The 81,568-nt window shown below is 38.9% G+C and carries 78 protein-coding genes and 1 pseudogene (1 of these 79 only partly in view); 48 read left to right on the top strand and 31 right to left on the bottom strand.

The features are described 5' to 3' along the window. Positions 1–197 precede the first annotated feature (197 nt). The gene (locus tag AC07M3_RS11690; RefSeq protein WP_199989950.1) at positions 198–668 is read left to right on the top strand and encodes an AnBLUF65 family BLUF photoreceptors; all 471 of its coding nucleotides are present in this window, start codon (positions 198–200) and stop codon (positions 666–668) included. Here the strand turns inward: AC07M3_RS11690 and AC07M3_RS11685 are convergent. From AC07M3_RS11685 to AC07M3_RS11655, 7 genes are all read right to left on the bottom strand, one after another. Continuing rightward, positions 643–990 carry a hypothetical protein gene (locus tag AC07M3_RS11685; RefSeq protein ID WP_494567374.1) on the bottom strand — a complete coding sequence of 116 codons (348 nt, stop codon included), beginning with the start codon at positions 988–990 and terminating at the stop codon, positions 643–645. The two genes, AC07M3_RS11690 and AC07M3_RS11685, sit on opposite strands and share 26 nt — an antisense overlap. 534 nt (positions 991–1,524) lie before the next feature. Then, positions 1,525–2,130, bottom strand: a complete 606-nt coding sequence (locus AC07M3_RS11680) for a LysE family translocator (RefSeq protein WP_494567373.1) — start codon at positions 2,128–2,130, stop codon at positions 1,525–1,527. 50 nt (positions 2,131–2,180) lie between these two features. Next, positions 2,181–3,014: an AraC family ligand binding domain-containing protein gene (locus AC07M3_RS11675; protein ID WP_494567372.1), complete on the bottom strand. Its 834-nt coding sequence runs from the start codon at positions 3,012–3,014 to the stop codon at positions 2,181–2,183. Between the two features lie 125 nt (positions 3,015–3,139). Continuing rightward, the gene (locus AC07M3_RS11670) at positions 3,140–4,501 is read right to left on the bottom strand and encodes an MATE family efflux transporter (protein ID WP_494567426.1); all 1,362 of its coding nucleotides are present in this window, start codon (positions 4,499–4,501) and stop codon (positions 3,140–3,142) included. 1,076 nt (positions 4,502–5,577) lie between these two features. Then, the gene (locus AC07M3_RS11665; RefSeq protein WP_494567371.1) at positions 5,578–6,858 is read right to left on the bottom strand and encodes an OmpP1/FadL family transporter; all 1,281 of its coding nucleotides are present in this window, start codon (positions 6,856–6,858) and stop codon (positions 5,578–5,580) included. A 260-nt stretch (positions 6,859–7,118) separates the two neighbouring features. Next, on the bottom strand, positions 7,119–7,904 hold the full coding sequence (locus AC07M3_RS11660) for an SDR family NAD(P)-dependent oxidoreductase (RefSeq protein WP_494567370.1): 786 nt from the start codon (positions 7,902–7,904) through the stop codon (positions 7,119–7,121). A gap of 87 nt (positions 7,905–7,991) precedes the next feature. After that, a complete protein-coding gene (locus tag AC07M3_RS11655; RefSeq protein ID WP_494567369.1) occupies positions 7,992–9,428 on the bottom strand; it encodes an efflux transporter outer membrane subunit in 1,437 nt (478 codons plus the stop codon). Between the two features lie 127 nt (positions 9,429–9,555). Here AC07M3_RS11655 and AC07M3_RS11650 point away from each other — a divergent pair, with 127 nt between their 5' ends. The 4 genes from AC07M3_RS11650 to AC07M3_RS11635 all read left to right on the top strand — a co-directional run bounded on the left by AC07M3_RS11650 (position 9,556) and on the right by AC07M3_RS11635 (position 15,291). Then, positions 9,556–10,176 (top strand): TetR/AcrR family transcriptional regulator, encoded by a 621-nt coding sequence (locus AC07M3_RS11650; RefSeq protein WP_004643418.1) that lies wholly within the window; start codon positions 9,556–9,558, stop codon positions 10,174–10,176. Between the two features lie 82 nt (positions 10,177–10,258). Beyond that, positions 10,259–11,383 (top strand): efflux RND transporter periplasmic adaptor subunit, encoded by a 1,125-nt coding sequence (locus AC07M3_RS11645; RefSeq protein ID WP_494567368.1) that lies wholly within the window; start codon positions 10,259–10,261, stop codon positions 11,381–11,383. Then, positions 11,380–14,445, top strand: coding sequence for an efflux RND transporter permease subunit (locus AC07M3_RS11640; RefSeq protein ID WP_494567367.1), 3,066 nt, complete (start codon positions 11,380–11,382; stop codon positions 14,443–14,445). The genes AC07M3_RS11645 and AC07M3_RS11640 overlap by 4 nt, the downstream gene beginning before the upstream one ends. A gap of 39 nt (positions 14,446–14,484) precedes the next feature. Next, positions 14,485–15,291 carry an oxidoreductase gene (locus AC07M3_RS11635; protein WP_494567366.1) on the top strand — a complete coding sequence of 269 codons (807 nt, stop codon included), beginning with the start codon at positions 14,485–14,487 and terminating at the stop codon, positions 15,289–15,291. A 185-nt stretch (positions 15,292–15,476) separates the two neighbouring features. On the opposite strand, the gene AC07M3_RS11630 is transcribed toward AC07M3_RS11635, so the two are convergent. Then, positions 15,477–15,950: a hypothetical protein gene (locus tag AC07M3_RS11630; protein WP_494567425.1), complete on the bottom strand. Its 474-nt coding sequence runs from the start codon at positions 15,948–15,950 to the stop codon at positions 15,477–15,479. 118 nt (positions 15,951–16,068) lie between these two features. Further along, on the bottom strand, positions 16,069–17,154 hold the full coding sequence (locus AC07M3_RS11625; RefSeq protein WP_494567365.1) for a hypothetical protein: 1,086 nt from the start codon (positions 17,152–17,154) through the stop codon (positions 16,069–16,071). Between the two features lie 242 nt (positions 17,155–17,396). Between AC07M3_RS11625 and AC07M3_RS11620 the strand changes: the two genes are divergently transcribed. Continuing rightward, positions 17,397–18,020 (top strand): TetR/AcrR family transcriptional regulator, encoded by a 624-nt coding sequence (locus AC07M3_RS11620; protein WP_494567364.1) that lies wholly within the window; start codon positions 17,397–17,399, stop codon positions 18,018–18,020. A gap of 22 nt (positions 18,021–18,042) precedes the next feature. On the opposite strand, the gene AC07M3_RS11615 is transcribed toward AC07M3_RS11620, so the two are convergent. Next, positions 18,043–19,062 (bottom strand): AraC family transcriptional regulator, encoded by a 1,020-nt coding sequence (locus AC07M3_RS11615; RefSeq protein ID WP_494567363.1) that lies wholly within the window; start codon positions 19,060–19,062, stop codon positions 18,043–18,045. Positions 19,063–19,169: 107 nt separating this feature from the next. Between AC07M3_RS11615 and AC07M3_RS11610 the strand changes: the two genes are divergently transcribed. Further along, positions 19,170–21,410, top strand: coding sequence for a fatty acid desaturase (locus AC07M3_RS11610; RefSeq protein WP_494567362.1), 2,241 nt, complete (start codon positions 19,170–19,172; stop codon positions 21,408–21,410). A gap of 59 nt (positions 21,411–21,469) precedes the next feature. On the opposite strand, the pseudogene AC07M3_RS11605 reads toward AC07M3_RS11610, so the two are convergent. Both AC07M3_RS11605 and AC07M3_RS11600 read right to left on the bottom strand, forming a co-directional pair. Further along, positions 21,470–21,616 (bottom strand): annotated as a pseudogene (locus tag AC07M3_RS11605) (alpha/beta fold hydrolase); the annotation flags it as partial. A gap of 70 nt (positions 21,617–21,686) precedes the next feature. Beyond that, positions 21,687–22,334, bottom strand: a complete 648-nt coding sequence (locus AC07M3_RS11600) for a TetR/AcrR family transcriptional regulator C-terminal domain-containing protein (RefSeq protein WP_494567361.1) — start codon at positions 22,332–22,334, stop codon at positions 21,687–21,689. A 248-nt stretch (positions 22,335–22,582) separates the two neighbouring features. Here AC07M3_RS11600 and AC07M3_RS11595 point away from each other — a divergent pair, with 248 nt between their 5' ends. The 3 genes from AC07M3_RS11595 to AC07M3_RS11585 all read left to right on the top strand — a co-directional run bounded on the left by AC07M3_RS11595 (position 22,583) and on the right by AC07M3_RS11585 (position 24,994). Next, the gene (locus AC07M3_RS11595; protein WP_209831144.1) at positions 22,583–23,476 is read left to right on the top strand and encodes an NAD(P)/FAD-dependent oxidoreductase; all 894 of its coding nucleotides are present in this window, start codon (positions 22,583–22,585) and stop codon (positions 23,474–23,476) included. 21 nt (positions 23,477–23,497) lie between these two features. Next, positions 23,498–23,971, top strand: a complete 474-nt coding sequence (locus AC07M3_RS11590) for a methyltransferase family protein (protein WP_494567360.1) — start codon at positions 23,498–23,500, stop codon at positions 23,969–23,971. 147 nt (positions 23,972–24,118) lie between these two features. Beyond that, positions 24,119–24,994, top strand: a complete 876-nt coding sequence (locus tag AC07M3_RS11585) for an alpha/beta fold hydrolase (RefSeq protein ID WP_307008874.1) — start codon at positions 24,119–24,121, stop codon at positions 24,992–24,994. Positions 24,995–25,178: 184 nt separating this feature from the next. On the opposite strand, the gene AC07M3_RS11580 is transcribed toward AC07M3_RS11585, so the two are convergent. After that, positions 25,179–26,330, bottom strand: a complete 1,152-nt coding sequence (locus AC07M3_RS11580) for an alpha/beta fold hydrolase (protein ID WP_494567359.1) — start codon at positions 26,328–26,330, stop codon at positions 25,179–25,181. Between the two features lie 360 nt (positions 26,331–26,690). Here AC07M3_RS11580 and gltS point away from each other — a divergent pair, with 360 nt between their 5' ends. Next, positions 26,691–27,926 carry a sodium/glutamate symporter gene (gene gltS / locus AC07M3_RS11575; protein ID WP_494567358.1) on the top strand — a complete coding sequence of 412 codons (1,236 nt, stop codon included), beginning with the start codon at positions 26,691–26,693 and terminating at the stop codon, positions 27,924–27,926. A gap of 113 nt (positions 27,927–28,039) precedes the next feature. After that, positions 28,040–29,866, top strand: a complete 1,827-nt coding sequence (locus AC07M3_RS11570; RefSeq protein WP_494567357.1) for a monovalent cation:proton antiporter-2 (CPA2) family protein — start codon at positions 28,040–28,042, stop codon at positions 29,864–29,866. Between the two features lie 125 nt (positions 29,867–29,991). Here the strand turns inward: AC07M3_RS11570 and AC07M3_RS11565 are convergent, their stop codons facing one another. Next, positions 29,992–30,825, bottom strand: coding sequence for an SDR family NAD(P)-dependent oxidoreductase (locus AC07M3_RS11565; RefSeq protein ID WP_494567356.1), 834 nt, complete (start codon positions 30,823–30,825; stop codon positions 29,992–29,994). Positions 30,826–30,875: 50 nt separating this feature from the next. Further along, the gene (locus tag AC07M3_RS11560) at positions 30,876–31,253 is read right to left on the bottom strand and encodes a DoxX-like family protein (protein WP_494567355.1); all 378 of its coding nucleotides are present in this window, start codon (positions 31,251–31,253) and stop codon (positions 30,876–30,878) included. Between the two features lie 187 nt (positions 31,254–31,440). Here AC07M3_RS11560 and AC07M3_RS11555 point away from each other — a divergent pair, with 187 nt between their 5' ends. The 3 genes from AC07M3_RS11555 (at position 31,441) to AC07M3_RS11545 (ending at position 33,636) form a co-directional block, all read left to right on the top strand. Continuing rightward, complete coding sequence (locus AC07M3_RS11555; RefSeq protein WP_494567354.1) at positions 31,441–31,923, top strand: hypothetical protein; 483 nt, start codon at positions 31,441–31,443, stop codon at positions 31,921–31,923. Positions 31,924–31,981: 58 nt separating this feature from the next. After that, positions 31,982–32,494, top strand: a complete 513-nt coding sequence (locus AC07M3_RS11550; RefSeq protein WP_494567353.1) for a hypothetical protein — start codon at positions 31,982–31,984, stop codon at positions 32,492–32,494. A 587-nt stretch (positions 32,495–33,081) separates the two neighbouring features. Further along, positions 33,082–33,636 (top strand): TetR/AcrR family transcriptional regulator, encoded by a 555-nt coding sequence (locus AC07M3_RS11545; RefSeq protein ID WP_494567352.1) that lies wholly within the window; start codon positions 33,082–33,084, stop codon positions 33,634–33,636. Between the two features lie 93 nt (positions 33,637–33,729). On the opposite strand, the gene AC07M3_RS11540 is transcribed toward AC07M3_RS11545, so the two are convergent. Together AC07M3_RS11540 and AC07M3_RS11535 are read right to left on the bottom strand one after the other, a co-directional pair. Next, entirely contained in the window at positions 33,730–34,137 is a 408-nt protein-coding gene (locus tag AC07M3_RS11540; RefSeq protein WP_132069152.1) for a tautomerase family protein, read from the bottom strand. Further along, positions 34,128–34,445, bottom strand: coding sequence for a carboxymuconolactone decarboxylase family protein (locus tag AC07M3_RS11535; RefSeq protein ID WP_494567351.1), 318 nt, complete (start codon positions 34,443–34,445; stop codon positions 34,128–34,130). Before AC07M3_RS11535 ends, AC07M3_RS11540 begins: the two co-directional genes overlap by 10 nt. Positions 34,446–34,538: 93 nt before the next feature. Here AC07M3_RS11535 and AC07M3_RS11530 point away from each other — a divergent pair, with 93 nt between their 5' ends. The 5 genes from AC07M3_RS11530 to AC07M3_RS11510 all read left to right on the top strand — a co-directional run bounded on the left by AC07M3_RS11530 (position 34,539) and on the right by AC07M3_RS11510 (position 39,489). Beyond that, entirely contained in the window at positions 34,539–35,423 is an 885-nt protein-coding gene (locus AC07M3_RS11530; protein WP_494567350.1) for a LysR substrate-binding domain-containing protein, read from the top strand. 279 nt (positions 35,424–35,702) lie between these two features. After that, positions 35,703–36,311: a paraquat-inducible protein A gene (locus AC07M3_RS11525; RefSeq protein WP_309949240.1), complete on the top strand. Its 609-nt coding sequence runs from the start codon at positions 35,703–35,705 to the stop codon at positions 36,309–36,311. Next, entirely contained in the window at positions 36,308–37,117 is an 810-nt protein-coding gene (locus AC07M3_RS11520) for a paraquat-inducible protein A (protein ID WP_209733992.1), read from the top strand. Before AC07M3_RS11525 ends, AC07M3_RS11520 begins: the two co-directional genes overlap by 4 nt. Before the next feature lie 7 nt (positions 37,118–37,124). Further along, positions 37,125–38,792 carry a PqiB family protein gene (locus tag AC07M3_RS11515; protein ID WP_494567349.1) on the top strand — a complete coding sequence of 556 codons (1,668 nt, stop codon included), beginning with the start codon at positions 37,125–37,127 and terminating at the stop codon, positions 38,790–38,792. Beyond that, positions 38,782–39,489, top strand: a complete 708-nt coding sequence (locus AC07M3_RS11510) for a PqiC family protein (protein ID WP_494567424.1) — start codon at positions 38,782–38,784, stop codon at positions 39,487–39,489. Before AC07M3_RS11515 ends, AC07M3_RS11510 begins: the two co-directional genes overlap by 11 nt. A gap of 59 nt (positions 39,490–39,548) precedes the next feature. Here the strand turns inward: AC07M3_RS11510 and uraH are convergent, their stop codons facing one another. Together uraH and AC07M3_RS11500 are read right to left on the bottom strand one after the other, a co-directional pair. Further along, entirely contained in the window at positions 39,549–39,950 is a 402-nt protein-coding gene (uraH, locus tag AC07M3_RS11505; protein WP_494567348.1) for a hydroxyisourate hydrolase, read from the bottom strand. Positions 39,951–39,961: 11 nt separating this feature from the next. Beyond that, on the bottom strand, positions 39,962–40,429 hold the full coding sequence (locus AC07M3_RS11500) for a GlcG/HbpS family heme-binding protein (RefSeq protein WP_494567423.1): 468 nt from the start codon (positions 40,427–40,429) through the stop codon (positions 39,962–39,964). A gap of 125 nt (positions 40,430–40,554) precedes the next feature. Here AC07M3_RS11500 and AC07M3_RS11495 point away from each other — a divergent pair, with 125 nt between their 5' ends. From AC07M3_RS11495 to AC07M3_RS11450, 10 genes are all read left to right on the top strand, one after another. Continuing rightward, positions 40,555–41,226: a heavy metal response regulator transcription factor gene (locus AC07M3_RS11495; RefSeq protein WP_494567347.1), complete on the top strand. Its 672-nt coding sequence runs from the start codon at positions 40,555–40,557 to the stop codon at positions 41,224–41,226. Beyond that, positions 41,223–42,626, top strand: coding sequence for a heavy metal sensor histidine kinase (locus AC07M3_RS11490; RefSeq protein WP_494567346.1), 1,404 nt, complete (start codon positions 41,223–41,225; stop codon positions 42,624–42,626). The genes AC07M3_RS11495 and AC07M3_RS11490 overlap by 4 nt, the downstream gene beginning before the upstream one ends. A 96-nt stretch (positions 42,627–42,722) precedes the next feature. Further along, the gene (locus AC07M3_RS11485; protein ID WP_494567345.1) at positions 42,723–43,286 is read left to right on the top strand and encodes a lipocalin family protein; all 564 of its coding nucleotides are present in this window, start codon (positions 42,723–42,725) and stop codon (positions 43,284–43,286) included. Between the two features lie 120 nt (positions 43,287–43,406). After that, complete coding sequence (locus AC07M3_RS11480; protein WP_494567344.1) at positions 43,407–44,378, top strand: acyl-CoA desaturase; 972 nt, start codon at positions 43,407–43,409, stop codon at positions 44,376–44,378. Next, entirely contained in the window at positions 44,375–45,637 is a 1,263-nt protein-coding gene (locus AC07M3_RS11475) for an NAD(P)/FAD-dependent oxidoreductase (RefSeq protein WP_494567343.1), read from the top strand. The genes AC07M3_RS11480 and AC07M3_RS11475 overlap by 4 nt, the downstream gene beginning before the upstream one ends. A gap of 22 nt (positions 45,638–45,659) precedes the next feature. Continuing rightward, positions 45,660–46,451 carry a DUF1365 domain-containing protein gene (locus AC07M3_RS11470; RefSeq protein ID WP_494567342.1) on the top strand — a complete coding sequence of 264 codons (792 nt, stop codon included), beginning with the start codon at positions 45,660–45,662 and terminating at the stop codon, positions 46,449–46,451. Further along, on the top strand, positions 46,448–47,647 hold the full coding sequence (locus tag AC07M3_RS11465) for a class I SAM-dependent methyltransferase (protein WP_494567341.1): 1,200 nt from the start codon (positions 46,448–46,450) through the stop codon (positions 47,645–47,647). The genes AC07M3_RS11470 and AC07M3_RS11465 overlap by 4 nt, the downstream gene beginning before the upstream one ends. A gap of 29 nt (positions 47,648–47,676) precedes the next feature. Next, entirely contained in the window at positions 47,677–48,456 is a 780-nt protein-coding gene (locus AC07M3_RS11460; RefSeq protein ID WP_494567340.1) for a DUF1295 domain-containing protein, read from the top strand. A gap of 8 nt (positions 48,457–48,464) precedes the next feature. Beyond that, on the top strand, positions 48,465–49,514 hold the full coding sequence (locus AC07M3_RS11455) for an SAM-dependent methyltransferase (protein WP_494567339.1): 1,050 nt from the start codon (positions 48,465–48,467) through the stop codon (positions 49,512–49,514). Positions 49,515–49,543: 29 nt separating this feature from the next. Beyond that, complete coding sequence (locus tag AC07M3_RS11450) at positions 49,544–50,872, top strand: sensor histidine kinase (RefSeq protein WP_447603913.1); 1,329 nt, start codon at positions 49,544–49,546, stop codon at positions 50,870–50,872. On the opposite strand, the gene AC07M3_RS11445 is transcribed toward AC07M3_RS11450, so the two are convergent. The 3 genes from AC07M3_RS11445 to AC07M3_RS11435 are packed head-to-tail and all read right to left on the bottom strand — an operon-like array spanning position 50,869 to position 52,615. Then, complete coding sequence (locus AC07M3_RS11445) at positions 50,869–51,564, bottom strand: response regulator transcription factor (protein ID WP_192835457.1); 696 nt, start codon at positions 51,562–51,564, stop codon at positions 50,869–50,871. The two genes, AC07M3_RS11450 and AC07M3_RS11445, sit on opposite strands and share 4 nt — an antisense overlap. A gap of 17 nt (positions 51,565–51,581) precedes the next feature. Further along, positions 51,582–52,076, bottom strand: coding sequence for a chalcone isomerase family protein (locus AC07M3_RS11440; RefSeq protein WP_494567338.1), 495 nt, complete (start codon positions 52,074–52,076; stop codon positions 51,582–51,584). Next, the gene (locus AC07M3_RS11435; RefSeq protein ID WP_494567337.1) at positions 52,043–52,615 is read right to left on the bottom strand and encodes a nuclear transport factor 2 family protein; all 573 of its coding nucleotides are present in this window, start codon (positions 52,613–52,615) and stop codon (positions 52,043–52,045) included. Before AC07M3_RS11435 ends, AC07M3_RS11440 begins: the two co-directional genes overlap by 34 nt. Before the next feature lie 249 nt (positions 52,616–52,864). Between AC07M3_RS11435 and AC07M3_RS11430 the strand changes: the two genes are divergently transcribed. The 8 genes from AC07M3_RS11430 (at position 52,865) to AC07M3_RS11395 (ending at position 60,161) form a co-directional block, all read left to right on the top strand. Then, positions 52,865–53,617: an aspartate/glutamate racemase family protein gene (locus AC07M3_RS11430; protein ID WP_494567336.1), complete on the top strand. Its 753-nt coding sequence runs from the start codon at positions 52,865–52,867 to the stop codon at positions 53,615–53,617. Between the two features lie 138 nt (positions 53,618–53,755). Continuing rightward, the gene (locus AC07M3_RS11425) at positions 53,756–54,742 is read left to right on the top strand and encodes a quinone oxidoreductase family protein (RefSeq protein WP_494567335.1); all 987 of its coding nucleotides are present in this window, start codon (positions 53,756–53,758) and stop codon (positions 54,740–54,742) included. Positions 54,743–54,753: 11 nt separating this feature from the next. Further along, positions 54,754–55,602: a TauD/TfdA dioxygenase family protein gene (locus tag AC07M3_RS11420; protein WP_494567334.1), complete on the top strand. Its 849-nt coding sequence runs from the start codon at positions 54,754–54,756 to the stop codon at positions 55,600–55,602. A 60-nt stretch (positions 55,603–55,662) separates the two neighbouring features. Beyond that, entirely contained in the window at positions 55,663–56,715 is a 1,053-nt protein-coding gene (locus AC07M3_RS11415) for a beta-keto acid cleavage family enzyme (RefSeq protein WP_031983259.1), read from the top strand. 117 nt (positions 56,716–56,832) lie between these two features. Then, positions 56,833–58,182, top strand: a complete 1,350-nt coding sequence (locus tag AC07M3_RS11410; protein WP_494567333.1) for an MFS transporter — start codon at positions 56,833–56,835, stop codon at positions 58,180–58,182. Beyond that, positions 58,179–58,835, top strand: a complete 657-nt coding sequence (locus AC07M3_RS11405) for a DsbA family oxidoreductase (RefSeq protein WP_494567332.1) — start codon at positions 58,179–58,181, stop codon at positions 58,833–58,835. Before AC07M3_RS11410 ends, AC07M3_RS11405 begins: the two co-directional genes overlap by 4 nt. Before the next feature lie 14 nt (positions 58,836–58,849). Then, complete coding sequence (locus tag AC07M3_RS11400; protein ID WP_494567422.1) at positions 58,850–59,158, top strand: Rieske (2Fe-2S) protein; 309 nt, start codon at positions 58,850–58,852, stop codon at positions 59,156–59,158. After that, positions 59,151–60,161 carry a YeiH family protein gene (locus tag AC07M3_RS11395; protein ID WP_494567331.1) on the top strand — a complete coding sequence of 337 codons (1,011 nt, stop codon included), beginning with the start codon at positions 59,151–59,153 and terminating at the stop codon, positions 60,159–60,161. The genes AC07M3_RS11400 and AC07M3_RS11395 overlap by 8 nt, the downstream gene beginning before the upstream one ends. A 92-nt stretch (positions 60,162–60,253) precedes the next feature. On the opposite strand, the gene AC07M3_RS11390 is transcribed toward AC07M3_RS11395, so the two are convergent. Then, on the bottom strand, positions 60,254–61,264 hold the full coding sequence (locus AC07M3_RS11390) for an AraC family transcriptional regulator (RefSeq protein WP_494567330.1): 1,011 nt from the start codon (positions 61,262–61,264) through the stop codon (positions 60,254–60,256). Positions 61,265–61,555: 291 nt separating this feature from the next. Here AC07M3_RS11390 and AC07M3_RS11385 point away from each other — a divergent pair, with 291 nt between their 5' ends. The 8 genes from AC07M3_RS11385 to AC07M3_RS11350 all read left to right on the top strand — a co-directional run bounded on the left by AC07M3_RS11385 (position 61,556) and on the right by AC07M3_RS11350 (position 71,154). After that, entirely contained in the window at positions 61,556–62,161 is a 606-nt protein-coding gene (locus AC07M3_RS11385; protein ID WP_494567329.1) for an RBBP9/YdeN family alpha/beta hydrolase, read from the top strand. Between the two features lie 102 nt (positions 62,162–62,263). Beyond that, positions 62,264–64,093 carry a DUF1302 domain-containing protein gene (locus tag AC07M3_RS11380; RefSeq protein ID WP_494567421.1) on the top strand — a complete coding sequence of 610 codons (1,830 nt, stop codon included), beginning with the start codon at positions 62,264–62,266 and terminating at the stop codon, positions 64,091–64,093. Between the two features lie 70 nt (positions 64,094–64,163). Continuing rightward, positions 64,164–64,559, top strand: coding sequence for a PH domain-containing protein (locus tag AC07M3_RS11375; RefSeq protein ID WP_494567328.1), 396 nt, complete (start codon positions 64,164–64,166; stop codon positions 64,557–64,559). An 87-nt stretch (positions 64,560–64,646) separates the two neighbouring features. Then, positions 64,647–66,020: a PQQ-dependent sugar dehydrogenase gene (locus tag AC07M3_RS11370; protein ID WP_494567327.1), complete on the top strand. Its 1,374-nt coding sequence runs from the start codon at positions 64,647–64,649 to the stop codon at positions 66,018–66,020. Between the two features lie 178 nt (positions 66,021–66,198). Beyond that, entirely contained in the window at positions 66,199–67,476 is a 1,278-nt protein-coding gene (salA, locus tag AC07M3_RS11365; RefSeq protein WP_494567326.1) for a salicylate 1-monooxygenase, read from the top strand. Positions 67,477–67,518: 42 nt separating this feature from the next. Further along, entirely contained in the window at positions 67,519–68,874 is a 1,356-nt protein-coding gene (locus AC07M3_RS11360; RefSeq protein WP_494567325.1) for an MFS transporter, read from the top strand. A 90-nt stretch (positions 68,875–68,964) separates the two neighbouring features. Continuing rightward, on the top strand, positions 68,965–69,855 hold the full coding sequence (locus tag AC07M3_RS11355; RefSeq protein WP_494567324.1) for a LysR family transcriptional regulator: 891 nt from the start codon (positions 68,965–68,967) through the stop codon (positions 69,853–69,855). A gap of 147 nt (positions 69,856–70,002) precedes the next feature. Further along, positions 70,003–71,154 (top strand): sterol desaturase family protein, encoded by a 1,152-nt coding sequence (locus AC07M3_RS11350; RefSeq protein WP_494567323.1) that lies wholly within the window; start codon positions 70,003–70,005, stop codon positions 71,152–71,154. A gap of 46 nt (positions 71,155–71,200) precedes the next feature. Here AC07M3_RS11350 and AC07M3_RS11345 read toward each other — a convergent pair whose 3' ends face one another. Beyond that, positions 71,201–71,854 (bottom strand): glutathione S-transferase family protein, encoded by a 654-nt coding sequence (locus AC07M3_RS11345; protein WP_202724260.1) that lies wholly within the window; start codon positions 71,852–71,854, stop codon positions 71,201–71,203. A gap of 225 nt (positions 71,855–72,079) precedes the next feature. After that, positions 72,080–73,282 carry an MFS transporter gene (locus AC07M3_RS11340; protein WP_199989903.1) on the bottom strand — a complete coding sequence of 401 codons (1,203 nt, stop codon included), beginning with the start codon at positions 73,280–73,282 and terminating at the stop codon, positions 72,080–72,082. Positions 73,283–73,416: 134 nt separating this feature from the next. Here AC07M3_RS11340 and AC07M3_RS11335 point away from each other — a divergent pair, with 134 nt between their 5' ends. Continuing rightward, entirely contained in the window at positions 73,417–73,989 is a 573-nt protein-coding gene (locus AC07M3_RS11335) for a TetR/AcrR family transcriptional regulator (RefSeq protein ID WP_199989901.1), read from the top strand. Between the two features lie 446 nt (positions 73,990–74,435). After that, complete coding sequence (locus tag AC07M3_RS11330) at positions 74,436–75,734, top strand: dicarboxylate/amino acid:cation symporter (RefSeq protein WP_003652519.1); 1,299 nt, start codon at positions 74,436–74,438, stop codon at positions 75,732–75,734. Positions 75,735–75,898: 164 nt separating this feature from the next. Here the strand turns inward: AC07M3_RS11330 and AC07M3_RS11325 are convergent, their stop codons facing one another. The 6 genes from AC07M3_RS11325 to purD form a co-directional block, all read right to left on the bottom strand. Further along, a complete protein-coding gene (locus AC07M3_RS11325; protein ID WP_003652518.1) occupies positions 75,899–76,102 on the bottom strand; it encodes a hypothetical protein in 204 nt (67 codons plus the stop codon). A gap of 353 nt (positions 76,103–76,455) precedes the next feature. Further along, complete coding sequence (gloB, locus tag AC07M3_RS11320; RefSeq protein WP_017392059.1) at positions 76,456–77,187, bottom strand: hydroxyacylglutathione hydrolase; 732 nt, start codon at positions 77,185–77,187, stop codon at positions 76,456–76,458. Positions 77,188–77,345: 158 nt separating this feature from the next. Then, complete coding sequence (locus AC07M3_RS11315; protein ID WP_003652516.1) at positions 77,346–78,041, bottom strand: methionine ABC transporter permease; 696 nt, start codon at positions 78,039–78,041, stop codon at positions 77,346–77,348. Continuing rightward, complete coding sequence (locus AC07M3_RS11310) at positions 78,038–79,063, bottom strand: methionine ABC transporter ATP-binding protein (protein ID WP_003652515.1); 1,026 nt, start codon at positions 79,061–79,063, stop codon at positions 78,038–78,040. Before AC07M3_RS11310 ends, AC07M3_RS11315 begins: the two co-directional genes overlap by 4 nt. Before the next feature lie 75 nt (positions 79,064–79,138). After that, positions 79,139–80,011, bottom strand: a complete 873-nt coding sequence (locus AC07M3_RS11305) for a MetQ/NlpA family ABC transporter substrate-binding protein (protein WP_494567322.1) — start codon at positions 80,009–80,011, stop codon at positions 79,139–79,141. A gap of 489 nt (positions 80,012–80,500) precedes the next feature. Beyond that, a protein-coding gene (gene purD / locus AC07M3_RS11300) for a phosphoribosylamine--glycine ligase (RefSeq protein WP_307008951.1) crosses the window boundary here: on the bottom strand, positions 80,501–81,568 show its 3' portion. It continues 216 nt past the right edge of the window; the window shows 1,068 of its 1,284 coding nt (coding positions 217–1,284); its start codon lies off the right edge, out of view; it ends in the stop codon at positions 80,501–80,503.

Below are 81,568 nucleotides of genomic sequence, written 5' to 3'. Positions count from 1 at the left end.
CTTATCTCTTATCTCTTATCTCTTATCTCTTATCTCTTATCTCTTATCTCTTATCTCTTATCTCTTATCTCTTATCTCTAAAATCAGCCATTTGTTTAATGCTTAGCATAGGGAAGAAATATAGATTATCAGGAATAGATATATGTTAGATTGAAGAATCTTTAGATAAAGAAATTTTATATTTCACGGAATTGTTAATGAACGTTCGACTGTGTTATGCCAGCCAACGAAACGAAAAAAATGAAGACTTACTGCAAGATTTACGTGATATCTTGACAGAAGCTCGAGATTTCAATGATTTGAATCAAATTTGTGGTGTGCTCTATTATGCTGATAATGCTTTCTTTCAATGCTTAGAAGGAGAACAAGAGTTAGTAGAAAGATTATTTGAAAAGATTAAAAATGATCAAAGACACTACAATGTTAAATGGCTATGTACATATTCCATTGAGAAGAATTCTTTTCAGCGTTGGTCGATGAAATATGTACAGCGTAATACAAATATTGAATCTTTCTTTTTAAGTATGGGAGAAACTAGTTTTAATCCCATTCGCCTTGATGAGCAGAATTTAAAAAATTTCTTAAATGAATTATTGATTGCTGATCAAACCAAGATGAATACGGTTAAGAAAGTAGGAATGGTTAAGCGTGGGGTGAACCCTTTCTAGCTGTTTGGCTATCACAAATATGGAGGGTCTTGAGTTTAGGAATGATTTTAGTCATAACAAGATAGACAATAATTGAACTTGCGAGCATTGATATCACTTCTAAACTTTGGCTAATAACAAACATTGCCCAGTAAAAAAAGCTAAATAAGGCGAGACATAGTCCGCTACCTTTGAAATACCAAGTAATAAATATTCCAAAAAGTGCAGAAGAGAGCAGAAGGTTGGTTATTTCGTTCATTCCTAGGTAGTTAAAGAAAATAATCAGTAAGCATAAAGCTAACATTGATAGTAAATATACAAATATATTTTTTGCAATAAACATTTTCTATATCCTATCTGATGACTAAAAGTTATCTTTCCTCTGTTTCCAGAGGAAAGATAGTACATATTAATTTTTTGAGATTCTTTTTCTATTATTAGGAGTTTTTATATTAATAAAGATAATGTTACCGATTCTCCAGATCTCTTCATTAATATTCAGCTTTCTATTTAATAGTAAAGAGTGCTTATATGTACTGAAATTAATTATAGGAAAAACAATTGCTTGTGTTGTAGGTTTTGGCTTACATGATTGTGAGAAATTACCTACGTTTGTTTAAAAAATAGGCAAAATTTACAGAATAATATTTAATATAAATTTATATTTAACAATGGCTTATTTGGTTTTATTGTTAGGTTGATTTTTACATAAATAACAAAAAGTAACATGTGTTTTAGGAGGCATCTTTCTCAAAATAAAAAATATTAGGTCATTAAATGAGTATTCAGTAAAAAAGTTATTTTATGAAATTATAAGAGTACGTAGTTTTTAATATAGAAAATTAATAATAAAAATTTATATGACCTAATTTATACATTAAAAAGTAGATAGGGGTGGCAACCATACAGAGATGAGTAGTGTTAGTGCCATCATTTTATTAAAAATGTTCATATGCTTTGTTTGTGAAAATAATCGATTACTTAGCCTACCCGCTAAGGCCCACATGTATAGGCAAGGAATAGCTATAACTAAAAAAATGAAGGATAAAATTGAGACATTCACCCAGATATCTTGCCCTTGTTTTGTGTAGACACTAATCACTGCAAAAGCCATCATCCACGTTTTAGGATTAATTGCTTGCATAAAAAAGCCAGCCTTAAAACCTATAGGAGTCTGGTGTTTATCTTGTTCTAAATGAGTAGCGGGGTGATAGCTATATAATTTCCAAGCCAATGAGGTGAGCCAGATTAAACCAATGAATGTCATTATTTTTTGAATAATTGGGTAAGCCAGAAGGGTTGAACCTAGCCCAATGCCAACGATGAGCACAAGTAAGGCTGCACCAATACAAGAGCCTAAAATGATAGGAATAGTTTTAGAAATTTTATAACGGCTACTTAAGCTTAAAATTATAAAATTAGTTGGGCCGGGAGTAATTGAGGCAACAATAGCAAATAATGAAAATGCAGTGAGGTTTTCCATCTTGTCTAGTTGAGTTAATAGGGAGAGATAAGATGAAATAATTAAGATTTTTAATCTTGAAGATTTGTGCAGATTTTTCTATAGGCAGCAGGTGTTAAACCATAGCAGCGCTTAAACCAGCGACTTAAATGACTTTGGTCAGCAAAGCATAAATCTGAAGCAACTTGTGCGGGAGATATGCTTCTGGCGAGTAAATCACGCGCTCGAGTAAGCCTGAGTTGAATGAGATATTGATGAGGTGCTAAGTGAAAAGTTGCTTTAAAAATGCGGTGAATATGGTATCGGTCTAGGCCTATCATGCAAGCGATGTCTTCAAGTCCGATATCTTCAAATAGATGATCATGCAAAATATCTCGAATTTGGTATGCGATTCGAGGCGTGTGAGTAGAAGATGATTGGTGAGCTTTTTTTAACCATTTCCCTTGTGAGATATACTGAATAAGTAGGTCTAGACTGTTATCTTTCACAATATTCATTTCTTTATAGTGCAAATGCCGAAATGCTTGAGAAGTAATAATAGCGAGCTGTTCATCTGACTTTAATGGTGCATCAATCACTAACTCGTAGTGATCAGGGCTATTATGAAATAAACCTTGGATACGTTGTTTCAACCAGTCTGGATGTAGGTAGAGCATTTGATAGGTAAAGCCATCAGACGCAGGAGCATGTCCATCATGGATTTCTTCTGGTTCAAGCATAAAGACTTGCCCCGCATGACTATTGATTTGCTTTTTACGACAGTGAAATTGTTGAATGCCGGATTCAGTTACACCAATTAAATAGCTCGAATGCCAGTGGGGATCATAAGCATGACCAGTAAAATGGGCACGGATTGTTTCAATACCTGTATTGGTATCTTTTGAAATATCCACCCAGTTACCCATAACAATCCACCCATAAATTTTTAAGTTTAGCCCTTAGAACGGTACAAAAGAGGTGAGTGTAGTTCTAGAAGATTTGTGCAAAATCTTTAAGAAAATTGAGCAATTTTTTTGAACTCAATGCAATTTTATCTATGGATAAAATTTGCCAAGCAGGACACCACACCAAATATCAAAGCACTCAGGCCAATAACTTGAAAGAAAGTTGATAAACTTGCATCAAAATATAGAACAGCGATACTTCCGAGAACAGCTGCAATAATCATTCTGATGGTACCAGCTAAGATAGGACCTAATAATCGTTTTGAACCTTGGCCTGCAAAATAAAGTGCCATACCTATACCTATTGCTCCGTAAAAAGGCGCAACATGCTGCAAGTAATTCGTTCCAGTCTGAAGAACAGATGGATCATGACTGAAAAAACCAAGCCAAATGGAAGGAAAAATACTAAAGAAAAGCCCTATTGCACCAGTGATAAGAAATGTAATAAAAACCCCGATCCATGTGATATGGCGTGCTCTTTGAAATTGTCCAGCTCCATAATTAATACCTACCATGGTCATGATTGCTGAGCCGATACCGAACATAAGCGGAACTTGCACGTAGTCTAGTCGGGAAGCAATACCGTACCCCGCGATTGCATCAGAACCAAATTGACCAACTAAGGTTGTTACGATGACAACAGTTAAATTGAGTTGAATTATTCCAATAGCGGATAGTGAACCAATACCAAGAATATCTTTGAAGAACTGAAAATTGATAGGTGTAATCGATAATTTGATAATGCTATGTGTTGTTCGCATATGTCTAATTAAGTATATGATGGCAAAAATATAATAACTTAAGACAGCGAGCCCAGCTCCAGCGACGCCAAATGCAGGAATGAATCCCCAACCAAAAATGAAAATAGGTGATAGGGGTAAAAGTAGTACCCCGCCTAGAAGTGTTATGCGAGCTGGAGTTTTTGTATCACCTGCACCGCGTAATGCGGCTGAGAGTAGGGCTACAGCCCATATAAGGGGGGAACCTATAAAAATAATATTGGAATATTTAAGGGCTGCATCTAAAGCTAAGCCAGTAACGCCCATTAAGTGATATATCATCTGGGCTGAGGTGAGCATAACAATGCTAAAAATTCCTCCCAAAATGCCGGCAAGAATTACACCATGCCAGACAAGGGATTGGGCATCTTCTGATCGACCTGCTCCAGAAGCCCGAGCAATTGCTGAAGCAAGCCCTCCACCAAATCCACCATTCGCTAGCATTTGCATGAGCATAAGAATTGGGAACACTACGGCTACGCCAGCTATTACATCAGTTCCTAAAGAGCTAACAAAATATGTTTCTAGTAATCCAATCAGGGTTTGTACAAGTAGAACGGCTATGGTGGGTAACGCCAGTTTTAGCATTACTTGGGGAATTGGTCCGTTTAAGATCGCATGATTTAAATCATGTGTATTTAACGGCTGGCGTACTGATTGTTCCCGCATAATAATTCTCGCTTTATAAACTGCTACAGCAGTAAGGACTGAATCAGTTTGTACCTGTACTTTTCTCTCCATGAATTGCAAAGCATTAGCTCATATTGGTAAGACAACGAGAGTTTTAGACAACATATTTCCCCAATGTTTTGAATAATTATTAATAGTGACTATATTACTGTGTGGTCACTATTTGTCAATAATAAATAGGCCGAGTTAAACTGTCATTTTCAAAAAAAGGTCAAATAAAAAATATGAATTGGGAAAAGAGTAGTTATCTTCTCCCGACGGGAGGACCAGAAGATCATGGGGTAAGAGATCAAATCCTAAGTGCTGCTACAGAGCACTTCAGTCGCTATGATTATAAGAAAACTACAGTTTCTAGTTTTGAAAAATCAATAGATTTTTCTGAGCTGATTTATATAATGTAATTAATTTATTATTTTTAATCAGTAATTTATTTTGAAATAAGAAGACAAAAAATTATTACAAGAAATGATGCAAAAATGATGTGGCTTTGTTTATTTTAAAAGAAAGAATTGAGTTTCTAAAGCTGTCAAAGCGATTTTCCTAGTGATCAACTTATTTATATCCATTATTTTGCAATAGAGAATTAATCATCAATACGAATGTACTAAGGCTACTTTTTTGATCTTATATTAAGAAATTTATCGCCTTAATCGGTTTGTGACTTATGATTGATTTGGTTATTTTTAAATAGTTTCTTAAAAATTTTACAAGACGTTGGTTCTAATATGCTTTAGTGCCTTATCCCATATACTGCAATATTTTAATTCCATTATTTTCGTTAAGTTGTGCTGATAATACTAAACAATACACAAATGACCCATGAGCTTTCACTGATAAGTTATAAGTAGGATAGGAGAGTCTTAAATACATAAATCTAAATATTTCTAAGGCCAAGAATTAAAGCAATTAATAAACAGGACAAAAGCGTGAAAGAACAAAGAATAAATTTAATAGACTGAGACCTGTACGTTACAGAACTCAGTCTAAAAAGCCGTTAAATCAAGCCAACTAACTTTTGAGCTCAGGTCATCTAAATGTTTTTTTAATATCAATCATTAGAACTTATAGCCCATTTTTAATCCATATGCGATAGCATAATTATCTTTAAACTCTGCAACATAATTTGGTGTATTAAATTGCGCACTAGTTTGTAACTTGGCATCACCTAACCAGAAATATTTTACCCCACCTGAAATAAACGTTTGTGGTGTTGGGCTGAATTGAGCACCTAAGCCAAGATTCCAATATCCTTCTGTCGGCCCTAATGCAGTCACAAGGTTACCTGCCCCAGAATCCCAACCTACAGAAATATTTCCTGTCCATTGGTCATTTAATTTACGGCCTATGCCAATATTTGCTGACCATTGGTCATCACTATAGGCAGCTAGATCAAATCCATTTGGTTTGCCAACAGAGGGCCCTGCGACTTCTGAAGCTACGCCGAATGCATAAGGGCGGATAGTGAAATCTTTCCAGTTCACCCAGCGCACATTTGCAAATGCAACTGTATTCGCCATGATACCTGTTTGAAAATCTAGATTAACAGATTGAGGCGTAGTAATTTTTGTTTGCTCCAAGCCATTATTCATATTAATAAAAGTGCCAATATTTTGCCCTAATGTTGCAATGGAGCTCTCATTGATTGTCATTTCATGATCAATTTCAGAGCGATAAGTAACAGATGCTTTTAATGCAATTTCTGGAATTTGATATGCAACGCCAGCCAGCCAGCCGACGCCGCCAGTTTCTTTAATGTTGAGATTATATCCACCAAAGCTGTTATTCCCACCAAATGCTAAGCCACGAAATTGAGCATCACCTTCAATTGTTTGGTAAACGGGACCTGCATAAAAATTAAAATTTTCAGTTGGTTGGTAGCCAAGCAACATTGAAATACTTTGGGTTTTTACTTCAACTTTCAGTGACTCTGTACCATTGTGAAATAGTCCTAAGCCACCTGCAGCAGCTGATGCTGGGTCAGAGAGCGAGTAAGTAACATCTGCGCCAAATGGTCGGTCATAAATTAGGCCAAAAGAGAAGTTGTCTGTTACTTGTAGTTTTAGCGCAGCGCTAGGGAAGTAATAATCATCCCCCATGTCACTAATATTTGTATTTTGTAAACCAATCACGCTTGGTGGAGTTGCATTTGGTGAATATTCATTACGCACTTTACCTGAAACGTTTGGATCTAATACTGAAATACCTGCTTCAAAGTAATTACCTGGTTGCAAGAATGCAGAGATAGACTGACCTGAACGATCTAGAGATGCAGCAAATGCCCCCGTCATTGGTAAAGTTACTAAAATAATTGCTGTAGTTAATGTTTTTAATTTCATTTTACGTCTTTCCTTGAGGTGAAAATGTTTATGAGACATTTTGTGTTTATGTTTCCTAGAGAATTCGATTAACCGAAAATATTACTGTTGTAGGTATGAAGCTCATCCATTATTTAAGTTCCAACTCTGATCATCATTTAGTATGAGCACTAGCAATCAATAAGATGTGCAAACTCTAGCTAACTCTTGTTTAGGGCTATGAGTTAGCTAGCGAGGATTAGGTTGCAAAAAAAATCGAATAAATAGTTAGCCTGATGTGACTAAACCCCCATCACGGCGGCCATGATAGATTGATGTAACCAACGTGGAGTTGCCCAAGTCAGGATGGTAATTGCTTTATTGCCAAACCCTGGCACCACACTCATACGGCCTGCTTGAAGTGCTCGGATTCCCGCTTGAACCACGGGCTTGGGCTGCATCATGACCATTTTTAAGGCTGGCGTTAGCTTTTGTTTAGCTCCTGCTACAAATCCCGTATCTGACAGGCCTGGGCATAGTGCTGTAACGACGACGCCATCCTTTTTTAATTCTCGATGGAGTGCATCAGAAAACCTTAGTACATATGCTTTAGCAGCGGAGTACACGGCAAAATTCTTAACGCCTTGATAAGAAAGCATACTGGCGACCATCAATATGCTTCCTTTTTTTCTGGCGCGCATGTCTTCGCCGAACAGGCGTGTCATTGCGGTCAAGCTGCGGATGTCCAGATCGATCATTGCTAATGAATGATCAAGAGCCTCATCCAAGAATGGACCTTGCAATCCATGGCCTGCGTTGTTAATCAAAACGTCAACCACAATATCTCTTTCGCGTAGACGCTTATGTAACGCAGTAACTGCAGGAATAGAGGAAAGATCCACTTGTTCCACAATGACCTCGATATTGAAGTTCTGGCGTAACTCAGTAGCAAGGTTTTCAAGCTTATTTAGGGTGCGCGCTACTAGGATTAGTGATCTGCCTTGCTCAGCGTACTGCTTAGCGAACTCGACACCAAAACCGCTTGATGCACCAGTCACAAGGACCCAAGAATTATTTTTTTCTGTCATCTCACTTACTCCGGTTTGCTATAACAATTTAAATTACTTTGCATTACTCTTCCTCATTTTGTGCTTTTCAATCTGGATGATTAAATTTTAAAAATCTTGAGGTTGCCAGCCGCCACCTAGTGATTTATAAACTGCTACAGCTGCAAGGGCTGAATCAGTTTGTGCTTGAAGTTTTCTATCTGAAAATTGCAAAGCACTTGAATCTGCTTGTAATACTTCTATTCGACTGTTAATCCCTTTCTGGTATGCAATTAAAGCGATTTTCTGTGCATGCTTTAATGCATTTTCTCCATCTTGGAGAGCCATTAACTGTTCTTGTCGTTTAGACAAAGTTGATAATGAGTTTTCTACATCTTCAGCTGCATGCAAAACGGCTAATTGGTAGGCTGCAAGCTTTTCGGCTTCTTGTCCCTTAGCTAAGCGAATTTCTGCATTAATTCGACCAAAATCAAATAAGCGCCAACGTAAGCCTAATAAGCCAGCCGCCTGATTGGCACCACTTGAAAATAAGTTTCCACTTGCTGTGGTTGCACTACCTATCAAACCGCCTAAAGACACCTTTGGGTAATATTCTGCAATCGCACTGCCAATGCGGGCATTTGAAGCTGCCAGTTGTCTTTCAGCCATGATGAGATCTGGTCGTCTACGTAAAAGATCGCGAGGTGTTCCAGTTTCTGTAATCTGAGGAATAACGGGAATTGGTTTTATTTCTGCTAGTTCTGCTCGGTGAGTTCCTGGTACGGTTCCAAGCAGGACGTCGAGTGCATTCATGGCAATGTCTAGATTCATTCCAAGTGCGGGAACTACGGCTTGAACTTGAGCAACATTCGCTTTAGCTTGTTTGACCTGAAATTCGGAAGCTAATCCTTTGCTATATAAAAGATTAATGGTAGAAAGAAGTTTTTGTTGCGTTTGTAATTGTTGTTGGGCAATGTCTAATCGAGATTGTAAGCCGCGAATATTAATATAGATATTTGCAGTTTGAGCTGCGACCATTAAACGAACTGCTGAGGCTCCTGCGTTTGAAGACTGATAATTTGCAAGAGCAGCTTCACGATCTCTTCGAAGACCTCCAAAAATATCTAACTCCCAAGTTGCGCTTAGGTTTGCCTCATAAGAACTACCATGTCGGTCAAAATTAGGCATTGAATTTAAAACTTGCCCCAGTGGAGTTTCAACGGATTGGTAAGCTTTAGCTGCTTGCGCGTCAACAGTACCTATTGGGCGTAAAGAAGCATTGACTGCCGATAAGCCTGCTTGAGCTTGAGTCACACGGGTATATGCTTGGGTCAGATCCAGATTTTGTTTTAACGCTAAGGTGACATATCGAGTAAGTTGAGGGTCATTAAAACTTTTCCACCATACTTCAATATCTGCTTTGGTTTCGTCACTTGGTGAGTTTAAGGGAGCGCCAAGATAGTGCTCGGGTAGAGATATACTAGGACGTTTATAATTAGGACCTACGGTACAAGCAGCAAGAATGCTGGTGAGTATTGGTAGGAGAACGATAGATCTAGATAACATATTTTCCCCGAGGCGAGATTTTGAACAATGGTTTAATTGTGACTATAATACAATTTAGTCACTTGTTGTCAATATCAGGGGCCAAGAGTTAAACTACTACTTTCACACAAAGGTTTAAATTGAAAATATGAGTAAAGAAAAAAGTAGTTATCCTGTTTCAAAGCGAGGACCGGAAGATCATGAGGTAAGGGACCAAATCGTGGTTGCTGCTACAGAGCATTTCAGCCGCTATGGTTATGAGAAAACTACAGTTTCTGATCTTGCAAAATCTATAGGCTTTTCTAAAGCTTATATTTATAAATTTTTTGAATCTAAACAGGCAATTGGCGAGATGATATGTGCCAATTGCTTGCGTGAAATTGAAGATGAAGTTAATGCTGCCATTCAAGAAGCTGAATATCCTGCTGAAAAATTGAGAGTACTTTTTAAAGTAATTGTGGAAGGGAGCCTTCGTTTATTTTCTCAAGATCGTAAGCTCTATGAAATTGCAGTTTCTGCAGCCTCTGAGAAATGGGATGCTACAGTTGCTTATGAAAATCGAATTCTTAAAGTACTACAAAATATTATTCAAGAAGGTCGTCAAACTGGTGATTTTGAAAGAAAAACACCAATTGATGAAGCAGTTAAGGCTATTTATTTAGTTATGAGACCTTATCTACATCCATTACTTTTACAACATAGCATTTCATATAACGCTGATGCTCCAGTGTTGCTTTCTAGTCTTGTATTGAGAAGTTTATCGCCATAATAAGTTTGTGACTATTGACTAAATTGGTCACTTGATTAAAAATGAGTCTCCTGATTAATTTCTTCAAGGGGGGGACTCTAATATGCGTTATCGTCGCCTTATTCCATTTGCTGCAATATATTTATTTCCTTTTTTCTTGCTAGGTTGTGCTGAAAATACACAATCTGACCCCCGTACTTCAGCCCCATTAGTACGAGTCGCAACTGTGCAAGAAGAAATCACTTCTGACTCAAGAGCATTTACAGGCACGATAGGCGCACGGGTAGAAAGTGATCTTGGTTTTCGTGTCTCTGGCAAAGTAATTAAACGGTTTGTTGAAGCCGGTCAGACGGTAAAACGCGGACAGTTACTGATGCGTATTGATCCGGTTGATTTGGAACTTGCTGCCAAAGCTCAGCAAGAAGCTGTAGGCGCAGCCAAAGCACGTGCTGAACAGGCAGAAAAAGATGAAGCTCGATATCGTGATTTGCGTGGAAGTGGGGCTATATCTGCTTCCGCCTATGATCAGATTAAGGCAGCAGCAGATACGGCGAGAGCACAGCTAAGTTCAACGCAAGCTCAAGCTAAAGTTGCATTAAATGCCAGTCACTATGCCGACTTAACAGCCGATGGTGATGGCACAATTATGGAAACACTGGTTGAACCGGGGCAAGTCGTAAGCGCGGGTCAAACAGTAATTCGTTTAGCTCATTCTGGTCAAAGAGAAGCAGTTATTCAGCTTCCCGAGACTTTACGCCCTGCGATAGGAGCTATTGGTCAAGCCACTCTCTTTGGTAAAGAAAATATAAGTGTCCCAGCTAAGCTTAGACAGTTATCAGATACAGCAGATCAGCTCACTCGTACTTTTGAAGCACGTTTTGTATTAGACGGAGATTTGGCAAACGCTCCTTTAGGTTCAACCGTCACTGTACGTATTGGAGCTCAAAATCAGAGTTCACAACATTTTTTACAAGTACCGGTTGGTTCACTACTTGATAAAGGAAAAGGAGCTGGTGTCTGGGTAATTAATAGAAAAACCCAGAAAGTAACGTGGCGTTCTGTTGTTGTAAAACAGATTGATGATGAATATGCATATGTAACTGGCAATATTCAGCGTGGAGATCAAATTGTTGCTCTAGGTGCACATTTACTTCGAGAAGGCGAGTTAGTCCGTATTGCATCAAAGGCAAATAATCCTTCAATTGGAAATGAAGGAGGACACTCATGAGTGAGAAAGGTTTTAACCTGTCAGCTCTTGCTGTTCGTGAACGGGGTATCACTCTATTCCTGATTTTTCTAATTTCAATTGCAGGTATTGTTGCATTTTTTAAGTTAGGTCGAGCTGAAGACCCAGCCTTTACAGTTAAGGTCATGACCATTGTGACTGCTTGGCCCGGTGCAACTGCCCAAGAAATGCAAGATCAAGTTGCTGAAAAAATCGAAAAACGGATGCAGGAGCTACGTTGGTACGATCGAACAGAAACCTATACAAGGCCTGGGCTAGCTTTTACGACACTAACCTTACTTGATAGCACACCTCCATCTCAAGTTCAGGAGGAGTTTTATCAAGCAAGGAAGAAAGCAAATGATGAAATGAGCAATTTACCTTCAGGGGTAATTGGGCCACTTGTTAATGATGAATATGCGGATGTAACCTTTACTTTATATGCTTTGAAGGCAAAAAATGAAGCACAAAGATTGCTGGTGCGTGATGCAGAAACAATTAGACAGCAGCTACTTCATGTCCCTGGGGTAAAAAAGGTCAATATTATTGGCGAGCAACCTGAACGTATCTATATTGAATTTTCACATGAGCGCTTGGCAACACTAGGCGTAAATCCACAAGATGTGTTTGCTGCACTTAATAATCAGAATGTGCTTACTCCAGCTGGTTCTATTGAGACCAAAGGTCCTCAAGTTTTTGTCAGATTGGATGGTGCTTTTGATAAGTTACAAAAAATTCGTGACACGCCTATAACTGCTCAAGGTCGCACCTTGAAATTATCAGATATTGCGACTGTTAAACGTGGTTATGAAGATCCTGCAACATTCCTTATTCGTAATGATGGAGAACCTGCCTTATTGCTAGGTATAGTCATGCGTGAAGGGTGGAATGGATTAGATCTTGGTAAAGCATTAGAGAACGAAGTTGGCTCAATCAATGAAGATTTACCCCTTGGTATCAGCTTAAATAAGGTGACCGATCAAGCGGTAAATATTAGCTCGTCGGTAAATGAGTTCATGATTAAGTTCTTTGCAGCATTACTTGTAGTGATGTTTGTAAGCTTTATCAGCATGGGATGGCGAGTTGGACTTGTTGTTGCTATGGCTGTACCGCTCACATTAGCTATTGTTTTTGTGGCGATGTTGGCAACGGGCAAAAACTTTGACCGAATTACACTGGGTTCTCTTATTCTTGCCTTAGGACTCTTGGTAGATGATGCCATTATTGCCATTGAAATGATGGTCGTCAAAATGGAGGAGGGCTTTAGTCGAATAGCTGCATCTGCTTATGCATGGAGCCATACCGCAGCACCTATGCTTTCTGGAACATTAGTCACCGCTGTTGGATTTATGCCAAATGGCTTTGCCCGATCTACGGCCGGTGAATATACCAGCAATATGTTTTGGATTGTTGGCATAGCCCTTATTGCTTCATGGATTGTGGCAGTAGTTTTTACACCTTATTTAGGTGTGAAGATGTTACCTGATTTTAAAAAAGTCGAAGGTGGACATCATGCAATTTATGACACACCACGATATAACCGTTTCCGTCAAATTCTTGAACGTGTGATTGCGCGTAAATGGCTTGTTGCTGGTAGTGTTATCGGATTATTTGTTTTGGCAATAGGTGGAATGACATTGGTGAAAAAACAATTTTTTCCAATTTCTGACCGACCTGAAGTACTTGTTGAAGTACAAATGCCTTACGGTACATCGATTACGCAAACTAGCGCTGCTACAGCCAAAGTTGAAGCTTGGTTATCTAAGCAAAATGAAGCAAAGATTGTGACATCGTATATTGGCCAAGGCGCCCCTCGGTTTTATTTATCCATGGGACCTGAGTTACCAGACCCATCCTTTGCCAAGATTGTGATACGAACTGACAACCAAGAAGAACGAGAAGCCTTAAAACATCGCTTAAGACAAGCGGTTTCGAATGGTCTTGCTTCTGAGGCGCAGGTGCGTGTTACACAACTGGTCTTTGGACCATATTCACCCTATCCAGTGGCTTACCGTGTTACAGGGCCAGATCCAGAAAAATTGCGTGTAATTGCAGCTCAAGTTCAGCATGTTATGAATGCTAGCCCAATGATGAGAACTGTAAATACCGATTGGGGAACTCGTACACCAGCCCTTCATTTCACATTACAGCAAGATCGTCTACAAGCAGTTGGTCTTACCTCGGCTTCAGTGGCACAGCAACTACAGTTTTTGTTAACAGGTATTCCGATAACATCTGTGCGCGAAGATATTCGTACAGTACAAGTTGTTGCTCGTTCTGCGGGTGATATAAGACTGGATCCTGCAAAAATTGGTGATTTCACACTCACTGGGGCAAATGGACAACGTATTCCTCTGTCACAAATTGGCAAGATTGAAGTGCGGATGGAAGAGCCTGTTATACGCCGTCGAGATCGCGTACCAACAATAACCGTTCGTGGAGATATTGCTGAAGGATTGCAACCACCAGATGTATCTACAGCAATTACCAAACAGCTTCAGTCAGTTATAAAAAATCTACCGAAGGGCTATCGCATCGTTGAAGCAGGTTCTATTGAAGAGTCAGGTAAAGCCACCAAAGCTATGCTTCCTATTTTCCCGATCATGTTGGCAATGACTTTGCTCATTATCATTCTTCAGGTGAGATCTATAGCTGCAATGATTATGGTGTTTCTCACCAGCCCGTTGGGATTAATCGGTGTGGTACCGACGCTTCTATTATTCCAGCAGCCTTTTGGTATCAATGCCTTGGTTGGGTTGATTGCATTGTCTGGAATTTTAATGCGAAACACACTCATCTTGATTGGTCAAATTCAGCAAAACAAGCAAGCTGGACTCGACCCGTTGGATGCTGTTGTGGAGGCGACAGTACAACGTGCCAGACCCGTCATATTAACGGCCTTGGCTGCTATTTTGGCTTTTATTCCTCTGACTCATTCGGTGTTTTGGGGAACGCTAGCTTACACATTGATTGGTGGAACACTGGCTGGAACCATTTTAACTTTGGTTTTCTTGCCGGCTATGTATTCAATCTGGTTCAAAATCAGAGTCAAACCTACAGCTTAATCATCAGATTCTTAAGTTTAAAAATTATTCGGAGTTCATATGTCAAACTCACAAGTAGTGGTAATTACTGGTGTCTCGTCTGGTATTGGGCAAGTTACGGCAGAAAAATTTGCTAAAAAAGGCCATAAAGTATTTGGAACTGTCAGAAATAAAGTAAAAGCCCAACCTATAGAAGGGGTTGAGCTCATTGAAATGGATGTGTCTGATGAGGACTCTGTCCAACTTGGGATTCATTCTATTATTGATAAGGCTGGGCGTATTGATATCTTAATTAATAATGCTGGAGCAAGTCTGATCGGGGCAGTAGAAGAGACCTCTATAAAAGAAGCTGAATTTTTATTTAATACGAATGTATTTAGTATTCTCCATACGATACAAGCGGTATTGCCATATATGCGAATACAGCATTATGGAAGAATCATAAATATTAGCTCGGTATTGGGTTTTCTTCCTTCACCGTATATGGGGCTATACTCAGCAACTAAACATGCGGTTGAAGGATTATCCGAATCTCTAGATCACGAGCTTCGTCAATTTGGGATTCGCGTGACATTGGTGCAACCTTCTTTCACTAAAACCAATCTAGATAAAAACGCACCTGTAGTAAGTTCTAAAATTCCTGAATACGATCAAGAACGTAACCTAGCTACACAGGCCGTATTAAATCAGATTGATCGTGCGCCTCAGCCCGATGGCGTTGCTGATACCATTGTTAAAGCGTCACTGAATGATTGGGAAATGCGTCGTACTCCATCGGGGCAGGCATCTTTATTGAGTAAGTTACGTCGATTTATGCCAAGTGGGCCTGTTGATAAAAGCATTAGAAAGACTTTTGGTTTGAAATAAATCATTTATTGTTTTTAGAACATAAAACCTAAGTATAAATTTTATGCTTAGGTTTTTTATTTTTACTCATAGCTGATTTTTATAAATATTATTTAAAGAATTTAATTGTTAGACGATACTTTTTATCTTTAGACGTACTGAATAAATCTATGTATATAAAGTTTTTTAGACAAGTTACAGCTGAGTTACTGAAGAATTAAAAACTTATTAGTCGTAAAGTTTTGAATAAATAATGATTTTTTAAGAGGGCAGATTAATGCTTTTCGATTCATGATTCCATAAATTAAATATACATATTCTTGTGATGAACCAACTAATGCAAAAAGTTGATCTTGCTGATCAATACCAATAAGGATTTCATTGGTTAACTTTAACATATCAAAAGGTGAAGCATTTTTCTTGGCCTCAACAGATATATTGAATTTTTCAAAAGTTTTCTTGATATCAAGTAATGAATAATAGAAATTTTGCTGATTTCGGAGAGCTTGCAGATAAACAGCAATACGTTCTATATCTATTGGTTTATTGTGTTTTGCAGCAACTGCTGAAGCAAGAATAAAAGAAATGTTTGAAGTATTTGAGTCTATTGAGCCCACTTTAAGTTTAGAAATAGAACTTTGGATATTATCAGGTATATGTTTGACGGAAGCTGAGCACATATTTATTGACCTATAGACTGTGGTAGCTTGGGATGTATTCAGCCCTGCTAATAGTGGTATGAAAACCATGAGTTGTTTTAATTTAAGCGTCATATAAAAGCTTGTATGCAATTTTTACTTAGCAAAACTTTAAGTTCCCGTAGCAGTTTTTGATGCCTATCTGTCCAGAGTCAATAGGATTAATAATTAACTCTCTACCAACTAATCCTCCTAATGCCTCGCCAAGTCCTACATCAATCCGCTGTTGTGTTTCGATATCCGTGAGTAAAACTTTAGGTAAGGAAAGCCACCATCCTGGTTGAGCGGCAACAGTATTGTCGAAAGTTCCTGTACTTATTTTTTGCCACTGGATAGCTTGTTTTTGTAAGGATAGTGATGTGTCACTAGTAGGAATTGTTCCTGTTGCATCCTGAGCGAGTAAAATTTCATGGAAACCAGACAGAGGATAATCTTTTAATGTGGCATTACTTAGGGTTAAACCTAAAGGTAGATCTAAGAGACCTAATAGTTTTAGTGGACCAGTTTTAGCGACTACATTATCCAGCGTTGCTGTTGTAGAGCGGTTAAGAATAAGCGGTTTGTTATAATCATTAATATGTGCTTCTGTAGAGATTAATCCATTTTCAATCACTACATTCTTCAGAACAGTATTCGTAAGTGTTAAATTCAAATCACCAGATAAAGAGTTAATTCCTCCTGTGTCATCAGCTAATGTTGTTAAATCTGTATTTGATCCCAATCCAAGTTTGCCTAATATGCCTAATGCCCCAAGGCGAAAACCAACAATTTCTCGAGTAGAAGCACTGTCCGGCGATTTGATAGCAAACTCGATAAAAGGATTAGTAATAACGGCATCTGATCCTGCATAGCTACCATTTACGGGGAGGACACCTGCTAAACTAATATTTTCAATATCAATGTCACAACCCACTCCTTTAGTCCCACCGCAACCTAACTGTAAACTTTTAATATTTGCATTTAACTCTACTTGTGCTTCCATTCCGAGACGATAAAAACCTACATCTGTATTTGGATTACCATTTTGATTAGCTGCAATATTGGTTAGATTAAATAATGCTTGACCAGTTACACGAGCTAAACTTTTATCATCTAAAAGATTGAGTTCGGCGTTTACAAGTGAACTGACCAACATCAATGGTATTGTAAATAAGAAAGCCTGTTTTATACTTCTAAAATTGTTCATATCAGTTCCTTTGCTTAAAGATGATTTGGCTCAAAGGAAAGTTTGCATTTCTTTATAAGCTCAATACTCTTTTGTTTTCATAGGCCTAGTGTTTTTAATGTCCTTTCCTAGGCAATATGGATATTTATAAGCAGCTCTATTGAACGGGAATTATGATTCGCTCTTTTGTGTGAATTAAACAACAATAAAGCATAATGTGTTCAGTGCGCACATTATGCTTATAATATGTGCGCGGTGTCAACATGCCTTCGATACAATCTCAAAAGTCAAATTATCATCATGGAAATGTGCGTGAAGAATTATTAGATGCAGGATTAGTTCATTTAAAAAATAGTGATGCCGAGAGCCTTAGTTTTCGAGAAATGGCGAGACAAATTGGGGTAAGCGGAAATGCGGTATATCGACATTTTGAAAGTAAAGATAGCTTTTTGGCAGCATTGGCAGCAAAAGGATTTCAGCATTTACAAGAAGAACAAAATCAGGCAATACAAAGTGCTGAGTCTCAACTTCAGGCGTTAAAAATATTTGGTTTAACCTATATAAATTTTGCAAAAAATAATCGAAATCTCTTTGCTCTGATGTTTAATCCTGATTTACAGAAAAATGAAGCACTCGAACTAAAAGAGGCTGTGGACAGTACATATACTCGATTGCAAAGGTTAACGGCTTCAATATTAGGTGTGAGCGAAAATGATGCTCAAGTTGAAGTATTAGCGATGTTATGTTGCAGCCTTGTGCATGGCCTATCTCATCTTTTATTGGAAGGACGTTTGGCTGAATCAGAGGCAAAAGCAAATGATTTAGTTTTATTAATTATGAATTATGCTACGGGTTTGCTTGCTGGAGCTAGCGCGGATAAGCGTTAAAATATTAAATACAAATCTAAATTTATTTTTGCCACCTAAAATTTCGGGGAGAGATGCCTTTCCAACGTTTAAAGGCTCTGGAAAATGCTGAAACTTCGGAATAACCCAATTGAATGGCAACTTCTTCAACTGTTAAATTGGTTGTTTTTAGTAAGTCTTCAGCTAAGTCTTTACGAATGTCATCTATAAGCTGTTCATAGGTAACTCCTTCAATTGCGAGATGACGTTGTAATGTTCTGAGGTTGACCTGAAGATGGGATGCGATTTCATCAATTCTGGGCATTTGTGAGGGTTGTTGGAGTAAAATATTTCTGACCTTTTGGCTATAGCTGCCTAGAGAACTTCTTCGCGTCCAAAGTTGTTGGCATTCTTCTTCATATCGTGCACGAATAAATGGATCTGCTTGAGGTAATGGTAAATCAAGCAAACTGCTTTCAAAGATAATACAGCTACGTGGTTGATTAAATTGAATTGGATATCCCGTTAATTCGGGAAATTTATCGGCATACACAGGTGCAGGTAAAGCAATATTAATGCTCATTACAGGAAATTGTATAGGTAAGACATCTCGTTGAATTGATATAACAGTTATAAGATCTCTTTCAACCAGAAAACACGCTAAGTCATCAGGTAATTGACTATGATCAAAAATCAGTAATGTATATATATCTTCCTGAATAACTTCTAAATTGCAAAAAATGGAACTAAGTTGAAAGTATCGCATAGCAAAATGCAAAGCTTCTTTCATTGTCTGACTACTGAGAATGGCAAAACCCCATGCACCAAATGTGGTTGTATGGTGCCTTAGACCTGCTTCTATACTCAGGGGAAGAGTAGGATCTAGTAGTTTAAGTAAATTTCGAATAACTAAAAATTCTTGTTCTGCTTTTACCTCAAAGTTAGGTTGCGATAAATCATTCAAAGAAATATGCGTATTTTCTATACAACTTTCAGGCGTTAAACCATGTTGTTGACCTATCATAAGCAATATGCGAATAGCACTGATACTGCGAGGAAAATCCCAATATAATTGTATAGACATGCTTTATGTGTCATGAAATGTCAAGTTTGGTAGTATAAAGTCATTCTGCTAATGTTCAAAACTTTATATCTTTTCGGATAGGATCAAATCCGATAGGGATATATAAAATGCTAAATAATAAAGACGGCAAGCACGAAAGTTTAACGGCAGCTTTAAGAGCTTTATATGATCAAACTAAAGCAAAAGTTGGTGATGCGGACCTAGCACATATCAGAAATGTTGCCGCTTACTCTCAAGCTATCAAAGCGCGTAGTAATGAGTTGATCCAACAAGGTGGAAAACGTAATGCCATAATGCGTGGCGCGATATTAGGTGCATTGCATACATTACTTGAGTTTTCTGAACTTGGTCATAACATCATGCATGGTAGTTATGATCATTTGCCAAATGCAGGGTCTTTCCATTCTGAACGTTGGGTTTGGAATTTTATGGTGGATCCTTATGAATGGCGTGTGATGCATCATCAAAATCACCATCCTTTTACTAATATCGTTGGCGTAGATCATGATTTGGGATATTCCTTTTTACGTATTAAGCCAGGTCAGCCATGGTATGGTCACCATACTTTGCAACTTCCACTGTTGTGGGTTTTATTATTAACGACACCTAATCTTGTATTTTCTTTATTTACTGGAGCATCAGCCGCTAAAACAGAAGGGCGTAAAGTACTTAGTCGAACCACCATTGAACAAACCTTAAAACTAACAAAAAAATATATTGGCCAGCATTTTTGGAAAGATCCTCTTTCGGTTTCTCCTCATCGGATATTGCCGACATTTTTTGGTAATTATCTGAGTACAGTTTTGGGCTATGATTTGACTGTTGCCGTCTTATTTCTGGAACACCATTCACCCAATGTTGAGTTATTTAGTGACCCGGGATTGAGTGAAACAGAAGAAGAATATTTTCGCCGTCAAATTTTAGCAACAAGTAATTTTACGCCTTATGCCCAACTTGATAATTATTTTAAAACATTGTTGGAAGAGGAAGTTAAATTCGATAATCCACCTGCATTTGATGTGTTTTATGGTGGATTGGACACGCACTTAGAGCATCATTTATTTCCAGACTTACCATGTAATCGTCAAAGAGAAATCCAGCCCTTTGTTAAAGAAATCTGTTTGCAGCATGGCTTACCTTACAATGTTATGTCTCTTGAAGATGTTGTGCCAGATATGATGGTCAATGTACTCAAATTGGCGAGTCCTGTAGGCGAGCAAGAAAGAGGAAATTTTTTTAAAATACTAAAAAGTCCTAAGGAGTTATTACGTCGAGTCGTATATGGAGCCCAATATAAACTGCCAGATAATATGACGTATTTAAATAAGCCTCGTTTTTATAATGTACCTGTTAAGGTCCTTGCTGTTTTTCCGCAAGCAGGAAATCAGGCATTAATGATACGTTTTGAAAAACCTCAAGGATGGGAGGGCGTAACTTGGGAAGCAGGTGCATTTATTTCTGTACGGGTGGAAGTCGAAGATGAAAGTCTGGTTCGACAATATAGTTTGTTAAGAGACAGTCACGAGGCTGATAATTGTTTAGAAATTGCCGTCAAACGTGTAGAGGGCGGACGTGTTTCAAATTATATCAATGATCATATTAAGAAAAATTCACATATGATTTTGGTAGGAGTACCGCAGGCCTCTCCCGATTTTATAATGAAAGAAGTACCTAAACAGATCGTTTTCCTTGCGGGTGGTGTTGGTATTACGCCAATTTTGAGTATGTTACGTAAGGCACGACGTGAAGCTCCACAGAGTCAAGTTAGGTTACTTTATTTTAACCGTAATGAGAGATCTATTATTTTTGAACATGAATTACGTGAAGTTGCCAACTTATCTGGTTTTGATGTGCATTTTATATGTAATGAAATAGACCCTAATTATCCAATTTCAGGGCAAATGTATCAGGCGAAACTAAGTGCTGAATTAATATCTAAAGTTGTTCCCGATATAACAGCACATGAAGTGTATGTTTGTGCTCCACCAGGATTTATTACTACCTCAAAATCTATGTTACTGGATTTAGGGTTACCTGAAATACAATTTCATACAGAGAGTTTTACCCCTCCGGTAGTAGAGCACCCAACTGATGGTAAAGATCATGTTATCCACTTTGCACGGAGTGGTATTGAGATTGTGGTTGATGGGGGAACAACGCTATTAGAAGCTGCCCGTTTGGCTGGCGTTAATATTCCATCGGGGTGTGAAAGAGGGTTATGCCGTGCTTGTGTCTGTAATAAGCTACAAGGTTTTACTACTTTAGATCAATATAAGGCACAACCAGATTTACGAATTACCACCTGCAACAGTTTGCCTCGTTCGGATAAGTTGGTACTGGATATCTAACATATTTGAGTCAGGATCTTTAAGTTGCATAGGTAAAGGCGTTATTAGGTTTGGCTTAATTAACCTGAACGCTCAACTAACCAATTACTTATTTCAGACCAGACTGAAGTAGGGGCTTGGCTTCCTGAAACGACACCCATGTGTCCACCCGGCACGACTTTAAACGTTTTAGCTTGGCTGCTAATTAACTCCATGAGTGGCATAACATTTCTACGCTGACTGTAATCTAGTTATTCACATATAGTCCCAGCCAAGCTATCCAGAGTAATCAAATGCTTATCCGCTCGTGTGGTCGTTGCCTCTGTGTGCAGCGATGAACATAGTGACAGCAGATCGGCAATAGGATTCGATTTCGTTATCGTCATTTGCTCTCGCTTCATCGAAGCGTGCGGACATCAAGAGATCAGATCCTTTGAAAAGCGCGGCAAACAATCGAGCAGACTGAAGAGGATTAGGCACGTTCAGAACCTTCCTTGCGTGCAAACGACGTAGTAGGGCCTCGATTTGGGCAATGACATGGACAGGTCCAGCTTCGTAATGGAGCTTACTTAACGACTTTTGGTTCGTTTTGTCTGCCATGATCATGGCCTCGACATTACGAACATCTGGGCTCAACAGTGTACGAAGTAGGGATGATCCGGCTGCAATGAGTTGTTCTTCGGCAGAACCTTCAAGGCCTTCAAAAAGGTCCTGTGGTGCAAACTGTTGGCAGCGAGCCACCATAGCCGCACTGAACAGCGCTTCTTTATTCTCGAAGTGCCGATAGATGCTGAGTTTAGAGATCTTTGCCCGCTGGGCTACTTTGTCCAATGTCGCCGCTTGAAAACCCAATTCGACAAAGAGTTCGTACGCTGCTTCAACTATCGTTTGTCTAAGCGCCTGATTGACGGGCCTGCCGCGCTGACTCCGGTTTTTTTCAGTCACAATAATTACAGTCCTTGACAGTATCTTAATTTATGAATTAGGATACCATTAAGTATCCAAAATGTGCAAACCATTGGCTATGTTTTAACTATATCCTCCAAATCCGGATCATCCTGCAATATCTAATGCAGCATCATCCGGTTGGTTAACACAGTGATGGGTGACTTTCTCGGCGATGCTGAAGTTCTGTTCGTTGCCTGTTTTCAAACCCAACCAATCACCTCGATCAACAATAGGAGCCCATCACCATGGATGATGTCATCATTATAGGCGGCAGCTTTGCTGGTCTCGCCGCCGCTCTGCAACTTGGCCGTACCCGCCGTAAGGTTACCGTTCTTGATACAGGCCTGCCGCGCAACCGTTTCGCTGGCCATTCGCATGGTCTTTTAGGCCATGATCACAAGCCACCGCTGGAGATCTTAGCAGAGGCACGCCAGCAGTTAGAGCGCTATCCAACCATCAGACTGGTCAATGCTCGGGCCGACAGCATCTCTGGCTCAATTGATAATTTCTCCGTCCTTACTAGCGATGGAAAAAGCTTTGGCGCGCGCCGCCTGATCCTGAGCTATGGCGTCGTTGACCAGATGCCTAATGTTCCGGGCTTTGCTGAAAATTGGGGTTCGTCCATCGTGCCTTGTCCATACTGCGATGGTTTTGAAGTTGCTGACCAGCATTGGGGGCTCGTTTGGTCCGGTCCGCAGTCGCATAATTATGTCAGGCTGTACCATGATTGGACCGACACGTTAACGGTCTTCGCTGATGGTCACGAGATTCCACCTGATGTTCTAGCTGATCTGGCACGTCGTAATATAACTGTGGTCGATGGCCGAGTTGTCGAGATTACTCATACAGAGGGGCGTACTGCTACTGTCTACCTTGATAGCCATCGCAATGTCACGGTCGACATCCTGTTCGCCCATCCGCGCAACAAACCGTCCGTGAGTCTGCACGAATCTTTGGGCCTTGCCACGGTTGATACACCTTTTGGCATTGCCGTTAAAGTCGACGAGCGCCGCGAAACCAGCATACCCGGCATCTATGCTGCTGGTGATCTCGCCAACCCTCTCATGGCCTCGGTTACCACTGCAATATCCCAAGGCGCGGTAGCCGGTATCTCTGCCCAGCAGTCAATGCTTGTTTGAGAGCACGGATTGGAGATGAACATGGCCGTTGAATCGGACAGCGCGGGTGTGCGTTTCCCTCCGCCATTTGTCTATCTGGGAGTGCTACTGTTGGGGCTGGCGGTGGAGCGGTTCGTCATCCAGCGCTCTTTTGGCCTCGACTGGCGGTTACTGGTCACGACGGGCGCGCTGTTGTTCGTTGCCGGTACGGCTATGATGCTTGCGGCTGCAGGGCTGTTTCGGCGGCTGGGTACCAACGTTCCACCGTCGCAGCCAACAACTTTCATCGCAACGACCGGCCCTTATCGGTGGACCCGTAATCCTATGTATCTGGGCATGACACTTGTCTATGCTGGCCTTGCGATAGGCCTCGACGAGCCGATCGCCTTAGCCTTACTCCCGTTGGTGGTGATCGCCATTCAGACCCAAGTGATTGCTCGTGAGGAGCGCTATCTCGAAGCGAAGTTCGATGATGACTATCGCCGCTACAAAGCTGAGGTTCGCCGCTGGCTCTAACTATTCCGATACCGCCTGTGGGACCTAAAACCGACTGATCCTACGGTTTAGCCCGGCACTTGAGGAAATACACATGACAAAAAACAAATACACCGAAGCTAGCATTAGCAGCTCTCGTCCGACCACATTTGGAAAAGGCTGACACATATGAAATTCGAACACGTCACTTTCGACCTGCCACACGGGACCTTTCATGCGTTACAGGGTGGTGATCCCGCTGGCCAGCCGACGATCGTCTTGCATGGCTTCCCAGATCATCCACCGACCGCAAAATCCTTCCTTACAGAGCTTGGCCGCCGTGGACGTTACATCGTTGCACCTTGGCTTCGTGGTTACGCCCCGTCTCCGACTGAGGGTCCGTTCGACTTCGCAGCCCTCACCAGTGATGTGCTCGCGCTGATCGACCACTGGTCTCCGGGGCGACCTGTGGAGTTAATTGGCCATGACTGGGGGGCTCTGATCACATATGATGCCTGTGTGACCGCACCCGAACGGATCGAGCGCGCAGTCACGCTTGCAATCCCTCATCCACTCACTTTCATGAGTCGGCTAATGTATCCAGCTCAACTACGACGAAGCTGGTACATGGGACTCTTTCAACTGCCAGGAAGTGGTTGGATGGCGACTGCCCGTGATCTTGCCCTCATTGACAGCCTCTGGCGTCAGTGGTCACCCGGCTTTTCACTTGATCCTGCTCTCCAAACGGAGTTACATGAGCACCTACGGGCGAGTATGCCCGCACCATTAAAGTACTACCGGGCGATGCTGCGACCGAGTATGCTTAGTGCAACGCGCCGCATGTCTCAGCCGATCAAAGTCCCACTGTTGCAGCTTCACGGTGCCAACGACGGCTGCATCCTTCCCGTGCAGGTCGACGATCAATATCGGTTCGCTGCTCCGCGCACCATGGAGATCGTTCCTGACGTTGGTCATTTCCTCCACATTGAGTCCCCCGAAGCGATCGCAGAGCGGATTGAGGTATGGGCCAGCATCCTTTCAACTTTACCTCAATCAAAAGAATAGTCTCTAGCATTTTTAATGCTACTGAACAGTATGGAAGTAGTCCGTTATTATCTTAAAGCTGCATCAGTGAATAAGAATTCAAACTCGGATCTGAGCCAAAGGGACAAGGAATGGCTATATTTATTCTATTTAATGAAGTTGAAAAACCAGCCTAGGACTGACTACGCTGGTTTTCAATAATCAACTAATCTGAACGCTCAACTAACCAATTACTTATTTCAGGCCAGACCGCTGTAGGTGCTTGGCTTCCGGAAACAACACCCATGTGTCCACCCGGTACGACCTTAAACGTTTTATCTTGGCTGTTAATTAAATCCATGAGTGGCTTAACAGCATCAGTGGTCACAATAATGTCCGTACTACCACCCAGTGCTAACACTGAACATTCAATATCTTTTAGATAGGCTGTAAGTTCGCCGAATTTAATTACGCCATTGGAGAGTTCATTATCAATCCAGAAACGAAGGATGATGTCACGCATGACTCCACCCGGATACGCCAGCATATTATCGATAAATGAACTTGAGGTTGCGTGGTCAACAATAAACTCTCGGTTATCGAGATTTTTAAAAAGTTCCCAATACGTTTTTAAATTTCCAATTGGGTCGGTTAATTTAAAACCTAGCGTGTTTTGCCATCCATGAATATGAAACGCTTCACTTGGCACATGGTCGCGAATACGAAACGGCGTATGTTTGCGAACCCATTGTGCAGGTTTGGTTAAGCTGCCATAGAGTTTGCCCATATATCCGGCTTTATGCGTATCGATAGGGGAAGCTAAAATAATTAAGTTTTTAATATCTTTGTCTTTAAATAATGCGGTATAGCAGAGTGAAAGTGCACCGCCTAAACTCCAGCCATGTAAAGAAAGCTGTTGTTGACCACTGTGCAAGCGGACCTGCTTTAACATTTCAGGCATAAAGACTTTAATGTAGGTGCCGAAATTGTATTTTGCTTGATGTCGGGTGGGTACGCCCCAGTCAATTAAATAGACATCAAAACCTTGTGCTAAAAAGAAGCGGACAAAGCTGCGAGTAGGAAACAAATCATAAATGAGCATGTTAACTGCTAGCGGCGGAACGATAACTAACGGTACGCGGTGTTTAGGTGTAGAAGTATTCGTCTCATTTCTATAATGCCGTAAGCTAATAATTTCATGCTTATAAATCACATCAAAGGGCGTTTTTCCTGACAAGGCAATTTGAGGGCCTCTAAAAAATAGATCCGATGCATTGATCAGCATGTGAGGTATTTTTTGACCAGCACGTGTCTGAAGAGATTTTTTAATGGACTGTAGCTGTGGAACGTTCTCTCGAACTTTAAGCAATAAACTCATTGAACATAAAACCTATAAAGATGTTGCCCAGAACAATAACGAGCTGGTCTTTTAAGGATATTAAAGGGAATGAGAGCGAAGTTCAGTGACTTAAAAGACAGGATTTTTTGCTTAAGGTATCAAGGGGTAATTAATTTTAATTAAGAGTATTTGGGACTAGATTATTGAAATTAAATAATTAAATTAATTGTATGGGGTAATTTTGTATAAAATATTTAAAAATTTAAGTTTTTCTTAAGAATAGTGAAAATTGATTGCTAGGGTAATTTTGTAAAGTTTATTTGTGTTTTTTTTACATATTAAAAAATAAAATATAATTATTTTACAATCCGTTAGGAATGTAATTAGAAAGTAGTATATATGGAATTTGTTTTTAATGGTTTTTATACACTAATTTCGGCGGTCATCGTTTTATTATTGGGCCGCTTTCTTGTTAATCGAATTGATTTTTTAAAACGCTACAATATTCCCGAACCTGTAGCAGGCGGTTTAGTTGCTGCGGTCGTCTCGCTACTTGTCCATACCATATGGGGATATAGCATTGTTTTTAGTAGCGAATTACAAACCAGCTTTATGCTCGTATTCTTTGCTTCGATTGGTTTAAGTGCCAATTTTATGAAGCTTAAAGAAGGCGGTATGGCTTTGGTTATCTTCTTAGTCTGCGTAGCGTCTTTCATTGTGGTGCAAAATGCGGTAGGCATGAGTCTTGCGACGTTGCTTGGTCTTGATCCACTCATTGGCTTAATTGCGGGTTCAATTACCTTAACAGGTGGTCACGGTACAGCCGGAGCTTGGGGTGAAATTTTAGAAACTCAGCATGGTATTCAGGGTGCTCTCGCTTTAGGAATGGCGAGTGCGACTTTTGGTTTAATTATTGGTGGTGTGATTGGTGGCCCATTAGCGAAATTGCTTATCAATCGTTATAGCCTTGCTCAACCAAAAACTAATGCTGAAATCCAACAGCGTGATGGTCATGTTGAACAAAATTCTGATGACCTTGCACCATTTGAAAACCCTCATCAAGTTCGTTTAATCACAGCTGACAATGCAATTACCACATTGGGTATGTTTGCAGCGTGTTTGGCATTTGCTGAATTTATGACAGGCTTTAGTAAAGGTACTTGGTTTGAGTTACCAACCTTCGTTTGGGCATTGGGTGGCGGTGTAATTTTAAGAAACATTTTAGAAAGCGTCTTAAAAATTGATATTTTTGACCGCGCGATTGATGTTTTTGGTAATGCCTCATTATCACTTTATTTAGCAATGGCATTGCTTTCATTAAAGCTTTGGCAACTTGCAGATTTGGCTGGGCCACTTGTGGTGATTTTGGGTGCTCAAACTATTACGATGGCTTTGTATGCAGCATTTGTGACCTTCCGTGTGATGGGTAAAAACTATGATGCAGCGGTCTTGTCAGCAGGGCATTGTGGCTTCGGTATGGGTGCAACACCAACAGCAGTTGCTAATATGCAGGCCATTACGAACATGTATGGTCCATCGCATAAGGCATTTTTAATTGTTCCGCTTTGTGGAGCATTCTTTGTCGATTTAATTAATGCAACGGTTATTCAGCTGATGTTGAAATTTGTTATTTAATCAAAAAAAGCCCGTAAGGGCTTTTTTTATGGATTCTTTTTCTCAAAACTAATAATCGCCCTTAAACATAGTTTCACATAGAATAAATTGCAGATAAATAAAATGAGAAATGTATGAGCTCAGAAGCACATTCAATTAGCTTGGTTGCCCCTGTGGTTTTATTGGCAGCGGCTGTAATTGCAGTTCCTATTTTTAAACGTATTGGTCTAGGTTCGGTATTAGGTTATTTAATTGCAGGTCTGATTATTGGGCCATTCGGTTTTGCTTTTTTCCAAGATTCCACCGCAATTTTACATATTGCTGAGTTGGGAATTGTGATGTACCTATTTCTGATTGGTTTGGAAATGCAGCCATCACACCTATGGAGCCTTAGACGTGAGATTTTTGGCCTTGGCACACTACAGATCATCATTTGTGCACTGGCTTTGACGGGCGTCGGGTTGCTATTTGGTTTTACGTGGCAAGTTGCTTTTATTGGTGCAGCAGGGTTTGTATTAACGTCGACTGCTATTGTGATGCAGTTATTAGGTGATCGCGGTGACTTGACTCAGCCTCGTGGGCAAAAAATTGTAGCCATCTTATTATTTGAAGATTTACTGATTGTGCCATTGCTCGCTATTGTTGCTTTTATGGCACCTAATCATGTGGTCGAAAGCACATCTGTACGTTTAGAAAATATAGGCATTGGTTTAGTCGCAATTGCAGGTCTTATTGCGGCAGGTTATTGGTTACTTAACCCATTATTTAGACTCTTGGCTGCTGCTAAAGCCCGAGAAGTGATGACTGCCGCAGCATTATTAGTTGTGTTGGGTGCGGCGTTGCTCATGCAAGTCAGCGGTTTGTCTATGGCGATGGGTGCTTTCCTAGCGGGTGTGCTTTTATCTGAGTCAACGTTTAGACATCAAATTGAAGCTGATATTGAACCATTCCGAGGAATCTTGCTGGGCCTGTTTTTCCTTGGGGTTGGCATGTCCTTGGATTTATCAGTGGTTGCTCAAAACTGGCAGCTCATTGTCAGTGGTGTAATTGCACTGATGCTTGCCAAAGCGCTCATGATTTATATTGTCGCCCGCATAACTAAAAGCCCTCATACTGAAGCGTTGGACCGTGCCTTACTGATGGCTCAGGGTGGAGAGTTTGCCTTTGTACTTTTCTCTGCTGCATTAAGTGCCCAAGTCATTGACGGTACAATTAAATCTAATCTTACCGCTATCGTTGTGCTTTCAATGGTGTTGACTCCAATTGTCGGTATTATTTTTAAACGGTTTACTCAATTTAAAGCGAATGTTTCATTAGAAAACGTCAATATTGCCGAGGGCTTAAGCGGTAGCGTTTTAATGATTGGATTTGGGCGTTTTGGACAGGTCACCAGTCAATTATTATTGGCAAGAGGGGTAGATGTCACCATTATTGATAATAATACGGACATGATTCGAAACGCTGAAAAATTTGGTTTTAAAATTTATTATGGCGATGGCTGCCGCTTAGATATTCTACATGCTTCTGGCGCAGCAACAGCACAAGCGATTGTGGTGTGTGTAGATAGTAAAGAAACAACCAATAGAATTGTAGAACTCGTCACACATGAATTTCCTTTAGCGAAATTATTAGTCCGTTCATATGACCGCGAGCACTCACTGCATTTAGTCAAACAAAAAGTAGACTTTATGATCCGTGAAACGTTTGAATCTGCGATTAAGTTTGGGGGAGTAATTTTACAAGAACTTGGTGTGGATGAAGACGAAGTAGAAAGAATTACTGAGGAAATTCGAGATCTTGATAATGAGCGCTTTGAAACTGAAATCGCAGCAGATGACGTAAATGCGGGAGTGGGTATGCAATATACACATACGCATCCACGACCAACAGCACCATTGATTCGACCAAAACGGGAAGGGCGGATTTTAAATAAAGAAGGTAACTCAGATAACGATTCTTGATGAGTATAAAGATCAGTAAAAGCGCTCTTTAGAAGAACTTTTACTGAACAATAAACCTGATGCGCCTGCTAATCAAACCATCTTAATTGAGTGAGATTAGATTTTTAGTCACATTATAGGCCCGACTACAAATGCTCTAAAGCTGTGCCTTTAACGGGGTTCCTGCGCCAGTAATAAGGTTGCAAAAATCTAAGGAAAAGCTTCCACGGCGTGATCCACGCGATGCGTCGGTTGGCTTTTTTATTTTCAATAATTTGTTTTGCTAAATACGCACAAACAATTTCTGGCGGGTCAATCACAAAGAAAAATAACCGTTTCATCTTTTTCCAGTTTTGGATGTTGCCATTGGTCCAAGAAGAAACTAACAGGTCTGTTGCAACCATACCAGGGCTAAGTGTGCCGGTTAAAATAGCTGTCGATTTTGTTTCTTTATAAAGTGCTTTACTGAAATAACTCACGGCCCGTTTTGTGGTTGCATAAGGCGTCATACCTGCACTCCATTCGCCGTTGCTTCCCCAACCTTCCATATTAAAGATTTGACCATAACCTTGTTTAAGCATTCCCTTTAAAGCCACCTGTGAGCCAAGCATCGTGCCTAAAATATTAGTTGAAACTGCCGCGCTTAACTCTTCTGGCTGAAGGTCAACAAAGTCTTTGGTTGGGTGGCAGCTTCCTGCATTATTAATCCACACATCGACTTGCGCAAAACGCTCAATTGCACCATCCCATAGGGTTTGCACATCAGACACTTGAGTCACATCGCAACACAGACCAATGAATTTTTCTTTATTGAAGTGAGTTTCTAAATGAGAAAGAGCCTGCTTAAGATGCTCTGGGTTACGTCCAGCAATGACAACTGAACATCCAAGATCTAAAAAAGCATGGGCAAGGGCTAAACCAATACCTTTTGTACTGCCTGTAATGACCACACTGCAAACTTCAGTTTTGGGTAAACTCATTGCACTCTCTATATAAAATCTTTAAAAATAGTTAAATGAATGGCTATAAGTTAATTTTGTTCACTTAATAAGATGAGATAGACAATAGATAAACTTATCATTGAAAGATTCATTACGATAGGGTTGTAGGGCAAGATCAGGGTAGAGGGTATTAAGAAACCAATTAAAAGAAGCAGCCCAAGCAAACCCAAAATGCTTAAATAATGAATATATTTATGTGCAGTAAAGAGAAAACATAAACCAAAAATCATTTCAGCTATACCACTTGCATGGCCTGCAAGTTTTGCATGTTCAAGTGAGAGTCCTAGCCATTGCCACACAAAAATTTCATCAGAATTAAGAAATAGAAATTTGGGAACGAGACCTTGGTAAATCCATAAAAAGGTCAGCACAAGGTTTATAAATTTGAAGATATTAATATTTTTCATGGAAATGACTTTAAGAGTTTAAAATTTTCTTTAGATTAGGTTTAGGCTATTATCTTTAGGTTCATTTATTTGTTCAAGCTATATGAATGAAATCTGCTAACTTATGGATTTTTGATCAATCTCAATATACTGCGGAGTTAAGGAAAATAATTAACATGCAATAGGACTAAAATTTAGGGATAAAATAATGAAAAGAAAAAATACAAAGATAGGGGATGTATTTGTTGTTAAATTCGATAATGGGTGTAAAAAATACTTTCAATTAGTAGCTTTGGATTTAACTCAATTAAATAGTGATGTAATTCGAGTATTTAAAAAAGAATATTCTAAAAATACTCATCCCGATTTATTTGAAATTATTAATGATGAGGCAGATTTTTACGCGCACTGCGTAACTAGTTGGGGTACTAAATTGGGTTTCTGGGAAAAAGTGGGGAATATGCCAGAGGTTGGAAATATTGATATCTTGTTTCGTAGTAGTAGCGATAATCCAAAAACTAAAATATCTAATAATTGGTGGATTTGGAAAGTGAATGAAGAACAGCAATATGTAGGTAAATTAGAAGGAGAAAATAGAAAGGCAGAAATTGGAAGCGTAATACCAGCAGATAGTATTGTTCATAGAATTAAAACAGGAAAATACGATTTCGTATATCCTGAATTTGAATAAAAAATGTAAAATTTATATTGTATTGATTTAAATTTAATTTTTATCTGGGAGGGCAAATATGACTGATTTTGAAAAGGATATTGAAGGTTGTTATTTGGGGGTAATTCCCATAAATATTTTAAAAGGACGATTAAACTTTAGAGATATTAGCGATTATCTATTCGCAAAAGAACTACTAAACATCGCAGAAAAATCAAAAAATAGCGATGCTGTACATGTTGCATTTCTTATATTTGATGAATGTGAACTACAAGAAGATGATTTCGGCCTATTGGATATCTTTTTTTCAGATTGGCATGATGCTCATGAAGATATCGTTTTTACAGTTAGTAGAATTAGAAATTGTAAGCTAGTGGAGTTTTTAAAAAACGCTATTAATTTTGTTCCAAGTTATATGATGGAAGATGACTTAAGGGTACTTGCTCGGAAAGCATTTTTTGGCTTAGGTACAAATATAAAATGTCCTAGATCTCTTGAATATTTAAACCAGTATATTAACTCATCAGATACTATATTAAAAAAATTTGCTGAAGAGCAGCTTGTAATATTTTATAAAAATAATGGATTTTGATTATCTAATTGAATGAAAAACAATAATTATTTAACCATTTTCTATTCAATATCACATTGACACGCTAAATCCTGCCGATTATCCTTTGCCTGCTGGCCTACATCGCCAGCCGGTTTTAGCAGACCGAGAGCGTATAGCACATCAAAAAAGCAATTTTTTGGTGGCGAACTCGTTCGTCCCCCTTCGTAGCGGTAGGACGGAAGGGGGACGCCTTGTGCGTGCTGGTTCTATATGCCCAGTCTGCTAACCCCCTTTCGTTCTGCCACCATCATTTAGCAGTGATTGGCAGAAATTTTATGCATATAGGAGTTCGCTCATGCGTACTATTTCTTCTTGTTTTTTTGCCTTTGCCAAACTCTCTTTACCCATACCGCTCAACTGGTCTTTAAAAAGGTTTAACCGACTATAGGTTTTGTAAACCTTAGATCATTACGACTAAAAAATCATAGCAACAATAAAGCTTGAGATAGGTTAGCGCATCCTTTTTGTGCAGCTTTCGCATGCCTGTTTTTAGCACTCATTTTAAGAGTGAAGGCCTTTCTATCTCTTTTATATACAACAAAAAATTATCTTTGAGCAGAATATTTATGCCAAATTTAGAAAATTCATTTAGAGCATTAAGAGTGCTCCACGCGGCAAGAGACCTATTTAATCAACATGGCTTTCATAATGTAGGTGTCGACCGAATTATTGCTGAAGCCAGAATTTCCAAATACACTTTTTATAATGATTTTCACTCCAAAGAAAAGCTCATCGAGATGAGCCTAACTTTTCAAAAAGATGCATTAAAAGACGAGGTATTTTCAATTATCCATTCATACCGTGAACTCATGTTGTTTGATAAGCTTAAGAAAATTTTCTATTTACATGCAGATTTAGAGGGCTTTTACCATTTGCCATTTAAAGCCATTTTTGAAATTGAAAAGCTTTATCCAACCGCCTATAAAGTTGTAATTGACTATCGAAATTGGCTCATTGATGAAATTTATAAACTACTTTTAACTTTAAAAGTTACGGCCTCAATTGAAGATGCGCACCTGTTTTTATTTGTGATTGATGGCGCTATGGTCCAACTTTTAGGAGAAAATCAGGTAGATGATCGAGATAGATTATTAAACTATTTTTTAACTATGGTTAATTAAGAATCGGTGAATGAAAAGCTCCTTATTTAAGGAGCTTTTTTAAGATCTGAATTTATATATCTCACTAAAATAATGCATTGGGCTTGTATTTATTTATGGTGAATTCAAGCTTTTCAAATAAAGATCGGCGCGCTGTGCATGACCAAAGCACCAATCTTCTGCACTATTTTGCACAATCACAAACATAACGTCCTGTTCTGGAACATCAAAATTCTGTTTAAGCTGTGCTGTAACATGTAGCATTAAATCTGATTTTTGTTGCGCCGTTCGGGGTTTGCCTGAGGTGATATAAAGTAAGATAAATTTTTCAGTACGTGCGGTTTTAACCCAATAATCAGGGTCAACAAAAACCTGTTCTTGCGGTATTTGTTCAAAAATATGAAAACAATCATTTTTTGGTGTATCGAAATAGTTTTCCATACAAGTTTGCACAACTTTAGATATTTGCGCTTTTTCTAAATCGGTATATGGATAGCTAGTTGTAAAACGAATCATGGGCATGACCATATCTCCTCTGGCATATGTTCAAGTGCTGAAATAGCGGTGGGCAGTCCTGCATAGAAAGCAAGATGGGTAGTAACCTCAATAATTTGTTCCTTAGAGATCCCTTGGCTTAGGGCATTTTTGATATGCCATTCGAGCTGTGAATAGCGGCCCTGTAAAATAAGCGCCGAGATTGTAATGAAACAGCGTGTTTGAGTATCAAGGATTGGTCTTTGCCAGATATCTGCAAACAAATAATCTTTGCTGAGCTCATAAAGTTTGGGAGCGACAGTTTCTAGATTGTTAATATCAATTTTTCTAAACATCTTAAAACTCTGCGTTGGGGGATGTTGTAGCGACTATGGCAGTTTGTTATATTTTAAAAAATCAAAACTTTTTGAACCTATAGTTCAGTTTTTATGAATGATTATGCGAAAGTACCCACTAACCTTGATTTAGATGCCTTACGTGCATTTGTAAAAGGTATAGAGCTAGGTAGTTTTTATTTGGCTGCTCAAAACTTATGTCGTTCTCCGGCTGCGATTAGTGCTCAATTAAAAAAATTAGAGCAGCAGACTGGGTGCCAATTATTAAGAAAAAACGGAAGATTGTTAGAGTTAACACCGAGCGGTGAATTATTATTTAGTCATGCAAAAAGTGTGTTGGCAATGAATGATAGGGTACTTTTACAACTTCACCAGACTCAAGCGACTGGGGTTATTCGCTTTGGATTACAAGAAGATTTTGCTGAAGGCACGCTACAACAATTAATTGCTCAGTTCATGTTGCAATATCCTAAAGTGCAGTTTCAAATTCAGGTCGACCGAAATCTTAATTTGTTAGAAAAAGTACAAAAACAAGAGCTGGATTTGGCACTCATCTGGCAACAAGATGAAGCCTGTGAAAATTTTTATGAATTGCAAAATGTAGAAACAGAGTGGTTATTTTGTTCTCATCCACACATCCAGCAGATTCTTGAAACTGGATCTTCGATTCCATTAGTTGTTTTACAGCAGCCTTGTATTCTAAGACAAATGGCAATTCAGGCGCTTGAAGAGAAGGGCTTAGAATGGCACATTGCCTATGAGTGCAATTCTGTTCAAGCTTTGTGGCCTGCGGTACGTGCAGGCATTGGAATCAGTTTAAGATCTTTGTTTCAAATACCTTCAGATATCAAGATTTTAAAAAGTGCAGAATTACCTCAACTTAAATCTTTATCATTTGGGCTTTATTCCAGTTCAAAATTAGAATCTGGTTATATTGTTCAGCAATTTCAAAAATATATTGAACAGCATCTTCAATAGTTTTTCTGTCTAAAAAGTTGAATTTAATTAGATAGTCTTTGGTTTAATTTATATTTTCATTTAACTTAGTAGCAAATAGGTTCTCTATAAATTATTTTGGGTAGCAGTAAAATAATCAAAATTTTCATTTTTCTTCTATCTTTCTTAACTTGAATGTTGATATACCAATGCTATAAGTTAAATTTTTGGAATGATATTTGCGTGTTAGGAGTCATTGTTTTTAGGTAAAACACGTTCGTTGAAGAATGTAATACAAACTATAAATTTCAGAGTATCACTATGAAGCTTAAAGAATTAGCAGGTTGCGAGGAATGCGATACAGTCTATCGTAGAGCTCCGCTTGCTTATGGAAAAAGAGCTTATTGCTTGTGCTGCGGTGCTGAACTCTATCGACACACCAAACCTTTTTCAACATTGCTGGCTTTGATCTTAACTGCCTTAATTGTATTTATTATTGCCAATAGCTTTCCAATTGTAAAAATTGAACTACAAGGAAATACATCTGAGACCACTTTACTTGGTGCAGTCTGGGTGATGTTTCATTATGATCGGGCTTTCGTTGGGGTACTCATCTTAATCACCACTTTTATTGTGCCGCTTTCCTATCTTTTATTACTTACCTATGTGCTCGGTACAGTGAGTGTATTGAAAAAGAGGCCAACGTTTTTGGTGATGGCCTTACGGACACTTTTCTTTATGAGAGTGTGGGGAATGGTTGAGGTGTTCTTAATTGGAATTTTGGTCACGCTTGTAAAGTTAGTTGGAATGGTCTTGGTGATTCCCGAGATTGCTTTATGGGCATTCGCGGTCTTAAGCATATTGTTGGTTTATATTACTTCAATAAAAGTAAGTGATATATGGAACGAAATTGATAGGTCACTCCCATGAAAACGATAAAAAATGTGACCTCAGAAAAAACCGTAAAGACTGGTGTGAACTTGAGTCAATATCCACGAGCTAAAGATCTCTCATTAATTGTGTGTCATTGCTGTGGAGTCGTAAATTCTTCTCAAAATGAAAAAAGACGACGAGATAAAAGCCATCAAGTTTTACGTTGTATTAGATGTAATAGCGTGCTGCATTCACGTAAACCAGCGAGTTTAAATCGAACCTTTGCTTTAGTCGTGGCTGCGACAATCCTTTATATTCCGGCCAATGTACTTCCAATGACAGTGACTGACTCACTTTTAGGTAGCCAGCAAGATACGATCATGAGTGGGGTAATTTACTTTTGGCAAAGTGGAGACTATTTGGTTTCAGTCGTCATTTTTATGGCCAGTATTTTTATTCCGATGCTGAAACTGCTGATTTTGTATTTTTTATTATTTGCGGTATATCTACAGTCTTCAGCCGGTTGGAAGTTTGTACCAGAGCAATGCGTTAAATTATATCGAATTGTCGAGTTTATTGGGCGCTGGTCAATGATTGATGTTTTTGTGGTGGCACTTTTAACAGCCCTCATTCAGATTCAATCGCTTGCTACAATTTTAGCAGGGCCGGGTTCAATTGCTTTTGGTGCGGTTGTGGTGTTAACCATGTTCGCATCACTTAGTTTTGACCCACGTATTATTTGGGATAACTTCTATGCATCTCAAAATACAAACAAACCGTCTTCTGTTGCTTCTGAAAAAACAACAATTATTCAGGCAGAACATTCGCCTTTGAATAATGATTCTATTAATCCCAGTCAATAAAAGAACAATGAGTATGTCTGAAAATGAAATAACCACTGGTAACTCAGATCATCGTGATACAGATGTTGAACTGGATAGCATGAATGATTTACCAGAACCCCAAGAAAAGAAAAGTCGGTGGAAGCCTTTATTAATCTGGCTTATTCCATTAATTGCTCTTCTAATCGCGCTTTCATTAGCTGTAAAAGCGTTACTGTCTCATGGCCCTACAATTGATGTGTCTTTTAGAACGGCCGAGGGGTTAGTCGCTGGCAAAACAACAGTCCGTTATAAACAGGTGGATATTGGTGTAGTACGGCAGATTGATCTTTCAGATGACCGTTCACACGTTATTGCCAGAATTGATTTGCGTAAAGGTGCGAGTAACTTTGCCGCAAAAGATTCACGATTTTGGGTCGTGCGACCGCGTATTGGGACGGGTGGAGTTTCTGGAATAGACACCTTATTGTCAGGTTCATATATTGAAGTGGATGGCGGAAAATCAGCAGAGGATAAGTTTGAATTTACTGGGTTAGAAGTGCCACCAGTCATATCCTCAGATGTTCCCGGAAAAGTATTTTTCTTAAATGCAGATGATCTTGGTTCGTTAGATATAGGTTCTCCGATTTATTATCGTCGAATTAATGTGGGGCAAATTACAGCCTATAAATTGTCCGATGATGGTAAAAATGTTGAACTACAAACGTTTATCCGCGCGCCGTATGACAAGTTTGTAACCACCGATGCACGTTTTTGGCAGGCGAGTGGGATTGATGTGACCTTAAATGCTTCAGGCTTTAATTTGGATACTCAGTCGCTGGCAAGTATTGTCGCAGGGGGGATTGCTTTTGGTTACCCTGAAAGCTCGCACGCGACTACAGCCGCTAACAATAGTCGTTTTAATCTTTGGGACTCAAAAGGTGAAGCATTAAAAGAACCTGATGGTCAACCACGTGGCGTGATTATGTATTTTGATCATTCATTACGCGGGTTATCTGTTGGGGCACCAATTGATTTCATGGGCATTGAAATTGGTAATGTTAAATCAATAAATGCCGAGTTTTATGACCACTATAAACAGATTCGTATGCGTGTTGAGGCAGTTATCTATCCTTCACGAGTTGAAAATGGTCAGGCACTTAACCCGAACAGTGAAATTTTCAAAGATTTTATTGAACATGGTTGGCGTGCTCAAATGAGAACCGGAAACCTTCTTACTGGACAAAACTATATTGCCCTAGACAAGTTCCCTAAAGCTAAACCAGCTACATTACAAATCTTGAGTGATGACCGTGTAGTGATTCCAACTACACCAACTGAACTGAGTGGTTTACAAGCACAAGTTTCTCAGATTGCTGACAAGTTAACGAAATTCCCGTTAGTTGAAATTGGGCAAGATGTTCGTAAAACGCTTAACAATATGAACACAGCCATTGAGTCTACTGACAAGCTGGTTAAACAGTTAGATGGTAAAGTTGCACCTGGTTTACAAGCAACTTTAGACGATGTTCGTAAAACTGTAAGATCATCTGAGTCTATTTTGTCGAGCGATGCGCCGTTGCAACAAGACGTACGTAAAGCATTACAGCAAATGACCCGTGCCGCTGCCTCTTTACAGTTAATGTCAGACTATATTGAACAACACCCTGAATCAATTATTCGTGGTAAGACCCCAGAGGCCGATGATGAAAAATAAAAACAATCGATCTTTTCAGCATCCTAAAGCAGCCAAATGGCTGCTTGGGAGTGGCTTGTTTTTAACGGCAGTTGCCATGACCGCATGTTCGAGTTCACCAACGCCAAACTACTATACGCTTACACCTAAAGTCACTCCGGTCACCAAATCCACTGTGCAGGTGATTGAGGTCTTGCCAGTCGGGATTCCAGACCGATTAGACCGTGCACCTTTGGTATTACAAGACAGTAGTGGTAAGTCTACGGTGTTAAACAATGAACGCTGGACATCGACCATGGGTACGCAATTACGCGATACCTTGTCTGCGGGTTTACAACAAAAGCTAGGGGCAATTGACAGTTATAGCAGTGGGCTTGCTGGAAACAATCAACCGTTATATCGAGTTTCTACAGACTTTTCTCATTTTGATATTGTAGATCACAGCAATATTAATATTGCTGTGTCTTGGGTGGTGAAGCGTCAAATACCACCCACTCAATTAGAGTCAGCTAATGCAAAAGTAATCACTAATGCAGGATCTCAGCTGAATTGTAGAATTGCTTTTAAGCAACCAATTGATCAAAAAGCTAAAAAAATGGAAGCCATTGTGAGTGCTTCAAGTGAGGCGATGACTCAAATTATTAATACGGTTTCTTCTTCAATCGTGGCGCTCGATTCAAACAAAAAATCGGTGATTAGCAATGGGGTTTGTTCGTAAACCAAATCGCTTTGTATTAACCCCTTTATTTGTGCAAAACAGATAAAGGGGTTTTTCTTTTAATTACCTCGATAGGTTGAGTAACCATAAGGGCTGAGTAGTAAAGGAATATGGTAGTGATTTACGCTTCCATCCACTTTAAAAATAACGGGTACCTCGGCAAAAAAAGTTTGTTGTTTGTTCTTTTTGAACCAGTCTTCGGTTTTAAAGGTAACTTTATAAACACCTTGCTCTAGTTTTTTATTTTCTGGATAGAGCGCAGTAATACGACCATTTGAATCGGTCACTTGTTGGTTGAGTTTTACCCACTGGTTATTGGTGTTTTTTTCTAAAACAACCTCAACTTGTGAAGAGGGCAAACCCGTTTCTAGATTTAAAACATGCACACTAAGTGGATTAGTTTGTGCAAATGTCGCCGAAGCAATAAATAACGAAGATAAAGCAATAAATGATTTAGACATGGTGAAGTTCCTTATGAATGAAAAACGGTTTCAATGGCTTTGCTTGCACATTGGTTATCATTTTGAGCACCACCAGCACCCGCAACCCCAATCGCTCCGATCACTTGGTTCTCAAAACGAACAGGTACGCCGCCTCCTAACAAAAGTAAATTTGCTACGGTGGTTAAATTTTTTGCATCGGGGTTTTGGTTACTATTTTGGCTTAAAACCAAGGTCGATGTTTTGGTAGATAACGCCGTATAGGCCTTTTTTTCAGCAGCCATTAAATTATGCGGACCCACCAGCTCATGCCGTTCGGCAGTTAAAGGGTTACCACCACGGTCAACAACAACCACTGCAATGTTTTGATTTAATTTTTTGCATGCCTCTTTCGCACTGTCGGCTAGCATGTGTGCCGTTTTAAGATCTAATGAATAGACTTGATTCAAAGCAGGCGGCTGTGCAAAAGTACTATTACACAATAGCGTGGCTGTTAGCATCAGCCAGTTCAATTTGTTCATGATGATTGCCTCTATGTCGCTTTGAAAATCTTAAACAAATTGAATAATTCCAAGCATGACAATCACATTACAAAGTTGTCATCTTTCAAATGAGTCTCTACAAAATGCGTATCCTTATTATTGAAGACGAGATCAAGATCACCACTTATTTGGTTAAAGGATTAAAAGAATCGGGATATCAAGCGGAGTGTGTTCACTTAGGGCTTCAAGGTTTGGAAATGCTAAAGAGAGATCAATATGACTTACTTATTCTTGATGTCATGTTGCCTGACATAGACGGTTGGAGCGTATTACAAGTACTACGCCAGTTCTCCAAAATTCCAGTTATTTTCTTAACGGCAAAAGATCAGGTGATGGATAGAGTCAAAGGTTTAGAGTTGGGTGCAGACGATTACTTGGCTAAACCTTTTTCTTATATTGAATTGTTAGCCCGTATTAAAAGCCTGTTAAGACGACAGCAATATTTGCAAGAAAATGAGTTGTCTATCAGTGATTTAAAAATGGATGTGGTCAGCCATAAAGTATGGCGTAGTGGCAACTCAATTGAGCTGAGTAAAACCGAATTTAATTTGTTGCGTTATCTATTGCTCAACAAAGAGCAAATCGTGACGCGCAGACAAATTGGTTCCGAAGTGTGGAATATTAATTTTGATACCGATACCAACTTTATTGATGTGGCAGTACGCCGTTTACGAAGCAAAATTGATGAAGGGTATGAATTAAAGCTTATTCATACCATCCGTGGCTTGGGCTATAAAATTTCGGTTAGCTTATGAACTTTAAATTTCTGCGTTCTCTTGAAGTCCGTATTACATTACTGGTCACACTTTGTTCTGCCTTAATTTTATGTTCAGTCGGCTTTATAACCTATTTAGGCATTAACCAAATTTTATTAAAGCAACAAGATAAAGCTTTAGCAGACAGAATTAACCGCTTGGAAATTTTGCTACAAGATAGTGAAAATGTAGAGCAAATTATTGCGCGGCCTAAGCTTTACCAAAATATGCTCGGCAACCAAGACAACTTGTTTCTGCTCATTCATAAAGATAAAACTTTAATTAATATCAATCCGCTCCATATTCAGTTACCTGAGCTTGCAGAGCGTCCGAGTCTTCAATTTCAGGACTTAGCTAATCATGAATATCCAACGCGAGTTGCTTGGAAAACCATAAAAATTAATCACGAGCCTTATCTGCTCATTGCAGGCAAACAATGGTCTGAACGCATTAATATTCTTTTGCCTTTTCAAAAGAACCTGTTGATGTATGTGGTAGGAGGCATCTTCGCAATCTTTGTGCTTTGCATTTTAGCGTGCCATAGGGGGTTAAAGTCACTACAACAGCTTCGCAAGCAGACGCATTCTATTAACGTAAATCAGCTACAGAAACGATTAAATCTCTTAAATACACCTTTAGAAGTTGAGCTACTTTCAAAAGATATAAATCATATGCTTGAGCGTATCGAAAAGGGCTATACCCAGCTCAACCGTTTTTCTGAGGATATTGCTCATGAGTTTCGTACTCCTTTAAATAATCTGATTGGGCAAACCGATATTGCTTTAACTGGCGAACGCTCAGTTGAGCAATATGAAGATTTGTTGGTGTCTCATTTGGATGATTACCACCGATTAAAACGCATGATTGATAGCATGCTTTTTTTAGCAAGAGCCGATCAGAAAATGGTTCTTGTAAACAAACAAGAAATAAACGTCCAAGATGTTATAGATGGGCTATGCCAGATTTTTGAATATCAAGCCGAGGAACAAGAGTGTCATTTTAGTCTTAACCTAGAAGCTCAAAAGTTATTTGCAGATCCGGAGTTATTTCAAAGAGCAGTCTACAACCTTGTTTTAAATGCGTTGGTTCACGGTGGCAATAACCGAACTGTCTATATTTCAAGTCAACATAAGATCATTGAGCATACGCAATGGGTGAGCCTGACTGTGGTAACGGGAGATGTTTCAATTGCTGAACATCAACTCGAATATGTCTTTGAAAGATTTTACCAATGCCACTCAAGTCGAAGTGATGAGAACCAGACAGGTGGCTTAGGTCTATCTATTGTCGCTTCAATTATGGATCTACATCATGGTTCATATCGAGTTTATAACACGCTCGAAGGCGTATGTTTTGAACTGAATTTTCCAATTGCAGATGCTCCAACGAAATACAATTAAATCCTTATTAATGTTCCTTAATTTTTAAAATTCACACTTTGTTCACAGCCCTCTGGCGTATGTTTAAACATATGAAATAAATAGAAGAGGGTAGTTATGAAATTATTATTTAAGTCACTTGTTATCAGCAGCAGTCTTGCAGCGGTTAGCTTAGCGCTTCCTTTGAGTACCTTTGCCGACACAAATACGAAACCAGTGGCTGTTGAATCTATTGATATTAATAAATACGCAGGTAAGTGGTATGAGATTGCACATTTACCTATGTTTTTTCAGCGTAATTGTGTAGCCAATATAACTGCAAACTATTCCATTAACGCGGACAAAACCGTTGGTGTTTTAAATAGTTGTACCAACAAAGATGGCAAAATGATTTCATCTGAAGGTGTGGCCTATTCGCAAAATGATGGCAACAGTAAATTAAAAGTGAGCTTTTTGCCTTCTGGCCTAAGATGGATTCCTTTTACAAAAGGCGATTATTGGGTTTTAAGAGTTGACCAAGATTATCAGGTCGCTTTAGTGGGTGGCCCAAGCCAGAAATATTTATGGATTCTTTCTCGTAGTCCCCAAATTGATGAGGCGACATATCAGTCTTATCTGCAAACCGCAAAAAGCTATGGCTACGACGTTTCTAAACTCGTTAAAACAACTCAGTCAAAATAGTGAAGTTACTGATTAGGTAGATGCATATATTTATCTCGTAATCGTGTGAACTTCACATAAAATTCATTGCGCATTTTCTAAATTAGAACCAAAAGAAATGCTTTAGATCAGGAAGAATCAATGTCTAAATTTTTTCTGCGCTGGATCGATAGCTGGTCAGATTCAGAAAATGCGCAAGTGGGTACTTCTGGCGAATATGTCATTGAAAAGAAAATTCAATGGTCAAGGATAATTCCTTTTATTTTATTGCATATCGCTTGTTTAGCTGTGTTTTGGGTGGGCGTATCTTGGTTTGCAGTTGTCTTCATGCTGGGGTTTTACTTTCTTCGCATGTTTGCAATTACTGCTTTTTTTCACCGTTATCTTTCACATAAAACTTTTCAAACATCACGTATTGTCCAGTTCATTTTTATACTGATCGGAACCATGAGTGCACAGCGTGGACCGTTATGGTGGGCAGCGCATCACCGTTATCACCATCACTTTACCGACACTGATCAGGACCCACATTCAGCGAAAGCAGGCTTTTGGTATTCCCATGTAGGCTGGTTTTTAAATAAGCAGAATTTTGCTATTCGAAAAAAAGTGATTAAAGACTGGTTGAAATATCCTGAGCTGATTTGGCTTGATCGATTTAGTTTGCCTATTGTGATTTTCACAGCTTTGGCAATTTATGGTTTTGGTTCGTGGCTTGCGCAACATTTCCCTGAGTTGGGAACCAATGGCTTACAGCTTTTGGTGTGGGGATTTGTGATTTCTACTGTTCTATTAACGCATGCAACCTTATGTATTAACTCACTCGCGCATCGTTATGGTTCACGAGAGTTTAAGACCCCAGATGACAGCCGTAATAACTTTTTACTTTCTTTAATTACCTTAGGTGAGGGATGGCACAACAACCATCACTTTTACGCGGGTAGTGTGCGTCAAGGTTTTTATTGGTGGCAGATTGATATCACCTTTTATGTGCTCAAACTGATGTCTTTATTTGGTTTGGTGTGGGGACTAAAGCCAGTACCAGCGAAGGTTTATCAATATAAAAAGATTAAAGATCTACCGATAGAAAAAATTGAAAATGGGGAAGTGTTATGAAAATTGCCATTGTGGGTTCGGGTATATCGGGACTTTATGCTGCATGGAAATTGTCAAAACAACATCAAGTTACCGTATATGAAAAAAATAACTATTTAGGTGGTCATACTGACACTCATGAGCTGGATATAGAGGTCGCTAAAGTTGCGGTAGATAGTGGTTTTATTGTGTTTAATGACTACAACTATCCGTTATTTACCGACATGCTTAAAAAATTGGGAGTTGAAACTCAAAGCAGTGACATGAGTTTTTCGGTGAATAATATGGTCAGTGGACTTCAATATAACCCCTCAAAAAAATGGTCGCTCTTTGCCCGTCCGCAGAACTTTCTAAACCTTAAATTTCTACAAATGCTCTCAGACTTGCTGCGTTTTTATGATGATAATAAAAATATTGATGTAGCAGATTTTGACCCTAATTTATCTATTGAAGACTATTTAGACCTACACAAATATAGCCATGAGTTCCGTTATGAGCATCTTTATCCGATGTGCGGGGCATTATGGTCGGCTCCGGTTGAGCAGGTAGGTCAGATTCCATATCGATTTGTCGTGAGCTTTTTTCAGCATCACCGCATGCTACAGCTAAAAGAGCGGCCACAATGGCAAACAGTCAAACACGGTTCAGCAAGTTATATACATGCTATTCAACAAAACTGTCCATCCATTGAGTGGAAATTTGCAGAAGTAAAAAGTGTGAGCCGTTCACAAGAAACTGTGTTTATCGAAACGACTGAAGGGCAAGCAGAATATGACTGGGTGATTTTCGCAAGCCATGCGGACGATAGCCTAAGTTTAATTAAAGATGCTTCATCGCTTGAACGAGAAATACTAAGTCAATTTAGCTATCAAGATAATCACATGGTGGTTCACTGTGACACTTCAATTATGCCTAAAAGTCGTTTGCAGTGGGCAAGTTGGCATGTACATGTAACTCCAACATCACAAGCTCAAAGCAATGAGTCCGACATACATTATGGTTTTACCTACTGGATGAATAATTTGCAGAATTTATCCTGCAATACTCAAGTTTTTTCTACTTTAAATCCGAATATGCAAATTAAAGCCGAAGACATCTTGGTTGAACGCCAATATCGTCATCCTGTATTTGATACTAAAGCGATTCAAACTCAATCTCGTTGGCAAGAAATTAACGGACAAAACAGAACATCATTTTGTGGAGCGTATTGGGGCTGGGGTTTCCATGAGGATGGTGCCCGCAGTGCAGCACGTGTTGTAGAGCAACTTCTACATTTATAAAAATAGGTAAGGAGCTTTTGAAATGTTATTAAATAAACTTGCTATAGCTCCTACACTTATTCGTCACCGACGCTATAGCCCCAAACAGCATCAATTCACATCGACCTTAAATTACTTATGGTTTGATCCAGATCAATTAAATGAGATTGCAAAAGATTGCTCACTTTGGTCAACCAATCATTGGAATGTACTAAAACTATCTAAAAATGATTTTTTAAATATGTATCGAGGTTCTATAAGGGAGAAAGTAGAGAAAGCGATATTGGAAAATAGTAACTCACATTTTAGGCCAGAGTGGCAAATCAGAGTGTTGGCTTTACCTCGTTGTCTCGGTTTTAGATTTAACTCTGTGGTCTTTTATTTTGTTTTAGGTAAAACTGGGAAACCTATATTTATTGTAAGTGAAATCACCAACACTCCTTGGAATGAACGAAAAGTTTATATACACGACTGCACAAAACAACAAAGTAATGTGGGCGGGTATCAGAGTTTCGATTTTCATTTTGAAAAATCATTTCACGTCTCGCCGTTTATACCCATGCAGTTGACTTACCGTTGGCGATTTAGTTTTTCAGACCAGCAAAATGTCATTCATATGAAGCTCTTTGAAGAACAAAAACAAGTGTTTGATGCAACTATGCGGTTTGAACTTGTGCCCATCACATTTCCTTCACAGCAGTATCGATATGCTCTTATGAACAGCCTAGCCCCTTTTAAAATGTTGTTTTCAATATATTTAGAGGCATTTAAGTTATGGCGAAAAAAAGTTCCATTTTATCGTCATCCTAAAAAGATCAAGGTAGATAAGACATGATAAAAACATTTCTGTATGGTGAAGATGACTCACTACCGTTACTACTCAAAAGTCTTCTCAAACTACGTCATGGACAGATCACTTTTCAGGGCGCGTGGAGTGGTACGGTTGGCGAGGTTTCAGATTTACATGCTGTGATTGAAGTTCGCAATCCTTTGCTGATGGATCTCATTTTAAAAAATGGTGTTTTAGGAGCAGCTGAAGGCTATATCCGTGGCGATTGGAGCAGCGAACAACTTGTAGAGTTGGTTCAGATATTGGCACGTAATCGAGATGTATTAGACCAGTTTAACCAAAATGTTATTGCACAGGCGAGCCAGTTTTTTCTGAAGGGTTGGTATAAAAATAGAAAAAACTCTATAAGCGGGAGCCGTAAAAATATTGCTGAGCACTATGACTTAAGTAATGACTTTTTTAAATTATTTTTAGACTCGTCGTTAATGTATTCGAGTGCTGTTTTTGAAAATGAAAACATGTCACTTGAAGATGCATCTGATTATAAAAAAGAGCTCATTTGTAAAAAGTTAGATTTAAAACCAATGGATCATTTGGTTGAAATTGGAAGCGGTTGGGGCGGTTTTGCAATTTATGCAGCCCAACATTACGGCTGTAGAGTGACCACCATTACCATTTCACAAGCTCAATACGATGAAGCCGTTACTCGTGTAAGTGAAGCTGGGTTGGCACATCGAATTGATGTGCAATTAAAAGACTACCGCTTGCTCGAAGGGAAGTTCGATAAGTTGGTTTCAATTGAAATGGTTGAGGCCGTAGGTGCACAATATTTATCAACATATTTTGATCAGTGCAAAGCGCTGTTAAAACCGAAAGGTTTGGCATTTATTCAAGCCATTACCATTGAAGATTTCCGTTATAAAAAAGCATTAAATACAGTCGATTATATTAAGCGTTATATTTTCCCTGGTAGCTTTATTCCTAGCGTGAGTGTATTGACTCAAACCGCCTCTGAAAGCGGTTTAAGGTTAAAGCATTTAAATGACATCGGCTTAAGTTATGCAAAAACAATTCATCACTGGCGAGCACGGTTTTTAATCGCACGAGAGGAAGTATTGGCTCTGGGTTTTGATGAAAACTTCATTCGCATGTGGGATTTCTATTTATGTTATTGCGAGGGTGGTTTCAAAGAAGGTGTGATAAGCAATGTTCACTTGTTGTTTGAAAGTACCAGTTACTAACTCAAACACATCAAGCAAGGAGACTGCTCATGTTTTGGAATTTACTGATTCTAGATTTAATGATCATGTTGCTGAGCTGGCTACTTGCCACAGCAAATGGTCGAGCTGGAATTGTAGATGCCGCATGGAGTTTCTGTCTGGCAGTGAACATTATTGTGTCTTCATTACTCATTTCAGTTGCTCCAGTTGAAGTAAGACTTTTTATCGGCATTTTTAGCGGCTTATGGTTTTTCAGACTATTTTGGCATTTGTTAAGACGTTATCAATCTGAACAAAAAGAAGATGGTCGTTACGCGAACATGCGTCAAGCCATGGGTAAATTTCAGCATTTAGGCTTCTTTTTATTTTTTATCTTTCAAACACTTTTAGTGCTTTTGTTCTTCTTACCGATGTGGACACTCCTCAATGTAGAAGCAACTGAGTGGAGTAGTGGATATAAAGTCACTTTAGTGATTGCTGCCGTCATCATGGCGATTGCCTTTATTGGAGAGCAGCTCGCTGATCAGCAATTATACCGATTTAAATTAAATCCAGATCATCATGGCAAAACGATGGATCAGGGTTTATGGCGTTATTCACGTCACCCAAATTATTTTTTTGAATGGTTACACTGGTTTGCCTATCCAATTATTGGTTTAGCTGCGGGCCAATATTTATTGTGGATTTATCCGTTACTGATGTGGCTATTTTTATATTACGTCACGGGTATTCCATTTAGTGAAAAACAAGCAATTAAAAGTCGCGGTCAAAACTATCTTGATTATCAACAAAAAACATCAATGTTTATTCCGCGAAAACCCAAAAAATAGGTGCGCATATGGATTTTATTGTTCATCAGTCTTTAAAAATTGTTGAAAGTGGTGTGATTCCAGATCATGCAATTCGGGCAGCAATCCGTGCTTTAAGCAAAAAGCGCTTAATTCAAGAAGGGCGTTATGACCCTGAACAAGGGGCACAGCGCTATATGGATGTGCTTAATATGCTGAAGAAGAGCGAAATCGCGGTTGAAACGGACAAGGCAAATGAGCAGCACTATGAATTGCCAACTGAGTTTTTTCAGGCAGTGCTTGGAAAAAGACTCAAATACAGTGCATGTTATTTTCCGACTAAAACAACAACTTTAGATCAGGCAGAGGAGCTTGCTCTTCAGCTTTATTGTGAAAGAGCGCAACTTAAAAACGGCCAACATATTTTAGAGCTAGGCTGTGGATGGGGTTCTCTAACATTATGGATGGCAGAAAACTATCCGCGCTCACAGATTACTGCTGTTTCAAACTCTGCAACCCAGAAAAAGCATATTCTTGGGCAAGCAAAGTTGAAGGGTTTAAACAATATTGAAGTGCTCACATGTGATGTGAATGTGCTCGAATTAGACCAAGATCAATTTGATCGGGTTGTATCTGTTGAAATGTTTGAACACGTTCGTAACTATCAACGTCTTTTTGAGAAAATTCAGGGATGGTTGAAGGCAGATGGGCTACTTTGGTGTCATATTTTTTGCCATCGCTTTTTACATTATCCTTTTGAAGTAAAATCAGATTATGATTGGATGTCCAAGTATTTCTTTACTGGCGGTTTAATGCCTGCGACGTCAACTTTTTTGCATTTTCAAGAGCATTTAGAATTGGCTCAACAGTGGCAGTGGTCGGGTGAGCACTATATGAGAACCGCAAATGCTTGGCTTGATAATATGGATAATCAAGAAGTTGAATTGAAGCCTCTGTTTAAAAAAATCTATGGAAAAGATGCCAATATTTGGTGGCAACGTTGGCGTATTTTCTTCATGGCTTGTGCTGAGCTGTTTGGTTTTGAGCAAGGACAAGAATGGGTAATTGGTCACTTTTTATTTAGAAAGAGATCATTGTAATTTCTAGAGCCTACCTCGGCGATAAAGATATGATAAGAACTCGACATGATGGCAAATCTAGTCATCCATTAGCCAAAATGTTCAATCGATATTATTGGTTGCAGATTGGTCTGATTGCATTATCGATCGTGGTCGGGTTGGCTTGTAGTGCATGGGTCATTAAAGGCTCTTTACTTAAAACCGCTTTAGAGCAGGAAATGGAGCATTACTGGTTACGCATAGAACGTGACCCAAATGCAGATTTACCGGATACGAAAAATTTATATGGCTATCGGTGGAATACAGAGATTGCACCTCAACCATTTCGGGGTATGCGCTTAGAAAGTGGGGTGCACCGAGTATTCGTTGATGGTAAAGAGCGAATGACGGTCTATGGTGAGCATAATGGTCAACATGTTCTGTTGGTATTTGGCGAGAGCAATGTCAATAAGCTGATCTGGTTATTTGGACTGGCTCCGCTCATGTTTAGTTTGTCTGTGCTATATAGCTTTTTATGGTGGTCAAATCGAAAAGCCAGACGCTATTTTTCCCCAATTACACGCTTGGCAAATGCTTTGGAAAATATCGATTGGGCACATCAAGATACCCAAGCATCTCCTTTTAGAGATATTAATACCAATGGCAACATGGAAGCAGAATATCTCAAGCAAGCCTTGGAAAAATATCATCAAGTTTTAAGTGATTTTATTCGACGTGAAAGGGAGTTTACGGGAGATGTGAGCCATGAGCTACGTACTCCGTTAACCATTTTGAAAGGTAATGTGCAACTTTGTCAGGCGAGATATGGAGATGATAAAGCCTTAGTTCGTCTTCATAATACGATTGAGGATATGCAGTTATTAGTTGATACCTTACTGGCGATTGCACGTAATACAGTAAAAAGCTTACCGTCTGAAAAGAATTTTTTATCTAGAATTGTGAAGGATCTAGTCGAAAGTTTACAAGCAGTGAGTGAGAGTAAGGGAATACATATTCATATTCAACCCGACCTTTCTGAACAGCCGCGCTGGTTATATCCCTCTATGACTAAAATGGTTTTAAGCAATATTTTACGTAATGCGCTGAATTATTCTCAAGGCTCACAAATTGACATTATTCAACAAAAAAACAGCCTGATTATTGCGGATAATGGAATTGGAATTTCTCTACCTAATGATGTGAAAGTACAAGAGCTCAGTGACTCCCAACTTTCTTTAAAAGTTAAAGGCCACGGAATTGGTTTGCAATTGGTGCAAAAGCTTTGCAAACAACTAGGATGGCGAGTGGAGTTGTTTGATCGGCAGTACTATTTAGCTACTCATCCTGAGTTGGACTTAGAACAGGCAACAGGTCTAATTGTTGTGGTCTATTTGAGTTAACTTGCAGAACTTTCTAAAGCAATTTTTAAACCGACACCTGCCACTGTATGTAATAGCTTAGGGTCAAAAGGTTTATCAACCATTTTTCTTAAGTTATATATGTGACTGCGTAATGCATCACTTTCAGGTTCTTCATCGCCCCATAACTCCATCATCAGTTCTTGTTTGGTTACTACTTTTGGAGATTGACGCATCAAAATTTTTAATAATTTAAATTGAATAGGCGGCAATTCGATATTATTTCCGGCACGAATAACTGTTTGGGTTGCGCTATCAAGAATTAAATCATGAATTTGAATTTTATGATGAGTGACTTCGCCAGCTGCTCTTTTAATTAATGCACGAATCCGCATCACTAATTCATTAAAATCAAAGGGTTTAACCAAATAATCATCTGTTCCAGCGGTAAAACCTTTAAGTTTGTCATCTAAAGTATCTCTTGCTGTCAGCATAAGGACTGGAATATCAACGCCTTGTTCGGTGCGTAGCCAGTTGCATAGATCATAACCTGAGCCATCAGGTAAGTTTATATCGAGCAGCAAAAGATGATAATGCTGAGATTTAAGAAAAGTCCGTGCAGCATCTAAATTACGCGCATGATCGATCACATAACCATGCACTTCAAGAAATTCACAGACCGTTGCTGCCAGTTCAAAATGGTCCTCAACCATGAGGATAAAGTGATTACCCATGAGATTTTATTAAGCCATTAATTTAATAATTGTTGTTTTAATTTAGCATTAAATGGTTCGCTACCAAACCAGATTTTAAAATATTGATTTGCATTCGGATTGTTTAAAGAACCGAGTAGCTTCTGGTTTAATTTTAGTTCTAGTTTTTGATTTTCGTGCTGGTAATACAAACTATATAAGTCTCCATTTTTGATGGGTCTATAAAGTTCATTAATATGATTAAGCGGAGATTTTGCATCAAATCCACTAATATTCTTTTTCAAATAATGGGTTGCTGCACGTTTAAAAGCCCACTCGGGAATATCGCGGTTATAGCTAAAGTCCATTTTGATGCTTTGACTCTGCCAATTTTTTAAGCAATCTTCAGCAAAGTAACTGACATTTCCCACTTTCTTACTCGTGACCATCAAAGGTGCTGAACTACATTTTTTCAGTTCAGCCGCGTTAGCGTAAGATACGATCAAGATTCCCAGAAATATTAAGACTCGACTTTTTTGAACGGTAATATCCATTTATAGACTCCTCCAAAGATTGGTAAAGAACGGTAGAGGCCATTCGCCGGATCCCAATAATCTTGCTGGAAAATAATTTTTTGCTGTTCATTAATTTTAATTTGACTCATTCCATAAGAAGCCATGGTTTTTGAACGACCTAACATTTTAAAGTCATAGGTCATGTACCAATGGATATAGGCTGTATCTTGATGGTGAGTTGCACTAATCAGTTTTACAGTGACATTACTTACTCGAGCATTCATGCCTTCAAAATGTTTAATGAGATCTTTTTTTTGAGAGAACTGCGAGAGTGTGTCGTTAATATAAAGCTGATCAGCGTAGAGATTGCCAGCATTGCTTACAAAAGAAGGGGTGCCAAGTGTATTAAATGCGGCAACAAAACGATTGCCGATATCTAACGCCTGCTCGTCATTTAATGTTATTCCATTAATTTTTTGTTCAGCTTTGCCATAGTCACTTGAGTAACTAGGCACACTTTTACACGCTGTTAAACCTACCAAGGTAATCAGCCCGAGGGCTGTGGTTATAATTTTCATGTCTATATCCGAGCCAACTTTATAAGATTAAATTAAAGAGCTGGTCGTGAAGTTTGCGTGAATTCTTATGTTTTATGATTTGTGTTAAAAGACAGTTTTTTCTTTTTGAAAGACCCTTTATTAGATCTATTTAAGTTAGAAGTTTCTCAGGACTCCACAAATTTTAGTATTAAGAAAGCAATTTCATTCTAGCTGCGCTTTACTCATAAGAGATATAGATTACATTTGCATAAATAGGAAGTTTAAATAATGAAAACAATTGGCTTATTAGGCGGAATGAGTTGGGAATCCACAGCGCTCTATTATCAACAAATTAATAAAATGGTTCACGGTAAATTAGGAAAATTACATTCTGCTAAAGTAATTATTAATAGTGTAGATTTTGAAGAAATCGCAGCTTTGCAAGCAAAAGGTTTATGGCAAGAGGCAGGCGCGTATTTAGCTGAGCAAGCGCTGAATTTAGAAAAAGCAGGGGCAGATTGTATTTTGGTGTGTACTAACACCATGCATAAAATTGCACCGCAGATTGAAGATGCTATTACGGTCCCTTTTATACACATTGCCGATGCGACAGCAAAAGAAATTTTGAGTCAAAACATTGGTAAAGTCGCATTGTTGGGGACAGCTTTTACAATGGAGCAAGATTTTTATAAAGCTCGATTACAGGATCATGGAATTGACGTGATGATTCCAAATGAAGCCGACCGAAAGATAGTACATCGTATTATCTATGAAGAGCTTTGCTTGGGTGTGATTAACCCAGATTCACAGCAAAAGTATATTGCTATTGTAGAGGCGCTCATAGCTGATGGAGCAGAAGGAATTATCTTGGGTTGTACCGAAATTTGTATGTTGATTGGTAAGGTTAAATTCTCGGTTCCTTTATTTGATACGACTACCATTCATGCAAAAGAGGCCGTGAGTTTTAGCTTAAATGAAAGTAAAAATCCTAATAGAGCCAATCTAAATATAGTTGCTGCAACTGTTGGGAATACTGTTTAGCAATATTTCAAATAGGCTTCCTGTCATTAATCGTTAAGCCTGTGTCGTCAAATGTAAAGTGGCACATATCCTTCTTATTGTAGTTTTAGTTATTGCTTTTATAGGCACTTAATAAAAAAACAAAATATGGGATAGGACATGACGTTGACGAAAGCTATACGTTTCTATGGAACAGGAACACCTGAAGTAATGCGCTATGAAGATGTAGAAGTAGGAGATCCAAAAGCTGGAGAAGTACGCCTACGTCATGTGGCAGTCGGCCTAAATTATGCCGATACATATTTTCGTAATGGAACCTATCAAATTCCAATGCCTAATGGCATGGGCGTAGAGGCTTCTGGTGTAGTCGAAGCATTAGGTGAAGGAGTAACTCAGCTCAAAGTAGGTGATCGAGTTACCTATACAGGTTTTTTAAATACGTTAGGTGCATATAGCACCCACCGTCTAATTCCAGCTAATGCTTTAATTAAATTACCTGAAGAAATTTCTTGTGAAACAGCGGCAGCCATGACCATGCGAGGGTTGACCGCTGCTTATCTGATGCGCCGCATTTATGACTTTAAAGCGGGCGATTCAATTTTATTACATGCAGCCGCTGGTGGTGTTGGGCTGATCGTTTCTCAATGGGCCAAATTACTTGGCTTGAGTGTTATCGGCACAACGTCTTCAGAAGAAAAAGCTGCTGTAGCGCGAGCTCATGGTTGTGATCATGTCATTAATTATAGCCATGAAAATGTTGCTGAGCGTGTACGTGAGCTAACAGGTGGCGTGGGTGTAAATGTCGTTTTCGATAGTGTCGGTCAAGCTACTTTTATGAGTTCATTAGATTCCTTAAAACGCCGAGGTTTGTTGGTCTGCGTAGGTACGGCATCTGGTCCAATCCCTGCTTTTGATCCGGTATTACTTGCCGTGAAAGGTTCATTGTTTGTGACTCGTCCAGCTTTGGCAGATTACATTGCAGATCCTGCTGAGAAGAAAGAACTGGCAAATGAATTATTTGATCATGTTCGACACGGACGAATCAAAATTGAAATTAATCAGCGCTATGAGCTAAAGGATGCCGTGCAAGCTCATCGTGATTTAGAAGCACGCAAAACAATAGGGTCATCAATTTTTGTAATTTGAAGGGATTTCTTATGCAAATTGAACAGCTAACTTGCAATATAGGTGCAGAGTTAAATGGGGTAAAACTTGCTGATGCGATTTACGACGATGGTTTATTTTCTGAAATTCGCACTCAACTGCTTAAACATCGAGTTTTGTTTTTGCGAGATCAGCATTTAACCAGTCAGGATCATGTCGCATTTGCAGAAAAATTTGGACAGTTAGAAGACCATCCCACTGTAGGTAGTCATCCTGACCATCCGGGTTTAGTACAGATTTATAAACATCCAGAAAGTCCAATCGATCGTTATGAAAATGCTTGGCATAGCGATGCAAGCTGGCGCAAAGTTCCACCCATGGGATGTGTTCTGCATTGTGTTGAATGCCCACCTGTGGGTGGTGATACGATGTGGACCAATATGGTCATGGCCTATGAATCTTTACCTGAAGATATTAAGGATAAGATTGCAGACTTACGTGCTTACCACAGCATAGAAGCGAGTTTTGGCGCTGCGATGCCACTTGAAAAACGCTTGGACTTAAAAGCAAAGTTTCCCGATGCTGAGCACCCAGTAGTACGTACTCATCCTGAAACGGGCGAGAAAATTTTATACGTCAACGCGTTCACGACCCACTTCAGTAACTATCACACCAAAGAGCGAGTCAGATTTGGACAAGATGCCAATCCGGGCGCAGCTGAACTTTTACGTTATTTAATCTCTCAAGCCTATATTCCAGAGTTTCAAGTGCGCTGGCGTTGGAAGCCTAACAGTATTGCAATCTGGGATAACCGCAGTACACAACACTATGCCGTGATGGACTATCCGCCATGTCATCGAAAAATGGAACGGGCCGGCATTATTGGTGACGCAACCTATTAAATCGACAGATTAAAAAACTATATCTGATTGAAAATTCATAAAATATATAAGGAGATGCACATGCAATTCTTTGACGACTCATTGCACCCAGAAAATATGGAAAAAGTAGTCATTACCGTTGCGCCGTATGGACCGGAATGGATGCCTGAAGATTTTCCCGAAGATATTCCTGTGACCATGGATGAGCAAATACAAAAAGCGGTTGAGTGCTATGAAGCGGGCGCGACTGTGCTGCATTTACATGTCCGTGAGCTTGATGGTAAAGGCTCTAAACGCTTGTCAAAGTTTAATGAACTCATCGCAGGTGTTCGTGAAGCTGTGCCTGACATGATTATTCAGGTAGGCGGTTCGATTTCATTTGCACCAGAGAGTGAGGGTGAGGCGGCATTATGGCTAAGTGACGACACCCGACATATGTTGGCTGAACTCACACCCAAGCCTGATCAGGTCACGGTGGCAATTAACACCACACAAATGAATATTATGGAGTTGCTCTATCCTGAATATTTGGAAGGGACATCATTGGCACATCCAGCGACTCAGGCCGCATATGCAGAGATGACCGTGCCAGCAGGGCCTGCATGGGTAACCGAACACATTAAGCGCTTATGCAAAAACAATATTCAACCGCACTTTCAATTAACGGGTATGCATGGGCTTGAGACGCTAGAACGTATGGTGCGTAAAGGCTTGTACATGGGGCCGTTAAATTTAACCTGGATTGGAATCGGCGGTGGTTTTGATGGTCCAAACCCATTTAATTTCTTTAATTTTATTCATCGTGTACCTGATGGATGTACTTTGACATCCGAATCTCTGCTCAAAAATGTATTGCCTTTTAACACCATGTCGATGGCAATGGGGTTACATGCTCGTGTGGGTAACGAAGATACGATTATTGATCATCACGGACGCCGTTTTTCCTCTGTAGAGCAAATTAAGCAAACCGTTCGGATTGCCCATGAATTAGGCCGTGAAATTGCCTCAGGAAAAGAAGCCCGTGAAATTTATCGTATTGGGGTGCAATACAACAGTATCGAAGAAACCCTAATCGCAAATGGTATGGCACCCAACCGTAAAACAGGGCAAAAAGGCGTTCCTCAGCGTAACTAATGTGACAAGGTCTAACGGAGTTTAGACCTCAATTGTAGTGCAGCTTATTCGCTTTGATTTTAAAAGTGCGCTGCTGCACTAGCTAAATAGAAATTATAAAAAATACAAGGAGGTCGTATGAATGCACATCAGTATTCAGATCAGATGAGCGATGTTGATACGTCAATCAGTATACCTCGTCGTTATGCATGGCTTGTTTTTGCTTTGACATTTGGTTTGCTCATTTCCGATTATATGTCACGGCAAGTATTAAACGCTGTCTTTCCATTGCTTAAAACTGAATGGTTACTGAGTGATAGTCAACTAGGTTTGCTCAGTGGCATTGTAGCCTTAATGGTAGGTTTATTGACTCTGCCATTATCTTTATTAGCAGACCGTTTTGGACGAGTTAAAAGCTTGGCCATTATGGCAGCCTTATGGAGTTTAGCGACTTTAGGATGTGCACTGGCTGAAAATTATGAGCAAATGTTTATTGCTCGTTTTATGGTTGGTGTAGGTGAAGCCGCTTATGGCAGTGTTGGTATCGCAGTGGTTGTGGCTGTTTTTCCGAGGGAAATGCGTGCAACACTCGCAAGTGCTTTTATGGCTGGCGGTGTATTCGGTTCATTTTTGGGTATGGCTCTAGGTGGTGTTCTGGCACAGCACTTTGGCTGGCGTTGGGCTTTTGGAGCCATTGCTTTATTTGGCCTCATTTTAGCTTTTCTATATCCGGTTTTAGTCAAAGAAAAAAGAATAGCTTCTTCACATCAAAATAAAAATCGTAGCAAAACCAAGCACATTCAAAGTCCTTTAAAAACTTTATATTCAAGTCGTTCAGTCATTGCTACTTACATTGGTAGTGGATTGCAATTATTTGTTGGCGGCACAGTGATTGTCTGGATGCCGAGTTATCTCAATCGCTATTACGGCATGAGTACCGACACGGCTGGTGTAATGGCAGCGGTCATTGTGCTGTGTAGCGCTGTAGGCACAATTCTATGCGGCATGTTATGTGATTATTTGGGCCGTAATTGTCCTGATCGTAAGGTCAGTTTAGCCATTACATACTGCTTGGTTAGTTGTGTGCTTTTATTAATTGCTTTTGCTGTGCCTGCGGGACGCAGCCAGTTACTTCTAATTTGCCTTGGAATGTTTATTGCCTTAGGAACCAATGGTCCATCCAGTGCCATGGTGGCCAATCTCACACATAACTCAGTTCATGGCTCTGCGTTTGCAACGCTCACCTTGGCTAACAATTTTCTTGGCTTAGCTCTTGGTCCTTTGGTGGTCGGCAGAATATCTGATGTGATTGGATTACATAGTGCATTTCAACTGATGCCATTAGTCAGTATTGCAGCCGCAGCCGTATTTTTTTATGCCAAACGCCATTACCACAAAGATATTGCACGCTTTGAGCAGCAAGGAATGACTGAGTTTAAAAATCACTCAAGTAACCAAATACAAAAATGCGGGATGAATAACAAATGATGATTCGGCAATTACACATTGATGTATTTTTTGACTTTATTTGTCCTTGGTGTTTGATCGGAAAACGTCAGTTACTGATCGCTATAAATAGATTTTATCAGCTTCACCCTAGCGTCAAAGTTGTCGTGCATTGGCGAGGTGTTCAGCTCATACCGGACTTGGCAGCTGAAGGTGTACCTTTTCAAACGTTTTATTTGAAAAGATTAGGTAGCTTGACAGCAGTTCGCATGAGACAAGAACAGGTCAATAAAGCCGCAAATAAGGTTGGCCTCAAAATCGATTTTGAACAAATTAAACGGATGCCAAACACGGCTAAGGCTCATCGCTTATTTGATAAAGCTTTAAAGATAGGCACTTCTGAGCAGTGCAATATGCTGTTAGAACAACTCTTTGCCGCATATTTTTATGATGGCTTAGACATCGGAAATACCACCACTTTATACAAAATTGCAAAACGTTGTGGCTTCCCACCTGAGCTAATCAAAAAATTACTTATTCAAGATCATCAAGATTTTATCTCTGCAAATACAGGAGGTAATGGTGTGCCTTACTTTATTTTTGATCAGGCTTCAGCCTTAGTGGGTGCGCAATCAGCAGATGCACTTTATCAAGCGATGCATGAGGCACTTGTTGTTCAGGGAGAGTTGATATGACCAACCGATTTGAAGTGCCTTTTGAGAAAATACCGAATTCAGGTGAGCGGGCTTTTTTAAAAATTGGAGATAAAACTCTCGCACTATTTAACGTTGCGACTCAATTTTATGCAATCGATGACAGCTGTCCTCATCAGGGAGCATCGCTATTTAGTGGACGTTTAGAAGGACGAGTAATTCAGTGCTGTGCCCATGGTCTACGCTTTGATTTAACAAATGGCTGTTTAGTTAATTCTTCTCAGCTCAAAGTTGCAACCTATCCGGTAGAAGTGATCGAGGAAAAAGTATTTATTGTGATGGGTTCTGGGGAAAATCATGGCTAGTTTAGTTTTGAAAAATTTTACCCAGCGCACACGAGAATTAGCACCGGGTTTTGTGGTCAGTTCGGTCGTTGCTGCGGCTGCCTGTTTTTTATCAGAGCACTATGGTGCCCCAGTCATGTTATTTGCCTTACTGCTAGGTATGAGTCTAAATTTTTTAGCAGCTGAAAGTAAATGTAAGGCAGGTATTGAATTCACCGCACGTACTGTGCTTCGAATGGGTATTGCCTTACTAGGCATGCGTATAACTTTAGGACAAATCACTGCGCTAGGGTGGCAGCCTGTAGCCTTAGTCATAACTCTGGTTGTTGTAACAATCGCCGTCTCTGTGATTGCAGCTAAAATTTTAGGTTTCCAAAGACTATTTGGTATGTTGACCGGTGGATCAACCGCAATTTGTGGTGCTTCAGCTGCGCTAGCATTGTCAGCTGCCTTTCCTAATCATCCCCAAAAAGAAAAAGCGACCTTGTTTACTGTCATTGGGGTGTCTGCACTTTCAACATTAGCAATGATTGTCTATCCAATGATTGCGAAGTGGTTAGAGTTATCGCCACAAGCTGCTGGTGTCTTTCTCGGAGCTACCATTCATGATGTAGCGCAAGTGGTGGGAGCAGGTTATAGCATGTCTACCGAAACAGGTGATACTGCGACTGTAGTTAAACTGATGCGTGTAGCAATGTTACTTCCAGTGATTGTTTGTGCGGCAATGATTACCCGCATGCAAGGTGCAGATTCAACGGGAGAACGACCACCATTATTGCCATGGTTTGCCGTTGGCTTTTTAATACTCGCTTGTATTAACAGTACAGGATGGGTGCCAGTAATGATTCAAAATGGAATAAACGATTTATCACGCTGGTTTTTAGTCATCGCAATTAGTGCTTTGGGTATGAAAACTCAGTTGAAAGAATTAGCTTCTGTTGGGATTAAACCGATTCTTTTAATGATCGGCGAAAGCATCTTTTTGGTGGTATTGGTTCTTGGGCTTATGCGCTTGTGGTTTTAATTTTAAAAATTAAATTTTTAAGGAAGTTATGGAATAGTTCTCCAGCTTCCTTACATTTTAAATGAGTTCAATTAGCTTCAAATAAAGAGAAATTAATTGAGCAGGGCTTTATTGTGACTACGCCACATGTTTGGTGACATCCCAAATTGACTAATGAACCAACGAGTAAAAGAACTCGGCATTGAGTAACCTAAAATATCAGACACTTGAGCGAGTGAATAATTTAGATTTTTTAAATAGCGAAATACGAGGTCTTTACGTACTTCATTGATTAAATCACTAAAACTCGTCTGAGCTTCTTCTAATCGACGCTGTAAGGTCCGGACATGAATACCATGGGTTTGGGCCACTTGATCAATCGTAGCGCGGCCCATTGGTAAAAGAAGATAAATACTTTTACGAATATCAAAAATCATGGTCGACTCATTACTATTCTGTAAAATATCTAAATAACGCTGTGCATGGTTGGCCATAGCCAGATTTGCTTGAGGATTTGTTGTATTAAGTTCGGCCGCCGTACAAACAATGCCATTAAAGTCACTGCCAAATTCTAAGGCACAGCCAAAAATCCTTCGGTGTATGCTTAGATCATTGGGTGGATTATGGGTGAAGTGAACACTTAATGGTCGCCATTTTTGCATCAGTAACGCTGCACAAAAACGATGGGTAATTCCTAAAGCAAGTTCAGTGGCTTGGCGACTATATCCGCAAGTTGTGGTCACAACTTCTTCTCGAATAACCACCGTATCATCAATTTCCTCAATATATATTTCAAGTGAGTTATTGAGTAGGTTTCTATAACGAACAATCGTTTGTAAGGCATCTCGTAAAGTGTGCTGATAATTTAACAAAAGGCTAATTTCACCAAAATCTGCGATTTCGCGTTGCTCTGCCATGTGTAAACCGAAAACATCACAGTCACTCATTTGGGCTGAGTCTTCAAGTAAGGTAATGGCTTTATCTACAGGAATGCGTTGTTTAAGATCATTCAATTGAGTTTGGCTAAGCCCAACACGTGATAATAAATGGTAGGGGTTTAGATCTAATTGTTGAGCAACTGCCAAATAATTTTTTAAAGAGGCCGTATGCGCAAGAGGTACCATTTTATTATCTCCTTGTTCTTAATCAGCCATATTCCTTACAGCTCATATCTAGTTATAACTAAAATATACACATTACAAAAGCTTTTATTTAAGAGCTTAATTGTTAAGTACGTTTAAAGTAAAATTTCTTGTTTTAACTTAATTGTAATTACAAAAAATATTTTAATGAATTTAAGAAATTTTAAACAGATGTGTCGTCAAATGAAAAGTCCGTGACGTCTTATGTACACCATTAACTGAAATGAGCCTTTATTGTGAATGGAGTTTTATAAAAATTCTTATGCATCCTAGATGGCAAAGTTCACAGGCGTCGAAATGGAAAAAATACAAACCAACGCAACAATTTTAATTATTCCGGGATTACGCGACCACGTTCCCGAGCATTGGCAAACGATTTTAGAGACAAGGCTAGCGAAGGTTCGCTCTGTACCACCTGTACAAACCAATAAACTCAATTGCGAAAATAGAGTTGCTGCCATACAAGCACAACTCGAAAAAATAAACGGGCCTGTCATTTTAGTTGCCCACAGCGCGGGTGTGCTGACGACTCTACACTGGGCTGCTAAACATCAAAGACCAATTCAAGGTGCTCTACTTGTTGCTCCACCTGATTTAAATGAAAGTTGGCCTGAAAATTATCCGAGCCCAGCGGTACTTCATCAAGAAGGATGGAGCCCTTTACCCTATCAAAAGTTACCTTTCCCTAGCATTTTGGCTGCAAGCACCAATGACCATTTAGCTCGCTATGAAGCTGTAAGTGAAATGGCAGCAAAATGGGGTAGCCAACTCGTAAATTTAGGTGAGGTGGGGCATTTAAACCCTGCATCGGGCTTTGGCTATTGGCCCTTGGCTGAACAATTCATTCAACAGTTAGATCAAGTGGAACAACCAGCCTAGTACGAAAAAACACCTGCTTATATAAACCATTTAAAAGCCAATGGATGGCTTTGAGTAATAAGCAATAAATAAGAAAAATCATATTTATAGGGAGATAATATGATGAGTCATTATGTATATTTAAATCAAACAAACCAACATATTTTATATATTCAAAAAATAGGTGTTTTATTAAGTCTGATTTTATTCATGTCTAAAGCGAATGCAGCTAGTTTTGATGTTGATAAAGACTGGAAGTTCGATACAAAAACGACATTAAGCTTAGGTGCTAGTTGGAGTACACAAGATCCATCCATTTCATTACTTTATCGGCCTGATGCAAACAAAATAGGTAAACAAGGCTCAAGCATTGATGTGAATGGTGATGATGGACGCATGAACTTTAGTAAATATGATGCCATTTCACAGATCATTAGAGGCATAACAGAAGTTAAGCTAAATGGAAAACAGCAGGGTGCGGTCATCAGTACTAAATACTGGTATGACCATGCCTATGAGACAGGAAAAGGAGACTTTAAACCCTTTAATGATTCAGCGTGGCCAAGGCTCGCAAAGTTCAAAGGCATCGATTTATGGAATGCCTATATATGGAAAGATTTTGAACTTAACGATGGACGAACCATAAATTTAAAATTAGGCAAACAGACTTTAAATTGGGGGAAATCTCAGTTTTTCCAAAACGGTTTAAATTCGGTGAGTGCATTTGATTTTGCTGCAATCAACCGACCAGCTGGTGATGCAAAAGAAAGAATGATTCCAACTGAAATGTTCTCATTTGATACAAGCATTAATAAAAATTTGAAAATAGAAGGATTCTATCAATTTAAATTTAGGCCTTCAGTTGTTGATGGCAACGGGACTTTCTTTGAGATTTCAGACTTTGTTCCCGAAAACGCGGGACCAGTTCTGATTGCAGGGGGCGGAGATAAGTTATCTGATACGGCAGTGCGTTTAGGTAGTTATATTCCACGTGCAGAAAGTAGAAAAGCAAAAGACAATGGTCAATATGGTATTGCTTTAAAACAGACTTTATCAAACCTCAATAATGCCGAACTTGGTATTTACTATGCTAACTATCATAGCCGAAATGCAAACTTTGATGGGACGGCTGTAACAGCGCAGGGGCCAGAGCACTTTAATACCGCAAGTTATTTTTCTATTTATCCTGAAAATATCAAAATGTTTGGATTAAGTCTGACTGGTAAAATTGGCACAACAACAGTTTTCAGTGAATTAACCCACAAACCTAATCAACCTTTGCAATTAAACGGTACTGACATTGTCTATGCTCAAGTGTTATCGGAAGGCACACCATTTGCACCGCAAGGGGAAACTGTTCAATTAGGTCAATATATCCAAGGTTATGTGCGCTTACCTGTCACACAATTTTCAATCGGAGCAACTGACAGCATATTTAATATTTTGGGCGCAAATTCGATGACATGGTCTACAGAGTTTGCCTTAAATCATATCGCAGATATTGGTAATCATCGGATTGGTCGGACAGGAGCATTTGGTCGTAGTGAGCTTTCAACAGGTGCTTATAATCCAGAAACAGGAGCATTTAAATGTACGCCGTATGGTACAGCTCATCTTACAAATGCAGAAATTGACAACTTAAATGAACGTTTTTGTAATAAAAATGGTTTTTTTAATGAATGGTCATTTGGATATCGTTTACGTGGCGCATTAAGCTATCAAGATATTTTACCTTCTACAGTTATTACTCCAAATCTTAGTTTCCGACATGACGTTTATGGTTTTAGTCAAAACTTTCAAGAAGGGCAAATGAGTGTAAGTGCAGCATTATCTCTAACTTATCAGCAAAAATATACAACAGAGATTGCCTATAATAACTTTTTTGGTTCCAATGAATTTAGTACTATAGATGATCGAGATTTTATATCTTTAACATTTAAAGCTAATTTTTAGTTCAATTATTTTCTTAAAAAAATTATAGAAAGACCCGTTATAAATGAAATTTTAGAATGGAGGATAACTTTTGAAATTTAGATCAAAAATTGATTGGTGGCTTTTATTAATATTTATTGTTATCACGGCCAATATCATTATGAAAATTTATGAAGCAAATCATCATTATTCTTTAGCTTCAAATTTTCCGCATCTCATTATTTATAGTTTAATTATTTTTGTCATTTGGCTTCCAATTTTTAACACTTATTACGTAGTAGAAAACGACACATTACTTATTAAGAGCTTGGTATTCCGATGGAAAATTAATATTAATGATATTACTCAAATACAACCTACTCATAATCCACTTTCATCTCCAGCACTCTCATTAGATCGACTCAAAATTTATTATATGAAAAATGGAGAAGTCGCATCAGTGATGATTTCACCAAAAGATAAAGAACGTTTTTTTTTCAAGCCATAAACAAAAGACTCCATTAAAGTTGCTTGTTTAATTGCAAACATAAATTACGCTATTTCCATGACGACAAAAAATAAATGGAGATAAACCATGCTTACACGTTTTTTACTGCCAATTTTCGGCACTACGGTTTTAGTGGCATTAACGGGATGCACCTCATCTGCTCAATATTCTATTGCAGAAAGTTATGGGCCTGAACCAAAATTGCCTGAGCCTAAATCAAGTTTATTTCCAACCGTGAATATAGCACCAGCAGAAGGTTGGCCGAGTGGTGTTATGCCAACACCAGCAGAAGGTTTGAAGGTAAAAGCATTTGCAAAAGGGCTTGAACACCCGCGTTGGCTTTATGTGTTACCCAATGGTGATGTATTGGTTGCTGAAACAGATGCCCCACCTAAACCAGAAGACGGTAAAGGGATTAAGGGTAAAATTATGACTTTTGTGATGAAGCGTGCAGGATCATCTCATCCGAGTGCCAATCGTATTAGTTTGCTTCGAGACACCAATGGAGACGGGATTGCCGATCAGAAAACGATATTTCTCAAAGATTTGAACTCACCATTTGGTATGGCACTAGTAGGTAATAATTTATATATCGCCAATACGGATGCACTTGTGCGTTTTCCTTATCAAGAGGGCGAAACTCAAATTACAGCAAGTGGAACCAAAGTATTGGACTTACCGGGTGGTCCTTTAAATCACCACTGGACCAAAAATGTGATCGCTAACCCAGCAGGAAGTAAGCTGTACATTACTGTCGGTTCTAACAGTAATGTTGCTGAAAATGGTATGGATAAAGAAAAAGGTCGAGCACAAATTATGGAGTTTGATATTGCAAGTGGTCAGTCACGTCCATTTGCAACGGGACTACGTAATCCGAATGGTATGGCTTGGCAACCTCAAAGCGGCAAACTTTGGACGGTTGTTAATGAGCGCGATGAAATTGGCAGTGATTTAGTACCTGACTATATGACGTCGGTTCAAGACGGTGCTTTTTATGGCTGGCCTTATAGCTACTATGGTCAACATGTAGATGTACGAGTAAAACCACAAAATCCTGAACTGGTCGCACGTGCAATTAAACCTGACTATGCACTAGGTAATCACACAGCCTCTTTAGGTCTTGCATTCTATGCAGCTGAACTCATGCCGCAATTTAGAGGAGGGGCATTGATCGGTCAGCATGGTTCTTGGAACCGTAAACCTCATAGTGGTTATAAAGTCATTTTTGTACCATTTAGAAGTGGTCAACCATCGGGGCCGCCTCAAGATATTTTGACTGGATTCCTCAGTGATAAAGGCAAAGCTTATGGGCGCCCTGTAGGTGTGGCAATTGATTTCTCGGGCGCTGTGTTAGTTGCAGATGACGTAGGCAATACGATTTGGCGCGTTTCACCAGTTGCTGAGACGACTTATGAAGTTCCAATGAAACGTGCTATTGGAACCCCACCAGGCACACCATAAAGTGTATTAACGATCATTTATTCGCATGGGCAGCCTTTAATCTTTATTAAGGGCTCGCCTAAGTGCCTATTATTTAATTTTTAAATAACTGAATAAAAAAAATACTAATTGGACTTTATAAGCCAACTTCTCAAGAATGAATATGTGAAAACAACAATGATGTTTAAGGATAAAACACATGAATACACATATTCGAATTGCCGTGGTTGGTGGTGGTATTGCTGGTTTGGCTTTAGCAAGTAATTTAAGTAAACATGCTCATTTAGATGTCCAAATGTTTGAATCTGCACCTCAGTTTTCTGAAATTGGGGCAGGGATTTCTTTTGGAGCAAATGCAGTCAAAGCCATTGAACTGTTAGGTTTAGCCAACGAATATCACGCAATTGCAGATAAGGTATCTGCACCATTTCAAGATGTTTGGTTTCAATGGCGCAATGGTTATACCGATGAATATCTATCGGCATCGGTAGCGGCAGGTGTAGGGCAGTCTTCTGTTCATCGTGCAGACTTTCTAGATGCCATTATTCCTCACATGCCTATGCAAAATGTTCACTTTTCTAAACGCCTCGAGACGATTGAAGAACATGGTGATGTGGTGATTTTGCATTTTAGTGATGGCAGTCGCCATGAGTGCGATTATTTGATTGGGGCTGATGGTATTCGCTCTGTTGCTCGCCAATATGTTTTAGCTACTCATCATTTACCACTTGTTCATCCACGCTTTTCAGGAACTTGGGCATATCGTGGCATTATTTCACATGCTTCATTTAAAGAAGCTTTGCAGCAAATGCAAGGTGATACAGACCTAGCTGATATTCCACAAATGTTATTGGGTAAAGATAAGCATATTTTGACGTTCCCAATTCGTAAGGGTGAGCAAATCAATATTGTTGCCTTTTGCTCAAATCGTGAAGATACGGTATTACCAGCCGATACACCGTGGACACACCCTGTCGATAAAGCTCAAATGCTTGCGGACTTTTCTGATTGGAGTGAGAGCTGTCAAAAGTTACTGGGTTTAATTGAGCAACCCACCATTTGGGCCTTACATGAAATTGAGGAGCTTTCGACTTATCAAAGTGCCTCGGGTCACGTGATTCTTATGGGTGATGCCGCACATGCCATGTTACCTCATCAAGGTGCTGGAGCAGGGCAAGGTCTCGAAGATGCTTTAGTTCTTGCTGCCTTACTGGCGGCAAAAAACTTACAAGCAGACCAACTCACCGATGTGTCTTCAATTTATGAAAAGCTGCGTTTAAAACGAGCTTGCCGTGTTCAACAAACCTCTCGTGAGTCTGGCGAAATTTATGAGTGCTATTCAACTCAGTACCCAACTTTTTCAGAAATTGGCGAGCACCTTGAACATCGTTTTGACTGGTTATGGCAACACGATTTAGAGCAGGATGTTGCAGAGGCACAGCAACAATTAAAACAGCTAGGAATGGCGACTATTTAAATCATGTGATGCTTTATAAACAATATGCTAAGGAAAGCAATTATGGAAAAACTAAATGCAAATCAAATTATTGATGAGGCAAAGTTAACGCCATTGCATTGGCGAGTGATTTTGCTGAGTGCACTCATTATTATTTTTGATGGATATGATCTGGTCATTTACGGTGTTGCATTGCCTAAGCTCATGCAGCACTGGCAGTTAGATAGTATGACTGCTGGGCTTTTAGGTAGTGTTGCACTATTTGGCATGATGTTTGGTGCAATGCTGTTTGGAAGTTTAGCGGACAAATTAGAATCTTATGGCTTTAGTCGTAAACGCCTTATTATGTTATGCATCATGATTTTCAGTGGTTTTACTGTGTTATGCGGTCTTGCCGATAGTCCAAAAGCGTTTGCAATTTACCGTTTCATTGCGGGTTTAGGTTTAGGCGGTGTAATGCCCAACGTCATTGCCCTAATGACAGAATATGCCCCAAAAAAGTTAAGATCTACCTTAGTTTCACTGATGTTTAGTGGTTATGCCATTGGTGGTATGGGCTCGGCACTTTTAGGCATGTGGTTGGTGCCTAATTTTGGTTGGCAAATCATGTTTATTTTGGCAGGCATTCCGTTGGTTCTATTACCAATTATTTGGAAATATTTACCCGAATCGATTGATTATCTAATTCGCCAGAAGAAATGGGATGAGGTACGACATTTACTTCAACAGTTAGCGCCGGAACAAAATATAAGTGTCCAGACCAATATTGTTTTACATCAGGAAAACCAACAAGTTGCTGCTCGTCCTTTGGTTGCCTTGTTTACCGAAAATCGTGCTCTGGTTACCATCTTTTTTTGGCTCAGTGTTTTTATGGCTTTACTTATGGTGTATGCCCTAGGTAATTGGATACCAAAGTTAATGGTAGAAGCAGGCTACGACCTCTCAACCAGTTTGGTATTTTTACTGGCATTAAATTTAGGTGGAATGCTGGGCGCAATTGGTGGTGGTTTCTTTGCTGATCGTTTTCATTTAGGTAAAGTCATTTGTTCGCTGTTCTTAGCGGGTGCAATTTCACTTTACTTATTAAGTTATGCGTTACCTATGGTGATTTTATATCTCTGCATTGCTGTTGCAGGTGCAGCTTCTATTGGAGGGCAAATTTTATTACTGGCTTATATGGCGCAGTTTTATCCTTCACCAATTCGAAGTACAGGCATTGGTATGGCTTTAGGTGTGGGACGTATTGGCGCTATTCTAGGGCCGATTTTGTGTGGTTGGCTTTTAAGTTTGCATTTACCAATTGAATATAATTTCATTGCTCTAGCCATTCCGTGTGTACTTGCCACATTGAGTGTTATCGCCATAAGTATTTGCAGCAGAACTAAACGAGTACTGCTCAATTCAAGTATATCTCCATAAGAATTAAGCATTTTTTATTCCGATAAAACAAACTAAACTCTAAATAAAGAAGCTAAAGTCTTTGTTTAGAGTATTTTAAGGATCAAGACCATGGATTTAGGTTTGATTAAAGTTTTTGTTTGTATTTATGAGTCTCGTCATATTAGTAAAGCTGCTGATAAATTAAATTTAAGCCAGCCTTCGGTCACTTATAATTTGAACCGTTTACGCCGTCAGTTAAATGATGAGTTATTTACTCGAAGTCGAGGAGGGGTGGAGCCAACAAAAGTCGCTCATGAACTCTATCCAATTTTCCATCAAGCGATTTTTAATATTGAATCGGCGATTGCTCAAGCACAGGAATTTCATCCTGAAAACTCGAATAAAACCTTTCGAATTGGACTGTCTGACGCAGGGGAAATTTGTCTTTTGCCTAGCCTTATGGCTTTTTTACAAAAAGCAGCCCCACATATTCAAATTGAAATTGAAGAGATTCAGTCTGCTAAGGTTGAGCAGTGGCTCATTGACGGTTTTTTAGATCTGGCTGTCTTTAATAGTACGCAGACAATAATGCCGAAAATAGAAACACGTACACTATTTGAAGAAAGATATGTATGTATTGCCAGAGCTGACCATCCGAGGCTACAACAGCAACTGACTTTAGAGCAATATTTGCAAGAAGACCATGTTGCCATTAAGTCATCGACAGGGCATATCCAAGTTGAACAATATTTAAAAACAATGGATTTGAAGCGACGTATTCGTTTAGAAGTTCCTCATTTTAGTGTTTTACAAGGCGTTTTACAGAGTTCAGATATGTTGGTGACATTACCGTCACGAGCAGCTCGGCATTATCTCGCTCATGGTAATGTTCAAATGTTTGAATTACCTTTCGCTATGGATTCTTTTAAAGTGAGCTTGAACTGGTTTAATCGTAGTGATGATATTATTGCCAGAAAATGGCTGATTCAATCTGTCGGTCAAATATTTGAAGTTTTATAAAACCATTAATATGTGTGTTGAAAGTTATATTTAAAATTCAATTTTCGGATTACTGGGTTTGATCTGAGAAGTTAAAGTTCTTTCCAATTTATTATTAAATTTTGATAGCATTCGCGGCATACACAATAAGAACTGTTGATACGAATTATGACTGATCAATTAAGAGCAAAATTTGAAAATTTAGAACTTAATGCCGGTTTAGGGAAAATCAGTGCGTTTATTTCAATGTCACTCAGCTTGCTTTGTTTATTTGGTGCTTTATGTTTTTTATTTCCCAGTGTATTAACGACCCCAGAACTTCGTCCTCTTTACGCAAAGCACTATAATCTTTTCTATTATGGCCTGATCACTGGCATTGTGATTAGTGCTGGTTTTGGTGCATTTAGCGCGATTGTTCGTCAAAACAGATATGGCTTTTACGGGCTATGTTTTTCACTTCTGGCAGCAGTTTTGGGTTGCGGCGTAATTGAAGCACCCGTTTTACCAAGTGTACCGTTTTATGCAGGTATCGATTATTTTGTACTGACCTTATTCATTTTAGCGTTAGTCTTTATTCCGCTTGAAGGCTTTTTTGCTAAAAATCCTGAACAAAAAATATTAAGAGTTGGCTGGGTGACCGATATGAAATATTTCATGGTCAGCCATGTTGGGATTCAACTATTCAGCTTTTTAACGGTTATGCCAATTCAATATTGGATTACACACCTGCCTGATAACCCAATTGTGCCTTATGTACAAGCTCAACCAATTTGGCTGCAATTTATTGAGCTACTGATTGTGGTAGATTTTACGGTGTATTGGTTGCATCGCGCCATGCATGAAGTTAATTTCTTATGGCGTTTTCACGCGATTCATCATTCGACTGAATATATGGATTGGTTAGCATCTTCTCGTTTGCATGTCATAGAAGTACTGATGACTCGCTTTATTGCGACTTTACCAATTTTCCTATTAGGTTTTCATACTTCAGCTGTTTTTGCTTATTTAGTTTTTATTTCGTTTCACGCTATTTTTATTCATTCCAATGTACGTTTTCGCTTTCCATATTTGCGCTGGATTATTGCAACACCAGAATTCCACCATTGGCATCATTCTTCAGAAAAACCAGCTATTGATAAAAATTACGCTGCTTTTATCCCACTCTATGATGTTATTTTTAAAACTGTCTATATGCCTAAACATTTGGCAAGTGTATATGGAACAGTTGGCTATAAAATTCCAAATAGTTTTGTGAAACAATTTACTTGGCCTTTTAAAAAGTATGTAAAGCGGTTTTTAAAACCTTGGCGTGATCAGTAAACCTTAAGTTTTAGCTTAATAAATCTAGAATGCTTAAATGACATGTTTAAGCATTCTTCTTGGCATCTGCCGCTGCAAAATGAGCCATTTGGTCAGCATACGCTTTTTGAAAAGAAGGACGTATAGTCGCTCTCTGAACATATGCAAGACAATGGGGAAATTCTGTCAACCCATCAAATTTATTCACCAAACGTAATACGTCAGCCATAACAATATCGGCTATAGAAAATGACTGAGCCAGCCATTCGCGCTCTGCAAGAAATGACTCCATATGTTGAAGGCGAGACTGAAGAAAGGCATCAAATTGTTTGTGTGCGGGAGTATCTCTCTGAGCATTAGAAAATCTTAATAAAGCCCAAGGAAGACTTGCCATTTCTACTGAATTAAGTGCTGCAAATAACCATTCTATAACTTCATTACGCTGTTTCGGATCTGTAGGTAAAAGTACACGACTACGCTCACCCAAATAAAATAAGATAGCGCCACTTTCAAAAATTGAAATATCGCCATCTGTTAACCAAGGAACTTGCCCAAAAGGTTGGTGAGCAAAATGATCAGCTCCTCGCTCATAAAAAGATACGCTATTTATTTTATAGGGCATTTTTGCCTCTTCTAATGCCCATCTTATCCTTATATCTCTTACAAAACCTCGTGGTAATTCCGGAACCCAATCAAAAGTTGTCAAAATGAAATTATTCATAATAAATTTCCTTATATTTTATAATGATAACTCAAACATACTTTTGAGCCTTTTACTTATTTTGTATCTAAACCCATCTTGCGAGTGAATCTTGATATTAAAAATAGTCTAACGAATTTCAATAGGTATCAATGTAGCAATCAGAAGCTAAATTATTTATTTAAGTATTATTTGTTTTAAATTGTTTAAGTCAGCTTCATTTGAGGCTGACTTTTTAACAAATCATTATTTGCTTTTAATATTTTTAAAAATCATCACAAGGGCAATCAGAGCAAGACCAATAATTAAACTCATATAAATATTAGCACTGTTCATAAGTCCAATTTTACCCACAAAATAACCTGCAAGAATTGCCGGAATACTAAAAGCCAAATAGCTTTCAACAAAAAATGCGGCCATAAGACCTGCACGCTCTTCTGGTAACGCAAGCGGCATGACTGTGCGAATTGCTCCCATAAAAGCGGTACCAAAACCCACTCCAGTGATAATAGAACCTAAAAATAGAATAACTGCACTTGTAAAATTAATCGCTAAAAATAAAATCGTAGCTCCAATAATGATGGATAAGGTACCTGTGAGCAAAATACGAAAATTTGTAGATTTTCTTAGGGTTAATATGCCGGCTGCACCTGAAAGTGCGAGCGCCATAAACATAATCCCATTTAACCATGCAGAAGAGGTTTGAAAAATCTTTGCGAGTAAAGAGGGCATAAGTGATAAGAAAAAACCACTGACCATCCAAAGTGCAATATTAATAGGGCTAATACTTAATAAAGCACTTCTCGCTTGATGAGGAATAGCCATGTTGGGTTTTAAAGAAGCAAGTGCGCCCGATCTTTTTTGTGCAGTTTCAGGATTAAAAAAACTTAACATGAGTTGAAATGCAAAGAGAACACATAAAAGCTCAAAAACGAGCTGCAAAGGTTGTGATGAAAATTGCAAAATAGTACATGTAATAAAGATGCCAGCTGCCATGCCGACCATTGGAGCAATACTATTAATCAAGGAGCCCTGATGCTTGCTGAAATCTAAAATTGCGGCTCCTATGGCAGAAACAGCAAGTCCAGTCGCTATGCCTTGCAGACCACGAGCAATAAATAGCATAGAAACATCTGAGGCAAAAAGGAAAAAGCTCATTGAAACGATTTGCAGAAAAATTGCCGAAAGAATGACAGGTCGACGTCCAATATAATCAGATAAAGAGCCAATAATGAGTAAAGAGGCAAGTAAGGTAAACGCGTAGGTCGCAAAAATTAAGGTTAATGTAACAGGCGAAAATTGCCATGCTTGCTGATACAAGCGATATAGAGGAGTCGGGGAGCTGGACGCGGCCATAAATGTCATGAGCGTGATCGTGTTTAAGGTCAACGCAACTCTTGAATCTAACCGAAAAACACATCTAGACCGTTTCGAACTTGAATTGTTCATATAAGATGAATAACATAAAAGCGAATATTTAGCTTTTATACATTATTTTTACACTAAAGCAAATCCTTGGCTTTAGTGTATTTTGTATATGCAAATAATATTTTAATTGTTTTTTATTGAAGTAGAGCTGATTAATGGCAAAAGTTGTTACTGGGTTACGACCGGGCGGCCGTAGTGAAAGAATTCAAACTGCGGTACATCAAGCAGTAAAAGAGCTTCAAAAAACATTCGAGCAAGGTCAAATCACCATCCCTCTGATTGCCCAACAAGCTGGAGTAACACCTTCAACAATTTATCGCCGTTGGGGAGACATTAATCAGTTATTTTCAGACGTTGCTTTAAATGAACTCAAACCCGATATGGAGCCAAAAGATTTAGGTTCATTTCAACTTGATGTTACCGCATGGGTCGAACAGTATTTTGAAGAGTACTCTTCTGAAGTGGGACAGGTCTTACTCCGTGATGTTTTATATGCAGTTGAATCTTCAAATGCCCGACAATGCGAAACCTTAATTATTCAGCAACTCGATATTATTCAAGCTCGAGCAAGACTACGTCATCAACCAACCATATCGAATCAAGAAATTATCGAAGCCGTTATTGCTCCAATGCTGTTTAGAATCTTATTCACTGACCGCACCTTATGCTTAGACTATGTCCATATTTTATTAGAGCGGTTATTTAAGGCTCATCCCAATTTTAATTAATTTATAGCGGCCTATTAGTCTAAATATTTAACAAGAAATAGACGTGTTTTCTTATTAAGAAATTATATATCAGTTTTTCTTATTATTTTTAAAATAAATTTTCATAATTTATAATTTATATGTTTTATATAAAATCATTTATTTAATAAATGGTTGGCTTGAGGTGGATAAAAGAGTATGCATGGTGGGTTTTATCACTATTTATGGTGTAAAATTTTAATAAAAACAATAACTTATTTGAAAAATTAACTATTTTTACGATATTTAAAGCCTAAGAATAAAATGTATTCTATACAATTTAACGCATGATTTTTGAATTTAACATTTTTTAAATTTATGACACAGGGTGTTTTTTATTCTTTACAATGGCTTTTCCTTGTTAAAGCAGCTTGTGGTGCTTGCTTTATATTTTATTTTTTTATCCCCATCGAAAAGGTATTTAGATAATGGATTTCAATACCCTTGACCAAGAAGCAGTACAGAAAAAACAGAAATTTCACCAAATTTTGTATGTACAGGTCATTTTTGCAATTATTTTGGGCATTTTAATTGGTCATTTTTACCCAGAACTTGGCGAAAGTTTAAAACCACTTGGTGATGCATTCATCAAGATCGTTAAAATGATTATCGCTCCCGTCATCTTTTTAACTGTTGTTACAGGCATTGCCAGTATGACAAACATGAGCCGAGTCGGCCGTGTAACTGGTAAAGCTATGCTTTATTTCCTTACCTTCTCAAGCTTGGCACTTGTGGTTGGTATGATTGTGGCAAATATTATCCAACCGGGTAAAGGCCTTAACATTGATCCAGCTACCTTAGTCAACGACAAAGTAAATACTTATGTTGAAAAGGCGCATGCAACAAATATTACCGACTTCTTCATGAATATTATCCCGCAAACATTGGTCAGTCCTCTGGCTGGTGGCGAGATTTTACAGGTGTTATTTGTAGCGGTGCTATTTGGTATTTCTTTGGCTGCTTTGGGTGACCGAGCACGTCCAATTACCGATTTCTTAAATAACTTAACAGCTCCAGTTTTCTACTTGGTTGGTATGTTAATGAAGCTTGCCCCAATCGGTGCTTTTGGTGCAATGGCTTTTACGATCGGTGCGTATGGAATCGAATCAATTGGTAATTTATTACTGTTAATCATGACGTTCTACATTACTGCTGTGTTATTTATTCTAGTAATTTTAGGTGCAGTAGCTCGTTATAACGGTTTTTCAATTATTCATTTAATTCGTTATATCAAAGATGAACTTTGGTTGGTTTTAGGAACAAGTTCTTCTGAAGCAGCTTTGCCATCTTTAATGGACAAAATGCAAAAAGCAGGTTGTGAAAAATCAGTTGTAGGTTTGGTCATTCCAACAGGTTATTCATTTAACCTTGATGGTACGAATATCTATATGACTATGGCGGCTCTGTTTATTGCGCAAGCTTGTAATGTAGATTTATCAATTAGTGAGCAAATTGCATTGCTTTTAGTCGCAATGGTAAGTTCTAAAGGGGCAGCAGGGGTGACTGGTGCAGGCTTTATTACTCTAGCTGCAACTTTATCGGTTGTACCAGCTGTTCCTGTCGCGGGTATGGCTTTAATTCTTGGTATTGACCGCTTTATGTCTGAGTGCCGTGCTTTAACAAATCTAGTGGGTAATGCATGTGCAACAATTGTTGTGGCACGTTGGGATAAGGCTTTAGATAAAGATCTTCTTGATAAAGCATTAAAGAACCCTAAAGCAGATTAACCTTACAAAAAAATCTGTAGCTAAGGGCAATTTGGGAGAGTAGCCCTGCTACAGATTTTTTTAATAACTAAAAATATATTTTTAATTAAGCCATTCTAAAGTTCTGCAACATTACTTGTCTTTCAACAAAGACATTACTGTAATTAAAATCGAGTCGTGAAAAATTATGCTTTTAAGTGATCCTCAAACTCTTCACCTAATTGCATAGCTAATGAATTACCTGCTAACTCACAGGTCACCAAACCATATTCTTTTTTAAAACTAAAAGTAAAACCTTTCCCGTCAGCAAGATTTTTAACTGAATACCCTAACTTTTCTAACCAAATACGAAACGCAATCAAATTTTTAGCTTTAACAACCTTTTTCACGTGAGAACTCCTTCTATCCGTGGCATTACATCTTATTTATTAATAGGGTTTTAATTAGATTTTTTAAAGGGGAAAAACTTTTTTTTATTTTGCAACTTGTAAAAAAGTAAGATAAAGAAATAAAAGATTTCATTTTTATGAAATTATGAGTCTGTTATGTAACTAAAAAATAATAACTTTTTATTTAAAGAGCTGTTTGTGTGATGGTTTTTAAAAATTATAAATTCAATGATATTTTTAAAATAATGAGCAAATAAAAACAGAGCAAATGTAAAAAATAATTACAGGCAACAGGTAATAAGCAAAAAGATACAGTTCTTAAAAATGAACCTGTATCTTCTGAAAGCTTAATTTTAGAAATTATCTTTAAGAGCACGCAGGTGGGCGAAGTCTTCAACACTTTCTGCGCGAAGAAAGGGGTTAGTTGCTAATTCAAGTTCAATCGTGCTTGGTAGGGTGATTAATCCTTGTTTACGTAGCTCACGGACTTCTTCAGCTCGTTCTGATAAGGCATGGTTATGCGGTTCTACCGTTAAGGCAAATTCGGCATTTGAAAGCGTGTATTCATGTGTGCAATATACTTTTGTATGGGTTGGTAATGCTGCTAAACGACTCAATGAGTGATACATTTGTTCAGCCGTACCTTCAAACAATCGACCACATCCCATCGCAAATAAGGTATCGCCGCAAAATACAGCTTCTAATTCTTCAATAAAATAGACAATATGCCCTAGGGTATGACCTGGGGTTGCAATAATCTCTACTTTTAAATCATTAAATTTTAGATGATCGTCATGTTGTAAGGGGTGAGTAATTCCCGGAATTTTTGTGAGCTCATCGCGTGGGCCATACACAGTAATATTTTGGGCAGCCGTTAAATCAGCAACGCCCCCAATATGGTCTTTATGCCAATGAGTAAGCCAGATTTGTTTTAAATTTAACTGATGGTTCTGACAAAATTGAGTTACCAGTTCTGCTTCTGTTGGGTCGACTGCAACAGCTTCTTGGGTTTCAGTATCTTCTAAAATCCAGATATAGTTTTGGAGGGCATTCTGCACATCAATAAAATGAATTCTATAACGCATTGTTTTATCCTGAAACTAAATCCAAAGAGTAAATGAATAATGACTAATTCTGATCATACCAGAAAATGGTATTGAGCCATGCTCTCAACTGTCTTTAAGAACAGGGTGATATAAAACAAAAAAAGCCCCCTAAACGAGAGCTTTTTTGTATGGATGATTTAACGGAGCTTGGCGAGCCAGTTTCCTAGCGTTTGTACAATCTGTACTAATAGCAATAGGATAATGACTGTTAAAATCACAACGCTAGTATCAAAACGTTGATAACCATACGAAATCGCTAAATCACCAATACCTCCTGCACCAACTGCGCCAGCCATGGCGGTTGCACCAATAAGACTAATTGTCGCTGTGGTAAGGTTTAAAATGAGTGAGCTGCGTGCTTCAGGTAAAATAAAGCGAGAGATAATTTGCCAAGGTGTAGCACCCATCGCTTGAGCAGATTCAATAATTCCTTCATTTACTTCAAGCAATGAAGTTTCAATCAGACGTCCCATATAAGGGCCAACATAAATAGTCAACGGAACAATAGCTGCCCACGTACCAATTGAAGTACCTACTAATAACTTAGTAAGAGGAATCACTGCAATAAGTAAAATAATAAAAGGAAGAGAGCGTAAAGCATTTACAATTGGATTAAGTAAATGATAAATCACTTTATTGGGTAAAATGCCTTCTGGACGGGTAACTAATAAAATAATTCCCTGAATAAATCCCCAAATTCCGCCAAACAAAAGTGCGAAGAAAACCATATGAAAGGTTTCTTGCAAAGCTGTTACGAACTGATCAATAGAAAGGGAACTGTGCCAGAAAGGTTGAGTAAGTTCAGTTAACCACTGTACGATTAAATCTCTCATACTTGATCTCCTGATTGAACTACACCTACTTCATTTTGTTCCAAAAACTCAATAGCTTGTTTAATTAGCTGAGGATCACCTAAAAGCTGCACAAACATTTGACCAATGACTGTGCCATTAATTTCAGTCATGTTGGCAAATAAAATATTTAAGCTAATATCGAATTTTTTAATCAGTGACTGAATTACAGGTTCTTGAGCAGAACGCCCTAAAAACTGTAAACAGTAAATACTATGATGATGCTGGTTTTCGAGCTGATTTAAAATATTCACAGGCAACTGCTGATGCAAAACAGTTTGAATGAAGTTTTTAGTGGTTGGATGTTGAGGTTTACTAAAGATATCAATCGTTGAACCTTGTTCAATGACTTTACCTGCTTCCATCACAGCCACATGATCACAAATAGTTTCAATGACATCCATTTCATGGGTCACCATCACAATCGTGATTTTTTGCTCTTGATTAATTTTCTTGAGTAGTTCTAAAACTGACTTGGTTGTTTGCGGGTCTAGGGCAGATGTTGCTTCATCACATAAAAGAATCTTTGGATGATTTGCCAAAGCACGGGCAATACCGACACGTTGCTTTTGTCCGCCAGAAAGTTCATCTGGATAAGCATCTTTTTTATGCTTAAGATCAATGAACTCCAACAACTCATTTAAGCGCTTTTCACGTTCTACTTTATTGTAATTCAGTAGTCGCATTGGCATTTCGATATTTTCAGCAACCGTCTTGGTTTGTAGCAGATTGAAGTGCTGAAAAATCATGCCAATACTTGCACGTTCCTGACGTAATGAGCGTGCATCCAAAGCGGTGAAATCTTTCTGATTAATAATGATTTGACCTTCTGTTGGTCGCTCAAGTAGGTTGATCAGGCGGATTAAGGTACTTTTACCTGCACCACTATAGCCAATGATGCCAAAAATACTGCCCTCTGGAATCTCTAAATTGATTTGGTCGAGTGCGCGTATGGTTTGACTTTTGAGCTGATAGTGCTTTGAAATGTTTTTAAATTGAATCATATCGTCAGAAGCTATGCTGGAAAGAAAAAACAGGCAAAGAGAATTTGCCTGTTTCACGTTTCCGCTATTATATTACTATTTAGCTTCTGAGAGATAGCTGATTGGTTGATCTACGTCAACTTTTGTTCCACCAAAACGCTCTGTTACATACTTTTTAGCTGCTGCACTGTGATATAGCTGTCCAACTTTTTGCAAAACAGCATCATTTTTACGTGAATCAGCAGTTGCAAGAACGTTGACATTAAGTCGTGTGCTTTGATCAACAGGCTCATAGAAAATAGAATCTTTGAGTACGTTCAAACCACCTTCCATTGCTAAGGTGTTGCCTAATACAACGGCATCAACTTCGTCTTTAATACGTAATGCAGTTGCCATTTGGATTGGTTTGATATCGATCTTTTTACTATTTTCGATGATATCATTTGGACTGCCTTGAGATGGGTTAAAATCAGCTTTAAGTTTGATTAAGCCAGCTGTTTGTAATAAAAGTAAAGCACGAGCTTCGTTGGCAGCATCATTTGGGATTGCAATAATTGCACCCTCTGCGAGCTCATCAACTTTTTTGTGTTTACTCGAATAGATACCCATTGGCTCAAGATATGTGGTAGAAACCGGTGCAATTTTATCTTGGTTTGATTTATTAAATGCAACAAGATAAGCATAAGATTGGAAAGCGTTCAGATCTACTTCTTTGTTTGCAATGGCAGCATTCATAGAAACATAGTCTGTGAAGTTTTTCACTTCTAACTTTAAGCCAGCAGCTTGGGTTTCAGGCAAAGTTGCGATATAACGCCAAATATCAGCATCTGAACCTGTAGAGGCAATTACTACCGTTTGTACTTGGGAGCTATCATTGTTTTGGTTTGTTTGTGGAGCACTTTCTTGTTTACCACATGCTGCCAATAGTACTACTGACATACTTAAAAAAAGGCTGATCAGCTTTTTCATTTAAAAAAGTCCTGATTGAGGAGATATAGAAAAATAAGTATTGATCTATATCTATATGAAATGGGAGGAGTTGGAATTACAACTGGTTTAAACTCTGGTATCTTTTGGTGGGGTTTCATAATTTGCTTGCATATTTTGGCGGTAAGAGAGGGTAATTGTTTTATAAACAAAAACTGTTTCCCCAAACAGTTAATCCCCAAACATTAGCCAAACGAGTGTTCATAAACTTAGAACATTAAAAACTCTCTACAGTCATAATGTGTAGAGCAAGTCGCTATGAAAATTATTAAAACAGCAGTGTTTATTGACAGTTCCAACGTTATGCTAATCATATCAATAAAAGTGTGCTTGATATAGGGGGCTTCTTTTCTATTTGTTGATATCTTTAGAAATATAATAAAGATTTATACGATTTGCTTATATTGTGGCACATGATAGAAAAGCCTCTATATAGAGGCTTTTCATTAAAGCTTTAAACTTGTGGAATTTTTAAGCTTTTTCACGTGCAATTGCGCGGTAGCCAATGTCGCTACGATATTGCATACCCGTAAAGTTAACTTGTCCGCATACTTCTAGCGCGTTAATTTGTGCTTCCAGAACGCTGTCGCCTAATGCTGTTACACAAAGAACTCGACCACCAGAAGTCACGATGTGACCATCTTCACGAGTTGCAGTGCCTGCATGGAAAATTTTAGTATCTTCAGGTGATTGTCCGATACCTGAAATGACATCGCCTTTGCGTACACTATCTGGATAGCCTTCTGCTGCGAGTACAATACCGATTGACTTGCGTTCATCCCATTCAGCTTCTTTTGGTAAGTTACCAGCAATACCAGCTTCTACCAATTCAACAAGAGATGATTTTAAACGCATCATGATCGGTTGAGTTTCAGGGTCACCAAAACGACAATTAAACTCGATTACACGTGGTTGACCTTGCTCATCAATCATTAGACCAGCATATAAAAAACCAGTGTAAACATGTCCGTCAGCAGCCATACCTTCTACGGTTGGATGCATGATTTCAGACATAACACGTTCGAAAATGTCAGAAGTTACAACCGGAGCAGGAGAGTAGGCACCCATACCGCCAGTGTTAGGACCTTGATCGCCTTCAAAAATACGCTTGTGATCTTGTGAAGTTGCCATTGGTAAAATATTTTTACCATCAATCATACAAATGAAAGAAGCTTCTTCACCTGCAAGGAACTGTTCAATCACAACGCGTGAACCAGCATCACCAAATTTGTTGCCTGCAAGCATGTCATCAATTGCTGCAAAAGCTTCTTCGTTGGTCATTGCAACGATTACACCTTTACCAGCAGCAAGGCCATCAGCTTTAATTACAATTGGCGCACCATTTTTTTCAACATAAGCTTTGGCTGCATCTACTTCAGTGAAAACGTCATAGAAAGCAGTAGGAATGTTGTGACGCTTTAAAAAGTGTTTAGCAAATGCTTTTGAGCCTTCAAGCTGTGCTGCATATTGAGTAGGTCCCCAAATTTTTAAACCTGCTTCACGTGCAGCATCTACCACACCATTAACTAATGGTGCTTC

The organism is Acinetobacter sp. GW821-FHT09D10, from assembly GCF_059416285.1.
The sequence above is the reverse complement of the archived record's forward strand: the minus strand, read 5'-3'. Positions and strand labels throughout refer to the sequence as shown.

Coding starts and splice junctions, on each gene's coding strand:
- AC07M3_RS11525 (WP_309949240.1), top strand. CDS start 35,703: ATGAAGCTTAAAGAATTAGCAGGTTGCGAGGAATGCGATACAGTCTAT.
- AC07M3_RS11540 (WP_132069152.1), bottom strand. CDS start 34,137: ATGCCCATGATTCGTTTTACAACTAGCTATCCATATACCGATTTAGAA.
- AC07M3_RS11485 (WP_494567345.1), top strand. CDS start 42,723: ATGAAATTATTATTTAAGTCACTTGTTATCAGCAGCAGTCTTGCAGCG.
- gltS (WP_494567358.1), top strand. CDS start 26,691: ATGGAATTTGTTTTTAATGGTTTTTATACACTAATTTCGGCGGTCATC.
- AC07M3_RS11310 (WP_003652515.1), bottom strand. CDS start 79,063: ATGATTCAATTTAAAAACATTTCAAAGCACTATCAGCTCAAAAGTCAA.
- AC07M3_RS11480 (WP_494567344.1), top strand. CDS start 43,407: ATGTCTAAATTTTTTCTGCGCTGGATCGATAGCTGGTCAGATTCAGAA.
- AC07M3_RS11340 (WP_199989903.1), bottom strand. CDS start 73,282: ATGAACAATTCAAGTTCGAAACGGTCTAGATGTGTTTTTCGGTTAGAT.
- AC07M3_RS11515 (WP_494567349.1), top strand. CDS start 37,125: ATGAGTATGTCTGAAAATGAAATAACCACTGGTAACTCAGATCATCGT.
- AC07M3_RS11425 (WP_494567335.1), top strand. CDS start 53,756: ATGACGTTGACGAAAGCTATACGTTTCTATGGAACAGGAACACCTGAA.
- AC07M3_RS11350 (WP_494567323.1), top strand. CDS start 70,003: ATGACTGATCAATTAAGAGCAAAATTTGAAAATTTAGAACTTAATGCC.
- AC07M3_RS11435 (WP_494567337.1), bottom strand. CDS start 52,615: ATGAAAATTATAACCACAGCCCTCGGGCTGATTACCTTGGTAGGTTTA.
- AC07M3_RS11430 (WP_494567336.1), top strand. CDS start 52,865: ATGAAAACAATTGGCTTATTAGGCGGAATGAGTTGGGAATCCACAGCG.
- AC07M3_RS11345 (WP_202724260.1), bottom strand. CDS start 71,854: ATGAATAATTTCATTTTGACAACTTTTGATTGGGTTCCGGAATTACCA.
- AC07M3_RS11610 (WP_494567362.1), top strand. CDS start 19,170: ATGCTAAATAATAAAGACGGCAAGCACGAAAGTTTAACGGCAGCTTTA.
- AC07M3_RS11545 (WP_494567352.1), top strand. CDS start 33,082: ATGCCAAATTTAGAAAATTCATTTAGAGCATTAAGAGTGCTCCACGCG.
- AC07M3_RS11655 (WP_494567369.1), bottom strand. CDS start 9,428: ATGTTATCTAGATCTATCGTTCTCCTACCAATACTCACCAGCATTCTT.
- AC07M3_RS11645 (WP_494567368.1), top strand. CDS start 10,259: ATGCGTTATCGTCGCCTTATTCCATTTGCTGCAATATATTTATTTCCT.
- AC07M3_RS11465 (WP_494567341.1), top strand. CDS start 46,448: ATGATAAAAACATTTCTGTATGGTGAAGATGACTCACTACCGTTACTA.
- AC07M3_RS11690 (WP_199989950.1), top strand. CDS start 198: ATGAACGTTCGACTGTGTTATGCCAGCCAACGAAACGAAAAAAATGAA.
- AC07M3_RS11580 (WP_494567359.1), bottom strand. CDS start 26,330: ATGAGTTTATTGCTTAAAGTTCGAGAGAACGTTCCACAGCTACAGTCC.
- AC07M3_RS11640 (WP_494567367.1), top strand. CDS start 11,380: ATGAGTGAGAAAGGTTTTAACCTGTCAGCTCTTGCTGTTCGTGAACGG.
- AC07M3_RS11570 (WP_494567357.1), top strand. CDS start 28,040: ATGAGCTCAGAAGCACATTCAATTAGCTTGGTTGCCCCTGTGGTTTTA.
- AC07M3_RS11420 (WP_494567334.1), top strand. CDS start 54,754: ATGCAAATTGAACAGCTAACTTGCAATATAGGTGCAGAGTTAAATGGG.
- AC07M3_RS11565 (WP_494567356.1), bottom strand. CDS start 30,825: ATGAGTTTACCCAAAACTGAAGTTTGCAGTGTGGTCATTACAGGCAGT.
- AC07M3_RS11355 (WP_494567324.1), top strand. CDS start 68,965: ATGGATTTAGGTTTGATTAAAGTTTTTGTTTGTATTTATGAGTCTCGT.
- AC07M3_RS11455 (WP_494567339.1), top strand. CDS start 48,465: ATGGATTTTATTGTTCATCAGTCTTTAAAAATTGTTGAAAGTGGTGTG.
- AC07M3_RS11665 (WP_494567371.1), bottom strand. CDS start 6,858: ATGAAATTAAAAACATTAACTACAGCAATTATTTTAGTAACTTTACCA.
- AC07M3_RS11385 (WP_494567329.1), top strand. CDS start 61,556: ATGGCAAAGTTCACAGGCGTCGAAATGGAAAAAATACAAACCAACGCA.
- AC07M3_RS11560 (WP_494567355.1), bottom strand. CDS start 31,253: ATGAAAAATATTAATATCTTCAAATTTATAAACCTTGTGCTGACCTTT.
- AC07M3_RS11675 (WP_494567372.1), bottom strand. CDS start 3,014: ATGGGTAACTGGGTGGATATTTCAAAAGATACCAATACAGGTATTGAA.
- AC07M3_RS11650 (WP_004643418.1), top strand. CDS start 9,556: ATGAGTAAAGAAAAAAGTAGTTATCCTGTTTCAAAGCGAGGACCGGAA.
- AC07M3_RS11495 (WP_494567347.1), top strand. CDS start 40,555: ATGCGTATCCTTATTATTGAAGACGAGATCAAGATCACCACTTATTTG.
- AC07M3_RS11475 (WP_494567343.1), top strand. CDS start 44,375: ATGAAAATTGCCATTGTGGGTTCGGGTATATCGGGACTTTATGCTGCA.
- AC07M3_RS11370 (WP_494567327.1), top strand. CDS start 64,647: ATGCTTACACGTTTTTTACTGCCAATTTTCGGCACTACGGTTTTAGTG.
- AC07M3_RS11530 (WP_494567350.1), top strand. CDS start 34,539: ATGAATGATTATGCGAAAGTACCCACTAACCTTGATTTAGATGCCTTA.
- AC07M3_RS11510 (WP_494567424.1), top strand. CDS start 38,782: ATGAAAAATAAAAACAATCGATCTTTTCAGCATCCTAAAGCAGCCAAA.
- AC07M3_RS11410 (WP_494567333.1), top strand. CDS start 56,833: ATGAATGCACATCAGTATTCAGATCAGATGAGCGATGTTGATACGTCA.
- AC07M3_RS11680 (WP_494567373.1), bottom strand. CDS start 2,130: ATGGAAAACCTCACTGCATTTTCATTATTTGCTATTGTTGCCTCAATT.
- AC07M3_RS11635 (WP_494567366.1), top strand. CDS start 14,485: ATGTCAAACTCACAAGTAGTGGTAATTACTGGTGTCTCGTCTGGTATT.
- AC07M3_RS11415 (WP_031983259.1), top strand. CDS start 55,663: ATGCAATTCTTTGACGACTCATTGCACCCAGAAAATATGGAAAAAGTA.
- AC07M3_RS11460 (WP_494567340.1), top strand. CDS start 47,677: ATGTTTTGGAATTTACTGATTCTAGATTTAATGATCATGTTGCTGAGC.
- AC07M3_RS11490 (WP_494567346.1), top strand. CDS start 41,223: ATGAACTTTAAATTTCTGCGTTCTCTTGAAGTCCGTATTACATTACTG.
- AC07M3_RS11620 (WP_494567364.1), top strand. CDS start 17,397: ATGCCTTCGATACAATCTCAAAAGTCAAATTATCATCATGGAAATGTG.
- AC07M3_RS11335 (WP_199989901.1), top strand. CDS start 73,417: ATGGCAAAAGTTGTTACTGGGTTACGACCGGGCGGCCGTAGTGAAAGA.
- AC07M3_RS11330 (WP_003652519.1), top strand. CDS start 74,436: ATGGATTTCAATACCCTTGACCAAGAAGCAGTACAGAAAAAACAGAAA.
- gloB (WP_017392059.1), bottom strand. CDS start 77,187: ATGCGTTATAGAATTCATTTTATTGATGTGCAGAATGCCCTCCAAAAC.
- uraH (WP_494567348.1), bottom strand. CDS start 39,950: ATGTCTAAATCATTTATTGCTTTATCTTCGTTATTTATTGCTTCGGCG.
- AC07M3_RS11670 (WP_494567426.1), bottom strand. CDS start 4,501: ATGCGGGAACAATCAGTACGCCAGCCGTTAAATACACATGATTTAAAT.
- AC07M3_RS11470 (WP_494567342.1), top strand. CDS start 45,660: ATGTTATTAAATAAACTTGCTATAGCTCCTACACTTATTCGTCACCGA.
- AC07M3_RS11660 (WP_494567370.1), bottom strand. CDS start 7,904: ATGACAGAAAAAAATAATTCTTGGGTCCTTGTGACTGGTGCATCAAGC.
- AC07M3_RS11615 (WP_494567363.1), bottom strand. CDS start 19,062: ATGTCTATACAATTATATTGGGATTTTCCTCGCAGTATCAGTGCTATT.
- AC07M3_RS11595 (WP_209831144.1), top strand. CDS start 22,583: ATGGATGATGTCATCATTATAGGCGGCAGCTTTGCTGGTCTCGCCGCC.
- AC07M3_RS11625 (WP_494567365.1), bottom strand. CDS start 17,154: ATGAACAATTTTAGAAGTATAAAACAGGCTTTCTTATTTACAATACCA.
- salA (WP_494567326.1), top strand. CDS start 66,199: ATGAATACACATATTCGAATTGCCGTGGTTGGTGGTGGTATTGCTGGT.
- AC07M3_RS11305 (WP_494567322.1), bottom strand. CDS start 80,011: ATGAAAAAGCTGATCAGCCTTTTTTTAAGTATGTCAGTAGTACTATTG.
- AC07M3_RS11445 (WP_192835457.1), bottom strand. CDS start 51,564: ATGGGTAATCACTTTATCCTCATGGTTGAGGACCATTTTGAACTGGCA.
- AC07M3_RS11395 (WP_494567331.1), top strand. CDS start 59,151: ATGGCTAGTTTAGTTTTGAAAAATTTTACCCAGCGCACACGAGAATTA.
- AC07M3_RS11360 (WP_494567325.1), top strand. CDS start 67,519: ATGGAAAAACTAAATGCAAATCAAATTATTGATGAGGCAAAGTTAACG.
- AC07M3_RS11390 (WP_494567330.1), bottom strand. CDS start 61,264: ATGGTACCTCTTGCGCATACGGCCTCTTTAAAAAATTATTTGGCAGTT.
- AC07M3_RS11405 (WP_494567332.1), top strand. CDS start 58,179: ATGATGATTCGGCAATTACACATTGATGTATTTTTTGACTTTATTTGT.
- AC07M3_RS11450 (WP_447603913.1), top strand. CDS start 49,544: ATGATAAGAACTCGACATGATGGCAAATCTAGTCATCCATTAGCCAAA.
- AC07M3_RS11380 (WP_494567421.1), top strand. CDS start 62,264: ATGAGTCATTATGTATATTTAAATCAAACAAACCAACATATTTTATAT.
- AC07M3_RS11550 (WP_494567353.1), top strand. CDS start 31,982: ATGACTGATTTTGAAAAGGATATTGAAGGTTGTTATTTGGGGGTAATT.
- AC07M3_RS11555 (WP_494567354.1), top strand. CDS start 31,441: ATGAAAAGAAAAAATACAAAGATAGGGGATGTATTTGTTGTTAAATTC.
- AC07M3_RS11535 (WP_494567351.1), bottom strand. CDS start 34,445: ATGTTTAGAAAAATTGATATTAACAATCTAGAAACTGTCGCTCCCAAA.
- AC07M3_RS11685 (WP_494567374.1), bottom strand. CDS start 990: ATGTTTATTGCAAAAAATATATTTGTATATTTACTATCAATGTTAGCT.
- AC07M3_RS11585 (WP_307008874.1), top strand. CDS start 24,119: ATGAAATTCGAACACGTCACTTTCGACCTGCCACACGGGACCTTTCAT.
- AC07M3_RS11630 (WP_494567425.1), bottom strand. CDS start 15,950: ATGTGCTCAGCTTCCGTCAAACATATACCTGATAATATCCAAAGTTCT.
- AC07M3_RS11590 (WP_494567360.1), top strand. CDS start 23,498: ATGGCCGTTGAATCGGACAGCGCGGGTGTGCGTTTCCCTCCGCCATTT.
- AC07M3_RS11520 (WP_209733992.1), top strand. CDS start 36,308: ATGAAAACGATAAAAAATGTGACCTCAGAAAAAACCGTAAAGACTGGT.
- AC07M3_RS11500 (WP_494567423.1), bottom strand. CDS start 40,429: ATGCTAACAGCCACGCTATTGTGTAATAGTACTTTTGCACAGCCGCCT.
- AC07M3_RS11315 (WP_003652516.1), bottom strand. CDS start 78,041: ATGAGAGATTTAATCGTACAGTGGTTAACTGAACTTACTCAACCTTTC.
- AC07M3_RS11440 (WP_494567338.1), bottom strand. CDS start 52,076: ATGGATATTACCGTTCAAAAAAGTCGAGTCTTAATATTTCTGGGAATC.